106 protein-coding genes (2 of these 106 cut by a window edge) are annotated in these 115,343 nt (G+C 37.1%); 65 read left to right on the top strand and 41 right to left on the bottom strand.

Annotated features, from left to right (window positions below; all coding sequences use genetic code 11):
• Positions 1-278: the final stretch of a 3-isopropylmalate dehydrogenase gene (gene leuB / locus B8967_RS02935; protein ID WP_084084301.1), read on the top strand. Its footprint begins 847 nt before the window's first position; 278 of the gene's 1,125 nt are visible here — the last part of the coding sequence; its start codon lies off the left edge, out of view; it ends in the stop codon at positions 276-278.
• A gap of 100 nt (positions 279-378) precedes the next feature.
• On the opposite strand, the gene B8967_RS02930 is transcribed toward leuB, so the two are convergent.
• The 10 genes from B8967_RS02930 to B8967_RS02880 form a co-directional block, all read right to left on the bottom strand.
• The gene (locus B8967_RS02930; protein ID WP_081989147.1) at positions 379-564 is read right to left on the bottom strand and encodes a hypothetical protein; all 186 of its coding nucleotides are present in this window, start codon (positions 562-564) and stop codon (positions 379-381) included.
• Between the two features lie 11 nt (positions 565-575).
• On the bottom strand, positions 576-1,181 hold the full coding sequence (locus tag B8967_RS02925; RefSeq protein WP_084084300.1) for a DUF4230 domain-containing protein: 606 nt from the start codon (positions 1,179-1,181) through the stop codon (positions 576-578).
• 2 nt (positions 1,182-1,183) lie between these two features.
• On the bottom strand, positions 1,184-1,747 hold the full coding sequence (locus B8967_RS02920; protein ID WP_047492619.1) for a TlpA family protein disulfide reductase: 564 nt from the start codon (positions 1,745-1,747) through the stop codon (positions 1,184-1,186).
• A gap of 3 nt (positions 1,748-1,750) precedes the next feature.
• Positions 1,751-2,218, bottom strand: coding sequence for a pyrophosphohydrolase domain-containing protein (locus B8967_RS02915; RefSeq protein WP_084084299.1), 468 nt, complete (start codon positions 2,216-2,218; stop codon positions 1,751-1,753).
• A 235-nt stretch (positions 2,219-2,453) separates the two neighbouring features.
• Positions 2,454-2,873: a hypothetical protein gene (locus tag B8967_RS02905; RefSeq protein ID WP_084084297.1), complete on the bottom strand. Its 420-nt coding sequence runs from the start codon at positions 2,871-2,873 to the stop codon at positions 2,454-2,456.
• A gap of 13 nt (positions 2,874-2,886) precedes the next feature.
• Positions 2,887-3,594, bottom strand: coding sequence for a glycohydrolase toxin TNT-related protein (locus tag B8967_RS02900; protein ID WP_047492628.1), 708 nt, complete (start codon positions 3,592-3,594; stop codon positions 2,887-2,889).
• Between the two features lie 484 nt (positions 3,595-4,078).
• On the bottom strand, positions 4,079-6,322 hold the full coding sequence (locus B8967_RS02895; protein ID WP_084084296.1) for a zinc-dependent metalloprotease: 2,244 nt from the start codon (positions 6,320-6,322) through the stop codon (positions 4,079-4,081).
• Between the two features lie 197 nt (positions 6,323-6,519).
• Positions 6,520-9,450 (bottom strand): reprolysin-like metallopeptidase, encoded by a 2,931-nt coding sequence (locus tag B8967_RS02890; RefSeq protein ID WP_084084295.1) that lies wholly within the window; start codon positions 9,448-9,450, stop codon positions 6,520-6,522.
• A gap of 215 nt (positions 9,451-9,665) precedes the next feature.
• Positions 9,666-10,163: a DinB family protein gene (locus tag B8967_RS02885; protein ID WP_047492637.1), complete on the bottom strand. Its 498-nt coding sequence runs from the start codon at positions 10,161-10,163 to the stop codon at positions 9,666-9,668.
• 20 nt (positions 10,164-10,183) lie between these two features.
• Entirely contained in the window at positions 10,184-11,323 is a 1,140-nt protein-coding gene (locus B8967_RS02880) for an acyl-CoA dehydrogenase family protein (RefSeq protein WP_047492802.1), read from the bottom strand.
• Between the two features lie 190 nt (positions 11,324-11,513).
• On the opposite strand from B8967_RS02880, the gene B8967_RS02875 reads away from it, so the two are divergent.
• From B8967_RS02875 to B8967_RS02850, 6 genes are all read left to right on the top strand, one after another.
• The gene (locus B8967_RS02875) at positions 11,514-13,394 is read left to right on the top strand and encodes an endonuclease (protein ID WP_084084294.1); all 1,881 of its coding nucleotides are present in this window, start codon (positions 11,514-11,516) and stop codon (positions 13,392-13,394) included.
• 185 nt (positions 13,395-13,579) lie between these two features.
• The gene (locus B8967_RS02870; protein ID WP_047492643.1) at positions 13,580-14,185 is read left to right on the top strand and encodes a SatD family protein; all 606 of its coding nucleotides are present in this window, start codon (positions 13,580-13,582) and stop codon (positions 14,183-14,185) included.
• A 1-nt stretch (position 14,186) separates the two neighbouring features.
• On the top strand, positions 14,187-14,882 hold the full coding sequence (locus B8967_RS02865; RefSeq protein WP_084084293.1) for a DUF3307 domain-containing protein: 696 nt from the start codon (positions 14,187-14,189) through the stop codon (positions 14,880-14,882).
• Positions 14,883-14,918: 36 nt separating this feature from the next.
• Positions 14,919-15,641 carry a phosphoribosylaminoimidazolesuccinocarboxamide synthase gene (gene purC, locus B8967_RS02860; protein ID WP_047492651.1) on the top strand — a complete coding sequence of 241 codons (723 nt, stop codon included), beginning with the start codon at positions 14,919-14,921 and terminating at the stop codon, positions 15,639-15,641.
• A gap of 139 nt (positions 15,642-15,780) precedes the next feature.
• Positions 15,781-17,280, top strand: coding sequence for an amidophosphoribosyltransferase (gene purF, locus B8967_RS02855; RefSeq protein ID WP_047492654.1), 1,500 nt, complete (start codon positions 15,781-15,783; stop codon positions 17,278-17,280).
• A gap of 141 nt (positions 17,281-17,421) precedes the next feature.
• Positions 17,422-18,369 carry a glycerophosphodiester phosphodiesterase family protein gene (locus B8967_RS02850; RefSeq protein WP_047492656.1) on the top strand — a complete coding sequence of 316 codons (948 nt, stop codon included), beginning with the start codon at positions 17,422-17,424 and terminating at the stop codon, positions 18,367-18,369.
• 108 nt (positions 18,370-18,477) lie between these two features.
• Here B8967_RS02850 and B8967_RS02845 read toward each other — a convergent pair whose 3' ends face one another.
• The 4 genes from B8967_RS02845 to aroB all read right to left on the bottom strand — a co-directional run bounded on the left by B8967_RS02845 (position 18,478) and on the right by aroB (position 22,984).
• Positions 18,478-19,191: a porin family protein gene (locus B8967_RS02845; protein WP_047492804.1), complete on the bottom strand. Its 714-nt coding sequence runs from the start codon at positions 19,189-19,191 to the stop codon at positions 18,478-18,480.
• Positions 19,192-20,139: 948 nt separating this feature from the next.
• Complete coding sequence (locus B8967_RS02840; protein ID WP_047492659.1) at positions 20,140-20,730, bottom strand: porin family protein; 591 nt, start codon at positions 20,728-20,730, stop codon at positions 20,140-20,142.
• A gap of 281 nt (positions 20,731-21,011) precedes the next feature.
• Complete coding sequence (locus B8967_RS02835) at positions 21,012-21,659, bottom strand: porin family protein (RefSeq protein WP_047492661.1); 648 nt, start codon at positions 21,657-21,659, stop codon at positions 21,012-21,014.
• Positions 21,660-21,937: 278 nt separating this feature from the next.
• Complete coding sequence (gene aroB / locus B8967_RS02830) at positions 21,938-22,984, bottom strand: 3-dehydroquinate synthase (RefSeq protein ID WP_084084292.1); 1,047 nt, start codon at positions 22,982-22,984, stop codon at positions 21,938-21,940.
• A gap of 101 nt (positions 22,985-23,085) precedes the next feature.
• Here aroB and B8967_RS02825 point away from each other — a divergent pair, with 101 nt between their 5' ends.
• Positions 23,086-24,273 (top strand): pseudouridine synthase, encoded by a 1,188-nt coding sequence (locus B8967_RS02825; protein WP_115917932.1) that lies wholly within the window; start codon positions 23,086-23,088, stop codon positions 24,271-24,273.
• 139 nt (positions 24,274-24,412) lie between these two features.
• On the opposite strand, the gene pncA is transcribed toward B8967_RS02825, so the two are convergent.
• Positions 24,413-25,018 carry a bifunctional nicotinamidase/pyrazinamidase gene (pncA, locus tag B8967_RS02820; RefSeq protein ID WP_047492667.1) on the bottom strand — a complete coding sequence of 202 codons (606 nt, stop codon included), beginning with the start codon at positions 25,016-25,018 and terminating at the stop codon, positions 24,413-24,415.
• A 211-nt stretch (positions 25,019-25,229) separates the two neighbouring features.
• Between pncA and B8967_RS02815 the strand changes: the two genes are divergently transcribed.
• The 5 genes from B8967_RS02815 to B8967_RS02795 all read left to right on the top strand — a co-directional run bounded on the left by B8967_RS02815 (position 25,230) and on the right by B8967_RS02795 (position 28,538).
• Entirely contained in the window at positions 25,230-26,372 is a 1,143-nt protein-coding gene (locus B8967_RS02815) for a DEAD/DEAH box helicase (RefSeq protein WP_084084291.1), read from the top strand.
• A 204-nt stretch (positions 26,373-26,576) separates the two neighbouring features.
• Positions 26,577-27,113 carry a YfiT family bacillithiol transferase gene (locus tag B8967_RS02810; RefSeq protein ID WP_084084290.1) on the top strand — a complete coding sequence of 179 codons (537 nt, stop codon included), beginning with the start codon at positions 26,577-26,579 and terminating at the stop codon, positions 27,111-27,113.
• Entirely contained in the window at positions 27,107-27,568 is a 462-nt protein-coding gene (locus tag B8967_RS02805) for a DUF1569 domain-containing protein (protein WP_228406001.1), read from the top strand. The genes B8967_RS02810 and B8967_RS02805 overlap by 7 nt, the downstream gene beginning before the upstream one ends.
• Positions 27,565-27,942 (top strand): bacillithiol system redox-active protein YtxJ, encoded by a 378-nt coding sequence (gene ytxJ / locus B8967_RS02800; protein WP_047492678.1) that lies wholly within the window; start codon positions 27,565-27,567, stop codon positions 27,940-27,942. Before B8967_RS02805 ends, ytxJ begins: the two co-directional genes overlap by 4 nt.
• A complete protein-coding gene (locus tag B8967_RS02795; RefSeq protein ID WP_047492680.1) occupies positions 27,942-28,538 on the top strand; it encodes a Crp/Fnr family transcriptional regulator in 597 nt (198 codons plus the stop codon). The genes ytxJ and B8967_RS02795 overlap by 1 nt, the downstream gene beginning before the upstream one ends.
• Before the next feature lie 6 nt (positions 28,539-28,544).
• Here B8967_RS02795 and B8967_RS02790 read toward each other — a convergent pair whose 3' ends face one another.
• Positions 28,545-29,957 carry an aminotransferase-like domain-containing protein gene (locus B8967_RS02790; RefSeq protein WP_084084289.1) on the bottom strand — a complete coding sequence of 471 codons (1,413 nt, stop codon included), beginning with the start codon at positions 29,955-29,957 and terminating at the stop codon, positions 28,545-28,547.
• A 97-nt stretch (positions 29,958-30,054) separates the two neighbouring features.
• On the opposite strand from B8967_RS02790, the gene B8967_RS02785 reads away from it, so the two are divergent.
• The 3 genes from B8967_RS02785 (at position 30,055) to B8967_RS02775 (ending at position 32,250) form a co-directional block, all read left to right on the top strand.
• Complete coding sequence (locus tag B8967_RS02785) at positions 30,055-30,939, top strand: DMT family transporter (RefSeq protein WP_115917928.1); 885 nt, start codon at positions 30,055-30,057, stop codon at positions 30,937-30,939.
• A gap of 241 nt (positions 30,940-31,180) precedes the next feature.
• On the top strand, positions 31,181-31,561 hold the full coding sequence (locus B8967_RS02780) for a hypothetical protein (RefSeq protein WP_047492689.1): 381 nt from the start codon (positions 31,181-31,183) through the stop codon (positions 31,559-31,561).
• A gap of 188 nt (positions 31,562-31,749) precedes the next feature.
• The gene (locus B8967_RS02775) at positions 31,750-32,250 is read left to right on the top strand and encodes a CinA family protein (protein ID WP_047492693.1); all 501 of its coding nucleotides are present in this window, start codon (positions 31,750-31,752) and stop codon (positions 32,248-32,250) included.
• Positions 32,251-32,294: 44 nt separating this feature from the next.
• Here the strand turns inward: B8967_RS02775 and B8967_RS02770 are convergent, their stop codons facing one another.
• Positions 32,295-33,104: an AraC family transcriptional regulator gene (locus B8967_RS02770; protein ID WP_179140021.1), complete on the bottom strand. Its 810-nt coding sequence runs from the start codon at positions 33,102-33,104 to the stop codon at positions 32,295-32,297.
• 84 nt (positions 33,105-33,188) lie between these two features.
• On the opposite strand from B8967_RS02770, the gene B8967_RS02765 reads away from it, so the two are divergent.
• Both B8967_RS02765 and B8967_RS02760 read left to right on the top strand, forming a co-directional pair.
• Positions 33,189-34,325 (top strand): Atu1372/SO_1960 family protein, encoded by a 1,137-nt coding sequence (locus tag B8967_RS02765; protein WP_084084287.1) that lies wholly within the window; start codon positions 33,189-33,191, stop codon positions 34,323-34,325.
• A 216-nt stretch (positions 34,326-34,541) separates the two neighbouring features.
• A complete protein-coding gene (locus tag B8967_RS02760; RefSeq protein ID WP_084084286.1) occupies positions 34,542-35,315 on the top strand; it encodes a T9SS type A sorting domain-containing protein in 774 nt (257 codons plus the stop codon).
• 315 nt (positions 35,316-35,630) lie between these two features.
• Here the strand turns inward: B8967_RS02760 and B8967_RS02755 are convergent, their stop codons facing one another.
• The gene (locus B8967_RS02755) at positions 35,631-37,070 is read right to left on the bottom strand and encodes a MocR-like pyridoxine biosynthesis transcription factor PdxR (RefSeq protein WP_084084285.1); all 1,440 of its coding nucleotides are present in this window, start codon (positions 37,068-37,070) and stop codon (positions 35,631-35,633) included.
• A gap of 101 nt (positions 37,071-37,171) precedes the next feature.
• On the opposite strand from B8967_RS02755, the gene B8967_RS02750 reads away from it, so the two are divergent.
• Positions 37,172-37,627 (top strand): cupin domain-containing protein, encoded by a 456-nt coding sequence (locus B8967_RS02750; protein WP_084084284.1) that lies wholly within the window; start codon positions 37,172-37,174, stop codon positions 37,625-37,627.
• A 38-nt stretch (positions 37,628-37,665) separates the two neighbouring features.
• Complete coding sequence (locus B8967_RS02745) at positions 37,666-38,547, top strand: dihydrodipicolinate synthase family protein (protein WP_047492712.1); 882 nt, start codon at positions 37,666-37,668, stop codon at positions 38,545-38,547.
• Positions 38,548-38,705: 158 nt separating this feature from the next.
• Here the strand turns inward: B8967_RS02745 and B8967_RS02740 are convergent, their stop codons facing one another.
• The gene (locus B8967_RS02740; RefSeq protein ID WP_047492714.1) at positions 38,706-39,212 is read right to left on the bottom strand and encodes a pyridoxamine 5'-phosphate oxidase family protein; all 507 of its coding nucleotides are present in this window, start codon (positions 39,210-39,212) and stop codon (positions 38,706-38,708) included.
• A 574-nt stretch (positions 39,213-39,786) separates the two neighbouring features.
• Here B8967_RS02740 and B8967_RS02730 point away from each other — a divergent pair.
• Positions 39,787-40,584, top strand: a complete 798-nt coding sequence (locus B8967_RS02730; protein ID WP_084084282.1) for an AraC family transcriptional regulator — start codon at positions 39,787-39,789, stop codon at positions 40,582-40,584.
• A gap of 67 nt (positions 40,585-40,651) precedes the next feature.
• Positions 40,652-41,605: a nitrilase family protein gene (locus B8967_RS02725; protein ID WP_084084928.1), complete on the top strand. Its 954-nt coding sequence runs from the start codon at positions 40,652-40,654 to the stop codon at positions 41,603-41,605.
• A gap of 42 nt (positions 41,606-41,647) precedes the next feature.
• Here the strand turns inward: B8967_RS02725 and B8967_RS02720 are convergent, their stop codons facing one another.
• The 4 genes from B8967_RS02720 to B8967_RS02705 all read right to left on the bottom strand — a co-directional run bounded on the left by B8967_RS02720 (position 41,648) and on the right by B8967_RS02705 (position 43,436).
• Positions 41,648-42,013 carry a rhodanese-like domain-containing protein gene (locus B8967_RS02720; RefSeq protein WP_084084281.1) on the bottom strand — a complete coding sequence of 122 codons (366 nt, stop codon included), beginning with the start codon at positions 42,011-42,013 and terminating at the stop codon, positions 41,648-41,650.
• On the bottom strand, positions 42,010-42,312 hold the full coding sequence (locus tag B8967_RS02715; protein ID WP_084084280.1) for a DUF3817 domain-containing protein: 303 nt from the start codon (positions 42,310-42,312) through the stop codon (positions 42,010-42,012). Before B8967_RS02715 ends, B8967_RS02720 begins: the two co-directional genes overlap by 4 nt.
• Before the next feature lie 2 nt (positions 42,313-42,314).
• Positions 42,315-42,773 carry a hypothetical protein gene (locus B8967_RS02710; RefSeq protein ID WP_084084279.1) on the bottom strand — a complete coding sequence of 153 codons (459 nt, stop codon included), beginning with the start codon at positions 42,771-42,773 and terminating at the stop codon, positions 42,315-42,317.
• A gap of 72 nt (positions 42,774-42,845) precedes the next feature.
• Entirely contained in the window at positions 42,846-43,436 is a 591-nt protein-coding gene (locus B8967_RS02705; protein ID WP_047492731.1) for a TetR/AcrR family transcriptional regulator, read from the bottom strand.
• A gap of 151 nt (positions 43,437-43,587) precedes the next feature.
• Here B8967_RS02705 and B8967_RS02700 point away from each other — a divergent pair, with 151 nt between their 5' ends.
• Positions 43,588-44,808, top strand: coding sequence for an MFS transporter (locus B8967_RS02700; RefSeq protein ID WP_084084278.1), 1,221 nt, complete (start codon positions 43,588-43,590; stop codon positions 44,806-44,808).
• Between the two features lie 123 nt (positions 44,809-44,931).
• Here B8967_RS02700 and pdeM read toward each other — a convergent pair whose 3' ends face one another.
• From pdeM to B8967_RS02675, 5 genes are all read right to left on the bottom strand, one after another.
• Positions 44,932-45,576, bottom strand: coding sequence for a ligase-associated DNA damage response endonuclease PdeM (gene pdeM, locus B8967_RS02695; protein WP_084084277.1), 645 nt, complete (start codon positions 45,574-45,576; stop codon positions 44,932-44,934).
• Positions 45,577-45,640: 64 nt separating this feature from the next.
• On the bottom strand, positions 45,641-46,243 hold the full coding sequence (locus tag B8967_RS02690) for a 2,3-bisphosphoglycerate-dependent phosphoglycerate mutase (RefSeq protein WP_084084276.1): 603 nt from the start codon (positions 46,241-46,243) through the stop codon (positions 45,641-45,643).
• 146 nt (positions 46,244-46,389) lie between these two features.
• Positions 46,390-48,822, bottom strand: coding sequence for a ligase-associated DNA damage response DEXH box helicase (locus B8967_RS02685; RefSeq protein ID WP_084084275.1), 2,433 nt, complete (start codon positions 48,820-48,822; stop codon positions 46,390-46,392).
• Position 48,823: 1 nt separating this feature from the next.
• The gene (locus B8967_RS02680) at positions 48,824-50,404 is read right to left on the bottom strand and encodes an ATP-dependent DNA ligase (RefSeq protein WP_047492742.1); all 1,581 of its coding nucleotides are present in this window, start codon (positions 50,402-50,404) and stop codon (positions 48,824-48,826) included.
• Complete coding sequence (locus tag B8967_RS02675; RefSeq protein WP_084084274.1) at positions 50,401-51,423, bottom strand: ligase-associated DNA damage response exonuclease; 1,023 nt, start codon at positions 51,421-51,423, stop codon at positions 50,401-50,403. Before B8967_RS02675 ends, B8967_RS02680 begins: the two co-directional genes overlap by 4 nt.
• A gap of 203 nt (positions 51,424-51,626) precedes the next feature.
• Here B8967_RS02675 and B8967_RS02670 point away from each other — a divergent pair, with 203 nt between their 5' ends.
• The 3 genes from B8967_RS02670 to B8967_RS02660 are packed head-to-tail and all read left to right on the top strand — an operon-like array spanning position 51,627 to position 53,646.
• The gene (locus B8967_RS02670; RefSeq protein WP_084084273.1) at positions 51,627-52,418 is read left to right on the top strand and encodes an SDR family oxidoreductase; all 792 of its coding nucleotides are present in this window, start codon (positions 51,627-51,629) and stop codon (positions 52,416-52,418) included.
• A gap of 4 nt (positions 52,419-52,422) precedes the next feature.
• Positions 52,423-52,824 (top strand): GlcG/HbpS family heme-binding protein, encoded by a 402-nt coding sequence (locus B8967_RS02665; protein ID WP_084084272.1) that lies wholly within the window; start codon positions 52,423-52,425, stop codon positions 52,822-52,824.
• A gap of 18 nt (positions 52,825-52,842) precedes the next feature.
• On the top strand, positions 52,843-53,646 hold the full coding sequence (locus tag B8967_RS02660) for a helix-turn-helix domain-containing protein (RefSeq protein WP_084084271.1): 804 nt from the start codon (positions 52,843-52,845) through the stop codon (positions 53,644-53,646).
• An 84-nt stretch (positions 53,647-53,730) separates the two neighbouring features.
• On the opposite strand, the gene B8967_RS02655 is transcribed toward B8967_RS02660, so the two are convergent.
• The 3 genes from B8967_RS02655 to B8967_RS02645 all read right to left on the bottom strand — a co-directional run bounded on the left by B8967_RS02655 (position 53,731) and on the right by B8967_RS02645 (position 55,982).
• Positions 53,731-54,807 carry an SDR family oxidoreductase gene (locus B8967_RS02655; RefSeq protein WP_084084270.1) on the bottom strand — a complete coding sequence of 359 codons (1,077 nt, stop codon included), beginning with the start codon at positions 54,805-54,807 and terminating at the stop codon, positions 53,731-53,733.
• 85 nt (positions 54,808-54,892) lie between these two features.
• Positions 54,893-55,537 (bottom strand): Crp/Fnr family transcriptional regulator, encoded by a 645-nt coding sequence (locus B8967_RS02650; protein ID WP_228405999.1) that lies wholly within the window; start codon positions 55,535-55,537, stop codon positions 54,893-54,895.
• A complete protein-coding gene (locus tag B8967_RS02645) occupies positions 55,527-55,982 on the bottom strand; it encodes a PPC domain-containing DNA-binding protein (RefSeq protein WP_084084269.1) in 456 nt (151 codons plus the stop codon). Before B8967_RS02645 ends, B8967_RS02650 begins: the two co-directional genes overlap by 11 nt.
• A 133-nt stretch (positions 55,983-56,115) precedes the next feature.
• Here B8967_RS02645 and B8967_RS02640 point away from each other — a divergent pair, with 133 nt between their 5' ends.
• A complete protein-coding gene (locus tag B8967_RS02640; protein WP_084084268.1) occupies positions 56,116-56,742 on the top strand; it encodes a chloramphenicol acetyltransferase in 627 nt (208 codons plus the stop codon).
• 74 nt (positions 56,743-56,816) lie between these two features.
• Here B8967_RS02640 and B8967_RS02635 read toward each other — a convergent pair whose 3' ends face one another.
• Positions 56,817-57,410, bottom strand: coding sequence for a Crp/Fnr family transcriptional regulator (locus tag B8967_RS02635; protein ID WP_084084267.1), 594 nt, complete (start codon positions 57,408-57,410; stop codon positions 56,817-56,819).
• A 586-nt stretch (positions 57,411-57,996) separates the two neighbouring features.
• On the opposite strand from B8967_RS02635, the gene B8967_RS02630 reads away from it, so the two are divergent.
• Entirely contained in the window at positions 57,997-58,338 is a 342-nt protein-coding gene (locus B8967_RS02630; RefSeq protein WP_052188711.1) for a helix-turn-helix transcriptional regulator, read from the top strand.
• Positions 58,339-58,354: 16 nt separating this feature from the next.
• On the opposite strand, the gene B8967_RS02625 is transcribed toward B8967_RS02630, so the two are convergent.
• The gene (locus B8967_RS02625; RefSeq protein ID WP_084084266.1) at positions 58,355-59,086 is read right to left on the bottom strand and encodes an MBL fold metallo-hydrolase; all 732 of its coding nucleotides are present in this window, start codon (positions 59,084-59,086) and stop codon (positions 58,355-58,357) included.
• Positions 59,087-59,169: 83 nt separating this feature from the next.
• A complete protein-coding gene (locus B8967_RS02620) occupies positions 59,170-59,928 on the bottom strand; it encodes an NUDIX hydrolase (RefSeq protein WP_084084265.1) in 759 nt (252 codons plus the stop codon).
• A gap of 234 nt (positions 59,929-60,162) precedes the next feature.
• On the opposite strand from B8967_RS02620, the gene B8967_RS02615 reads away from it, so the two are divergent.
• Complete coding sequence (locus tag B8967_RS02615; RefSeq protein ID WP_084084264.1) at positions 60,163-61,347, top strand: MFS transporter; 1,185 nt, start codon at positions 60,163-60,165, stop codon at positions 61,345-61,347.
• A gap of 101 nt (positions 61,348-61,448) precedes the next feature.
• Here the strand turns inward: B8967_RS02615 and B8967_RS02610 are convergent, their stop codons facing one another.
• Positions 61,449-61,820 (bottom strand): winged helix-turn-helix transcriptional regulator, encoded by a 372-nt coding sequence (locus B8967_RS02610; RefSeq protein ID WP_084084263.1) that lies wholly within the window; start codon positions 61,818-61,820, stop codon positions 61,449-61,451.
• Positions 61,821-61,978: 158 nt separating this feature from the next.
• Between B8967_RS02610 and B8967_RS02605 the strand changes: the two genes are divergently transcribed.
• From B8967_RS02605 to B8967_RS02560, 10 genes are all read left to right on the top strand, one after another.
• Entirely contained in the window at positions 61,979-62,920 is a 942-nt protein-coding gene (locus tag B8967_RS02605; RefSeq protein WP_084084262.1) for an alpha/beta hydrolase, read from the top strand.
• On the top strand, positions 62,917-64,083 hold the full coding sequence (locus B8967_RS02600) for an MFS transporter (RefSeq protein WP_084084261.1): 1,167 nt from the start codon (positions 62,917-62,919) through the stop codon (positions 64,081-64,083). The genes B8967_RS02605 and B8967_RS02600 overlap by 4 nt, the downstream gene beginning before the upstream one ends.
• Positions 64,084-64,150: 67 nt before the next feature.
• On the top strand, positions 64,151-64,852 hold the full coding sequence (locus B8967_RS02595; protein ID WP_084084260.1) for a DsbA family oxidoreductase: 702 nt from the start codon (positions 64,151-64,153) through the stop codon (positions 64,850-64,852).
• Positions 64,853-64,933: 81 nt separating this feature from the next.
• A complete protein-coding gene (locus B8967_RS02590) occupies positions 64,934-65,308 on the top strand; it encodes a hypothetical protein (RefSeq protein WP_228405997.1) in 375 nt (124 codons plus the stop codon).
• A gap of 71 nt (positions 65,309-65,379) precedes the next feature.
• Entirely contained in the window at positions 65,380-65,961 is a 582-nt protein-coding gene (locus tag B8967_RS02585; RefSeq protein WP_084084259.1) for a 5'-methylthioadenosine/S-adenosylhomocysteine nucleosidase family protein, read from the top strand.
• Positions 65,962-66,013: 52 nt separating this feature from the next.
• Positions 66,014-66,808: a helix-turn-helix domain-containing protein gene (locus tag B8967_RS02580; protein ID WP_084084258.1), complete on the top strand. Its 795-nt coding sequence runs from the start codon at positions 66,014-66,016 to the stop codon at positions 66,806-66,808.
• A gap of 68 nt (positions 66,809-66,876) precedes the next feature.
• Positions 66,877-67,893: a S41 family peptidase gene (locus tag B8967_RS02575; RefSeq protein WP_084084257.1), complete on the top strand. Its 1,017-nt coding sequence runs from the start codon at positions 66,877-66,879 to the stop codon at positions 67,891-67,893.
• A 9-nt stretch (positions 67,894-67,902) separates the two neighbouring features.
• Positions 67,903-68,424 carry a GNAT family N-acetyltransferase gene (locus B8967_RS02570; protein ID WP_084084256.1) on the top strand — a complete coding sequence of 174 codons (522 nt, stop codon included), beginning with the start codon at positions 67,903-67,905 and terminating at the stop codon, positions 68,422-68,424.
• 62 nt (positions 68,425-68,486) lie between these two features.
• Positions 68,487-69,062, top strand: a complete 576-nt coding sequence (locus B8967_RS02565) for a Crp/Fnr family transcriptional regulator (RefSeq protein ID WP_084084255.1) — start codon at positions 68,487-68,489, stop codon at positions 69,060-69,062.
• Between the two features lie 175 nt (positions 69,063-69,237).
• On the top strand, positions 69,238-70,047 hold the full coding sequence (locus B8967_RS02560; protein WP_084084254.1) for an alpha/beta hydrolase: 810 nt from the start codon (positions 69,238-69,240) through the stop codon (positions 70,045-70,047).
• 140 nt (positions 70,048-70,187) lie between these two features.
• Here the strand turns inward: B8967_RS02560 and B8967_RS02555 are convergent, their stop codons facing one another.
• Positions 70,188-71,285 carry a TauD/TfdA family dioxygenase gene (locus B8967_RS02555; RefSeq protein WP_084084253.1) on the bottom strand — a complete coding sequence of 366 codons (1,098 nt, stop codon included), beginning with the start codon at positions 71,283-71,285 and terminating at the stop codon, positions 70,188-70,190.
• 217 nt (positions 71,286-71,502) lie between these two features.
• On the opposite strand from B8967_RS02555, the gene B8967_RS02550 reads away from it, so the two are divergent.
• From B8967_RS02550 to B8967_RS02510, 9 genes are read left to right on the top strand one after another with little or no spacing between them, the layout of a single operon-like run.
• Positions 71,503-73,029 carry a pyridoxal phosphate-dependent decarboxylase family protein gene (locus B8967_RS02550; RefSeq protein WP_047496564.1) on the top strand — a complete coding sequence of 509 codons (1,527 nt, stop codon included), beginning with the start codon at positions 71,503-71,505 and terminating at the stop codon, positions 73,027-73,029.
• Complete coding sequence (locus tag B8967_RS02545; RefSeq protein ID WP_084084252.1) at positions 73,001-75,409, top strand: GNAT family N-acetyltransferase; 2,409 nt, start codon at positions 73,001-73,003, stop codon at positions 75,407-75,409. The genes B8967_RS02550 and B8967_RS02545 overlap by 29 nt, the downstream gene beginning before the upstream one ends.
• Positions 75,402-76,718, top strand: a complete 1,317-nt coding sequence (locus tag B8967_RS02540; RefSeq protein WP_084084251.1) for a lysine N(6)-hydroxylase/L-ornithine N(5)-oxygenase family protein — start codon at positions 75,402-75,404, stop codon at positions 76,716-76,718. Before B8967_RS02545 ends, B8967_RS02540 begins: the two co-directional genes overlap by 8 nt.
• Positions 76,719-76,727: 9 nt before the next feature.
• Entirely contained in the window at positions 76,728-78,536 is a 1,809-nt protein-coding gene (locus B8967_RS02535) for an IucA/IucC family protein (protein ID WP_084084250.1), read from the top strand.
• Complete coding sequence (locus tag B8967_RS02530; protein WP_084084249.1) at positions 78,533-79,936, top strand: MATE family efflux transporter; 1,404 nt, start codon at positions 78,533-78,535, stop codon at positions 79,934-79,936. The genes B8967_RS02535 and B8967_RS02530 overlap by 4 nt, the downstream gene beginning before the upstream one ends.
• A 1-nt stretch (position 79,937) precedes the next feature.
• Positions 79,938-80,183 carry an acyl carrier protein gene (locus B8967_RS02525; protein ID WP_084084248.1) on the top strand — a complete coding sequence of 82 codons (246 nt, stop codon included), beginning with the start codon at positions 79,938-79,940 and terminating at the stop codon, positions 80,181-80,183.
• 4 nt (positions 80,184-80,187) lie between these two features.
• Positions 80,188-81,576 carry an AMP-binding protein gene (locus tag B8967_RS02520; RefSeq protein ID WP_084084247.1) on the top strand — a complete coding sequence of 463 codons (1,389 nt, stop codon included), beginning with the start codon at positions 80,188-80,190 and terminating at the stop codon, positions 81,574-81,576.
• Positions 81,563-84,007 carry a TonB-dependent receptor gene (locus B8967_RS02515; protein ID WP_081989229.1) on the top strand — a complete coding sequence of 815 codons (2,445 nt, stop codon included), beginning with the start codon at positions 81,563-81,565 and terminating at the stop codon, positions 84,005-84,007. The genes B8967_RS02520 and B8967_RS02515 overlap by 14 nt, the downstream gene beginning before the upstream one ends.
• A 2-nt stretch (positions 84,008-84,009) precedes the next feature.
• On the top strand, positions 84,010-85,197 hold the full coding sequence (locus tag B8967_RS02510) for a PepSY-associated TM helix domain-containing protein (protein WP_084084246.1): 1,188 nt from the start codon (positions 84,010-84,012) through the stop codon (positions 85,195-85,197).
• A gap of 695 nt (positions 85,198-85,892) precedes the next feature.
• On the opposite strand, the gene B8967_RS02505 is transcribed toward B8967_RS02510, so the two are convergent.
• Positions 85,893-87,380 (bottom strand): aminotransferase-like domain-containing protein, encoded by a 1,488-nt coding sequence (locus B8967_RS02505; protein ID WP_084084245.1) that lies wholly within the window; start codon positions 87,378-87,380, stop codon positions 85,893-85,895.
• A 66-nt stretch (positions 87,381-87,446) separates the two neighbouring features.
• Between B8967_RS02505 and B8967_RS02500 the strand changes: the two genes are divergently transcribed.
• The 5 genes from B8967_RS02500 to bioA all read left to right on the top strand — a co-directional run bounded on the left by B8967_RS02500 (position 87,447) and on the right by bioA (position 92,424).
• Positions 87,447-88,070, top strand: coding sequence for a hypothetical protein (locus B8967_RS02500; protein WP_084084244.1), 624 nt, complete (start codon positions 87,447-87,449; stop codon positions 88,068-88,070).
• Positions 88,063-89,172 (top strand): aminotransferase class I/II-fold pyridoxal phosphate-dependent enzyme, encoded by a 1,110-nt coding sequence (locus tag B8967_RS02495; protein WP_084084243.1) that lies wholly within the window; start codon positions 88,063-88,065, stop codon positions 89,170-89,172. The genes B8967_RS02500 and B8967_RS02495 overlap by 8 nt, the downstream gene beginning before the upstream one ends.
• 83 nt (positions 89,173-89,255) lie before the next feature.
• A complete protein-coding gene (gene bioD, locus B8967_RS02490) occupies positions 89,256-89,867 on the top strand; it encodes a dethiobiotin synthase (protein ID WP_084084242.1) in 612 nt (203 codons plus the stop codon).
• Between the two features lie 2 nt (positions 89,868-89,869).
• Entirely contained in the window at positions 89,870-90,859 is a 990-nt protein-coding gene (gene bioB / locus B8967_RS02485; RefSeq protein WP_084084241.1) for a biotin synthase BioB, read from the top strand.
• Positions 90,860-91,134: 275 nt separating this feature from the next.
• On the top strand, positions 91,135-92,424 hold the full coding sequence (gene bioA / locus B8967_RS02480) for an adenosylmethionine--8-amino-7-oxononanoate transaminase (RefSeq protein ID WP_084084240.1): 1,290 nt from the start codon (positions 91,135-91,137) through the stop codon (positions 92,422-92,424).
• Between the two features lie 119 nt (positions 92,425-92,543).
• Here bioA and B8967_RS02475 read toward each other — a convergent pair whose 3' ends face one another.
• Both B8967_RS02475 and B8967_RS02470 read right to left on the bottom strand, forming a co-directional pair.
• Positions 92,544-93,995 carry a T9SS type A sorting domain-containing protein gene (locus B8967_RS02475; RefSeq protein ID WP_084084239.1) on the bottom strand — a complete coding sequence of 484 codons (1,452 nt, stop codon included), beginning with the start codon at positions 93,993-93,995 and terminating at the stop codon, positions 92,544-92,546.
• Between the two features lie 217 nt (positions 93,996-94,212).
• Complete coding sequence (locus B8967_RS02470; RefSeq protein WP_047496518.1) at positions 94,213-94,530, bottom strand: winged helix-turn-helix transcriptional regulator; 318 nt, start codon at positions 94,528-94,530, stop codon at positions 94,213-94,215.
• Positions 94,531-94,623: 93 nt separating this feature from the next.
• Here B8967_RS02470 and B8967_RS02465 point away from each other — a divergent pair, with 93 nt between their 5' ends.
• Both B8967_RS02465 and B8967_RS02460 read left to right on the top strand, forming a co-directional pair.
• Positions 94,624-95,397 (top strand): MBL fold metallo-hydrolase, encoded by a 774-nt coding sequence (locus B8967_RS02465; protein ID WP_084084238.1) that lies wholly within the window; start codon positions 94,624-94,626, stop codon positions 95,395-95,397.
• Positions 95,398-95,450: 53 nt separating this feature from the next.
• The gene (locus tag B8967_RS02460; protein ID WP_084084237.1) at positions 95,451-96,158 is read left to right on the top strand and encodes a DUF421 domain-containing protein; all 708 of its coding nucleotides are present in this window, start codon (positions 95,451-95,453) and stop codon (positions 96,156-96,158) included.
• Between the two features lie 21 nt (positions 96,159-96,179).
• Here the strand turns inward: B8967_RS02460 and B8967_RS02455 are convergent, their stop codons facing one another.
• Entirely contained in the window at positions 96,180-97,385 is a 1,206-nt protein-coding gene (locus B8967_RS02455; RefSeq protein WP_228405994.1) for a CynX/NimT family MFS transporter, read from the bottom strand.
• A gap of 71 nt (positions 97,386-97,456) precedes the next feature.
• Between B8967_RS02455 and B8967_RS02450 the strand changes: the two genes are divergently transcribed.
• The 7 genes from B8967_RS02450 (at position 97,457) to B8967_RS02420 (ending at position 108,926) form a co-directional block, all read left to right on the top strand.
• Positions 97,457-98,239: a helix-turn-helix domain-containing protein gene (locus B8967_RS02450; protein WP_084084235.1), complete on the top strand. Its 783-nt coding sequence runs from the start codon at positions 97,457-97,459 to the stop codon at positions 98,237-98,239.
• A 600-nt stretch (positions 98,240-98,839) separates the two neighbouring features.
• Positions 98,840-99,448 (top strand): hypothetical protein, encoded by a 609-nt coding sequence (locus B8967_RS02445; RefSeq protein ID WP_084084234.1) that lies wholly within the window; start codon positions 98,840-98,842, stop codon positions 99,446-99,448.
• A 126-nt stretch (positions 99,449-99,574) separates the two neighbouring features.
• Positions 99,575-99,937, top strand: a complete 363-nt coding sequence (locus B8967_RS02440; protein WP_143330449.1) for a hypothetical protein — start codon at positions 99,575-99,577, stop codon at positions 99,935-99,937.
• A 217-nt stretch (positions 99,938-100,154) separates the two neighbouring features.
• The gene (locus B8967_RS02435; RefSeq protein ID WP_084084232.1) at positions 100,155-104,492 is read left to right on the top strand and encodes a CusA/CzcA family heavy metal efflux RND transporter; all 4,338 of its coding nucleotides are present in this window, start codon (positions 100,155-100,157) and stop codon (positions 104,490-104,492) included.
• Between the two features lie 7 nt (positions 104,493-104,499).
• The gene (locus B8967_RS02430) at positions 104,500-105,651 is read left to right on the top strand and encodes an efflux RND transporter periplasmic adaptor subunit (protein ID WP_084084231.1); all 1,152 of its coding nucleotides are present in this window, start codon (positions 104,500-104,502) and stop codon (positions 105,649-105,651) included.
• Between the two features lie 312 nt (positions 105,652-105,963).
• Positions 105,964-107,772 (top strand): hypothetical protein, encoded by a 1,809-nt coding sequence (locus tag B8967_RS02425; RefSeq protein ID WP_084084230.1) that lies wholly within the window; start codon positions 105,964-105,966, stop codon positions 107,770-107,772.
• A gap of 209 nt (positions 107,773-107,981) precedes the next feature.
• Positions 107,982-108,926: an aldo/keto reductase gene (locus B8967_RS02420; RefSeq protein WP_084084229.1), complete on the top strand. Its 945-nt coding sequence runs from the start codon at positions 107,982-107,984 to the stop codon at positions 108,924-108,926.
• A gap of 201 nt (positions 108,927-109,127) precedes the next feature.
• Here the strand turns inward: B8967_RS02420 and B8967_RS02415 are convergent, their stop codons facing one another.
• Positions 109,128-110,975, bottom strand: a complete 1,848-nt coding sequence (locus B8967_RS02415; protein ID WP_084084228.1) for a chloride channel protein — start codon at positions 110,973-110,975, stop codon at positions 109,128-109,130.
• Positions 110,976-111,186: 211 nt separating this feature from the next.
• On the opposite strand from B8967_RS02415, the gene B8967_RS02410 reads away from it, so the two are divergent.
• The 3 genes in view from B8967_RS02410 to B8967_RS02400 are tightly spaced (at most 55 nt apart) and all read left to right on the top strand, a layout consistent with a single transcriptional unit that may run on beyond the window.
• A complete protein-coding gene (locus B8967_RS02410; protein WP_084084227.1) occupies positions 111,187-112,221 on the top strand; it encodes a sulfite exporter TauE/SafE family protein in 1,035 nt (344 codons plus the stop codon).
• A 27-nt stretch (positions 112,222-112,248) separates the two neighbouring features.
• Entirely contained in the window at positions 112,249-113,004 is a 756-nt protein-coding gene (locus B8967_RS02405) for a COG4705 family protein (protein WP_317043852.1), read from the top strand.
• A 55-nt stretch (positions 113,005-113,059) separates the two neighbouring features.
• Positions 113,060-115,343 carry the 5' portion of a TonB-dependent receptor gene (locus B8967_RS02400; RefSeq protein ID WP_317043851.1) on the top strand. 137 nt of this gene lie beyond the right edge of the window, so 2,284 of the gene's 2,421 nt are visible here — the first part of the coding sequence; its start codon is at positions 113,060-113,062; its stop codon lies off the right edge, out of view.

Genomic DNA, 115,343 nt, shown 5'->3' with positions numbered 1-115,343 from the left:
ATCCGCAGGCAAAAGGCAAGGGGATTGCCAATCCTATTGCTTCTATTCTTAGCGTTGCCATGATGTTGGATCATCTTAATTTACAGGCAGCCGCAGATAAGCTAAGACAATCTGTAGAGCATGCCATTGAAAATAAATATGTTACCATTGATCTTAATACCAAGCAGTATTATTCTACAAGTGAAGTGGGAAGCTTTATTGCAGATCATATTAAATATTCCGAAAAATCTTATTACAATTTTGAAAATGTAAAGATCGGAAAGTCCACCATCGTATAGTTAGTTACAAAAAGTTCATTTAGATAGTTAGAAGAAAGGTCCTGCCTCATTAGAGACAGGACCTTTCAATTGTATTCCGTACAAATAAAATGATTGTACTTTATTCTTTTGTATTATCCGTTTTTCCTGATTTACCTTTAGATGATTTTTGAATATCCTCTTTATCAATCTCAGGTGGATTGCTCTTTTTCGATGAAGCAGGAATGTTTTGGAAATCCTCATTCTGCTTTTTGGTTTCTGCAGTATTGGCAGGTTCTTTCTTATTGATTTTTCCTTTTGAATCCATAGCTTGAATTTTTAGAGTCCTAGAAGACCGATCTTTCCGGTTTTATCTTCTATGGTATAATTCAAAGCCTTTGCCAAAACAAAAACATTATTAAGATTTTCCATTAATTGTTTGCGTCCCTCACTTCTCAATTGATTTTGATCAATAGACTTCATCGCAGTTTGTTTAGCTTTCTCCGTTACATTTTTAATGTCTTTTTCGGTAATTCTATTAAAAAAGGAATCGTCCAAAGACTGGATTTCAACGCTGGGTGTAATTCTTATGTCTGCATCCGGAAGCTCGGTGATCACCAGTTTTTTGTTAATGGAATCTACCTCAATCTTCATCTTATTAAGATCATAAGAAACCTGTGCCGTGGTTTTGGTATAGGTAATGATGCTGTTATTTGAAACTTCTTTTCCGAATACTTCATAACCCATTTTGGTCTTCTGCATACTGGAAGTGTTCTGTTCCATGACCACCATCTTATTCATCTTGGAAATCTGGTTGGTCAGGATATAATAATCCGACTTCTCCGTTTTATTAGTAAGATTAAGACAGGACTTAAGCCCGAAAAACAGAAGCACCATAGCCCCTGCGCCTGCTATAAATGATAAAATTGTTTTATAATTTCTCAAATCTATTTAAAAATTTCTTTGATTACAGATGTGTCATTCTTTTTCAAAATCTCTGCTAAATCCCTTTCAATATATCCCGAAGTAGGCATTTCTACAATTCTTCCTATTTCTTTCCCATATTTCTTAAGGATGATGGTCGGAACTTTCTGGATATTGTAAAGACTTTCGTCCCCTGTAGGAGATTCTTTTTTACGGTTTACCGCTATAATGGTCAGCTTGCTGTCCGGGAAACTTACTTCCTCCAATATTTTCATCAGTCTTGGGATGTCTCTGTGGCTGTCTTCACACCATGTTCCCATAAAAACAATAACGTCACAAGAACCCAGTCTTTCCTTTTTAAGTTCACTGATGGCTTTGGGATCAAGAGCATATTCATCATGTTCCTTTACATACCAGTCGGCATAAGGAGCTTTCAGGAATTGTTCTTTCAGCTGATGTCCCAAAAGCATTTTCCCGTCATTCTGAGTTTCAACCTCACGGTTGACCACTACTTTTTGAGCGCTGAATTGCTGGGCAGCTAGAAAGATGCTTGAAAAGGCAACAATGTTAGTAATAAATTTTTTCATATGTTATTTCTCAATGATTGATTTTAAATCAGCAGGAGAGTAGTATTTGTTTTTTAATACTTTATGATCAGCCTGTCTGTAAACATTGAATTTCTCTCCAGATTTTTCATAAAAAGATTCTACTTCCTTTTCTTTATAAAACTCAACAGTTTCCTTTGCCTGTTCTTCATTATCGCAAGCTTTAGACATATTGGAACGCTGAACTTCGTTGAATAGCTCTACAAATTTGTTGCCAAGTCCAAATTCAAGCACGGCACCACTTAAAACATACTGAAGATCACAAAGTGCATCTGCAATTTCTACAAGGTCATTGTCTGCAATTGCTTGTTTCAGCTCATTTAATTCTTCCTGAAGAAGTTCTACTCTAAGGTTGCATCTTTCCGGAGAAGGGATTTGTGGGGTATCTAAAATAGGGGCTTTGAAAGTAGTATGGAATTCTGCTACTTGGTTCAGACTATCAATTTTATCCATGAATTTTTTTATTTACGACAAAGATAGAAAACGATTTGGAAATTGTAAAATGTACAGCGTAAAATGTGTTAATGAAGGGGAAAGAAGAACCGTATTCCATTCTCTACAGACTGAAGATATATGCGGAAAATTTTATCTTACTAAACTGACTGCCATCAGACTAGTAACCATAAAAAAATCCACAATTTTTAGTTGTGGATTATAGCTGAAAATTCATTGGTTGTATTCAGATACATTATTTTAACTCTTCATATTTCCAGATTCCTGAGATATCTAAAATTGTTAATCCAGGCTGTTTTTCACCATAACCAAATACACAGAGGTATTTCGAATAGCAGGTTCGGCAGCTGGTTCCAAAATATAGGGTTGGCAGATTGTTGACGGTTAAAGGGCCGAAATGTTGCATTCCGGGTACGGTTTCCTTTACCATTCCATTTTTTAATAATTCATTTCTGGATAATACAGGTTCTTCATGATACATCTGAAGAATGGGAAATCCTGATTGGTAAGGGATAATTTCCACTGTATTTTCATGGTTGCAATCACAGCATATGAATTTTACAACCGCAGATGGAACTGTTTCATTGTTTGTGAAAAAATCCTTTTGAACAAGAGCTTTTTTACCAATACTTATTTTCTTTGATATTGAATACATCTGAATTTATTTATTACTGGATAACGGTACCCGCCAGGTTATTGTATTTCCCGCTTGGACTTTTTTTAATAGTTACTTTTATATATCCCTCTTCAGCTAATTTATTCCATGTTTTTGGATATCCTGTGGCGATATCAATGGGAATTTTCCACATGGTTTGTTTTCCATTGCCAGCCTGATTAAACCAGGGAATAATATCTGCTGTTTGGGATTTGAAAGATAGTAAATTATTCAAAACATCTATTTCATAATAGAAATCATATTTGTTTTCAGGCTGGTTTAATGCTCTTTGGGTAAAAGTATATACATATCCATTGATGATAGGACTTGTAAAACTGCCTCCTAAAGTAGGAATCCCTGTTCCATCATAATTTCCAACAGCACCGCTGTATCGGTCGAATTTTTGTCCTGCGACAATGGGAACATCATCGACAATATTATAGCCACCATTAGCAGGCGGCCATCCTCCGTTCAGATTGTTGGCTTTAAAAAGAGCTTCAAGTTCAGTCCATTTTCCTTGTTTGTACAGATCAAATGCCTGGTTTCTCATGTTTTGATTTACAGTTCCCGAAGCGTCGTAGGTTAATGCAAAATCATCAGCATTTTTGTAGAATACAATTTTAACGGGATTGGTGTCTATTTCTTCATCATTGTCTGAACTACAGGCAACTGAAAAAAAAGTGAATGATAAAAGAAAGATGTACTTAAATAAATGTTTCATATAAATAATTTTAATTATGTAAAATTTTATAAGTATTATCGGGATTGTGCACTGTGCTGCTTAGGTAAAAATGCCTGCTTGAATGTGTTGGTAGAATCCGTTTTAAGAATGTTTTCATGAACAATAATGGCTGTTGAGACTGGCTTTTAAAGACATGATAATAAGTTCCCATCAAAGAAAAGGCATCAAAAGAAGCAATATGGGCTATCGGCGAAGCGATTTTCCAGCTCCCTCAAATACGGGTTGGGCAAACGGTACAATAATAAAGAATATTGAGTGATAAATTTAATTTAAAAAACCTGAATATTGCTTATTTTATTTAATAAAAATTAATTATACGTAAATTAAATACATTGATAAATGTATTATTGAATAATATTTTACTTAAATGACAGATTTTGAGATCTGTATTTGAAATTGAATAAAAAAAAGACTGCTCTGTAAAGAGCAGTCTTCCCATCGTTTAATTTTAAAATTAAAGTGATTAATCCTTAATGAATCGTTTTGTTGTTTCTCCTATCTGAATCACGTAGGCTCCTTTTATAAGGTTGCTTACATTGGCAGTACCTCTTTGAAGTGTTCCTGAATGTATCAGTTTTCCGGACATATCAAAGATTTTATATTCTTCGGTATTCGTATTTGAAATCGTTAGAACATCTTTCACAGGATTCGGGTATAGTTTTATATCCGCTGATGCTTCTTTTGGTGCTTCAGTCACAGATTTTCCAGCTGTAGCAGTTACCGAAATATTAGCATTATTCACATCAAAGAAAATATGATTGGTTCCTTTTACCATAATTCTTCCTGAAGTAGTAGAAGCATTAGGGATAGTCACAGCCTGCGAACCGTCATTAGGCGTTCCTGCCAATAGGGGAGTCCAGGTGTTTCCACTATCGGTAGACCATAAAATATCTACATTAGCGGTATTTACACCATTAGCAGTGGTGCCTGCCACATTCCAGGTAATGGTTTGTGCACTTCCTCCGGCATAAGAAACCGCGGTGTTTTGTGAAGTGATATTGAAAGGACCTGCAGTGGCATTTACTGTGATCTTTGCATCATCAGAGCTATTTCCGGCTCCTCCAGCTCTGTTATCACGAACGGTAAATCTGAAATTTAATGCTCGTGCAACAGAAGATAGGGCTTCTACATTAATTTCAGAACCTGCAGTAGTAGTAGCTCCAGCTAAAATTGAAGACATTCTAGGGAAATATCTTATTGGTGAGGTTGTTGGTGTCCAGGATCTGAATGTAGGTCCTGCTGTTTTGGTCGCTGTAGCTGCAGAATTAGCCCCTGTTTGAGAAGACGTTCCCTTATCCATCTGTTCCCAGATATAAGTAAGGGAATCTCCATTTGCATCAGTTCCTGATCCGGTCAGCATAAACGGTGTGCTTTTAGGAATGGTATAATCCAATCCTGCGCTGGCGGTAGGAATTGAATTTCCTGTAGGTGTATTGACAGAACAGGTTTTTACCTTAATGTTATTGGTGATCTGCTCAATACTTGCGGCATGGAAAAAAGCATCAGAATTCTTTTGGACATCCTGATTGGTGATTCCTGCATATCCCATAATGGTAGATCCTGATCCTGGTTCCACCGATCTCAGATCTACGCCCTCTGTAGTGAAGGACCATGTGTGATTTCCCCCGAATTGATGTCCCATTTCATGAGCTACATAATCAATATCAAAAGTATCTCCCGCAGGAATGCCGCTGCCCGGGGAGGTATATCCACTACCTTTATATGCATTAGGATAGGTTACACCCTGGTAAACATAAGTAGACATATCATTACTGCATATACATCCTATACACCCTGCATTGCCACCACCACCATCTCTGCCAAAAAGGTGACCAATATCAAAATTAGCATTACCAATAGTAGAGTTTAGGGTATTCATCAGCTGAAGGTTCCAATTGTTCATTGACGAAGAAGGGGAGTAGGGGTCGGTAGATGCGTTCGTATAAATGATTGCATCATTATTGGCAATAAGAACCATTCTTATTGCAAGTTCTTTTTCAAAAACACCATTTACACGGGTCATGGTATTGTTCATCGCAGCTAAGGCTTGTGCTTTTGTTCCTCCGAAATAAGAGGTATATTCTCCTGTAGTGGATAACGCCAGTCTATATGTTCTCAATGTTGAATCATCAGCATTTCTGGCTGCAATACTTGTGGAAGTACCTTTCTGAGCTGCATCCAATACAGTACATTCGAATTTACTTAAGTTGTCTTTTCTGTCAGACTTCTTATAGATTACATAGGAAGATAAATCTTTAGTATAAGGCTCTATGAAAGTGGCGGATTTATCTCCGTAAATTTCCATAGAAGAAAGACCTAAAGAAGAGATGCTAAAATAAACCGTTGAAGCGGGGTTTTCTATTCCCTCTCCGATATAAGACTTAATATCCGGGTATTTTGCTGCTAGCTCAGGTTCGAAGTTTGAATTTTCTGTCACCTTAAATCTTTCCATCTTTCCTTCAGAATTCGGGAAAGAAATAATGATCTGAGATTTTTCACCGGCTGCTAATCTTTTAGGAGTGTTTAGCAATACATTTCTTAAGCCGTTGATATTTAATTGGTAAATTTTCGGACCCTCTATATTCATCATGTTTTCAAAAACAGGTGAAGAGGTTTTTTCTGACCCCTGAGTCCATAGACGATCTGTCTGTGCGAAGGAAAGACCTGATAGTACAAGCATTCCCATCATCAATAATTGTTTTTTCATATAAAAGTGTAATTGTATTTATGCTATCCCAAATCTAATGAAAAAAGCCTTGTTTAAAATTCAATATTACTATAGAATATTTCAATTATTGATAATAGAAATTATGATTAAATGAAAAATATTAAATAAAATGATATAAAAAAGAAAAACTGTTCTATGCAGAACAGTTTTTCACATTAATTTAATTTTAATAGTTACTAATTTTTAATAAATCGTTTTGATGATTCTCCAACCTGGATGGTGTAAGCCCCTTTGATAAGGTTACCTACATTTACAGAACCTCTTTGAAGTTTTCCGGAATCAACTAATTTTCCTCCCATATCAAAGATTTTATACTCTTCAGATGCTGTATTGGAAACATATAGGATGTCTCTTACAGGGTTAGGATACAGCTTGATGTCTGTGATCAGGTCTTTTGTATTGGATAGTTCTCCTTTTCCGGAAGAAACAATATTCAATGTATAATCTTCAACCTGCCCGTAAGTGTAAGCTTCACAAGATGAAGTAGGAATAGAGCTGTATTTCATCATTACTCTCATTCTTGTTGATCCTAGAGTAGCTGTTGCAGGGATGGTAATAGATCCGGTAACAGGAGTTGTCGTAGAACCAGCTTTAGACCATGCTAATTCTCCGCTGTCTGTAAAGTCTCCGTCTCCGTTGTAATCGATATAAACTGCATAAGCTTCGCTGTATACTGTAGAAGTCCAAACCGGAGTCACAGAAATAGTATAAGCACTTCCTCTTGTAACATTGGTAGAAACAGAAGTGAAGTTTTCATAACCGGCAGTTCCTGTAGAAGTATTGTTAATCGTTCCGAATTTTACATTTCCGATTCTTTCATCAGCCGTATTAGATGCAGAAGAAGAGCAGTAAGTAACCGTTCCGCCTCCTAATGTTGTAACGCTTACCGTATTGCTGGAAACAGAAGCGTTTCCTGCTGCATCTTTAGCTTTCACAGAGAAAGAATACGTTGTGGATGGTGTTAATCCTGTTACGGTATAGGTTGTAGAAGCAGAAGAACCGATCAATGAGGCACCCTGGTATACATCATAGCCTGTAACACCTACATTATCAGTAGCACCGGACCATGAAAGGTTGGTAGTGGTGGAAGTTGTTCCTGAAGCAGCAAGGGTAGGTGCAGTAGGAGCTACAGTATCAGGAGTTCCTGAACCTGCATTTACTGTAATGTTTGCATTATTTACATCAAAGAAAATATGATTAGCACCTTTTACCATAATTCTTCCTGTGCTGGTAGATGCATTAGGAATCGTTACAGCTTGAGAGCCGTCATTGGGAGTTCCTGCCAATAGGGTAGTCCAGGTACTTCCGCTATCGGTTGACCAAAGGATATCTACGTTTGCGGTATTGACACCGTTTGCAGTAGTTCCTGCAACATCCCATGTTATGGTCTGAGAGCTGCCACCGGTATAAGTAGTTGCTGTGTTTTGTGAAGTTACTGCAAATGGTCCAGCCGTACTGTTAACGGTGATTACAGCGTCGTCTGAATTGTTTCCGGAACCTCCGGCTCTGTTGTCACGGGCTGTAAATCTGAAGTTTAATGTTCTGGCTACTGAAGAAAGGGCTTCAACCGTAATTTCTGAACCTGCTGTAGTGGTTGCTCCTGTTAAGATAGAAGCCATTCTTGGGAAATATCTCACAGGTGCTGTCGTAGGTGCCCATGATCTGAAGTTAGGACCTGATGCTTTTGTAGCACTGGCCGCAGAGCTTGCTCCGGTTTGGGAAGAGGAAGCATTATCCATCTGTTCCCAGATATATGTTAAAGCATCTCCATCAGCATCAGTACTGGTTCCTGTAAGCACAAAAGGAGTTCCTTTTGGAATGGTATAATCCGATCCTGCATTAGCAGTAGGAATTGAGTTTCCAGTGCTTGTGTTTACGGAGCAGGTTTTAGCTTTAATATTATTGGTGATCTGCTGAATGCTTATGGCATGGAAGAAAGCATCGGAATGCGGCTGGATATCCTGGCTTGTAATTCCTGCATATCCCATGATCGTTGATCCTGATCCGGGTTCCATATTGGCTCCCGTCCCTTCGTTACTCATGGAGAATGTGTGATTTCCACCGAATTGATGACCCATTTCATGAGCTACATAGTCAATGTCAAAATTATCTCCTGAAGGAATAGCATCTGCCGGAGAAGTATAACCGCTTCCTTTGGAACCGTTAACGCAGATACAGCCGATACAACCTGCATTTCCTCCACCTCCGGAAGCTCCGAATAAGTGTCCGATGTCATAATTGGCTTCACCAATTACAGAGGTCAGAGTGCTTTGTAATTGAGAATTCCAGCTGCTCATTCCTGAGGCTGCAGAATAAGGATCGGTAGAAGCATTGGTATATACTACAGCATCGTTATTGGCAATTAAAACCATTCTTGCTGCGAAATCTTTTTCAAAGACACCATTTACACGGGTCATTGTGTTGTTCATGGCTGCTATAGCTTGAGCTTTTGTTCCTCCGAAATACGTGGTGTATTCACCTGTACAGGATAATGCCAGCCTGAATGTTCTTAATTTAGCATCATCGGCATTAGGTCTTGCCGCAAGACCCGCATTGGCAGCGCCTTTTTGTGCTACATCTATGACTGAACATTCGAACTTGCTAAGATCATCTTTTTTGTCAGATTTTCTATACACAACATAAGTGGAAAGGTCTTTAGAGTAAGGCTCAATGAATACAGCAGATTTATCACCATACACTTCCATTGAAGATAACCCGAGCGGAGAGATGCTGAAATAGACTGTTGAAGTAGAGTCACCAAGTCCTTCTCCTACGTAAGACTTAATATCCGGATATTTTGCAGCAAGCTCAGGTGCAAAATTGGAATTTTCCCTCACTTTAAAATTTTCCATTTTCCCTTCAGAATTCGGAAAAGAAATAATGAGTTCTGATTTTTCGCCGGCAGCCAGTCTTTTGGGGGCTTTTGCAAGAGCGTTCTTTAATCCATTGATATCCAGGCTATAAACCTTTGGGTTGTTGATGCTGGATTTGTTTTCAAAGATTTCAGATGCACTTTTTCTTGAACCCTCAGACCAAAGACGATCTGTCTGTGCGAAAGAAACACCCGTGATGAGGAGCATTCCAATCAGTGTTAATTGTTTTTTCATATTAAATATTAATTTTAATTGTGGAATATCAAAGCTAATAAAAATTATATTACGAAAAACAAAAATTTTTAAGAAAAATTTAGAATATCTGTTCAAAATATTATGCAATACATTGAATATGCTTGAAATGATTCATCAATAGGATGTAAATAAAGAAAAATGACATGCACAATCATGCATGTCATTTTAATTATAAAGATAAAATTAAGTTTTACTTACATTTTATCATCAGCGGTAGGTCCGTAAAGTCCGGGAACTTTATTCCCTGTTGATCTTAAATAAACAACAAGCTCACCTCTGTGGTGGTATAAATGATTATACAAAAAGCCTCTAACTACCTGGATTCTCGGTGAAGGAGGAAAGAGAACATTTCCATTCATTTCCATTTTCCATTCGTTGAAATAGGTGCTTTCGTCAGAATCTTCCAATACTTTTTGTGCTTTAGCAACATTTTCTTCAAATTTTGCGAGAATATTTTCAGCTTTGGAAATATCTCCTTTGTCATACTCATACTTGCCCATATCAAACGTATCCTGATTGAAAGTAGAGGGGTACCAGTTATAGACTTCTGCAATATGTGAGGCTAGCTGGCCGGTTGTCCAGTTTTTTTCAGACGGTTTCCAGTCTAAAGCGCTGTCAGGAATTGCTTTTAAAATTTTTCTGGTGTTTTCAGCTTCATGCAGAAACTCACCTAAAAGTGCCTGTTTAATCATTTGTATTGAGTGTTTTAAAATTATCTTGTAATATCTCTTCCGATAACCAGTCTCTGGATTTCAGAAGTACCTTCACCTATAGTGCAAAGCTTTGAATCTCTATAGAACTTTTCAACAGGGAAGTCTTTGGTATATCCGTACCCTCCAAAGATCTGAACGGCATTGTTAGAAATTCTTACACATGCCTCAGAAGCATATAGCTTTGCCATAGCGCCTTCTTTGGTCATTTTCTGTTTAGCATTTTTAAGAGTAGATGCTCTTTGGATAAGAAGTTCAGCAGCATCAATTTCTGTAGCCATGTCCGCAAGCATAAAGTTCACTGCCTGAAAATCTGAAATCGGTTTTCCGAATTGGTGTCTTTCTTTAGCATACTTCAAAGCAGCTTTATAAGCTCCTCTTGCTGTACCTAAACTTAGAGCGGCAATAGAAATTCTGCCTCCATCCAAAATTTTCATAGCTTGTTTGAAACCTTCACCCACTTCGCCTAAACGGTGAGAATCCGGTACACGTACGTTATCAAAAATGAGTTCTGCAGTTTCAGATGCACGCATCCCTAATTTATTTTCTTTTTTTCCGGAACTAAAACCAGGCATACCTTTTTCTAACACAAAAGCTGTAGAATTGTTTTTAGCTCCTTTTTCACCTGTTCTTGTCATTACCACAGCAATATCTCCTGAAATAGCATGGGTAATAAAGTTTTTTGCTCCACTGATAATCCACTCATCACCGTCTTTTACAGCTGTAGTAGACATACCTCCTGAATCTGAACCTGTATTATGCTCTGTTAATCCCCAAGCTCCGATTACCTTTCCGGAAGCCAACTGAGGAAGCCATTTATGTCTTTGCTCTTCATTTCCAAATTCGTAAATATGGTTGGTGCAAAGAGAGTTGTGCGCTGCTACAGAAAGACCAATCGATGGATCTACCTGGGAAATTTCATCCAGAATAGTAACATACTCATGATAACCCAAACCGGAACCGCCGTACTGCTCAGGAACTACAACCCCCATAAATCCCATTTCTCCAAGTTGGTGGAATAAGTCTTTAGGGAATGTTTGGCTTTCATCCCACTCCATAATATTCGGTCGGATATTCTTCTCTGCAAATTCTCTAGCTGTCTCCGCTATCATTTTGATGTTGTCAATAGTCTCTGTATTCATATAGATAATAGTTAGTTCCCAAAGATAAATAAATTGACGGAAAGCCAAAGAAATTATTTTAGTCATGCTGCTTTAGCCTCAATCTTTTAATTTTCAATTTTTTATGTTTTAAAAATTAATATTTTCGTAATAAAATATTGAATCTTTTACGTGTTTTATTTTGCTATTTTAGCTTCCCAATTTTTATGGTATGAAAAAACTTCTACTTCCTATTATTTTAATTTCTTCTTATATTTCTGCACAAGCCCCTGCCGGATATTACAACGGAACGTCCGGATTAACGGGTTATGCTCTGAAATCAAAGCTCCATGATATAATTTCTGAAAAGAATATCAGCTGGCATTATGGTGACCTTTCCGGATATTATAATCAGACTGATCTTGATAAATATTATGACCACGATGCTACGAATACTACTTATTTATTGGATATTTATTCGGAGATTCCATCCGGGCCCGATGCTTATGAATATACATCCGGTCAGCTGATCGCATCGTCCGGAGCAGAAGGAATGGGGTATAATAGAGAACATATGATGCCTCAGAGTACATTTAACAGTAATTATCCAATGTATTCTGATTTATTTTATGTAATCCCAACCGATGCGAAAATTAATCAGTTAAGAAGTAATTATCCTTATGGGATTTCTACGACAGTACCGGCTAATATACCTTATACATTCACAAATACTTCTAAAATCGGACGAAGTGCCATTCCCAATCTGCCTTATACAGGCAATGTATATGAACCTATTGACGAATTTAAAGGAGATGTGGCTAGATCTTTATTGTATTTTGCTGTAAGGTATGAAGGAAAGCTGGGAACTTTTAAATACAATACCAATGCTAATCCTGCTTCGGACGCTAATGCACTTGACGGTACGGAAGAGAGGGCGTTTGAACCGGCTTATATTGCTATGCTTCTTCAATGGAATCAGCAGGATCCTGTATCGCAAAGAGAAATTGACCGAAATAATGCGGTATATGCTATTCAGAAAAACAGAAATCCGTTTATAGATAATCCTGGTTGGGTGAATATAATCTGGAATCAAACGCCGGACGCTGTAGCACCTCAGGCGCCATCCAACTTAACAACTACACAAACGAGTGCCTATTTTGTAAATTTAAGCTGGTCACCCAGTCCTGATGCGGATGTACTTGGCTATAAAGTATATCAAAACGGTACATTGGTAGCAGCCACAAAAGGGACATCGATTATCATCGATCATCTTACACCTTCTACTGCTTATAACTATATGGTAAAAGCATATGATAGCGGTTATCTTATTTCTCCGGATACTAATGTTGTTTCTGTAACCACCCTGGCTTCCGATTCTTATGCTAAAGATCTTTTTGTTTCAAAATATATTGAAGGATCAACGAATGGCAATAAAGCTCTTGAAATTACTAATAAAACAGGACATCCCGTGAATTTAAGTGATTACAGATTATCCATTCAGCTTCAGGGAAGCGGTAATAACCTGTATTTTCCGGCTCCTTTTGAAATGGAAGGGACTGTTCAGGATAATGAAACATTTGTTGTTTTAAACCCTTCAGCCACTTTTTCCTGCTATACAAAAGAACAGGCAAAACTTGTAACGGCTGCTCCTCAGATGACTTTTTATGGATATAATTATATTGAGCTGAGATATAAATTTTCCACAGTAGATGCATTGGGCGTTGTAGGACAGAATAACTCTTCAGTATTAAAAGATGTTTCTTTATACAGAAAAGCTTCCGCCAATCAGCCAACAAATACATTTAATATAAGTGAATGGGATTCTTACCCGATTGATTACTGCCAGAATTTAGGAGGTACATTATCAACCACAGAACTTATCACGGTAAATAAAAAATTTATAATATATCCGAACCCGGTACATGACAACCTTTTTGTAAGCGGTGAAACGGAAGCGGTAAAAACGGCTCAGATTATAGATCTTTCCGGAAAAGTGATCTACACGGAGAAAGACCCCTTCAGAAGTAAGAAGAACATCTCCGTACAGACTCTTCCTACAGGTTCTTATTTCCTGAGACTTGACGAGCAGGTGCACCAATTTATTAAAAAATAAACCGCAAGGAAAATTTTAATATAAAATATTTTTTAACGTTTTCGTAATTTTTTACTACGACTTAAAACGTTAAAAACCTTATGTTTACTATATAATTGATATAAGCAGATTCACTAATAATCAATATCTATAAGTGTTTCTGCTTATATTTTTTATTTATAAGTAATTATGCTTATATTTGCAGTATGATAGCGGTCATTACCGGAGATATTATAAATTCACAGCATGCGGATACCGAAGTTTGGATTACCAAGCTTAAGAATCTTCTCGACAATTGGGGAAGCGCTCCTCAAGTATGGGAAATCTACAGAGGCGATGAATTTCAATTTAAGTGTAATATCGATGACGTTTTCTGGCATTTTCTAGCCATAAAATCTATTATTAAAAGTCAGGAAAATTTAGATGTAAGAATGGCCATAGGGATTGGTGAAGAGAGTTTCTCGTCTGAGAAAATCACTGAATCTAATGGTACAGCTTACGTGAATTCCGGAAGACTGCTCAATGATCTGAAGAGTGACGGCCATACCGTTGCCATTAAAACTTCCAATGATTCTGTAGACAGAGACCTGAATATTCTGTTAAAATGGTCGTCAAAAGATTTTGATAACTGGACTATGGCTACCTCAGAGATCATCCACGAAATGATCATGAACCAGGATATTACCCAGGAAGATCTTGCCAGGAAGTTTGCTATTTCACAGTCTTCGGTGAGCCAGAGACTGAAACGAGCCAATTATGAGCTTATTGTAGAAACGAACCAGTATTTCAGAAAGAAAATCTCAGAACTATAGCATGATCTTTATAAAACTCATATTGGCACATCTACTCGGAGATTTTGTTCTTCAGCCAGATTCATGGGTTGCAGATAAGGAAAACTATAAACTAAAAAGTAAGTTTTTATACTTCCATGTTCTGATTCATACTGTTTTAAGCTTTGTTTTTCTTTGGGATTTACAACTTTGGTGGGAAGCCCTTCTGATTGGGGGATCTCATTTCATAATTGATGCCGCAAAACTGAGCTTTCAAACAATTAAAACAAAGAAAACGTGGTTTTTCATAGACCAGTTGCTGCATATTATAGTGATTGCAGGGGCTTCTTTTTATTTCCGGGAATTTGATTTCAGCTTTTTAGGAAACCAGGAGTTTTTAAAAATCATTATGGCGGCTCTGTTCTTAACAACCCCAGCTTCTATTTTTATCAAAATACTATTATCATCATGGACTCCTGTTCCTGATGCACAGAATGCTATACAAACCGAATCTTTATCAAGTGCCGGAAAATATATCGGAATTTTAGAACGCCTGCTGGTTTTCACTTTTATTATGGTGAATCACTGGGAAGGTGTGGGCTTCATGGTCGCTGCCAAGTCTGTTTTCAGATTCAGTGATCTTGCACAGGCAAAACAGAGAAAACTGACAGAGTATGTACTTATAGGTACACTCCTAAGTTTTGGACTGGCTGTCTTAACAGGAATAATAATTAAATAAATCAATAAATCTAACTACAATTTAGAAAGTAAAATTATGAGTCAAAAGAAAGAAATGTTGTACGAGGGTAAAGCGAAACAAGTATTTGCTACTGATAATCCTGAAGAAGTAGTAGTGCGTTTTAAAGACGATGCTACAGCATTTAACGCTCAAAAGAAAGGCCAGGTTGACCTGAAAGGGGAGATGAACAATGCCATCACAACCCTTATCTTTGAATATTTAAATGAAAAAGGGATTAAAACTCATTTCATCAAACAATTAGACGAAAGAGAGCAATTAGTAAGAAAAGTGTCTATTATTCCATTGGAAATGGTAGTAAGAAACTACTCTGCAGGAAGTATGGCACAGAGATTAGGAGTGGAAGAAGGAATCAAGTCTCCGGTAACAATTTTTGATATTTGCTACAAAAAAGACGAGTTAGGAGATCCGCTTATCAATGATCACCACGCTGTTTTCTTAGGTGCAGCTACTTACGAGGAGCTTGACGAGATGTATGAACTTACTTCAGATATCAACGAAATCCTGATTGACCTGTTTGACAAAATAAATATCATCCTTGTTGATTTCAAAATCGAATTGGGTAAAACTTCAGACGGTGAGATTATCTTAGCGGACGAAATTTCTCCTGATACATGCAGACTTTGGGATAAAGACACGATGAAGAAATTGGATAAAGACAGATTCAGAAGAGACTTGGGAGAAGTTACTGAAGCTTATGTGGAGATCTATAACAGATTGAAAAATTTACTGGCGAAGTAAGATTTCAGATGTTAGACCTCAGATGCTAGATTTTTAGCATTGGAATATTTGTTAGTTAAAACAAAATCAACACTGAAGTTAGCTTTTAGTCTACAATCTGAAATCTGACTTCTAAGATCTACAATTAGAAAAAATAGAAATGAAAAGTTTAGACATTCATAAAAGTGAATATTTAAAACAGTTTAAAGACCAAACCTACGGTAGAAATCTTTTCAGAACACAGGAAGAAGAAAGACTGGATGCTCCCAATGAGGAGTGCGGTATCTTTGGAATGTATTCAGATACTGATCTGGATACGTTTTCTCTTTCACAGTTCGGGCTTTTTGCTTTACAGCACAGAGGCCAGGAAGCTTGTGGTATTTCCGTTCTTAAAGATGGAAAGATTACCAATATGAAGGATGAAGGCTTGGTTTTGGACGTTTATAAAGACATTCAGGAACCTGAAGCTTTTATGGGAAATTCTGCAATCGGACATACCCGTTATACGACAGCAGGAGATAAAAAGAAATATAATTTCCAGCCATTTTTCGCAAAAAACGAATATGACCAGATTATACTTTCTATAGCACACAACGGGAACCTTACCAATGCCAGAGAATTGAAAAATGAACTGGAGGCTGAAGGGGTGGTTTTCAGAGCTACTTCAGATTCTGAAGTAATTTTGAGACTGATCCAGAAAAACCTTGATTTGGGACTTCGTGGTGCAATAAAAGCTACGATGGAGAAGATCAAAGGAGCCTATTCTGTGGTAGGGATGACCAGAAATAAATTCTTTGCATTCAGAGATTTCAACGGTATCCGTCCATTGGTTTTAGGAGCTATTGACGAGAGATCTTATGTTGTGGCTTCAGAATCTGTAGCATTAGATGCAGTGGGAGCTCAATATGTTCGTGATATTCTTCCGGGAGAAATTATCTATACCAATGAAAATGAGCCTGGAAAACTTCATTCTTATATGATGGATGAGGCTAAAGGAAAACAAAGGATATGTTCTTTTGAATATATTTATTTTGCGAGACCCGATTCTACGTTAGAAAATATCAATGTTTACGAAATCAGAGAGAAATCCGGGGAGAAAATCTGGGAACAGGCTCCTGTAGATGCTGATATTGTGATCGGTGTTCCGGATTCCGGAGTACCGGCCGCTATTGGGTTCTCAAAGGCTTCAGGAATACCTTTCCGTCCTGTATTGATCAAAAACAGATATATTGGAAGAAGTTTTATCGTTCCTACTCAGGAAATGAGAGAAAGAGTGGTTAACCTGAAACTAAACCCGATTATTTCTGAAATTAAAGATAAAAGGGTTGTTATTATTGATGACTCTATCGTTCGTGGGACAACCTCTAAAAGGTTGGTTAAAATTCTGAAAGATGCAGGTGTAAAAGAGATTCATTTCAGAAGTGTTTCTCCTCCTATTATTGCACCATGTTATTTAGGAATTGATACCCCTTCAAAGGATGATTTAATTTCTGCTAATATGACTACGGAAGAACTTAAAAATTATTTAGGAGTAGATTCTTTAGAGTTTTTAAGTACCGAAAATCTGAAAGAAATTTTAGGATCTTCTAACCACTGCTTTGGATGTTTTACAGAAGAATATCCGGTAGGAAAAGGAGAGGAGGTAGAATTATTCAATTAATTGTATTGACAATAAAAATAGAAGGGTCAGGTATCGTTTACCTGACCCTTTTTATTGATATAAATGTAGCAAAAGCTTAATGTTCCTGTATCATATTCTTTATAGGCAAGTTTTAATTTTGTTAGATTAAAATTTGAAGATATGAAAAGCACGTTTTTTACAGGTTTTTTTTTAGCAATGGCTCAGCTGTATTGCGCCCAGTCTTTTGATAATCAGGCGCACCGTGGAGGGAAATCACTATTTCCGGAAAATACCATCCCGGCCATGAAAAATGCTTTACAAATGAATGTTACCACGCTGGAAATGGATTTGGCCATCACAAAGGATAAAAAAGTAATTCTTTCCCATGATGCTTTTCTTTCTCCTGAATTGGTTACAAAACCTGATGGAACCTATATACCGAAAGACTCCGGCTTTTATTATAAAATTTATGAGATGCCTTATGCAAAGATTCAAACATTTGATATAGGCTTGAAAAAACTGAACAATTATCCTGATCAGAAGAAAATGAAGGCTCAGAAACCTCTTTTCTCAGAGGTTATAGATGCATGTGAAAGCTATGCCCGTGAGCTGAAAAGACCTTTGCCCTTTTACAATATAGAAACTAAAACACGCCCTTTCTCAGATCATATCTTTCATCCGGAACCAAAAGAATTTGTAGATCTGATGATGAAGATTATTGTAGAAAAAAACATCCAGGATAGGGTTATTATCCAGTCTTTTGATCCCCGAACACTGGAAATCCTTCATAAGGAATATCCTAAAATAATGACTGCTTTACTGGTAGAAAAAGTGGATGATAAAAAGCTGGAACAGCAAAGGTATTATTTCAAAAATATACCTGTAGAAAAATTCAGACTATATCCTAATCATTTGAGTGGTGTAGCTGGAGATATGAAGTTTTTAAGTTTTACCCCTACCATTTACAGCCCGGATCAGAGTCTTGTCACTGCTGAATTAGTCAAAGAATGTCATGCACTGGGCATGAAAGTAATCCCATGGACTGTTAATACCAAAGAAAGACTAAAGGAGCTTAAGGGTATGGGAATAGACGGCGTGATCAGTGATGATCCACGAATATTTGAATAGGCGCTTCCTTTTGTTTATATAAGAAATAGAAATGGCCGGAAAAAATTCCGGCCATTTTTACAATGCATAAAACTGCATCTGGGAGTTAAAAAATTGGTTGTTTTTTAATTAAAATTTATAGTTCACCCCTAACTGGAAAACTCTGTTGTTGTTTTCAGCAGCCGGTCTGCTTTTATCAATTTTAGTCAAGCTGTTTACATATCTTGCGTTGATACCGATATTAGAAGTAATATCATATCCTAGACCAAGACCTAAACCAAAATTGAATTTGTTGATATTATCTTTATTTAAATCCTCAGAATGACTCTCTGTTTTAGTAGTAGTGATACCTCCTGTAGTACTTGACACTGTAGATTCTCCTTTGGTTTTTCCATCGATGAAATAACTGAATTCTGGCCCAGCTTCAATATAAAACTTATCCATTGGTCTCATTTGAACCATTAATGGAACTGAAATATAATTCATTGTTAGTTTATCCTGTCCCTTCGTTTTAATAGTTGTTGATCCTACAGTACTCTCTGTTGAATAAGCTACATCTCTTGCCCCCATTTGGTTGTACAATACCTCCGGTTGGAAGCTGAATTGCTTAGAGATTGGAATATTAACGAAAGCACCTGCGTGGAATCCTAATTTTTGGCTGTTGATACCAAAACTTTGTTGGCTTAAATACGCTGAGTTTCCACCTGCTTTGATACCAAATCTAATAGGCTGAACGTCTGTTTTAAGTGGAGAGGTTGTGCTTACAGTATTTACGGGTTGTGTTTCTTGAGCAAAAGCCAATGTCCCGGCTGTTAATGCCAGTCCTAAAAATAACTTCTTCATAATTTTATTTTTTAATTTTACTATTTGCTTCATTATTTTGCAAAATGCTTGCCAAACTCCTCAAACCCTGATTAGCAAATAGATGCGGGATGTTTTCATACTTAAAAAACAACATTTATATCCTTCTTTATGTGAAATATTTCAATGTAAATTAGATATTTGTGATAAATTTTAAGTTAAAATTCTTTCACATAAAAAATGTCCTTTTAATATAAATACTGTTTTATTATGTCAAATGGGGTAGTGGATTTTATGCTTATGTCATACGTACTTATGCCTGATGCTGAAAATACCTTCTGCAGACCGGAATAAAAGAGCAGCTCTACAATACTAAAATACAGAGAGCATCCTTGCATTGGTATAAGAGAATGGGTGTATTTAGCTATTTTTTAATCACAAATAACATTAATATTTTCACAGCTGACACCATTAATGCAGTTTGTATTGGTGGTATTCGCGGGAGAAATATGTGTGCTATTAGTGTTTATGTGCATACAGGAAAAGTGAAATTAGAAGCCTGATAGGATAGGCTGCGAAGGATTGATTAATTGAAATGAATCCTGATGTATAATAAGAGGCTGTATGCACTCATAAGGTATGATATGAGACTCATATAAAAGTGAAAAGGTCAGACTTAAAATAAAATCCGACCTTTTCTATTGAAATCAAAATGTATTACTAATGAGTGTACAGAAACGTATTTCTGAAAAATTTGTTCAATACTGTTTTTAGAGTTGATCCTTAAATAATATGGAATTTGATTATTAGGCTGAAAACGTATTTTTCAAATGAAATAAAATTATAATTCAGAAACATTATAATGGTACAAGTACTAAGTCTATTTGCAAATTCCTTGCCAAAAAATACTGAAAATAAAAAGTCAGGCTAAATAAATAACCTGACTTTTTTATTGAATATAAAAATTTGTTAGCTATGCTAGGGCTTATATTAGAATTTATAAGCTAATCCTACCTGGAACGCTCCGTTTTTCACAGAGTCAGAACCGCTAGGTCTGTCTTTTGCTACATCAGATAATCCAGCAACATATCTTACGTTCACTCCGATGTTTGGCGTAAAATAATAACCTGCTCCAAGACCTAATCCAAAGTCAAAAGATTTAGTTCCATCTTTAACATCTAAAGAATTTGAATTGTCTTTTAGTTTTGAACTTACCAAGAAACTGAATTGAGGACCTGCTTCTAAGTATAGGTTAGGTAGAGCATTGTACTGGAACATTACCGGTACTGCGATATAATCTAAGTTAAATTTCACATCACTGTTTGATTTAGCTTTTGCTCCCATTCCACTGTATAAAACCTCCGGCTGTACAGAGAAGTCTTGTGCTACTGGAATGTTGGCAAATACACCACCATAAAATCCTGCTTTTGAATTCCAACCACCGTTAGATAAGCTAGAAACATTAAGACCAGCTTTTAAACCGAATCTAACCGGTGAAGAAGCAGAAGTATTAGTAGAAGTTTTCTGAGCGAAAGTAAATGTACCTGCAACAAGGGCTAGGCCTAAAAGAATCTTTTTCATAAGTATTTATTTAATAGTTTTTAAGTTTTGTTTAACATTTTGTTTATTATCAAATGGCGTGCCAAAGAATTAAAAACATTACTCAATTAATGATCATCATAGATATATAGGATATTTTTTCAATATTTTTTTACGCAAATAATATTTTTTTAATCTATAACGTAACTAGGTTAAATTTTTTTTAACAAAACTTTAGAATTTAAATATAAAAAAGGTCAGATTATAATTAATCTGACCTTTTTATTGATACAAAATTTGTTGAATGTGAAACTACTTATGAATTATTTAAATTTATAAGCTAATCCTACCTGGAATACATTGTTTTTAACAGCATCTCCAGAGTTGTTTTTATAAATATCTGTAAGACCTGCTGTATATCTCGCTGTAAGTCCTAAGTTAGGGGTAAAATAATAACCTGCTCCGATACCAATTCCAAAATTAAATGTTTGGAAGTCATCTTTATTAAGGGTAGCTACCTGAGTGTTGCTGTTATTGTTGGTTGAATTTTTAAATTTATCCTTAGCACTTACTAAGAATCCGAATTCAGGACCTGCTTCAAGGAAAAATTCAGGAGTTGCATTATATTGGAACATTACAGGTACTGCAACATATCCTAAATTTCTCGAATACTCATTTCTGAAGGTATTTCCTCCTGCTGAAAACTCTCTTGTTACTTTTGAACCTAAATCATTATATATAACCTCCGGTTGTACACTGAATGAACTTGCTAACGGAATATTAGCAAAAACACCTGCATTAAAACCGATTTTGGATTTTGAATCACTTAAATCTGCTCCATTAGAAAGCGATGATACGTTCATTCCACCTTTTACCCCGAATGTTACCGGATTTGTACTGGTAGTCGGTTGCTGTTGTGCGAACGCTAATGTACTTGCAGTTACTGCTAATCCTAAAACTAACTTTTTCATAACTTTAATTTTTTAATATTTACTCTTTCTTAATTTTAAATTTTACTACTGTCAACATTTTCAGTTGAACGCAGAGTATCTTTCAAATTGCTTGCCAAAAATATTTTTTACCCCTAAAATCAATAAAAAAACCGCTTGTTTAATAAGCGGTTTTTAAATTTATATGTCTGATTTTCAATTGTTTAAAAAATTAAATAAACATTTGTTTGAATGAGTGGTTTTTATTAAAAAATGAACTCAAAAAAAGGGGGTATTTTATGAAAATGAGCGAAAAATGCTTATGCATCATTCAATTTTCTGTAAAAATGTAAGGAGTCAAGGATGTTTTTCTGACTGCATTGATAGTCATAATTGCATGCTCCGATTTCGGAAATGAGCGAGAAATTGATTTTACTATTCGTATTCTTTTTATCATTCATTAATAATGCAGTAATATCTTCATCTTTAAAATCACTGATATCTAAATAAGGATAGTATCTCTGGATATTTTCAATAATAGCCTGGGAATCTTCTTCAGAAATCAGATTTTCAAGATAAGCTAAACGGGATTCACAAATCATTCCCATAGCTACCGCTTCTCCATGAAGGATAGGGTTTTTCTGTTGCAGGCACAGACTTTCAACAGCATGACCTATTGTATGACCAAAATTCAGGGTTTTCCTGATATTTTTTTCGTGAAAATCTTTCTCTACCACATCCTGCTTGATATTCATTGAAGTCTGGATATGCGGAATTACCGTTTCTACATCAAGTTTATGAATCTGAATCAGTTGTTCCCAATGGGCTTTATCAGCAATCAGTCCATGTTTCAGCATTTCTGCAAATCCGCTTCTTAATTCTTTGAACGGTAATGTTTCTAAAAATTTCGGGAAAATAAAAATCTGTTCCGGGAAAGCAAAAGTACCTACCATATTTTTATAATGCATCAGATCAATACCTGTTTTCCCTCCAATAGAAGCATCACACATAGATAAAAGGGTAGTAGGGATATTAATAAACTGTATTCCTCTTTTATAAGTAGATGCTACAAATCCCCCCATATCGGTAATCACACCACCACCAAGATTAATGACCAATGCTTTTCTATCCGCCTGCATCTCCGTAAGAATTTCCCAAAGTTGATTAGCGGTCTGAATATTTTTCATTTCTTCACCCGCCTCAATTTCCAGAATTTCAAATCCCAGATCTGTTTCCATATTTCCTAAGAGAATGGGAAGACAGTATTCATGAGTGTTCTCATCCACTAAAATAAAAATTTTACTGAAAGATTTTTCATGCAGAAATTCATTTAACTGAGAGAAATCGTCATTTAATATTGTTATCATCTTCAAATTTTTGTAAAGTTAAAAAGTAAACTATATTGCAAAGTTATGATTCTTAATTTTTAACTCGTAACTAAATTACTATCTTTGCAGAAATTTTTAGAATGAGCAGAGATAACAATAATTCAGACAGACCAAAAAGACCAAGAGTTTCAACACGAAAAAGCTCTGATGATTCTCGTGCTTCTAGATCTGGAAATTCCTCAGGATCAAAACCTTTCAAGAAATCTTTCTCTAAAGATGGAGACAAGAGAGGTCCGGAACATAAAGGGTCCAATTCAAAATTTGATAAAAAACCTTTCAATAAAAATACAGAAAGCTTTGAAGGCTCAGGGGCTGAGGGTAGCTCAAAATCTGAGAAAAAACCTTACATTACTAATAAAAGTGAGAGCTTCGAAAGAAAATCTTTTGGAAAATCTGCCCCTAAAAGAGGAAGCAGAAGTTTTGATGCAAGAGATAAGTATGAAAGAGGCAGTTTAAAGTATGGTAGAAGACCATCCAGTGGTGATGACAGAAATGAAGACAAAGCAAGATCTTTTGTACAGAAGAGAAGACTGAATAAAATTGAAAAAGACGTTCATAAAGACAGCATCCGTCTTAATAAGTATATTGCCAACTCCGGAATATGCAGCAGAAGAGAAGCTGATGAACTGATCACACAAGGATTGGTGGAAGTGAACGGTAAGGTGGTAACAGAAATGGGATATCAGGTAGAAAAAACCGACAGAGTAGTTTTTGACGGACAGAACATTACTCCTGAAAAGCCTGTATATGTACTTTTGAATAAGCCTAAAGGATATATTTCTACAACGAAAGATGATAAAGCCAGAAAAACGGTAATGGATCTTGTTGCTAATGCATCTCCTTACAGAGTTTTCCCGGTTGGAAGACTGGACCGTTCTACAACAGGGGTTATTTTGTTGACCAATGACGGACACATGACTAAAAAATTGACGCATCCATCTTTTGATGCTAAAAAGATTTATCATGTAACACTTGATAAGAAATTAACAGGTGAAGATTTACGTCTTATTGCAGAAGGGATCCGTCTTGATGAAGGGATCGCCGTTGTGGACCAAATTTCATATATTGAAGGTAAGCCGAAAAATGAAATCGGAATTGAAATCCATATTGGATGGAACCGTGTCATCAGAAGAATATTCCAAAGATTAGGATATGAAGTAGAGGCTCTGGACAGAGTAATGTTTGCAGGATTAACGAAAAAGAATATCAAGAGAGGACACTGGAGAATTCTTACAGAACAGGAAGTAAATAACCTTAAAATGCTTTAAACAATGATGAATAATGAGCTGTGGACTTTGGTTCATGCTTTATTCGTTTTTAAATTGTAATTTTAAGTACTGCATAAAAAAACGCATAGAAGTTTATTCTGTGCGTTTTTTTATGTTTTTGTCTAAGCTTGATCCAGAACTATCCCAGGACGGTTACCCCTTTCTCAATCATTTCATAGATAGCATCTCTGCCATTATCAGGTTTTACATTTACAGCACGGGTTCCGTTAAAATGTAAGCAGGTAACATATCCATTGGCAACAGCATCCAGACAAGTGAATTTCACACAATAGTCCATTGCCAGGCCAACGATTTCTACCAATTGAATATCGTGATATTTCAAGAAATCATCCAATCCGGTTTTCATAAAATGGTTGTTGTCCTGAAAACCGCTATAGCTATCTATTTCAATATTTTTTCCTTTCTGTATGATATGAGTTACCTTGTCTCTGTTCAGATCTTTATGGAATTCTGCTCCGAAAGTTCCCTGGATACAGTGATCCGGCCACATAAACTGGGGAACACTATTTAAAATAATGCTTTCACCAACTTTTCTATTATTGCTGCTTGCAAAACTTTTATGGCCTACAGGATGCCAATCCTGCGTCAAAACAATCTGGTCATATTCATTTTCCTCCATCAAAAGGTTGATATAAGGAATGATCTCTCCAGATCCAGGTACTGCAAGTGATCCGCCTTCACAAAAATCATTCTGTACATCGACTATTATTAGCGCTTTTTTCATATTTAGATTTCTCGAATTTTTGATAAATTTACAAAACTAACAGGCAAAAATTTGTCCAAAATAGAATTATCGGACAAATCGGCAAAATATTTTTTAAAACTGATAGAATGAAGGGCAGCATTTAAAATAATTAAACTTTGTCTACAGGTATTCTGTTTCGAAGGGTAAACCAAATTTCAATAGCTTATCTTTGCAGTAAATAAGTATTTTTATGTCATTTGAGTCTTTAGGATTATCACACAATATTATTCGTTCTGTTAACAAACTGGGGTATTTAAAACCATTTCCTATTCAGGAGCAGGCTGTTCCTGTTATCCTGCAAGGTAAAGATCTGATGGGAATTGCACAGACAGGTTCCGGGAAAACAGCTTGTTTTGTAATGCCTATTTTAGAAAAATTGCAGAATGCAGAAGTTAAAAAAGACCGTAATGTTCAGGTTCTCATATTGGTTCCTACGCGTGAATTAGCTATTCAGATTGATGAAGTGTTCAGAGCTTTTACAGAAAACCTGAAGCGGGAAATCCGTACAATGGCTGTTTATGGTGGTGTTTCTATCAATCCACAGATGAAGGGAATGTTTGGAGTGGAAGTACTGATCGCTACTCCGGGACGTTTATTAGACTTAATTGATCATAATGCATTGAGTATTTCAGGTATTCAGCATTTGGTAATTGATGAAGCGGACAAAATGTTTCAGCTGGGCTTTGGGGAAGAAATGAATAAGCTTTTCGGTTTAATGCCTGTGGTAAAACAGACGATTTTGTTTTCAGCAACTTTAAATGATAAAGTTTCTGAAATGAAAGAACGTTTATCCATTAATCCTACTATTATTGAAATAAAAAAAGAGGAAGTTGAAATTGATCATATTGAACAGCTGGCATATCATGTTTCTCCGGAAAATAAAGGGCCTTTCTTACGATATCTGATCAAAGAAAAGAAAGTGGAAAAAGCTTTGATCTTTGTTTCCTCTACAAGATCTGCCGATAATTTGGTGGAGAAACTTAAAAAGAATAAAATTAAAGCAGTGGCTATTCACAGCCAGAAGTCACAAGGTGCCCGTAGAAACAACTTAGAGGAATTTAAAGTAAACGGAGCTCAGATTTTAGTGGCTACGGACTTAATTGGTCGTGGGATTCATATCGAGTCTCTTCCTTATGTGATCAATTATGAATTGCCGCGTTCGCCTTTAGACTATATCCACCGTATCGGTAGGACTGGCCGTGCCAACGAAAAAGGTACTGCTATTTCTATTCTGACGGATGATGAACTGCAGCATTTCCGGGTAATTCAGAAGAAAATGGGCAAAAAAGTGACCTTACAAAGAACAGAGGGTATTGATCTGCATGGCTATTAATACCTTCATTACAATAAACAGAGCTTCAATTTTATAGAATTGGAGCTTTTTTTTATTCAGTGAAGATATCTTTTGGAATAAGTACAATTAACGCTTTTTTCATATATAGATTTCTCGAATTTTGATACATTTACAAACCTAAAAATTTGTCCAAAACCGAATTGTCGGACAAATAGGCCATATTAAAAATTAAAACTATGAGCAATGAGTGATTTAGAGAACAAAAAATTTCCAATAGGACAGTTTGAAGTTCCGGAAAATATTTGTGACACGACTTTGGATACGTATATCAAGGTGATTAAAGATTTTCCCGGGAGACTGAAAAGCCTCATTGAACACTTTACGGACGATCAGCTGGATACTCCGTACAGAGAAGGAGGGTGGACGGTAAGACAGCTTGTGAATCATCTTTCAGACAGTCATATGAATAGTTTTATTCGGTTTAAACTGGCGCTTACAGAAGATAACCCAACTATTAAACCTTATGATGAGGCTCAATGGGCTGAGCTTCAGGACAGCTTTCATATGCCTGTAAAACCGGCGATGAGAATATTGAAAGGAACTCACCAAAGATGGGTTGTTCTTCTTAAAAGTCTTACCAATAAACAGTTTGAGAGAACTTTTCATCATCCGGAGCACCATCGGAATTACGACCTGAGAAGTAGTCTTGCTTTATATGCATGGCATTGTGACCATCATTTTGCCCATATCGAAAATCTGAAGAAAGAAAAAGGTTGGTAAAAAAAAGCTTTAATAATCCCATTTATTTCGAGGAAATTATAGACCGGATTTCCAAATTATCTGAAAATTCCCAGGGAAAATGGGGAAAGATGAACGTGTGTCAAATGTTCAGACATTGTGATCTCGTTCTTCAGGTTGCGTTAAAAAGGGTTGAGCTTCCGCGTATTAATCCTTTTTTCAGGGTAATTGGGATCGTCACGAAAATAGAAATGTATGTTTTCAATAATGGAATTCCCAGAAACATGCCTACTTTTCAAAAACTAATCGTTAATTTTGAGTGTGATTTTGATGAATCAAAAACCAATCTACTGAAAACGCTGGAGGAGTTCCGGAAGGCCTGTATACATAAAGAGCTGCCGGACCATCACAGACTATTTGGAAACATGACTGAAAAAGACTGGAAATTTTTAGAATATAAACATCTTGATCATCATTTAAAACAATTTAATGTATGAGTTTTTTTGATAAAATATTTGGAGGAAAAAGCGAGACCCCTGATCAAAAATCTTTCTGGAAAAAGATAGAATCTGAAGAAGATCTAGCGAAAGCCATTGAGAGTTCTTTCCACCATAAAATAGCTGTATTTAAACATTCAACAGGCTGCTTTATCAGCAGGACTGTTTTAAGGAATTTTGAAAAAGAAGTTGAAAATTCAGATCCGAAAGTAGAATTATACTACCTGGATCTGCTAGCTTACAGGGCTCTTTCAAATAAAATTGCTGAGATTCTTGAAGTAAGACATGAAAGCCCACAATTAATCATTATAGAGAACGGAAAATCTGTTAAAAGTGCTTCGCACGAGGATATTTCTTTAAGCCAGATTATATAATGAAGAATATTAATAATTATTTAGCCAAAGTATTAAATGTTCCTATTCAAAATGTGAACACCTGCAGCCTGCATTATGAAGCAAAGAAAATTCCTAAGAATCAGTTTCTGCTTCAGTATGGTGAAATATGCAGGCATATATTCTTTGTAGAAAAAGGGCTTATTAAGATGTATTCCATTGATAAAAACGGAAAGGAACATATTATTCAGTTTGCCCCTGAAAGCTGGCTGATCTCTGACCGAAGCAGTTTATACTTTAATGAGAAATCCAATTATTACATAGAAGCAGTGGAAGATTCCGAAGTGCTGTTTCTCCATCCTGATTTCTTCAATAAACTGGTAGAGCAATTTCCGAACAGTATTGAACGAAGTGATTTTTTGCTGCAGAAGCATATCCGGAGTTTACAGAACAGGATCAATTCTTTACTGGGTGAAACAGCAGAAGAAAGATACATGAAATTTATCAAAATGTATCCTGATCTGCTGCTGAGAGTTCCTCAATGGATGATTGCCTCTTATCTGGGGATTACTCCCGAGAGTTTAAGCCGTGTAAGAAAAGAACTGGCGAGAAAAAATTTCGTTCCGGATAATAAATAACAAGTATTAAATCTTTTTTGCAAGAGTTCCGATCTGTCTGAGTTTTGCCTGGGTTTCTTCCGACCATGGAAGTCCTATACAAAGTCTCATACAGTTTTCAAACTGCTCCTGAAAGGTAAACATCCTGCCGGGAGCAATACTTATGTTCTGCTTAATCGCGAGATCATAAAGTTCTGTAGTTCGGATATTCTTATCAAATTCTACCCACAGAGACAATCCTCCCTGTGGACGGCTTGTTTTGGTGCCTTCAGGGAAAGATTCTGCAATGGTTTGCACATAGTTCTGGTAATTAGTCTGCAGTGTTTTGCGGAGCTGTTGCAAATGTTTCTCATATCTTCCCGACTTCAGGAAATTGGCTACCGCTTCATTGACAATAGAAATAGAAGAAGTAGAGTGCAGGAGTTTAAGTTTGAGTATTTTATCTTTATATTTTCCGGGAGCAATCCATCCCACACGATAGCCTGGAGCTAATGTTTTGGATATTGAGCTACAGTAAAGAACACTTCCATCTTTATCAAAAGATTTACAGCATTTGGGGCGGGAAGCTCCAAAATAAAGATCTCCATAGACATCATCTTCAATGAGAGGAATATCATTTTCAGAAAGAATTCGTACGACTTCTTTTTTATTTTCATCAGGCATACAGCTTCCAAGAGGAGAGTTAAAGTTGGGAATTAACAGACACAGATCAATCTTTGGAATAAGTTTTTTTAGGGCTTCAATTTCTATTCCTGTCGTAGGATGGGTGGGAAGTTCCAGTACTTTTAATCCCAATCCGTTGGCCAGCTGTAAAATCCCCGGATAACAAGGGCTTTCAATGGCAATAGTGTCTCCGGGTTTTCCCAAGGCCATAAGACAGAAGGATAAGGCATTCATTCCCCCGTTAGTGGTGATAAGATCTTTTTCATTAAGGTTTCCGCCCCATTGTAAAGAGCGTATCGCAATCATCCTTCTGAGTTTAAGATTTCCCTGAAGTTCTTCATATTCTGTTCCTCCGTCTTTTAATTCCCGTGTTGCATTGATAATTTCCTTTTTAAGCTTTGCCTGAGGAAGGAGGCCTCCGGAGGGAATACCGATAGAAAAGAAAGTAAGATCTTTCCGTCCCATATTTTCATATACTTTACTGATCAGCTCATCCGGTTCATCATTATTTGCCATTAGAGAAGGACGGCTTACTTCAGGCAACGGGAGTTTTACAGATAGGAGCTGGCTTACAAAATAACCGGATTGAGGTTTTGATTCAACCAGTGACTGAGATTCAAGTTCCAGGAAAACCCTTTTCGCAGTATTCATGCTTACCTGATGTTCACTGCATAGCATTCTTACGGACGGAAGCTTGTCTCCAGCCTTTAAAACACCATTTCTGATTTGATTGGCGATACCGTCTGCTATTTCTGTATATAAAAATTCTCTGCTCATTTTCTTAAACTGTGTTCATGCAAATATACAAAACTGAGACTGTGTTTATTGAATTTACCTTTCTAATTTTGAACCATTAATTAAAAGTTTGAATAAAATGATGACAAAACAATTATCAAAAGATGAAAATATAAGCGGCTGGATTAATGGTTTTATTGGCGTAGTGCTATTTAGTGGTGGATTACCAGCAACAAAATTAGCGGTGATGGAAATGAGTCCTACTTTTGTAACGATTGTTCGTGCAGCGGTAGCAGGAGTACTAGCTCTTATTGTATTATGGCTTGGTAAAGAAAAACGTCCTGTTAAGAAAGATCTGGTGCCATTACTTTTGGTTTCCCTTGGCTGCGTGGTAGGCTTTCCGCTTCTTTCTGCATTGGCTCTTCAATATCTTACTTCGGCACACTCTATTGTATTTCTTGGAATGCTTCCCTTGGCTACAGCAATCTTTGGAGTTTTGCGTGGTGGTGAAAGGCCTCATCCTGTATTTTGGCTGTTTTCCATTGTAGGAAGCTTGCTCGTAATTGGATATGCAGTTTCACAAGGAATATCGGCTTCTCCCATTGGTGATATTCTGATGCTTCTTGCGGTTATTTTATGTGGTATGGGCTACGCTGAAGGTGCTAAACTTTCCAAAACTTTAGGGGGCTGGCAGGTGATTTCCTGGGCTTTGGTGCTGGCATTGCCAATTATGATTCCTTTATTTTTTATTTATTTTCCTGAGGATATTCAGAATGTGAGTTTTCAGGGATGGTTTGGTCTGGCTTATATTTCTCTTTTCAGCATGTTTATCGGCTTTATATTTTGGTATAAAGGCCTGGCACAGGGAGGTATTGCAACAGTAGGTCAGCTACAGCTGCTTCAGCCATTCTTTGGCCTGGCATTGGCTGCCTGGCTTCTTCATGAGCAGGTAAGTATAGGAATGCTGGGAGTTACAATAGGGGTAATTTTATGTGTTGCCGGGACTAAGAAATTTGCGAAATAGCAAGTGATATCTGCACCAACTCTCTTGAATAGGATAGATACTGAAAAGGTATCTATTTTTTTTTATTTAAAATCTACTTACTTACTACTTTTAAGTTTTTTTTGTAATTAAAGTTGATAATCAATTAAAAAGGAAGGGAATACTATATGATATTCTAAGTATATGACTCAAATCATAAAAATGTGAGTTATATAGAAGTACATTTGAATAATAACAAGATGTCTAATAACCCTGTTTGAATATGATATTTGAAAATGAGACTTTACAGCATTCCGGATTGAATGATAAGAATAATGCCATAGAGAATGAATCCCTATTTCCGCGGATAATCAATTCCTATGGAGTTACTGCTTTTCTCATCAAGTCGCTGGAGAAGGTAAAGAACAATGCAAAATGTGACATTTTCAAGAAAGTTATAGACCATTATATAGAAGAATATATCCTTCATATCCGTGAGTTTCATACTCAAAGCATCATGGATAAAAGAGAAGGAGATGCTGAGATAAGAATAGAGTCACCTTCTTTTACCTTGTATGCTAAAACGGCTTACTATAAAGTCTTAAAAGAAGAGGAGTGTATCAACAAACTGCTTGCTATACTGGAGACTGATCATAAAGTATAAAGGAAAGCAAGAAAGCCCTGAGATCTGGAAGTGAAAAGATGTATACCATCATAAGTAAAAATATCCTTCACATCACATTTAAGTATTGTTTACATTTTTAAAGCTGCAGTTTTATTCGGCAGCTTTTTATTGTGTTTCTTCTTCTGATATTCAATTTTTTTTAACCCAATCATTTAAAATACAGTACTATGGAATTTCAACAGAATCTTCTTGAATATATAAGTCAATCTCTGATGACTATTGGTGAAACCATTTCGGTGGCTGAAAGCGTTACATCAGGATGTCTTCAGTTGGCTTTCTCACAGATGCCCAGTGCTTCCCTGTTTTATAAAGGGGGGATGACTACTTATACCTTACCTGAAAAAGTGAGATTATTAAAAGTAAACCAACAGGAAGCAGAAGACTGTGACTGCGTTTCGGAAAATATTGCCGAAACGATGGCTTTAAAGGTTGCCAAATTATATGAATCCGATTGGTCTATTGCTACTACAGGCTATTCTACACCCATCCGAAGTTCTGCCTATAGAATCTTTGCTTATTTCTCATTTTCTTATAAAGGAGAGATAATCCTTACTAAAAAACTTGAACTGCATCCCAAAACCCAGGCTCTGAACGCTCAGTTATACTATACAGAATTCATTTTAGGATGTTTTAAAAGTGAGCTGAACAGAATCTTAATTTTAAAATAAAGCACCGAATTGGAAAAATTTAATTATCGGTGTTGATGATAGACTCATCTTTGCTCCTCACTTTTTGAATTTTTATTCAGTTTCGGTTTTACTTTCATTACCGTAAAGTAAGACGTAGTAAATGCGGAAAGACTTTGATAACCTACTTTATAGGCTACCTCACTCAACGTAAACTGTCGGGTATCTATAAGTTCAATGCTTTTAAGAATCCTTGTCAGCTGAAGGTATTTCTGCAATGTTATTCCTGTTTCATTTTTAAAGATTCTCTGTAAACTTCTTACCGACATCTGTGCTTTTTCTGCCAAAGCATCAATATCCAGATTGTATTTAAAATTGGAGTTGATATCGTTACAAACGGGGATCAGTCTTGTATCCATAGGAACGGGAATTTCCAGTCCATTGCTCTCCCTGCAAAAATTGGGAAGGCTTTTTAAAATAGCTTTAAAGAAAATATCCTGTTCTTCATTCTCCACCAGCGACTGGTTCCATTTTGAGGCATAGAGAAGCATTTCTTTAAGAACGGGCGGAACAGCAAATACCTGAACATGCTGGTAAAATTCATCATCAAAAACAGATTTAAATAAAAACAGCATCAGGTTGACCGTCTTTGCTTCGGAAGTTATTTTGTGTGCTTTTCCCGAAGGAACCCAGATCACATGATATTGTGGAACAAGATGGATTTTCTGGTCAATATGAAAATACTGGTAGCCTTCCTCTACGAATGTAAGCTGGGCACGGTTATGTACATGTTCATATTCGTCGTGTTTCCAGTTTTTTTCACACCATACATAAGCTTCTTTTTCTATGGTATCTACAAACTGGCTTTCTGTTTTCTCAATCAGTCCACATTTCATATTGACGTTTTGTATATATTTTTTGGCAAATTTAATAAAAACGACAATACTAAATTTGTACTATAAACTTATATCTTATTCAGAATGAAAAAAATATGTTCTTTTTTTATTTTAATTTTACTATTTAACACCATCAACATCATGGCACAGAATAAAGCTAAAGTATTGGTTCTCATCCATTCGGATAATGGAGGAACTTACGAACTGGCTAAGGAAATAGCTAAAGGAATTGAAAGCGAAAACAATGCAGTTCCCTATATTAAGCTAGTCAAGGCATCCCAAAACCCGATTTTAAAAAATATACCGGTAGCAACAGTAGATGAGCTTGGTACTTATGACGGAATTGCTTTTGGTTCTCCTGTTTATTTTGGAAACATAAGCACCGGAATGAGTGAGTTTTTATCTAAAACAGTTCAGCTCTGGACCAGTCATGCATTGGAAGGAGTTCCTGCAACGGTTTTTATGTCTGCAGGAAGTGGTGCCGGAAAAGAGCTTGCCCTTCAGGCATTCTGGAACAGTCTTGCCGTACATGGAATGGTTTTGGTCTCTAACGGAATCCGTGGTACCGAAGAACTTAACAAAGCGATCCCACAGGGAAATACAGTCTTAGGAGTGACCAGTATGGCTTCTTTAAAAGATGTGGAAAGACCTACAAAAGGGGAGCGCCATCTGGCAGAGCTGCAAGGGAAAAATTTTGCAAAAGTGGCTTTAGCGTTAAAGGATACGCATTCAAAAAAAGAGATACCCGTTGTTGAAAACCACCAGGATTTCAATGAAATTTTAAAACAAAAAAATATTGTTCTTCCACAGGTTCCCAAACCTGCCGGAAATTACCAGCCGTTTGTCCGTTCCGGAAACCTTGTTTTTATCAATCAGGTAGCTTTAAAAGACGGAAAAATACTTAATCCCGGAAAATTGGGAGTTGAGGTGAACGAACAGCAGGTAAAAGAGGCGACCAAAGTTACGATGTTGAATGTTCTGTCTGTGCTGAGAGAAGCTGTAGGAGGAGATTTAAGCCGGGTAAAACAATGTGTTCAGCTTACTGGAATTTTTAATACCAAAGATGATTATACCAAACATGCTGAGCTGATGAATGTTGCTTCGGATCTTAGTGTTGAGGTTTTTGGAGAAAAAGGAAAGCATGCCAGAGGAACATTGGGAGCGTCTTCTATTCCTGTAAACTCTTCCGTTGAAATTCAGGCAATTTTTGAAGTGGAATAATAGCTTTTTAGATCATCATATTCGTTCACTTGTATGTATCATTTGAAGTACACAGGTTTCGTATACATAAAAATCCATTGACACAGGCGGTCGATGGATTTTTATTTTAATATCTTAATGGTATACATGTCCTTAGAATTCTCCATTCCATATGGATTTCCGTAAGGTAGTCCTTACTGCGGAGTATACCTTTGTCATGTTTAAAAATCAATACCTATGAAAAAGATTATGGTAACACTGGCAATGGCTGCCGGAAGTTTATTTTTTGGTCAGATAACACTCGGCAAAAATTTCAGTTCTGAAAATCTGCAAGTCTATACCAATACCAATGAGACCTTTTATTATTCAACCGGATTTAATATTACTCAGGTTAAGATATACAAAGCTGATTATTCCCTATATAAGCAGTTTACGCCCTCTGTACCGGCAGGATATTCTATGTTTATAGACCAGTATAAAAACAATTTTGTGCTGTCTAAAAATGTTTTCAATACCGATAATAAACTGGAAATCATCGTTACATTTGAAAGATATAACAGTACAACATCCGAAAGAGAATACATCATACGTATTTACAGCGAGGATGGAAATGTATTGCATGAGTTTGGTCCCAATTATCGGTTTAGCGATGAGTATGATATTAATATCTATCACGATGCCACCACCAATACCAATAAGCTGAGACTATTCAATCAGGAAACCGATTCAACTGAAATATATAATTTACCCACTACATCACTTTCGGCCAGGGAGGTCCAGGCTAAAAGTAAAATTTCAGCATTTCCCATACCCGCTCAGAAGACTCTTAACATTATGAATCCTTTAAACGGGTACCATACAGTAGAAATTTATGATATGTCCGGTAAACTTGTTCTTAACAAATCTTTCGGCTCTGTAGAAAATCTTGTTTCTATTGATGTTGAAGGGCTTCCTAAAGGGATTTATTTTTATAAAATAGGTGAGCTCAATGCTAAGTTTATCAAAAACTAAATATAAAAATCCCGTTTTAAGCGGGATTTTATTTTTTACGGGTGTATGTTTGTCATTCTGTAGGAATCCAAGCGTGGTAGATTAGGATTTCTTTGTAACCACAAAAGTCACAAAAGTTTTTAACCACTTAAGTTATTAAAGTTTTCAGCTTTTTGCATATAAAGTACACTAAAGTTTTAAGAAAATCTTTGATTTTCATCTTAAGTGTATTTACTTATGCGCTATTCTTTTAAACTTGCTAAAGTGTTCTCATGTGTTTTAAATATTTGCAATGTTGAGATTCATATAGACTGATGGATGATAGCATTCTACGTATCATGTTTTTTGAGAAAGCGAGGTCAGGATCTCAGAAATAACCTGTATGCTTTGCTCCAACTGTTCTTCTGTAAGTGCACCATAGCTCAATCTAAAGCCATTGACATCATTTTGACTGTATTGTTTAGGATGAATGATTCTGATATTTCTTTCAAACAATACAGCGGTTGCCTGATCCCAGTTCAACTTTTTTTTAGGAACAACCCAAAATGCCAGGCCGCCTTCAGGCAATGTAAAGTCGGCAACATCCGTCATGTACTTTTTCAAAATACTAAACGTAAAATCTCTTTTACTTTTATAATGAACAGTTGCTTTTTTTATGTGTTTTTTTACAGCTCCTTCTTTGATGAGCTGAAGAACCGCCTGTTCCATGATAACATCTCCGTGAACATCAATAATCTTTCTCAGGCTGCCAATTTTTTTTAATAACTCCTGGTTTTTGGTTGCCAGATAGCCAATCCTTAATGCAGGAGCCACTACCTTACTCAGTGTTCCGATGTACACATAATGCCGGAGCTCCGGAAAGCTTGAAATAGGAAGGATAGGGCGGTATCCGAAATGAAATTCATTATCATAATCATCTTCAATGATTGTAATATTATATTGATTAGAGAGTTCTATTAACCTTAACCTTCTTGATAAACTTAAGGTAACGGTGGTGGGGTACTGCCTGTGAGGGGTAATATAGATTGCTTTTATGCGGTTGTGCTGAGCTAAAAGTTCTTCAATAGCTTCAATATTGATTCCTTCTTTATCTACAGAAACAGGCAGTAATGTCGCTCCGGCATATTCAAAAGCCTGCCATGCCGGCTGATATCCGGGATCTTCTACAATCACCTGGTCACCTGAGGTTAAAAGACTCTGAGCAGTTAAAAACATGGCCATCTGACTCCCTCTGGTAATGGATATTTCATGATCATGGATCTGCATACCACGCTGATGATTCAGCATTTTGGCAATCATATTCCTGAACTCTATATCTCCGTGTTCATCTCCATAACCCATCATCTGCCATTTGGCCTTGATACTGAATATCTGTCTGTATGCTCTGGCCAGTTCCGTTACAGGAGCAATTTTACTGTCCGGGTGACCATCATCAAAATTAATCAGTATTCCTCCTGACTTCATAGGCTGATCCTGATTACCGATACTTTTATGTGCCTTTTTATGCTGTAAAGCTGGCAGCTGATCCGATACAAAAATTCCTTTTCTTTCTTTAGAAATAACCCATTCCTCATTGATCAGCACCTGATAAGCTTCTACCACAGTATTTCTGTTAATCTGTAGTGAAGCTGCTAAATTCCGGCTGCCGGGAAGGGCATCTCCGGGTTTTAGCCTCCCGGAACGGATATCAGTAATAATACTATCTGCAATCTGCAGATAGACTGCTTTACCAAGCTTTCTGTTAATTTCAAATTCTAATTTCCAAGGTCGTAACATCTGGACTATCTATTTATGTAAAAACTGAATCATTTAAACAGTCCAAATATAGAATAATTTTGTCATGCAATAAAGCACAAAACCATTATAAATTTAAAATCATGAACAAAAAAGAATTCAGTTCTAAAGATTTCCACGAAACCTTTGCAAGACCAACATATGCAAAGCCAAGTCATTTAATCCATAAAAATGTAGAAAATGCAGGCGAACACAATCAGTTTTCAACTGAAAGAAAACATCCTGTTTTTTTTGTTGATCTTCCCAGTAAGAATGTAAGTATGACTATTGGAGGCTTATTACCCGATCAACAGACCAACAGGCACCGTCATACCTACGAAACGGTGTTGTATGTCATTGAAGGTAAAGGGTGGACAGAAGTGGAAGATGAAAGAGTACATTGGGAAGCCGGAGATGCCGTTTATATTCCTTCATGGGCATGGCATAAACATCAGAATCTAAGCGATACAGAACCGGCTAAATACATTGCCTGTGAAAATGCACCCCAACTGCAGAATTTAGGGGTTGCATTAAGAGAGGAAGAGGGTAGAGACCTTTAGTTTGATCGTCGTCATTTCTAATTTTAAATAAAATAAGTATGAAAAATGTTCCGTTTAAAGGGATAATTGCCTATCCGATTACTCCTTTTGATGACCATGAGAAGGTGAATATTCCTCTTTTCAAACACTTGGTGGAAAGACTGATTACATCCGGAAGCCATGGGCTTGCTCCTTTAGGAAGTACTGGAGTAATGCCTTATTTATCTGATGAGGAAAAGGAAGCCGTTACAGAAGCTACTATAGAACAGGTAAAAGGAAGAATTCCCACCTTGGTAGGAGTATCCAATCTTACTACAGAAAAGACCATTCACCACGCCCGGTTTGCAGAGAAGGCTGGGGCAGATGCGGTAATGATTATTCCCATGAGCTACTGGAAACTTACCGATGATGAAATTGTAGCCCATTATGATGCTGTAGCCGGTAAAATTTCCATTCCGATTATGGCTTATAATAATCCGGCAACCAGTGGAGTAGACATGTCTCCGGCTCTTTTGAAAAGATTGCTTGAAATTCCCAATGTGACTATGATCAAGGAAAGTTCCGGGGATGTTCAGAGAATGCATTATTTAAGAAGAGAGCTGGGAGAGGATGTCGCTTTTTACAATGGTTCAAATCCTTTGGCATTGGCTGCTTTTTCTGCAGGTGCCAGAGGTTGGTGTACTGCCGCTCCTAATCTTATTCCTGAATTGAATATCAGTTTGTACAATGCTGTTGAAGAAGGAAATCTGGGAAAAGCCAAAGATATTTTTTATCAGCAGTTTGATCTTCTGAAATTTATTGTCAGTAAAGGCTTACCCAGAGCGGTTAAGGCCGGACTCAGTATTCTGGGAGAAGACGGTGGAAGTCTGAGAAGCCCTTTACAACCTTTAATAGAAAGTGAGTCTGAAGAGCTGAAAAAGATTCTTAGCGGGTTAAGATAACACCGGATAAAGCGGTTTCAAATAATTTGTATCACTTATACACCAATTCCCACAGATTCCATTGGTTTCACAGCTTTTTCTGCTCGGTGAAATTCATGAGATCTGTGGGAATTTATATCAGGTGCTTCTGATGTGTATTTTCAGGTACTGACAGACCATTATATGATGGCATTTCCTTCTACACCATCAGAGTTATCCGTTTTATGCCCTGTAATTGCTGAGCTTACAAACTTAAACAGGCTGACCAGTTTGCCGGCTTTGGTATCCCAATAATATGTTTCCTTGGGTTCTACACGAATGATGGTGACCTTCGGGTCATCTTTTCCGTCAAACCATGCCTTTGCCAGAGGAGACCATTTGTCTTCTATGGTGGCTTTGTCTTTATACACAGAAGCCTGTCCATAAACAGAAAGATATTGAGCATCACTGTTATTCATGAAAAACAGCTGTACTCTGCGGTCTTCTTTTATTTCAAAATTTTTATTGCTGGTTCCACTGCTGATAAACCATAGATTGCCGCTGTCATCTGTTTCCTGCAAAGTCATTGGCCGTGAATTGACAGGAGCGGTTTCCAGTTCTGTACAGAACATACATATTTTTGCATTTTCCGACAGTTCCTTGATCTTTTTGATCGCTTCGAGATGGGTGAGATTTTGTGTTGACATTGTATTATATTTTAGTGATTGGTTGATTATTAAAAAGAAAATTATTCTATAGAGTGATCATGAATAATATGCACTAAAACATTCAAATACCCGACCAAACCGAAATAAAATGTGGTACCATAGCCTAAAAAAATATTTTTTTTGGTAAGAACCTGTTTACATTTTATTCAGGAATTCTTATATATTTTGTTATCAGATGTGTTTTGTTGACAAGACTCAATAGGTCAGTTTGAAATTATTTTTTGATTAAAAAGATGAATGCAAAGCTTATGAATAATTCCGCTTTATTTTAAGCGGGCAAAGTGATGCGACTTCGTCACTGATGAAAGATGTATGTTTATCTATGCGCTTCGACGAATCAACGAAGTTGATTCTATCCTTTGCTCCTAAAAATATGGATAATGAAATTAAGCTTTGCGTTAGAAAAACACAGCATCAGTACATGATCTTTTTAATCAAAAAAATCCTTAAAGAATGTGATTTGGATAAAGATGTTTACAATCTCTGAAGTTTCAGAAATGTTTTGATTTCAAGATTTTGAGGAGTTGAAAAAGATTTTATGTACATTTGATGGATGCAGATTTCGCCTCCCAAACATTTGGCCCCTTTCATCAGGCATTATATCTTCTTGGAGAATTCTGAAGAGGTGCCTAAGAATGTAAGGCTATTTACTGATGGGAGTACAGGCCTTATCCTGTCGGGAAATATGAATTTGTATTCCCATATTTCGGTTGATCGGATGCCTCTTTCATTTTTTTATGGAGCTTTACATAGTTACAGGGATTTTTATTCCAAAGGCCGGTTTTCCTTATTGGCTGTAGTATTTCAACCCTATTTTTTCAATATCCTTTTAAAGGTTTCTGCTAAGGAGATTCGAAATCAGATTATTTCTGCAGAAGATGTATTACACGATCAATTGCATCCATTTCAGGAAAAGCTTTTCAATAGGGCAGATCCTTTATCAGTAATCAACAATCTTAATATTTTTTTTACTGAATTTCTGTCTGCTGAAATAGGTTCTGACTATCATTTGATAAGAGGAGTACAGCAATATATTCTTCAGAATAAAGGTTCTGTATCATCCAGGGAGCTGGAAAAATTTACAGGATACTCTGAGCGTCATCTGGAAAGGAAATTTGAGAATTATATGGGAATATCCCCTAAAAAATACAGCGGTATTACCAGGCTTCATTACTTCTTAAGTCTTATCAATAAAGGAATTGGGGATGAAAATATGACAGGTCTTTCTTATCATGCAGGATATGCAGATCAGTCTCATCTGATCCGGGACTTCAAAACCAATACAGGGCTCACTCCCAGGGAATATTTAAAAACAGAAAATAAAATGGCTGTCAATTTTATTGAACTTTAAATCAAAATGTCGGTTTTATACAATTTTTCAGTAATGCTATGTTCTAGTTTTGCTGAAAAAAAGAAAAATGAATATCAAAATTTCTACTGCACAATTTGAACATAAAAGTGGAGATAAGGAGTACAACCTTTCCATCATAGAAAAATTAGCCGGTCAGGCAGCTGCTCAGGGAGCACATGTCATAGTTTTCCATGAATGTTCTGTCACCGGATATACCTTTGCCCGAAAGCTTTCCCGGGAACAGCTTCTTGACATTGCTGAATTGATTCCCAATGGAGAAAGTATTCAAAAACTACAGCAGATTGCAGGTCAGTATGATATCACTATCCTGGCGGGTCTTTTTGAAAAGGATGAAGATAACAACCTTTTTAAAGCTTATGTCTGTGTTGATAAAACGGGGCTAAAAGCCAAATACAGAAAACTGCATCCTTTTATCAACCCTTACCTTACACCAGGCAACGAATACTGTGTATTTGATATTTTGGGATGGAAGTGCGGTATTCTGATCTGCTACGATAATAATATTATAGAGAATGTAAGAGCAACCAAACTTCTGGGGGCCGATATTATTTTTATGCCTCATGTTACCATGTGTACACCTTCTACAAGACCGGGTGCTGGTTTTGTAGATCCCGAACTTTGGTATAACAGGGAAAATGATCCCACTTCATTACGATTAGAATTTAATGGAATGAAAGGCAGAGACTGGCTGATGAAGTGGCTTCCGGCAAGAGCCTATGATAACGGCGCTTATATTGTCTTTTCAAATCCTGTTGGAATGGATGATGATCAGTTGAAAAACGGATGTTCAATGATTATAGATCCTTTTGGAGATGTCATTGCAGAATGCCGTTCATTCGAAGATAGTTTTGAATCTGCTGTTATCACTCCTGAAAAGCTTACCCAGGCCGGAGGTTTCAGATACATTAATGCCCGCAGACCTGAACTGTACAAAGATATCATAGGAATGGACCATGAATCTCAACAGAAGGTGGTCTGGCTGACAGAAAAGAATAATTAAATATTCATATCTCCCGCAAGTCAATGTGCTCTGTGGGAGATATTATTCTTTTTTTTGATGTATCCTATTTTGGAGGTCACTCCAGGCACCGCCATTGTAAACATGTCTGAACCCCTTTTCTTTTAAGATACTTTCTACTTTTACACTTCGGAGACCATGAGAACATACTGTAATATATGTTTTTTCAGGATCCAGCTCAATATAGCGCTCCCTGATTGTTCCCAAAGAGATATTGACAGAACCGTCTATATGACCCATGGCATATTCTTTCTCCGTTCTGACATCAAGGATCACCGCATCTTTTTTGATCAGCTGATTAAGATCTTTGTCTAAAGTCTGATATTGGTAGACTCTATAGATTATGTATGCTGTAAGAACTATTCCGCATACTATCAGTAAATTTCTCATAGTTTACTTAAAATTTTTCTGTCAATATAAAAAGTTCCAAAAGGAATAAAGCAGGCTAAGATCACTTTCCATGTCGTCTCTTTAAACTTCCAGCCCTGTTCTACACCCACACTCAATGTATTGAATAGAAAAAGCAGAAATAAAGTACCATGAACCGGCCCCAGCATTCTCACAAGAGAAGGGTTGTTCAATCCGTATTTAACAGGAACTGCAATGAAAATCAAGCTTAATAAAGAAATACCTTCAAGGATGGCCAATATTCTCAGGCGTCCTGTTTTAGTTTTGAATAAATCTGTCATAATTATCTGAAATAAGGTCTGTTAACAAAAGGAGAAAAGGGCCAGGGAATGGCAATGAAAATTATAACGAATGCAGCTATAAACCATATCAACATTATTTTAAACTTGTCCCGATCTTCCGATTTTCTCTTAGCCAAAGCTGATCCGATAGTAATTAAGATAACAGCAGTGATCATCATTAGGATATGGATAAGTCCGAAGAACAATAGATCAAATGATGCTTTGGCTTCATTAAGGTTTTTCCAGAAGTATTGTACAATGGGGCTTTTAATATAGAATATCATCCCAAGAACCAATTGGATATGAGCTATGGTAGCGGTCCAGTGTCTTACAGAATTATCCGTCTTTGTAAACTTACCTGCTGAAAAATATCCCTTACAAGCACGGTATATTGAATAAATAAGACTTAATAGGACGAGCCATCGGAAGGTTGAATGAAGGAAAGTAAGGGTCTGATACATGCCTTGTTATTTTTGAATACAGCAAAGGTATAACAAAAAACATACTAGTTAGTATGTTTTTGTTTAAAAAAATTATTGAAGTGAATCAAAATAGGCTTTAAGTCCCTTTAAATAAATGAGATATACTGATTTTGAATTTTCCAGTTTTCCAAGGTTTCTTACTCCCCAGTATCCCGACATCACAAAAATTGCAATTTCTTTTGCGTTAACCGTTGGTTTAACGGTACCTGCTCCTTTGGCATTATTTATACTTACTATCATGGCATTTTCCCACTGTTCAGACAAATCATTCAGGGCTTTGGTGAAAGTTATATTCCATGGGGCCATTTCCTGAGTGAAGTTTGAGGCAGGGCAGCCATATTCAACTTTTAAAAATTCATTATCCATCAATACTTCATGCATCAGTTTATAAATACTGTCCAATGGATGCTGGCTTTGCAGAAGAGGCTCTACAAAAGTTTTTGTAAAGGTAGGCTTTAGAAGTTCATTGATAATAGCGACGCCCATTTCATCTTTCGTTTTGAAGTGATAATAGAATGCTCCTTTTGTTACCTGGGTGGTAGCAATAATCTCATCAATACTGGTGGTCTGATATCCCTTTATATAGATAAGTTCAAAGGCTTTCTGAAGAATATTTAGGCGGGTTGCTTCTGATTTTTTCATTCAAGTACTGAGTGTATGCTGCAAAGGAACAAATTTTTACTAAGAAACAAAACTATCATTATTCTGATGCTTTGATAGAATTTAAATAATTTTCATAATACATTTATTCGTCGGAAATTTGCATTGTCAACATCAACAAAATTATAATGCAATGAATTATCAAAAAGAAATACAGATCAATACGGCATCAGAAACTATAAAAAGAAAGGGCCTTCCTGCAGCATTATGGGCACTGACTATAAGTGCATTTGGAATAGGAACTACTGAATTTGTGATCGTAGGACTACTTCCGACAGTAGCTTCAGATCTTGATATTACGATTCCTTCTGCCGGTTTACTGGTAAGCCTTTATGCGATAGGAGTAGCTATTGGTGCTCCAATATTAACGGCATTAACCGGGAAAATCCCCCGCAAAATGCTTTTGGTTTCCATCATGCTGTTATTCGTCATCGGAAATGGATTGGCCTCTATTGCTCCAGGTTTTATAACATTGGTTCTGGCAAGAATATTAACAGGATTTGCCCATGGGGTTTACTTTTCCATTGGCTCTACTATTGCTGCCTCACTGGTGCCAGAAGAAAAAAGAGCCACCGCTATTTCTATTATGTTTGCCGGGCTTACCCTGGCGATCGTAACAGGCGTGCCATTGGGAACTTTTATCGGCCAGCATTTTGGATGGAGAGCCACGTTTATAGGGGTTTCAATTCTTGGGATTATAGGCCTTGTAGCCAGTGTATTATTGGTACCAAAGAATTTGAAAAACGGAAAAACAGCTTCTTTAAAAAGTCAGTTTAAAGTATTAGGTAATAAACGTCTGATTTTTGCTTTTCTCATGACTGCGATGGGATACGGAGGAACATTTGTAGTGTTTACTTATCTGTCACCTATTTTACAGAAAATAACAGGATTTCAGGAGTCTACAGTAACGTTTATTCTGTTGATTTATGGAATAGCCATCGCCTTAGGAAATCTTATAGGCGGAAAAATAGCCAATAAAAATCCTTTACGGGCACTTTTATGGATGTTTGCAGCCCAGGGATTGGTTTTACTGACATTTTATTTTACAGTGGCAAGTCCGGTTTTAAGTATTATCACCTTATTCTTCCTGGGGGGCCTTTCTTTTGCGAGTGTTCCGGGACTGCAGCTTTTAGTGGTGCAGATTGCGGAAAAGGAGCTTCCCGGAACTGAAGACGTAGCGTCAGGGATTAATATTGCGGCATTCAATATTGGTATTGCTATCGGGTCTTATGCCGGAGGTATGATTGTGACTTCTTCGCTGGGATTGGAAAGTACTCCGTGGATTGGAGCGTTATTCCTGGTGATCACGGTATTGATTACTTTATACAGTATTCGTTTAAGTAAAAAGAATTAAAACATACCTATTTATTGAAAGGAATGAGATTTTACAAAGGCAGATTTATTCTGCCTTTGTTTATTTTGATCATCAAGTTGTAATTAAAGTTTTATATACCAGCTGATTATTGAAAACTATCTTTTAAACTTCATAAATTTCAGCATCTGTAAAAACATAAAATTTACTGTTCTTAGGAAGATTTTTGGTATCCAGTCCTGTAAATTCGCTAAAGGCAGGTAACAATAATTGGTTATTGCTAAGGGCAAAACAGGGGAGTCTGATACTCTTTACTGCAGAATTTAAAATAATTCCCGGGTGAATATGTCCTGTAATCTGAAATCCTGATACCGCTGTATCAAAATCATGAACAAAGGTAATTCCATCCATATGGAGTATTGAGGTTTTAAAATTGAGACAAAGTTTTTTTTCGAGAGATTTTGAAATACGGTCATGATTGCCTTCAACAAGGTAAAACTCTATATCAGGATACTGGTTTCTCCATGTACAGAATTCATCTACATCAGAATTATCGCCTGCATGAAGCAGATCACCCACTACCATAAACTTTTCAGGCTGGAAATATTCAATGAGGGCAGATAATCTTTCCAAATCACTCTTCATGATATGATTGGCCAGGGCGATCCCGTTTTTGCGGAAATGAGCGGTCTTTCCAATATGAAGGTCAGAAAGAATTAAGGCTTTTTCCTTTTCCCAAAATGCTGCCCGTTGATTGGTTAAGGTAAAAGACTGGTTTTGTATAAAGATACTTCTGGTTGCTATAAACACTTGTAATGGGTTGAAAGTTTAAAATATAATGCTCTTATTTTTGTAGAAAGGGAATGTTAGTACATCAGGTGTCTCTTCTGCTTACATGAAAATATTCATCAAAAATATAAGTGACAGGAATTCCTGTAGCAATTTCCCGCTCCAGAATTTCTTCCGGAGATAAATGTTCCAGATACATAATAAGTGAGCGGAGACTGTTTCCATGAGCTACAATCAATACGTTTTGCCCTTCTTTAAGCAAGGGTGCAATGGTAGCTTCAAAATAAGGAATTACCCGGTTGTAGGTGTCTTTAAGGCTTTCTCCCCCCGGGGGAACCACATCATAGGATCTGCGCCAGGCGTGTACCTGCTCATCTCCGTATTTTAGGGCAGTTTCAGCTTTGTTAAGCCCTTCAAGCTCTCCGTAAGAACGTTCATTAAGTGCTTTATCTATGATCACCGGAATATTGGGTTTTCCTATTTCATCCAGGATGATGGTGAGGGTATGTTGTGCTCTGATCAGTGCAGAAGTAAAAGCGATATCTATTTTTTCTTTTTTTAAGATAACAGCTGCTCTTTTAGCCTCTTCAATACCTGCATCAGTAATATCTATATCTTGCCAGCCCGTAAATCTGTTTTCAAGATTCCAGAGTGACTGTCCGTGACGGACCAGGAACAATTTTGCCATTATGTATACGTTATTTAATCTTCAAAGAAGATATTCTAAGGTACGATGATTATTAAAATTATCAAAGATTTTTAACTATAAAAAGCATAACAATTTCAGAAGCTTTGTGCTCAATTGAAGGTAGGTTGATGATAAAGATTTCTCTTTTATAATTTCAGCATTCTTCTGATTCTTGCGTCCAATCCTTCACTGGAAAGCGTTTGTCTCAGGCTGTCTACCTTTATAGGAAAGCTGAGTGGGGTGAATGAGCGGGAATGCTTTAAAATAATTTCAGACTTTTCAATTCTTTTGAATGCTTCTACAAGCCGCTGTTCCTGAAGCTGCATATTAAAAACCTCAGTATACGCCTGCTTGATCAGAAAATGATTGGGATCATAATCTTCCAGGACTTTAAAAATAAGGCCGGCAGAACTTTGTAATGATTTGTTGGACCGCTGTTTACCTGCGTAATTTTGGATAACCATTCCAGAGATCACTGCAATATCCCGGAATTTTCGTCTTGCCATCTCTGCAGAATTAATACTTGCAATCACATCATTCATAAGATTATCTCTTGTTAAGATGGAGGCAAGATTTTCATCATTCAAAGGAATTTCCTTATCGCTGAATAGCTCAAATCCATAATCATTCATGGCCATTGAAAAGGAAATTGGGGCCAGCTTGGAAATACGATAGGCAATTAATGCAGCCATTACTTCATGGACCAAACGTCCTTCAAACGGATACATAAATAGATGATAGCCTTCACGATTCCTGATCATCTCCACCAAAAACTCATCATCTTTGGGAATATGAGAGTGGGTTTCCTGGTTTATTAACAGCGGATGCAGGAATTTCAGTTCTTTTTCCGAAGCTTTAGGGTTTAAAGCATGAGAAAGCTTCTCTCTCAAAAAATGTCCCAGATTGGAACTGAGAGGTAATCTTCCTCCCAGATAGCTTGGCACCAGGGCTTTTCCTTTTGCTGACCTTACATATACGGTCATATCTTTTATCATGGCTACTTCCAGCGTACGGCCTGCTAAAATAAATTTCTCTTCTTTTTTCAGTTTTGAAATAAAATATTCCTCAATCATTCCTACATAGCCACCGGAAATAAATTTCACTTTTAGCATAGCATCACTTACAATCACCCCCATATTCATACGGTGTAGCATGGCTATTTTCCGTGAAGTTACTTTGTATAAGCCGTCTTCCATAATGACGATTTTATGAAATTCTTCGTAGTTTTTTAAAACGTGGCCGCCGATAGTCAGAAATTCAAGGATACTTTTCCATTCTTCATCCGTTATTTCCTGAAAAGCATAGACTTTTTTAATCCTTTCATATAATTCATCAGGATAAAAACCATCACCTACGGCCAGGGTCATCAGAAACTGAACCAGGACATCAAAACATAAAACCTGAGGTTCTCTAGGTTCTACAACCTTTTGTTTTACCGCCTCCTTTAAAGCTGAAACTTCAATCAGTTCTAAAGAATGGGTAGGTACACAATATATTTTGGAAGTTTCAAAAGGGGAGTGTCCACTTCGTCCAGCCCGTTGGAGAAACCTTGCAACACCCTTTGCCGATCCAATCTGAATGACCGTGTCAACGGGTTTAAAATCTATCCCCAAATCTAAAGATGAGGTAGAGACTACAGCTTTTAATTTTCCTGAGCTTAAGTTTTCTTCAATCCAGATTCTGAGGTGGGCATCAATAGAACTGTGATGAATGGCAATTTGCCCGGCAAAGTCAGGATAAGCGTCCAGCAGCAACTGGTACCACATCTCGCTTTGGCTTCGGGTATTGGTAAAAACAATGGTTGATTTTGAATCCAGAATAATAGGGACTACTTTATCGGCCAATTTATTCCCCAGATGCCCGGCCCACGGCAATATCTCTATTTCATTCGGGAACACAGGAATAATATCTATTTTTTTGTGTTCTTTGGCAGTGATTTTCACCTTTTTTATGTCATAGGGAATAAGAACTTCCATGGCTTCATCAAGGTTTCCTATGGTAGCGGTAATTCCCCATATTTTAATTTTGGGAACATACTTTCTAAGCTGCGAAATCCCCAGTTCTACCATGACACCCCGTTTCGAGCCCAGAAGTTCATGCCATTCATCAACAACAACGCTTTTCAAATCCCGGAAAAAACTTTCGTTATTTTTCTGTGCCAGCAGAAGATGAAGACTTTCTGGCGTTACCACAAGAATTTCAGGCATTTTTTTTATCTGCTGCTGTCTCAGTTTTGGATCTGTATCACCGTTTCTTACCCCAACAGCCCAATCCAGCCCGATTTCATCAATGGCTTCCTGCATAGCCTTAGCAATATCCTTAGACAGGGATCGGAGAGGAGTAATCCATATCATTTGCAAGCCTTTTTTATAATTTTCCGGATGATTCAGAAAATCAGAAACCAATGCTAAAAAAACAGAAAATGTTTTTCCAAAGCCGGTAGGTGCTATTACCATTCCACTATATCCGCTTCCAAATTTCCGCCATGTATCCGTTTGGAATTTGAAAGGTGACATATCCTTACCTGTCATCCATTGCTGAATGATGGTAAACCCACTGGTATGTTCAAAAGCTGCCAAATTACTGTATTAATTTTTTTATTTCTTCCAGATTATCAATTTCATCCACCGTTTTATCTTTCCTCCATCTTACAATTCTTGGAAACCTTAGGGCTACACCGCTTTTATGACGGTTACTGAATCCTATCCCTTCAAAAGCGATTTCAAAAACAAGTTCCGCTTTTACCGTCCGCACCGGACCAAATTTTTCAATAGCATTTTTGTTCACAAACCGGCTGACTTCCATGATTTCTTTATCAGTAAGCCCGGAATAGGCTTTTGCTATGGTTACCAGGGTATCTCCGTTTTTTACGGCAAAACTGTAGTCGGTATAGTAAGCACTTCTTCTGCCACTGCCTTTTTGGGCATAGATTAAAACGGCATCAATGGTAAATGGGTTGATTTTCCATTTCCACCAATCTCCTTTTTTTCGTCCTGAGTGATAGGGAGAGCTCATTTGTTTCAGCATCAACCCTTCACTATTGACAGCCCTTGAATTTTCCCGGATAGCGTTTAATTCTTCCCATTTTTGAAAATCTATAGCTCTGGAAATGCTAATGTTTCCGGGATTTTCATTGAGTAATAATTCTTCCAGCATGGCCCTTCTTGAGGAGATAGGTTTCTCCCGCAGGTCATTATTTTCAAGCTCCAGGAGGTCATACACGAATACTTCTATAGGAATTTCTGATACCATTTTCTTAGTTAAAGTTTTCCTGTTCAATCTCTTTTGTAATTCGTTAAAATTTAAAACTTTACCATCCTTTACCGCAAGTATTTCTCCATCTAAAACAAAGTTGCCTTTCATGGCCTTTACAGTGTCGGTAATTTCCGGAAACTGTTCCGTGACAAGCTCTTCTCCTCTGGACCATATAAAGACTTCATCATTCCTGCGGATGATCTGTCCCCGTATTCCATCCCATTTATATTCCACCAGCCATTCATGAGGATCTCCCAGCTGGTCAGGTTCTTTTTCTAATGGATAGGCCAGGCAAAACGGATAAGGTTTTGAATTATCCGGGTTGATATTTTCAGCAGAAATTAATTCTTTAAAAGAGACCTCATCGGGTTTCCATTTTCCCATAAGGCTGTGCATAAGTACACTGGATTCTTGTCCGGAAAATCTCGTCAGCGCATTGATTAACGTTTTATCTGAAACACCAATACGGAAACTGCCCCCAATGAGTTTATTGAAGATCAAACGTTCCGTATAGTCCAGACCATTCCATGATTTCAGAACAAATTCTTTCTTTTCCGCTTCTGTTTTATCTTTTAAATGAACAATTTCGTTCATCCATTGTGATAAAGTACGGTCAATTTTTTCCTGAGGTGGAGGAAGTATCAGTGAAATTGTTTCTCCAAGATCTCCTACAGAAGAATAAGATTCCTGAAATAACCAGAATGGAAGGTCGGTGATTTCCAATACCCATTCTTTCATGTAATTGGTGTTGATATTTCTTTTGGGCCTTTTGCCTGTAAATAAAGCAATAAACCATAGCTTATCTTCATCCGGAGAACGTTCCAGATAATCAAGGATAGCCTCAATCTTAGCATTGGTTTTATTGGTTGTTTCCAAAGCATTGATCAGATCTGCAAAATGTCTCATACTTCCGGGTTTTCTTGATTTACCTTTTCTGTTTCTTCATCATCTTCGCCAAAAAGAGTTTCTACTACATCGGCATGAATACCAATTTCATTCAGATATTTTGAGAATATTTCAGTCTGCCCATGGGTGACATGTACAATTTCGGCTTCTGTAGCTTTTACGGTTTGCAAAAGGCCCTTCCAGTCTGCATGGTCACTCATGGCAAATCCCGCATCGGCACTCCGCCATCTTCGGGCACCACGCACCTGCATCCATCCGGAACATATAGCGGTTGCCGGATCAGGAAGTTTTTTTATGATATTGCTGTCCAGTAAAGCTGGAGGAACAATGACAATTTCGTGTTCCATCTCTTTCGGACGTTCTTTAAAATCTGCTATGGTATAATCGGGAAGTTTGATTCCAACGGTTTCAAAAGCCTCATTCAATTTTCCAATGGAGTAGTGGACATATATTTCTCCCAATCCTTCTACAGCTTTCATAATCCGCTGCGCTTTTCCTAAAGAATATCCGATAAACACGGATGTTTTATTATTTTCTTTATTCTTCAGCACCCAATTTTGGAGCTTCTTATTTAAATCCTGAACTTCTAACCAATTGTAAATGGGCAGTCCAAAAGTGCTTTCTGTAACAAACTCATTGCATTTCACGAGTTCAAAAGGAGTACTCAGCCCATCATACTGAACCTTATAATCCCCTGAAATGACCGTTACATACCCTTTATATTCCAGTCTGATCTGTGCAGAACCAATAATATGCCCCGCAGGATGAAGCGAAACCTGTACCCCATTCATATTAATTTTTTCTCCGTATTCCACACCCTGACATTCAATATCCGGTCCTATTCTTTGATACAGAATGGGTTTTGTAAAATGATGACAAAGGTATTTTTTCATTCCCCAGCGGGCATGGTCAGCATGTCCATGGGTAATGACTGCCATATCTACAGGTCTCCACGGATCTATATAAAATTTTCCCTGGGGACAGTAAATTCCTTTTTTAGTAAATGTGATTAATTTCAATGGTGTGATTGGTTTTATAGAATAAGCTTCAAAAACTTAACCAATTTACAATAAACCGTTTATTTTTATGCCGTCCTATGAAAAATATCTTACCGTTATCCAATACATCAGATGAACTTTTCAGCAATAAAAAAATGAACTTTTCAACAACAGCAACCTTCTGAAAATCATTGAAATTTGTATTATCATAAAAAAAGAATACAATGAGTAAAACAATTTTGATTACAGGTGCAGCAAGCGGATTTGGGAAGATTGCTGCTTTCGATTTGGCAAAGAAAGGACACAAAGTAATTGCCACAGCTCAGGTTTATCCTCAGATGAGTGATTTAATCAGAGAAGCTAAAGAAAAGGGGATCGATCTTACGGTTGATAAACTGGATGTCACTAACTCCCGTGATATTGCTTATATCCATCAAAAATATGATATTGATATTTTAATTAGCAACGCCGGAATTATGGAAGGAGGTCCTATTGCTGAACAGCCACTGGAATTAATCCGTTCTATGTTTGATGTGAATGTCTTTGGTGGGCTGGAGCTGGCTCAGGGATTTGTCAAGAAATTCATTGAACAAAAGAAGCCGGGGAAAATCGTATTTACCACTTCTATGGGTGGATTATGGACGGTGCCGTATGTGGCTGCATATTGTGCATCAAAACATGCAATGGAAGCCATTGCAGAGGGCTTAAAAACAGAACTGGCCCAGTTTGATATTAAAATTGCAACGTGCAATCCGGGAGTATTTGGAACAGGCTTTAATGACCGTGGGGTAGACTCTATTTTCCGTTGGTATAATCCTGAGACCAACTTTACACCTCCATCTGTCTTTGAAGGTACTGCAGAATCATTGGCCCATCAGCTAGATCCTCAATCTATGGCAGACTGTATCGTGAATGTTGCTTTGGATGATCATTCCAATTTCAGAAATGTACACCCGAAAGAAACGGAGGATTTTGTAAAACAGCTTCAGGCCGAGGCATGGACAGCAAAAAGCTAATCATATGGGAATCAGTTATGATCTGGCAGAAAAGGCTTTAAAAGCCGCTGTCGGGAAAGCAAAAGCCCTGAATATTCCTGTAAGTATTGCCGTAGTGGATACCGGAGGACATCTGGTCTCTTTTGCCCGGCTAGACAGTGTATATGGGGTGATTGATTTTGCAGTAAAAAAAGCAAAGACAGCCGTTATGTTTGGTGTTGACAGTGAGATTATGGGCAGTATTATTGCGGGAGCAGAGATGCATGGCTATGGAATGCTGAATTCTAATAACGGACTGTTAACTATTGCCGGGGGAGTCGTTATTAAAAATGCTCAGGGAGAAATCATAGGAGCAATTGGTTCTTCAGGCGGAAGTCCCGAAGAGGATAAAGAAATTGCAGGAGCAGGAGCTTCCGGTATTGCTTAAATTTCAGATATTTGTATCATGGAGAACACTTCTGAAATTATATTTGACAAACTGGTTTATTCATGTGCTTTTGAAACCTACAGAGGACATGAAGAGTTTATACCGGATCATTTTCTGGGATTTCAAATATCCGGAGAAACTCATGCTTTTCATGATCAGGGAAAGACCATTGTTAAAGAAAATACCGTGGTTCTGGTCAGAAAAAACCAATTGATCAGAACTATTAAATATCCTTCAGAAAAAGAAAAGTATCAGTTTATATCCATCAATCTTGACATCGAAACGTTGCGGCAATATGCTACAGAAAATAGAATTGTGATGGATGCTCCGTTTGCAGGTACTCAAAAGCTATTCTTTGAACCGGATGATTTTTTCAGAGGTTATTTTCAGTCTCTTATTCCTTATGTTGATAAAACAAAAGAGGTGACGCTGAGACTGGCTATTTTGAAGATCAGGGAAGCCGTAGAACTTATCTTGCAGAGCAATCCGGATTTTAAAAACTTGTTGTTTGATTTTTCAGAGCCTCATAAGATCGACCTTAAAGAATTTATGAATAAAAATTTCATGTTTAATGTGTCTGTAGAGGCTTTTGCCAAACTTACAGGACGCAGCCTTTCGGGATTTAAAAGGGATTTTAATAAGACTTTCAATAAGACGCCCAAACAGTGGCTAAAGGAGAAAAGGCTGGAGGAAGCGTATTATCTGATCAGGCATAAACAAAAGAAGCCCTCGGATATTTATCTGGATCTTGGTTTTGAAAACCTGTCTCATTTTTATTATTCCTTTAAAAGAAAATACGGCATGACAACATCTGAAGTTTAGTTTGAAATAAATAATGGTGAAAATTCCATGACTAAAAAAACACATCAATATAAAAAAGGAGCGAAATAATCGCTCCTTTTTTATTTAAGGGATCATTCTTTCTGCTTTTAATTTCTCAAAAACTTCGGCGAAGGAATCTTCGGTACTTTTAAAGGCAGTAAAGCCTAGTTTTCTACTTTTAGACATATCACACATCACCTCAAGAGGTCTTCCAAGATCGAGATCGGTATGCCATGCTGAAGATAATTTGTTTAAATGATTTTCTTTCAAATCATATTTTTCTGTTATTGCTTTCCATAAAGGATGATCATTTTGCAGTTCTTTTTCTAGAGGTCTTATCGAACCATTAAATCCTTCTGCTTCAATCCCAAACCGGTCCGCCAATCTTTTCCAAAGCCATTTCCATCGGAATACATCTCCATTGGTAATATTAAAAGCCTGATTTTTTGCAGTTTCAGTGGTGGAGGCCCAAATTAACTGTTTGGCCAATACCTTAGCATCGGTTACATCTGATACGCCATTCCATTGGGCTTCAGACCCAGGCCAGATAAATTTTCTGCCGGTTTCTTTACAAATACTGGCATAAACGGCTAAGGTAGTCCCTATATTCATAAGATTTCCAACAGCATAGCCTACGACAGTATGAGGCCTGTGAATACTCCAGGTGAAACCTTCTCTCTCAGAAGCTTGATATACTTCATCTTCCTGAGCATAATAAAAATTGGGAAGCGAAAGTCTGGGATGTTCTTCCCGAACTGGTGTTTCCGGCAGTATTCCATCTTTTGCATAGGCTTCAAAAGGTCCGAGATAATGCTTCAGCCCTGTAACCAAAGCAACATGCTGAACAGATTTTTTAGGAGATAAAACATGTAACAGATTCCTTACCAATGCGCTGTTTACGCGGATATTTTCTTCTTCGGTATCGTTACGCATCCAGGTAGTAAAATAAACGTGGGTAGGAGAAATCCCTGCCAGTGCTTCAGTGAGGTTTTCTTCGTCCAGAAGGTTCGCCTTAACAGGGCGAAGTCCCGGAATAGCATTGTCTATATTTCTGGATAATCCATAAGTGATCCAGCCCTGTGCAATCAGTTCTTCAGCAAGATTACTTCCCGTAATCCCGGTAGCACCTACTACCAATGCAATATTTCCTGTATTTTCCATAATATTTATAAAAATTATTTTACAAAATTACAGTGCCTACAGACCTGCAAGCTTGACCTGGATCATGCGTTTGAATTGATCTGGATCAATTCTTATTCAAAGAAATCTTTTTACGGATCCTGCTTATTGTTTCAGGGGCCAACCCAAGATAGGACGCAATAAGGTTATGAGGGACTCTTTTAATCATTTCGGGATTTTTCTGGGCCAGCTGCAGGTATTTTTCTTCCGCAGTATAGCTATTGGAAACAATAAGTCTTTGATCTTTGGTTACCAGACTGTTTTGGTATAAAATTCTGAAGTAGCGATCCATGACAGGAACCTCCAACATCATCTTTTCGTAGTTTTCCAGGGTAATCATCAGAACTTCGGTTTCTTCGATAGCGTCAATATTTAATACTGCCTTTTCCTGATGAACAAAACTATTGAAATCGGAGATCCACCAGCCTTCAAAAGCAAACATATTGATGTGCTCATTTCCTTTTTCATCCAGAAAATAAGATTTCAACAGCCCTTTACTCACAAAAGACAAACATTTACAGATATCTCCTTCCTGAAGCAGATACTGTTTTTTACGGAGTTTTTTAACGGTAAAGAAAGACTGAATCTGGTTTTTCTGATCTTCTGTGATATCAACCTTATTTTCGATATGGGAAAGCAGGACCTCAAACATCAAATAAATATTTTCATCAAAAATAATGCTTTCCGAAGCAAGATAAGTTCTATTTTTCAAAATCATAGAGGTTAATCCCTATTTCCTGATTTTTAACTTTTACCACTCTGGTATGTAAAGGATAAAAAATAAATTCTGCAGCTCCCTGAATGGTGGCCTCCAAAAGATGGCCAGCCAGGGCAGTGTAATCTTCCCTTCCCAGGGTAATATGGAGATGAAGGCTTATCTTTTCTTCTATTTCAGCTATATTTCCGGAAATATTGGTCACTTCCATTTGTTCTTTAAACGTTTTATCCACATAGTTTTTTGTTGAAGGATTAAAGAAACGAAGAGTAGCCTCACTTACGGCTCCTATTCCGGTAACTTCCCCTGCCTGAATATTCTGATTCCGAATAAAATCCGTTAATGCTTCAACGATATTCGACCGGTTTGTAAGGCTGACAATATAAATACGATCAACTTTTATGGCTGACCAATGGGTTCCTTTGAAGCTATGTCTACTCATAACCTTGTTTTCTTATTTTGAAGCAAAAAATCTACCAACCAGGCGCGTTATCGATTAAGTTTTTATTATATTTTGAGTGAGAAATTTTTAAAACCGGAGAAACTTTCTGAAATTTGCAGCAAATAAAAAATCAATGAAGATTGTAGATATTGAAAGTTGGAACAGAAAGGAGCATTTTGAATTTTTTTCAGGGATGGCAAGTCCTTACCTTGGTTTTACAACGGAAGTGGATTGTACCAAAGCTTATGAAACGGCTAAAGAAAAAGGATACTCTTTCTTTGCATATTATTACCATAAGTCTATGGTTGCTGTCAATACCGTTGAAGAATTAAAACTTAGAATAGTAGATGGGGATGTCGTTCAATTTGATACCGTTCATGCAGGAAGCACTATTGGAAGGCCTGATGGAACTTTTGGTTTTTCATTTACACATTTCTCGGAAGATTTTGAAATATTCAATGCTGCTTTACAGGAAGAAATAAAGGGAGTACATCAATCATCAGGACTTCGGTTAAGCAACGACAGACTGGGAAAAGATCATATAAGACATACAACTATTCCATGGAACTCTTTCAGTGCCATTCTGCATCCTACAGATTTCAACACCACAGAATCGGTACCAAAGATTGCTTTTGGAAGATTTAGTATCCGTGATGGGAAAAAATATATGCCGGTTTCTATTGAGGCACATCATGGATTGGCTGATGGAATTCACCTTGCAAAATATGTAGAGGAATTTCAGAGACAGCTTGATCTGTAACAAAAAATTTTTTAGAGTCCGATTAGGCTGGTGATTTAAAGGATAGGAGAGGTTTCCTGCTGGTATTTTGCTTTCTAATAATAGATTTTCCGTTGTTCAATCTTTAGAATATTATCTTTTTCCATTTGCTTTATGGTACGTATAACGGTTTCTACACATAATCCGGTAAGGGAAGCAAGCTGCTGGCGGGTAAGCGGTATCTGAAATGAATAGGCAGCCTTATCATCATGATAGCTTTTCAGATAATCCAGCAGTAATTTTAATTTTGAAACAGGGTTTTGAAAGGAAAGATTATACAGCATAATATATTTATAATACATTCTTTCAGCAAGACATTGATAGACATTCAGTGAAATTTCAGGATTGCTTTTTATGAGATTTAAAAAACTTTCTCTTGATATCCTGAAGATAGAGGAGTTTTCCATGGCTAGAGCGTTCATGGGATAAGGGCGGTCAACAAATAAGAGTGACTCACCAAAGCTGTGACCGTCAGAAAATATATTCTGGATAAACTCTTTGCCATCTTCAGTATAATTATTAAGCTTGATTTTTCCTTTTTCAATCTGATAATAGTATATCGGATATTCCTCTTCACGGAAAATAAGATCTCCCGCTTTATAATTTATGGTTTCAGCTCCAAAAGAAATTAATAAATCTTCAGTGATCATATGTTGTGATTTATGCTTGATTAAAACGTAAACACCTTATACAGGTAACCTGAATCCGGCATTAAAAAATAAAGGAACACCTATTTTATTTGATTATCTCACAATGTGGTACCATACGGCTACCACGAAACTTCATTTTTTCTTAATATAATTGAAGAGTATTGATCAGGATCATAAAAAGTGAATACAAGAATCTGCTACATTTACCTTGTGTTAAAATAAAGAGATATAAATAATTGGAAACAGCCTGAACAAAGCTGTTATGATATTTTACTTAAAAACATAACGTGGTATGTATGTGGTACGCTGTTTTAATAGAATTTTAATCATTTTTTCTTTCTTTGCTTTGTGTAAAATGAACGAAAATTCATATTTATAAATATTTTAACAAAATCATTCAATAAGCATAAGATAATAGGGTGATTTGTTGAATAGTATTTAAAAAAGCAAATAAAATTTTTAATACATAAAAATTATTTTAATTTCTGTGTTGAATGCTCAAAGCAGGAATTGATCAATAGAAAAAGATATTGTACTGATGCATAAAGGATGTTGTATCAGACTTTAGTAGAGATGAGAACGTATTATGAAAAACAAAAAACATGAATCCCACTTAGAGGATTTGAATCAGAAGATTCTTGTAGAAGACGAAATTATGGCTCTTGCCAAAGCAAACTCACCCCGTTTGCTTAGTAAATTCAGATTAGTCTATCCTGATTTTTTCGAAAAGTTATCTGCTATACAGCCAGGCCTTAAAAATTCTGAATCTATTTTTTGTATTTATCTTAAGCTTAATATGACGACAAAAGAAATAGCCACCTGTATATTTGTCACCCCAAAAGCGATACAAAACAGGAAAAACAGAATCAGAAAAAAACTCAATATTCCTTCTGAGATTGATATTTATAAATGGTTTAATGAAATTTAAACCATTTTTCTTAGATTTAAACTTCCACAATGGCTTTGTCCAGATCATGATAAAGAAGTATTTTCCAACGGTTCTCTCTTGCTTCTTTTTCCCATTTAAGTCTTAGTTCCATGGCTTTTCTGCCATCGTAATCACTTTTGTAAGCCAGGTGATATTTTAAATAGGAGGCCTGTGGTAGATCGTCAGCACCATAAAAAGCTGTTTCTTCATTCTCACGAATCCAGAAAACCTGCATAAATGGAGTATGGCCGCCAACTACTTCATAAGATATCTCATCAGTAATCTGTCCTTTATCCTCATGCATCCATACAATATGAGGCAATTGGATCAGTTTTTCCAGGGTATCGAAATCGAAAGAAGGATTTACTTTATTTTCCATGGCAAAATCCAGTTCCCGTTTTTGAATATAAATTTCAGCATTCGGAAAGGTAGCTTCAAAACCATAGTCTGTAGCCGTTACAGCGCCTTCTATATGGTCTTTATGAAGGTGGGAGAGCAGTACTTTTGTAATCTGCTCCGGTTTGATATTTTCTCTATCCAGGATTTCAGAAACCACAGATACTTCATTCTCATTTTTCCAGCCCATACCTGTATCCAACAGGATATAGTCGTTTTCTGTGATGATGAGAAAAGGCTGTACAGACATTTTGATTCCTTTAGCCGTATCAATATTTTCGGCTGTTAAAAGACTAAAATCTTTTGTTTTGCTTGCTGAGAAATTACCTTCTTTAAGGGGAATGATTTTCATGCTGCAAATTTCTTCAATATTTCTACAACTTCAAAGGTTTTTCATCAATTAGAATCATCAACAAAAGCAATTATACTGATAGTCTACCAGTTGTTCAAGCCGTTTTCCAAAGCTTTTGTATAATTTTTCTGATCAAAAGAGTAAAGGTCGGGAGATTTATGGGCTCCTCCGCGTCTTTGCTCTTCCAGCTTCCTTAAAATACCTAAGTTTTTAATCTTCCTGTAAAAGTTTCCGCGATTAAGGGTTTTACCCAATATGGCTTCATAGAGTTTCTGCAGCTCGGGAAGTGTAAATTTTTCAGGAAGCAGATTATATCCGATGGGTTTATAGGAAATTTTTTCCCTAAGGGTTAGCAGTGCTTTGTCAATGATTTCCCGATGATCCATAGCAAGCTCAATTTCCGGAAGCTGTTTTAAATAAACCCATTCACAGGTTTCACTCATTTCGTCGGCAACCGGGTTAATCTCAGAAGAATTATAGAGGGCATAATAACCCACTGAAATGAACCGCTGTTTCTGGAAAAGACTGTCATCAAAATCTTCAAAATACAACTCGCTTCTGTTTCTCTTCCCAAAAACTCCAAATTCTTCAAGAAAAACGTTGGTTACACCCGTCCGGGATTCCAGAATTCTGAGTACAGCTTCATCCAGGTCTTCATCCTTGTGTACATATCCTCCGGGAAGAAGCCATTGTTTTCGGTAATTCATTTTTGCCAGCAGGACCTTCAGCTCATTCTGATCAAAACCAAAAATAACAGGATCTGCTGAAAGATGAGGGAGATAAATTTCTTTTGCTTCTACAGACCGCTTTAAAATCTGCTCTTTAGAATCGATATCATTCATAAATAAGTGTGTATGACAAATGTAATATAAAAACGGGTCAATGTTTCAGAAAATACTTTATTAAAGCTTGTTTTTAAGAAAAGTCATCTATTGTATCAACAGATTAAATAGATGATGTTCTTTTATTAAAATGATTACCTTTGGGCTCTTATAAAAAGAATATATTTCTGAAGGATCTGATACGATCCGGTCATTCGAAATCATTTTCTACTCACACTAATTTTTATTTGTAACATGCAGGAGAACGCTTCTAACAGTATTTCAAGGACTGTAATTTGGCTGATGGCCATTATTTCCGGACTTGTAGTAGCCAACAATTACTATAATCAGCCTTTACTGGCCCTTATTTCTGAAGATCTAAATGTTTCGGAAAGTGCAGCGAGCAGGATCTCGGTACTTACCCAAATTGGGTATGCGCTGGGATTATTATTGCTTGTACCGCTGGGAGATAAATTTTATCGTAAGAAATTGATTTTAATTGATTTATTTCTTGTTTTTGGCTCCCTGTTATGGATGACTTTTGCCACTCAGCTATGGATGTTATATGCCGCCAGCTTATTGATTGGAGCCACATCTGTTATCCCGCAGCTATTTGTTCCTATTGCAGCAGAACTTTCTTCAGATAAGGAGAAAGCCGGCAATATCGGGCTTGTCATGTCCGGTCTGCTACTAGGGATTCTTCTTTCCCGTTTTGTAGGAGGAATTGTAGGTGAAGTCTGGGGATGGAGAGCTATGTTTGGGATTGCGGCAGGCTTAATGATTTTAGTTTGGCTGGCTGTTTATAAAATGCTTCCGGAACTGCATCCTAATTTCAAAGGCACCTATAAAGAGCTGATGCGCTCTGTGGCTCACCTTGCCAAAACACAGCCTATTCTCCAGCTTGCGTCATTCCGTGGTGCAATGGCTTTCGGGTCTATGTGTGCTTTGTTTACTACATTGGTTTTCCATATGGAAAAACCTCCTTTTAATGCTGGATCTTCTGTTGTAGGAAGTTTTGGATTGGCAGGAGCGGTAGGAGCATTGGCTGCCGCAAAAGTAGGGAAGCTGCAAAAGTATCTGGATATCAACCGGATTATCCTGTATTCATTATTGATTGTCATAGGAAGCTGGGGGTTCACTTATTTTGCAGGAGAAACCTATTGGGGACTGATTGTAGGTGTAATTCTTGTTGACCTGGGGGTACAGTCCAGTCACATTATGAACCAAACCAATTACTTTTTAATAAAATCCAATGCAGTAAACAGACTCAATACAGTGTATATGGTTTCTTATTTCATTGGAGGATCATTAGGTACCTGGCTGGCTTCTGTTGCATGGCAGAAAGCACAGTGGGCAGGGGTTTGTTTTGTAGGAACAACCTTTGGTGTTTTGGCCCTGATTGCTCATATTCTTTTCTGTCAAAGAGTCAACAAAAAATGAGATCATACCCATACAATAATAAAAAATCTCTGATCAGTATTGATCAGAGATTTTGTTTTTATAAGAAGAAGTTTTAGGCTTCTGCCATGTAGGGCTTATTCCTAAGGTTCTACCTGTTCCTGTATTAAGTCCCGATGCTTTCCTCCCCATTTACTTAGCTCATTCCAGATAGGAATAAGCTCTCTGGCAATATCTGTCAGCTCATAATCTACCCGGGGTGGTACCTCGGCATGAACTGTTCTTTTCAGTAAGCCTTCTTTCTCCAGTTCTCTTAATTGCAGGGTAAGCATTCTTTCCGTTATTCCCGAAATGGATTTCCGAAGTTCACTGAAACGCAGTTTTCCTTCTTTAAGTTTATCCAGAATCAAAAGCTTCCATCTCCCCCCAATCTTACAGACGGCATAGGTAAGATCGCATTCATGGATATATTGTCTGTTGATATTATTAGTTGAGTTTTCTTTTATTTTCCCCATTACTTACAAATTTGTTAGTACCGTACAATTCGCTGTATACAGTGCAAATGTAAGGTTTGAAATTTAATTTTGTACCATAAAGATAAAAAATACAGCAGTAAAGGAACGATAGCGCTAAAGTTCCCTGTTGAAACAATGTAATTCAAAATTAAAAAACAATGCAGTTTACACCACAAATCAATCAGATTTTAAATCAATTAGAAAAGATACAATCATTTAATGCCCAGAATCCGTTAGATGATACCCGGAAATATCTAGAAACCATGTGTCTTCAGCTTAGCGGAAAAAAGGAACCCGTTACCATGATTGAAGAATTGAATATTCCAAAGGAAAATCATCAGATTCCTATCCGTATTTCCCGCCCTAAGGGAAAAACAGCTCATAAATCATCCGCTATTATATATGTACACGGAGGCTGGTTTATTGCCGGAGGATATGAAACTCATGACGCTGTTGTTCGTAAGTTAGCCAATAAAACGGGCTCTGTCATTATTTTTGTAGATTACCGCCTTGCTCCTGAGCATCCTTTTCCTGCGGGACTGAATGATAATATTGATGCTGTAAAATGGGTAATAGATCATGCTGATTCTTTAGGAATTGATCAAAACCAAATAGGGATTATAGGGGACAGTGCCGGAGGAGCCCTTTCAACAGCTGTTTCAACAGAGATAGGAGAGCTGCTGAAATTTCAGATATTAATTTACCCTGCTGCAGACAATACATTCACTTCAAATTCCTGGAAAGTATATGAAAATGGACCTGTTTTAAATAAAGAAGGAGGAATACAGGCGTGGAACTGGTATCTTCCTGCGGATCAGGCCAACAATCCTTTAGCAATACCTATTTTATTGAAAAATTTTAAAAAAACGCCACCGACACTGGTTATTTTAGCAGAGCACGATCCCTTGGTTGATGATGGAAAAGAACTTGCTGATCATATGGAAAATGCAGGTGTTACTGTCAAAAAAAGCTTTTATAACGATATGGTTCATGGGTTTATGCATATGGGAGAAGTCCTGAATGAAACACAATCTGCAATCAACGAAATGTCTGAATTTGCCCATCAAAATTTTAAAATGAGTATAGAAAAGCAGTTATGAAAAAATATGCTTATATAGGTTGTCTGGGATTTATTGCAGTAATCACAACAGAGTTTGGAGTCATTGGTATTCTGCCTCAGATTGCAGAACATTATAACATCAGTATTGATAAAGCAGGTTATCTGTTGAGTGCTTTTGCCCTGATCATTGCGCTTACCGGGCCTTTTATGACTTTACTTACCTCAGGATTTGATCGGAAAAAAATAATGCTGGCTGCTATTTTTATGTTTTTGGTTACGGGATTTGTTTCTTCATTTTCACCACCATTCTGGCTGCTGATGATAGTAAGAATACTTCCGGCATTTCTGCAGCCGGTATATATAGCATCCGCTTTGGCGGTAGCCGTATCTCAGGCTGAAGAACATAAAAAAAACGGACTGATGAGCATTGTTTTTAATGGGGTTGCCATCGCCATGGTAACAACTGTTCCTTTTGCTACATGGATTTCTGGCCTTTGGTCATGGGAATATTCTTTTATGATTCAGACTGCAGTAAGTTTAATAGCACTGATTGCGATTCAGTTTCTGTTACCGTCAATGCCTGTACAGGAGAAAAAATCTTTTGGAAGTCAGGTGAGTATTCTTAGCCAGCCTTCTTTTATCTTAAGCACATTAACTAATTTTTTTATGATTACGGCCTGGTTTTCTACGTACAGTTATTTTGCAGACTACCTTAACAAAGCAAAAGGGATGGATACCACAATGATAAGTTATATGCTGCTGGTTTTTGGAATTATTGGAATCTTTGCCAACTGGATTGCCGGGAAAATGCTTAATAAAAATGTTCCCGGAACAACGGCATTTTTCCTTTCCGGAACTATTTTAGTGCCCATCCTGTTATACGTTTCAGACGGAAATATGATAGCCACTATTCTGGTGATCGGAATTTGGGGTTTCCTTTATTCACCAAGCTTTTTGAATGCTTCTACTTATATGATATCGGCAGCTCCCGGTTCTTTAGAATTTGCCAACAGTCTGGCCACCTCCTTCGGAAATTTAGGAGTTACCTTAGGAACAACTATCGGAGGGTGGATTATCATCACAAAAGGAGTTGTTTTTACGCCCTGGGTAGGAGTTGTTTTTGGACTTCTTGCATTTTCCATGATGATCTTAAAAGGACTGTATGAAAAACGAAACCAATCTATACTACCTTGTAAAGAATAAACTGTAATAAATTTTGTTACATTAATAAAATGTATTAACTTTGATGTATTAATTTTAATTACATACAATGAAAATAGAAATATGGTCGGACGTGATGTGTCCGTTTTGTTATATCGGAAAAAATAATTTTGAAGAAGCTCTGAATAAACTTCCTTTTAAGGATGAAGTAAAAGTGGAGTGGAAGAGCTTTCAGCTGGACCCGAGTCTTGATCCCAAGCAAACCCAGAATACAATTGAATACTTTAGAGAAAAGAAAGGATTTCCTGAAGCACAGGCTACCCAAATGATCAGCCAGGTTGCCCAGATGGGAAAAGGAGCCGGAATTGATTTTAATTTTGAAAAAGCTCTGATCACCAATACTTTCAGCGCTCACAAATTGCTTCATTTGGCTAAAAAATATAACAAGTCCAATGAGATGGAAGAAGCTTTGTTCATTGCCCATTTTATTGATGGTAAGAATGTAGGTGATACGGAAGTTTTGGTTTCTCTTGCAGAAAGTTTAGATCTTGATAAAGAAGAAGCAATACAGGCAGTTACCACCGATCAGTGGAATAATGAGGTCAATCAGGATATTCTGGAAGCCAGAAATAACGGTATTTCCGGAGTTCCATTCTTTGTTCTGAACGGAAAATATGCTGTTTCCGGAGCACAGCCGGTAGAAGCTTTTGAAGAAGCACTTCAGCAGACTTATAAAGAAACGGTAAGTCCTTTTAAAGATATTTCCGGAAGTAGTGGTCCTTCCTGCGATGCTGATGGATGCAGTATCTAACAATATCAAACCCGGAAAGCTATAAGCTATTCCGGGTTTTTATTTTTACTAACTTGCCTAACAAAACAGTTAATAATGATTATGAAAATTAGTAGCAGTGTGAGAATAGTCTCCATTATTTCTTATTTACTGATCATTTTAGCAGGTGAAATGATTGGCCTGCCATTTATATGCTGGCTTTTGTTTATGGTCTTTGATGTTGGAAATACTGATCAGATATTTGCAATTCTGGGAATTTTAGGAATTGTACTGAATGTAACCGGTTGGCGAAACAGAATTCCAGTCACAATCCTGAGCTTTATTCTAATGCTCTCTCCCCTCATAAGCAGAATGATAGAGGTCCCTCTTGTAAAATTTAATTATTTATCATTTGAAATTCCTTTGTTTACTTTTATAATCAGTTATCTGATATTTATTATTCTTAATGTTCAAAGGCAAAAGTTTCAGACTATATAATATTTACAAAATACAGAAAACTATTATATCTTTGTAAGACTCTATAAACAAGGTATACATCTCATTTTTCTATGATAAAAATTAATAACGAAGCTCATTATCCCATTGCAGATACCCTTTTTGTTTTTGCATTAGACTCAGAAGCGGGAACTGTATTTGACGGAAAAAATAAATTGGTAACAGGAATTGGAAAAGTCAATGCAGCGATAGAACTGACCAGAGAAATTCATCTTAGAAAGCCAAAATTGATTGTTAATTTAGGTTCAGCAGGGAGCAAAGGGTTTCATAAAGGAGAAGTGGTATGCTGTACAAAATTTATCCAGCGGGATATGGATGTGAGAGGGCTTGGTTTTCAGCTGTATGAAACTCCATTATCGGGAGTTCCTCCAATATTGGAGTATGGGCTTAAAATGGATACTTTAAAAGAAGGAATCTGTGGAAGTGGTGACAGTTTTGAAATGAACCATTCTGAGACAGATTATAATATTGTAGATATGGAGGCCTATCCGTTGGCGCTTATAGCTCAAAAAGAAAATATTCCGTTTCTATGTCTGAAATATATTTCTGATGATGCAGGAAGTGATGCAGCTGATGACTGGAGTGTACAGGTACATTTGGCTTCTGAAGCATTTAAGAAAATATTATTTTCGTAAGGAGCAGTCCGTAAGATTATTGTAAGATTCTTTTTTTAAGACCTCCGACTATATGAAAGTTACTTTTTACCAACCGGTAGATCCTGTTCTAAAAAAATATATCGAAGGGTATTATTTTATAGAAAAAGATGACGATCATCAGCCGGTCAGGTATCTTACATTTCCGGATAATTATTGTATTGTATCAGCTTGTCAGGATGTATCCGTTACTCAAGATAACGGACGGATGGAGCTGAGCCGATCTTTGTCAGAAAACATAGTGATTGATTTTGTTTTCAGATGTTCTGCTCCTACCGAGATTTTTTATAAACAATCTGTCAATGAAGTTACTCTTTACTTTAAACCCTTGGGAATCTATCATTTTTTTAATGCAGATGATCGTGCATCTTTAGAGGAAAATATCCAACTTTCAGATTTTAAAGACATCAGCAATGCTGTTTTAAAAGAGCCTAATAGAAAAAAACAAATTGAAATGCTGGAAAATTACTGGCTTTCAATACTCTGCCAGAAAGATTTAAAATTGGCCTACACTATTTTGGCTGATTTTGAAACTGAACTGAGCATCGAAGAAATTGCCGTAAAAAATAAAATAACAAGACAATACGTCAATAAGATTTCCAAGCGGTACTTGTTTAAGCCTGCCTCCGAATTCAGGAAAATTCAGCGATTTCGTAACGTGCTCATCTCAAATAAAAAATCCAGAAATCTTACAGAGCTTTCCTATGAACATCTTTTTTATGATCAGTCGCATCTTATTAAAGACTTTAAGGAACTGACAAGGATAAGTCCCGGGAAGTTCTTTGACAACGTAGATACTGAAAAAAATAATATCTGGTTTTTTATCTAAGTTTCCATTTTTACAATTTCTACTCTTTTCATTGAGATACTTTTACAGAAATATTTAAACTTATTTCTATGAAAAAATTATTGGTTGGAATTTTCCTTTTTTATTCTTTATTCTCTTATGCTCAGAAAGGAGATATGACTACCGTACTTTCTGATATTACAGAAAAAGTGAAGAGCTACTATATTGATCCAACAACTTATAAAAAAGTAGATTCTTTGTTTCAAAGTGAACTTAAAAAAGGAACTTTTAATAATCTGAATAAGAAAGATTTCGCAGCACTTCTCACCCAAAAATTAAGAAAAGATATAAAAGATGGGCATTTTTTTGTTAAATACCTTGAAAATTATAGTCCTGAAAAACTGGTTGATGAGAAAGAAAAAGTGAAATTAAATAATTTTCACAACAGTCTTGAAAATTTTGGTTTTGAAAGTGTTCGGCGGTTGGAAGGTAATATAGGCTACATCAATTTTAAAGGTTTTGCATCCCCTGAAGCCAGCGCAGCTACGTTAGCTGCAGCCATGAATTTTGTTGCCAACACGAACTCCCTGATTATTGATCTTAGAGAAAATGGAGGAGGAGAAAACGATATGCTTCTGTTATTTTGCAGTTATTTTTTTGATAAAAAAACAGATCTCTATACTACCTATCTCAGGCATGCAAACAAAACCGTAATGAATAGCACTCAATCTAATGTCTCCGGTACAAAATACCTTCATAAAAAAGTCTATATCCTGACCAGTGAAATTAGTTTTTCTGCAGCAGAAGCGCTTGCTTATTTCTTGCAGCAGCATAAACTAGCTGAAGTTATAGGTGAAAAGACAGAAGGAACAGCTAATCCGGTGGATCATTTTATCATCCAGAATGAATATTTACTCCTTGTTCCGGCAGGAAAAATAACTTCTTTAAGCAGTCATACCAATTGGGAACATATCGGAGTAATGCCTGATCAGGAAGTAAAAGCTGAATACGCTTTAAAGACTGCCCATATTAAAGCTTTGAAAAACATTTTAAAAACAGAAAAAGACACAAAAACTGAACTTAGCATACCTGAAATAAAAAATCTTATTAATAAATTAGAGCAATAAATACATCGTATGCCATCAATAACGATCCAAAAAGCCGGAATAAAAGACCTGGAAATCATACAGAATCTTGGAATACAGACTTTTTCTGAAACTTTTGCAGAAGATAATACTGAAGAAGCCATGAAAAAGTACCTTGAGGAAAGTTTTAATACCGCAAAATTAACTGCTGAACTCAATGCTCCGGATTCTTTCTTCTATATAGCGTGGGAAGAAGATAACCCCATAGGATATCTGAAAGTGAATTCCGGAAAAGGACAAACCGAGCTTCAGGATGAGACAAGTCTCGAAATTGAAAGGATTTATGTGAAAAAAAGCCATCATGGCAAAAAAGTGGGGCAGATTTTATATGATCAGGCAGTGGAAACTGCTCAACACTTAAGGAAATCTTACCTTTGGCTGGGAGTTTGGGAAAAGAATCTGAGAGCTTTACATTTTTACAGGAAAAACGGATTTGTAGAATTTGACAAACATATTTTCAGACTTGGAGATGAGGAGCAAACCGACTTAATGATGAAGAAGATACTGGATTAATAGTAATTTGATAGATATACCACCTCCAAAGAAATTTACGCTTTTGCGTTTTCAAAAAAACAATGAATAAATCAACATTCTTAGAGCAGATCAATCAGTATTATCCTTTATCCGGGGAAACAGCCGCTGCTTTGTTAGACATTTGTACTGAAAAGCAATATCATAAAAATGAGCTTCTTCTGGAGTCCGGGAGTATGGCCAGGTATTATTACTTTTTACAGTCAGGATTAATCGGCTATTATACCATTGATGAACAAGGAGATTATATCTACAAAATTTTCTTTGAAGAAAACAGCTTTGTAGCATCTACTGCAGCCATTATTAAAAATGAACCCAGCGATTTTAATATTATTGCTCTGGAGGACTGTTCGGTGATTCAGTATCCTGTAAAAGCCTATCGGGAATTATTGGAAAAACACCATGATCTGGCTCTATTTCATATTCATTATTTAGAAAAAAACTGGGTGGTGAAAAAAGAGCCTTTGGAAGTGTCTTTAAAATATGAAACCGCCAAGAAGCGCTATTTGCAGTTGCTTGAAAATAAACCGCTTCATAATAGACTGAAACAGCATCATATAGCCTCTTATTTAGGGGTTACACCTACCCAGCTCAGCAGGATTAAAAAAGAAATAAATTAATAAAAGCTTCAACATATGTTGAGGCTTTTTTATTTTTTCCGGGGCAACTTTGTCATGTCATCATCAGAGATACATCGGTTTAAAATAATGATTGCAGATGTTTTGTTTAAAAATATAAACTTCTTACATTTATACTGATCCATCCTGATAGTACTCATTAAACATTTTTTACAACATGAAAAAATTAATCAACATTGTCATTGTGCTTACCGCTTTTGTACAGGGATCAGCACAAAAAATTATTCATCAGGAAGTTTTCAGTCCGAAAATGAATAAAAAGATCAAAACAATTATCATTACCCCCACTATTCAACCGAATACAACTTACCCATCTGTATATATTCTTCACGGTTTCAGTGGTAATCCGGACAGGATCATCAAGCAGGACATTCCGGATCTGGTTAAGAAAGCTCAGGAATATAAAACAATTTATGTACTGCCGGATGGGAATTACAGTTCATGGTATGTAGATAGTCCTATTGTCAAAGATTCACAATACCAAACCTTTATAGGAAAAGAATTAGTGGATTTCATCGATAAAAACTATCCCGTAAAATCTGAAAAAAAATACAGAGGAATTATGGGTTGGAGTATGGGAGGCTATGGAGCTACCAATATCGGGGTAACCTACAGCAAAACATTTGGTATCGTTGGAAGTTCTTGTGGTGCTTTAGATTTCAACTCGTTCGGTGAGGGCTATCAGAAATATATGGTGAATAAGGTATTGGGTCCTTTTGAATCACTTAATACTGCTTTCCTTACTGACACTAAAGTAAAACTCATGGCAGGTGCCGGACAGCGCTATATTTTTGATTGTGGTACTGAAGATGTTCAGATGATCGGGCAAAACAGAAAGTTTCATAATAAACTTACAGAACTTAAAATAGAACATTTGTATATTGAATCTTTAGGTGTCCATGATCCTGCCTATTGGAGCCAATCATTATCCAATCAGTTAACTCTTTTTGATAAATACTTTAAATAATAAAAACTGCTTTATATGCCTGTTCATATAAAGCAGTTTATCAATTAATTAAACAAAGTATCTCTATAAAAAATCCTTTTTAAGAACGGGTCTTAAAAAGGATTACTGTCAAGTCATATTAAAAATGTTGTTGAAGCATTTTATAGGTTGGTGAAATTTTTACCAAGATGTTCTTCAATGACAAAGAACGGATCTTCTGTAAGGGTATGCGCTCTCATATCGATCAGGCTTACCTTACTCATCATGCGGAGCATAATTCTTCTTTCACATGGATATTCTACACCATCAATATTCCTCACTCCGGCACGGAAAGCAGACCTTCCATGGGCACACAAATGATTGTTGACCAGAATAACATCTCCTGCCTGAGGGGTGAAATCTGAATAGATCAGGTGTCTTGCTTCTTCCCAGAATTCTTTCAGATAATGATGAGCGTCCTCCGATTGCTTAATCGTAGAGCTGAAAAGCTGTTCAGCGGCATCAAACCTCATAAAAGGGAGCTCAAAATTACCATACAAAACAGAATCCAGCGTATCTTCCTCGTTCGTTGCTGTTTCCAGATTGGCATCTTTTGGTATTTTATAAATACGTTCAAAAAGAGGTCTGTAGTTTTCACCTATAGATTCATGAGAACGGATAGAATACAGGGTAGAAGGTACCTGTTCTTCATTTCGTAAATACATAAAACTCAAAAAGTCGGCCTGATGTTTTAAAAATGCATCTTCGGTGTGCACATACAGGTCGGTGGAAGACCCCGATCCTGTTTGGGTTTCACGCATTTTCTCATCGGGTATTATGGCATGAATTAATCCACCTCCTTTACGTTGGGAATAATATTGTACCGGTTTGGAAGGGAGCGCTCCATGGATTAATGCACAGGCAAAACCATAAAGGTCAAATTTGGAATAATCAGCAGACTGCCAGTTGGCCGGCGTTCTGCCTATACTTTCCTGATCGATATCCATTAACCCCTTGAATACCAATGCTCCATACTGATTTTTTGAAAAGTCACTCGCAAAATCAGCCGCTATATGTAAGATTCTCTCGGGTAAAAAATAAGAAGCCAACTGATGTACGTGTCTTATAAAGTCACGGTTTTCATAGCTACCATATTTTCTTTGAAGATGCACCGCTGCATCATTAATCATTCTTCGTTCCTGAGATGTGATCTCAATGACTGTAGGAAGCAGTTTTACCTGCGTCATACGGTCGTTATCTAAAATTTCTAGAGAATTCATTAAAAAAAAATTTGGCGTTAAATAATAATTTTTATATTTGTTTTTAATTATTCTAAATAACAATAACGAGTTCAAATTTATGAATATTTAATGAATCACCAAATAAAAAAGTAAAAAAATGTAAAATTTAAAAACCTGACTGTCAGATATATAAATCTATATATCAAAAAACCACATACAACCTATTGATTTAAAAAATCACCTTACAAATACATATATGAGTAACAATTTTATGTCCCTGGAAGAGCAGGTAACCACTCCTTCACATCACATTTCGGGGAATTTTGGAAATATTTTCCATCCTGACAATTACGATCATTATCGTAATGCTGTCAACAGCACATTAGACCTTGTACAAGAATTTCTTTATAGAAACGACAAACCTTTCAGCGGCATAGAAGCTAAAGAAATGAAAGGAATGGTACAGCAGATTGATCTTAATCAAAAACTTTCCAATTATAAAGAACTTCTTAGTGAAGTAGATGATATTTATGTAAAACATGCTACGGCTTTTCACCTTCCACAGTATGTAGCTCATTTGAACTGCCCGGTTGTTATTCCGGCTTTGGCAGGAGAAATCCTTGTGAGTGCCATCAATTCTTCTCAGGACACTTATGATCAGAGTGCCGGAGGTACATTTATGGAAAGGAAGCTGATTGACTGGACCGCTGAGCAACTAGGCTACCAAACCAATGAAAGCGATGGTGTTTTCACTGCCGGAGGTTCACAAAGTAACCTGATGGGATTGGTGATGATGCGCGATTGCTTTTCTCAAAAGAACTACAATCATAATATCAAATTAGATGGTCTGCCAAGAGAAGCCGACCGTTTCAGAATTTTTGTTTCCGATAAATCGCATTTTAGCAATTTGAAGAATGCATCTATCATGGGGCTTGGTGAAAAAGCCATTATTAAAGTGCCTACAGATGAAAGATTCCGTATGGATATTGCTTTGCTGAAAAAATATATCAAAAGAGAAGAACAGCTTGGAAATATTCCTATTGGTATTGTAGCAACTGCCGGAACTACAGATTTCGGAAACGTAGATCCATTGGAAGATATAGCTAATATTGCAGCCCAGTATAACATCTGGATGCACGTAGATGCTGCTTACGGATGCGCTTTACTGTTAAGCGATAAGTACCGTCATCTATTAAACGGAATAGAAAGAGCAGACTCAGTAACAATAGATTATCATAAATCCTTTTTCCAGCCTATCAGCAGCAGCGCTTTCATTGTTAAAAATAAAAAAGAGCTCCTGATTCTTAAGCATCATGCTGATTACCTGAACCCTAAAGAAATGGATGAAGAGGAAATCCCTGCACAGATCAACAAATCCATTACACAAAGTACCCGTAGATTTGATGCATTGAAGCTTTGGTTTACCTTAAGAATGATGGGTAAAGAACAGCTTGCAGAATATACGGACACGGTAATAGATCTTACAAAAGATGTAGCCTCAATGATTACCGAAGATGCAGACTTCGAACTTCTTTCCGATTCTGACCTTAGCGTTTTGGTATTCCGTTACGTAAGACCTGATCATAAAGATCTCAATGCCTTGAACCAGCATATTAAGACGAAACTTTTCTACAGCGGTGAGATTCTCGTTGCCAGTACAAAAGTGGATGGAAATTTCTATCTGAAATTTACTTTCCTGAATCCGATTACCACGACCGAAGATGTACATCAAATTCTCAATAAAATAAAAATGCATGGAAAAGACTTTGATACAGAAAAGTAAAATAGGGGATAAAGCACAGGAAATTACTTTCCGTATCCTTCTTAACGGAATGCTCAGAGAACTTGGAAATGGTAAATTCTACCAGGGAGTTCCTCAATATGATCTTCTTACTGCAAAGGCACTTCAAAATACCAAGTATCCGTTGCATCTAAGATTTGAAATGAAGAAAAGCGGATTGTTTCTGTTTGCCCCAATTGTTTATCGTTCCGAAAGTGCTTTTCATGACTATGGATTTCCTGTATGGGCTGTAGATCATAAAAATCAGGATGTATTTGAATTAGAGACGGAAAAACTGATAGAGTTAATTTATACGGAATTTTCTGATACTTCCAATGAAGAAGGGCTTGCCCGTTTTTCTGAGAGAATTCAAAGCAGTTTGAAAAATCTGGAATTAACCGCTGAAGCCTGTTCACAACAAGAGAAAGAATTGTCTTATTCATTCTTAGAGTCCGAACAATTGCTGCCTGTAGGCCACAATCTACATCCTTTTACCAAATCAAGAATGGGATTTTCTGAGGAAGAACAGCTTTTGTATAGCCCGGAATTTGGAAAGGGATTTCAGCTTGACTATTTTCTGATTCATAAAAGCTGCATCACGGAGAAATCACTTCCCGGAATTTCAGCGAAAGAAATATTCGAGAAATTGGTTTCGATACCAGAAAGTTACGATTTTGAAAACATCAATGATTATTATATTGTTCCATGCCACCCTTGGGAAGCACAATATCTTCTATCAACGGAAGAATATCCGGAAATGCTTGGCTCCGGACAAATCATTCATATCGGACCATTAGGAGATGATTTTTATGCCACATCATCGATAAGAAGTCTTTATAATCCTGATTTCAGCTGGATGCTGAAATTTTCTTTACATGTTCTGATGACCGGATCTGTAAGGACAAACAGCTTAAAAGATCTCAATAGAGGATATGCTTCTGCTGTATGGTGGCAGCATGAAAGGGCTTCTTTTGAAAATAACTTTCCTCATTTCAAACTCCTTTTGGAACCTGCCACTTTAAGTGTCCAGTATGAAGGGAATACTATTGAGAGCTTCAATATCCTGATTCGTGAAAATCCCTTTTTAGGGGGAGAAAAAGTTCTTTTACTGGCAAGACTGTGTCAGGATGAACCGGCAGGGAGCTTCAATTTTACCAGGCATTTTTTCAAAGAAGTAGCCGATCAATTGGGAACTGATCCTGAACAAGCAGCGATCACCTGGTTTAAGAAATATATTCATCTTTTGCTTTCTCCTTTAAACAGGCTCTTCAGCCATTATGGGATGGCTCCGGAAGTTCATCAGCAGAATTTGCTTATAGGACTCAATGATCAGCTCCTTCCGGAAACCATTTTTGTAAGGGACGGACAAGGCTATCTGTTAAGAGAAAGTTTCAAAGAAAAATATGAGGAGCTTATCAGAAGCTGTCCTGATATTGAAGAACTTTTTATCAGAGATGAACGTCTTATGCAAATTATTTCTCACCATCTTTTAGTGAGTAACCTGGGAGCACTTATCAGCTCAATGGGTAAAACAGGATGGGTGAAAGAAAGGCAGCTCATCAGCATTTTGTATCAGGAATTCGAAGATCTTCACAGAACAGAACCATCAGATCTTACAGATTATGCCCTGGAGCAGCAATACTGGGCTGTAAAATCAAATCTGCAGTCTGCAGTATTTGACGTAGATGGCGGAGTAAATGCCTCAGCCGTATCTTATACAAAAGTACCCAACCTTCTTTATGAGTATTTCTTTTCAGAACAACTGATTCAGCCAAAGGGAAAAGACATATTCTTTAAGCGTTATTTTGAAAAGGAAGATGTTACGATTACCATACGGCCTATAGATCTTGAAAATGACCTTGAAATGCTCCATGAGTGGTTTAATCGCGAGCATGCCGTAAAGATATGGCAGATGAACTGGCCGATTGATGAGCTTGAAACATACTATCGTGTGATGCTTCCGGGTAACGAAGCCCACAGCTATATTGTAATGAGCAACGGTGAGCCTTCCTGTAATATCGAAATTTATTGGGCCTGCAGAGACATTGTTGGGGATTATTACGAAGTATTGCCTACAGATTACGGTACCCATCAGTTTATAGCACCTATAGATCCCAAAAAGAAATATGTTTCCCCTTCTACACAATCTATGGTGGATTATGTCTTTGCACAACCACAGGTAGGTAAAATGGTAGGAGAGGGTTCCGTAGATTCTCTTGCATCAATGATGAATAAAGCCCACGTCGGTTTCAAAGTAGATAAAGTAATTGAAATGCCTCATAAAAAAGCAAATCTCAATTTCTGCTACAGGGAATGGTATTGGGAAAAATTCCCTCAAAACAAAGACGTACAATTCACCACAAACACCACAGAACATGAATAATGACACTATTTATAATGTAATTGGCATAGGAATCGGCCCCTTTAATCTTGGGCTTGCTGCTTTATCCAATCCAATTACGGAACTGAAAACACTTTTCCTGGATCAGAGGGATGGCTTCGACTGGCATCCCGGGTTAATGATTGATCATGTAACCCTGCAGACCCCATTTTTATGTGACTGTGTATCTATGGCCGACCCTACGAATCCTTTAAGTCTTCTTAATTACCTTAAAGAAACAGGAAGGCTGTATAAATTCTTTATCAGAGAAAGTTTCTTCATTCCAAGAAAGGAATACAACCGATACTGCCAGTGGGTGATTGAACAGCTTCCCCAATGTCGTTTTTCGACACAGGTGATGGATATAGACTATGAAGATGGTATTTATCTGGTAACAACAGTGCACACAAAAACGAAAGAAAAAGTAGTTTTCAAAACGGAAAGACTTATTCTTGGTACCGGAACACAGCCTCATATTCCTTCTTTTATCCCTAAGGAAGATTCCCGAATCATTCATACCGGTTCTTATCTCTACAGAAAAGAAGAGCTTTTGGCTGAAGGTAAGAAAATAGCCATTATAGGATCGGGGCAGAGTGCTGCTGAAGTTTTTTATGACCTGCTTCAAAACAGAGATGAAAAGACCGAATTAGGATGGTATTCCCGCCCGGACAGATTCTTCCCGATGGAATATTCTAAACTGACTCTGGAGCTAACATCTCCAGACTATGTAGACTACTTTTATAACAGAACAGAGTCTGCCAGAAGAGATATTTTAAGCAAACAGCAAAGCCAGTTTAAGGGAATAAACTATGACCTGATCAATGATATTTATGATTTCATTTATGATCTGAACATTGACAACGCTGATCCTAACCTTAAAATAATTCCTAACAGCCAGCTGAACAGGGTAGATAATACCAATCAGGAGGTTATTAATCTTGAATTTACTCAGCTGGAACAGGGGGTTCCTTATGAGCAGGAAGCAGATTACCTGATCCTGGGAACCGGATACCGCTACCATGAGCCTTCATTCCTCAAAAATATACAGTCCAGAATTAAAAGAGATTCAAGCGGATTGTTTGATGTCAACAGAAATTATTCTATAGATCACAACGGAGGCGAAATTTATGTGCTCCATGCTGAAGTACATACCCATAGCTATATTTCTACAGACCTTGGAATGGCTGCCTACCGTAATTCCTACATCATCAATGATATTCTTGGAAGAGAGCATTACAAAATTGAGAAGAAAATTGCTTTCCAGGATTTTGATGTAGAAAAATATGCTGATTTACCAACTGCCCAAATTTAATACTAAAAAATGAACACCAATTTAAATAATACTATAAGCCAGGAACACTGGCTGCAGGCCAATAAAAATCTGATGGCTAAAACCATTGCAGAATTAATGCACGAAGAACTGTTAAAACCTGTCGTTGCTTTTCAGGATGAAACCGGCTATACCGTTTTCAAACTGGAAACCGGCTTCGATAATATTGAATACAGCTTCCGCGGTCAGGAAAGAATGATGGACTATTGGCATATCGACACAGACAGTATCACCAAAACAGACCATTCTCAGGAAGTACCTGTAGATGTTGCAGCATTTTTCCTGGAAATGCAATCTGTATTTGATTTAGATGCCTATACACTGGCAAGATATACGGAAGAGCTTTTGCATACCTTATATTGTGATGCCATGATTTTATCTAAAGGAGTGATGCCCTCAAAAGATCTGGCTTCATCAGATTATCAGACGGTAGAACATCAAATGACCGGTCATCCATGGGTAATTGTTAACAAAAGCAGATTAGGATTTTCTCCCCGTGACCTGAAAGCATTTGCTCCGGAATCTGATCAAAATCTGAAACCTATCTGGTTGGCATCCCATACCAGCAGGTCTGCGTTTCAATCATTGGATCATATAGACAGAGAAGACTTCTACCGTTCTGAAATTGGAGATCAGCTTTATCAGGATTTTCAGCAAAAACTCGTCAATGAAGGAAAATCAGTGGAAGATTATCATTTTATTCCTGTTCATCCGTGGCAATGGGAAGAAAAGCTGAAGATTCATTTTGCTGGAGATATTGCATTCGGACTTCTGATTCTACTGGGAGAAGGACATGATACCTACAGCCCGCAACAGAGTATCCGTACTTTATTTAATGTAGACCATCCTAAGAAAAGATATCTTAAAACAGCTGTTTCTATCCTAAGTACTGGAAATATCCGGGGATTATCTCCAAAACAGATGAAAATAGCTCCTTCTATTACAGAGTGGGTAAAAAGCCTTATAAAGGATGATGCTTATCTTGATACCAAAGGAACGATATTCCTGGGAGAAGAAGCCTCTATTGCTTACCTTCATCCACAATACGGAGCGATCACCAATGTTCCTTACCAGTATAATGAATTCCTGGGAGCCTTATGGCGTGAAAGTGCGGAAAACTACCTTAAGGAAGATGAACAAATGGTAACCATGGCTTCCTTACTATATGTAGATAATAACGGTGTCCCTTTGGTGCAGGCTTTTGCGGAAAAGGCAGGAATGAGTATCAAAGAATGGGTGGCAAGTTATCTTGATGCCTATCTTACACCGTTGCTTCATATCTATTACACCCATTCTTTATGTGTGACTCCCCATGGCGAGAACATTATGGTCGTGTTGAAAAATGGAGTGCCTCAAAGAATTGTAATTAAAGATTTTGTAGATGATATTGTCCTTACAACAGAAGCAAGAGAAAAGCTTCCGGCTCATCTTGCAGACGGATTGATACAGTCTTCCAACAAAGAAAATATTCCTTTATTTATTCTTCTGGGAGTTTTTGATGCTTTTTTCAGATATATGTCTAATGTACTTCATACCTATTCAAACTTTAAAGAAGATGTATTCTGGATGCTTGTGCATGACTGCATAGAAAGTTATAAAGCAGACAACACTCATCTACAGGAGAGATATGAGAAATATGATCTGTATGTCCCTACGTTCAAAAGGTTTTATATCAATAGCCTGCGTCTGAAAAATAATGGCTACAGTGAAAATAAAGCTTTTGCTATTCCAAGAAAGGATGGAGCATTGCCTAACCCTCTGTATCAGATCGCCAATAAAAATTCTGTAGCTGTATTATGAGGAAATTCCTGCATATACTAAAAGAAGGAACGGTTTTTACCTATGGAGCCTTAGCCGGGAAAAAAGTCGAACTGACTTCCGGAAGTATCAATCGTTCCATCTTTAGCTTAGCAATTCCTATGGTGATGGAGCTGGTAATGGAATCTGTTTTTGTGAGTGTCAATCTTTTAATTATTGCCAAACTGGGAGATAAAGTTCTCGGCCTTGTTGGGATTACCGATAATTATGTCAATTTCGCTTATGCTATCGCAGTAGGTCTTGGGATTGCTGCGGCAACGCTTACCGCAAGGAGAGCAGGCGAAAAAGATAAAGAAGGCATGGGTAAAACAGCTCATTATATTATTATGCTTGCCTTATTCTTTGCCTTACTGATTGGCGGGCTGTCATGCTATTTTGCCGGAGAGATTGTAGGTTTCCTGGGGATCAATGCAGGGATAGTAAATGATGGGCTCTCTTTTTCCCGACTGGTTTTTATCAGTATCGGGCTTGTCATCCTCCGTCTTTCTATTAATGGACTGTTCAGAGGAGCAGGGGATGCAGATCTTGCCATGAAATCACTTTGGCTCTGTCATATTTCAAATATTGTTTTTGCCGTAGTACTAGTTTTCGGGGTAGGGTTTATTCCTGCTTTCGGATTGCTGGGACTGGCCTATGCAACAGTTTTATCAAGACTACTGGCCGTTTTATACCAGTTTTTTATCCTGTTAACAGGTAAAACGAGCATTAATATCCTGATGAAATTTGACTTTGATGGGCTATTGCTCCAAAAGATTCTTAAAATAGCTTTTGGGGGCTTGGTTCAGTATATTATTCCTACATCCAGCTGGCTGATTATGGTGAAAATCATATCTACTTTTGGAACGACAGCGCTTGCGGGTTACATTATTGCACAACGTATTGCTTCTGTTGCCACGATGCCCGCCTGGGGAATAGGAAATGCTGCCGGTGTTCTTACGGGACAGAATTTAGGAGCAGGAGATCCTGTCCGGGCAGAAAAAACAGTGTGGCGAGCAGGTACCATTAATATGAGCTACCTTATTGCAGTGGCTTTGTTCTGGCAGCTTGCCGCAGAGCATGTCGTGAAGTTTTTTACTGTAGAACCGGAGGTAGCAAGGTACGCCGTTCAGTATATCCATGTGGTATCCATGGCCTATCTTTTATTAGGTTTCACTATGGTGATCAGCCGCGCATTAAATGCAGCCGGTAACATCATGCAGGTAACACTTCTCTATATCATCATGTTCTATATTATTCAGCTTCCTCTGGCTTATCTGCTGGGAGTAAGGCTTCAATGGGAACTAAAGGGAATATTTACAGCTATTGTTTCTTCAGAAATCGTACTGGCTGTACTTTTCCTAATGATTTTCAAAAACGGTAAATGGAAAACTATAAAAATTTAAAATGAACACAACAGAAGAGTTTTATGAAATAATTGCCTCTGCAATTGCTATAAAAAAAGAATTGGTAGATGAAAATCTTACCTATCAGGAAATTCCGGAATGGGATTCTATGTCTCATCTGCTTATTGTAGAAGCGCTGGAACAGTTTTATCAGATCAAGTTTGATTTTAATGATATCCTTGAGATGGGTAACGTCGGAAAGATCCGTGAAAAAATGAAAAAATACGATGTATTCGTAGAAAACTAAGTATATGAAAATTTTAGAAAATGTAATTGCCAACAAGAACTTGTTGTTTACAGATGCTTCCACCGGTAATACCATACCGGTTGGAACGCTGTATCGGTCTTTAGGCTTGAATCCTGTAGAAAAAGGATTGATCTTTTTGTACAATGACAATCAGCTCTCCAGTATTGAGGTTCTTCTCAATTTTTACGGAACAGCCCATACGATTGCTTTATTGGGACAGAAACTGCATTCGGAATTCAAAGACCGGATGGAGGCAGAATACCGTCCGAAATATATCTTTGATCCATCCAGAGATGAGGTAGAAGGATATAGTATCAGAGCATTCTCTGATACGGTAAAAATCTTTATGAAAGATGATTACCAAAGTGAGATTACGATCCATCCGGAAATTAAGCTTCTTTTAAGTACTTCAGGAACTACAGGAATTCCCAAACTCGTTAAGTTATCGGATGAAAATCTGTATCAGAATGCCGTGAGTATCCTTCAGTATATGCCTATTCTGGAATCTGACGTGGTACCATTGAATGTACCCATCAATTTTGTATATGGCTTTTCTATTTTTACGACCAACTGTATGCGTGCCGGAAGAATGGTATGTACGGATAAAGATATTATGCAAAAGGCATTCTGGGATGAAATGGAGGAATATGGATACAGTACCTTGGGAGGAGTTCCATTTTTATACGAGAACCTTAACAGGATAGGCTTCTTCAGAAAAGACAGTCAAAGTTTACGATACCTGACTCATACAGGAGGGGTGATCAATGGTGAGCTGAGAAAAACCATCTTTGCGTATTGCCTTGAATTTGAAAAACAATTCTTTGCACAGTATGGTCAGACGGAAGCAGGTGGAAGAATGGCTTATCTTACCACAGATGGTCTTCTGGAAGAAGAAACTTCTATTGGTACTCCTGTATATGGTGGGAATTTCAGCATAGATCCTGATACCGATGAACTGTTGTTCTCACATGCCAGTATTTTTGGAGGCTATGCCCATACGCTGCAAGACCTTAGTTCTTACGAACAGCCTGCAGTACTGCGTACAGGAGATACTGCAAAAAAAGAAGACAACGGAATTTACTCTATCACAGGAAGAATAAAACGTATCATGAAGCTTTTTGGAATACGGCTTAATCTGGATGAGGTAGAATTTATTCTTAAAAATGAGCTGGAAGGAAATACGTTTGTATGCCTGAATTCCAATGACAAAAAAATCATTGTGCTGTATGACAATCCGGAGATTGATCCCCAGACCATCACTGAAATTATTAAAAATAAGCTGCGCATTAATCCTCAATACGTCCGCACCGAACACATAGAGTCATTTCCATTATCACAAAACGGTAAAATAAACTATCCCCTGTTACAAAACTTACAGCATGAAAACATTTAAAACCCCTATATTACTTTTAGCTTTTGTCTTACTTCCTCATTTTATTGATGCTCAGCAAAATGAAAGGGTAAACGGCAAGGTCATGCTGTCTGAGAAAGTGCCGGTAAAAAATGCACTTTTAAGAATAGTAAATACTTCATATCAATCAAAGACAAACAATTTAGGAGAATATTATTTTGATAATGTGCCACCTGGAGAATATACTCTTCAGGTGGTTTTAAATGATATCGAATTGATGCGCGAGCAAATCCGCATTGAGAAAGATGTCTATGAAATTCCACCCATCTATACTTCAACAGAAAACAATGTTATTGAAGGAATCACCGTATATGCTTTCAGCAGAAATAAATTTCTGGATAAAGACAGTACTTCGGTTTCTAAAATGCCATTAAGGAATTTAGAAAATCCGCAGGCTTATACGAGTATCAACCAGCAATTACTGAAGGAACAGATTACTTATGACATTTCAGAAGTTTTAAAAAATGTGCCGGGGATGGTAAAAATGCAGGGGAGTCCGGGAAGGGGTTCCGGGGACGGAAGCTTCTACTATAGCCTTAGAGGATTTCCTACAAAAGTATCAATGGTAGATGGTCTTCCTGCAACCACTAATGGAGAGATTGATCCTGCTGACATTGAACGTTTAGAAGTTATTAAAGGACCGGCAGGAACTTTATATGGAGGTGCTGTAACCTCTTTCGGAGGACTTATTAATGCCGTAACGAAAAAACCTAAAGATTACTTTGGTGGGGAAGTATCCTACCTTATGGGAAGCTATAATCTGAACCGTGTAACGGCTGATGTGTATGGTCCCATTACTGAGTCCAGAAAAACATTATTCCGTTTGAATGCGGCCTATCAGTATCAGAATGGTTTTAGAGATTCTGAATTCAGAAAATCATTTTTTGTTGCCCCTACCTTAAGCTATCAGGTTAATGACAGGCTGAAGTTCAGCTTAGGAGCTCAGATTTATAATTATGAGGGAACTAATACCCCTATTATCTTTCTTCCCAGAACGAGAGCATTTTTTGCCCATACACCTGATGAATTAGGATTCGACTGGAAAAGATCGTACTCCAACAATGATATGACCCTGAAAGCTCCGTCAATCAATGTAAAAGCGGAGGCTAATTATAAAATATCAAATAACTGGAGCTCACAAACGTCGCTTTCGCGTAATTTCAGAAAAACGGAAGGACTCTATCAGTACCAGTTTATCAGAGGAAATACCAGCGATGCTATGCTGGAACGTAATGTACAATGGCAGAACTCCGAAGCTTCTTCCACCAGTGTTCAGCAAAACTTTAACGGAGAATTCAATATCGGAAAAATCAAAAATAAAGTATTGATCGGATTAGATTATTTCAATCAGTCTATCAATAACAACCATTCTCCGATTGTGGTATTTGATTATGTAGACGGACAAAACTTAACAAGTGGTTACGGAAATATTTCCAAAGATCTCGCTCTGCAGAAAATACAGGCTGCTACCCAAGCCGCTATTGATGCTAAAAAAGCACCTTTGGTACGGAATACCTCTTCAGCCAATCTTTATGGAGCCTATATTTCCAATGTTACTTATATTACCGACCGTTTGATTACTTTACTAAGCTTACGTCTGGATCATTATGAAAGCAAAGGACAGCTTAACCTGAACACTAATGTACGTGCCGGCGAATTCAAACAAACAGCGTGGTCTCCAAAAGTAGGATTAGTCTATCAGGTGGTCAAAGACCGTTTATCAGCTTATGCCAACTATATGAATGGTTTTAGCTATACAGCACCTGTGGTACAGCAATTACAGGACTATAGCGGAGATATGAAACCACAAACTGCAAATCAGTGGGAAGTGGGAGTAAAAGGAAATCTTTGGAGAAACAAATTCAACTTTACCGTGGGATATTATGATATATTGGTTGATAATATACAGCGGGGCACCGGGGTAATCCGTGATGGAAAAGAATATGCTATTGTTGTTCAGGATGGACAGCAAAGAAGTAAGGGGATTGAAATAGAAACTGTTATGAATCCTGTTCAGGGATTGAATATTATTGCAGGATATTCATACAACCACAGTAGAATGGAAAAAGCGGATGCTGCTGTAGAAGGACGTCGTCCGGAATCTGCAGGCCCTGCTAATGTATTTAATTCATGGATCAGTTATGTGCTTCCTATTAAAGGACTTCAGGGACTGGGAGTAGGTTTTGGGGTCAATCGTGTAGGTAAACAGATTACCGGAAACAAAACCACTACCGGACAGTTTGCATTCCCTGCATATACGCTGATTAATGCCTCTATTTCCCTGGAAAAAGAAAAATACAGAGTAGGATTTAAAATGAATAATTTAGGCAATGCGCAATATTTTGCAGGGCAGGGAGTGGTAGTCGCTCAAATGCCCCGTAACTTTGTAGCTGAGGTAAGCCTTAAATTTTAATAATGAAGCTTAAATTTAGAAAAATAGCATATCAGTTACATTTATGGCTCGGACTAACGTCCGGGCTTATAGTTGTAATAATGGCGGCTACAGGATGTATTCTCGTCTTCGAAAAAGAATTAAAACAATGGGTACACCCGGAAAGATATTTTGTTGAGGTTATAGGAAAGAAAAAGCTACCTCTGTCTGAGCTTTCCTCAAAAGCTGAAAAGGCCCTTCCGGAAGGATTGAAAATCAAAAGAGTGGTCATGTCTTCTGACCCTTCACAGACTTATGTTTTCCGTACCTTAAAAATGGATAATGATGCTCTAACGTATTGGGGAACTTATCTTTACTATTATAGGGTTTATATGGATCCTTACACAGGAAAAGTACAGGCCGTAGAAGATGCCAAAAAAGATTTTTTTGAAATTGTGCTGGACCTTCACAGAAGGCTTTTGTTGGGCGAGAAGATAGGAAAAACAATCACAGGATATTCCACTCTTATCATGACGATCATTTTATTCTCGGGATTAGTGATATGGTACCCGAGAAAGATGAGCAAGAGCATGTTGAAAGGAATGTTCTTTATTAAAATTTCTGCCAACTGGAAAAGAATTAATTATGACGTTCATAATGTACTGGGATTTTATGCTGTGATTCCTCTATTAATCATTTCTTATTCTGCAATGATCTGGAGTTTTGAGGACGTAGATAAATGGATGAAAAAGACATTAAATGGAAGTGCACCTACGGAACAGAAAGCCAAAAGTAAAATACCGGCAGAAGAATTTTCGGATCAAAAAAACATTTTGGATATGATTGGAAACAAAATGGAAAAAGGTCTTACTGATAAAGAATCAGCCCTTATCAATTTTCCAAGAACGGAAGAAGGGACCTATTATGCTGAACTTACCTATGATAACAGACTGTACCGGAATGATCAGTATAATTTTGACCAATACTCGGGTGAGATGGTAAAACATCAATCGTATAAAGACAAAAATATAGGATATGGAACTGCATTAAGAGAAAGAAATTACGACCTGCATACCGGAAGTATCTTTGGAATGACCAGCAGAATTATTTATTTTTTAGCAGGGATCATTGCTGCATCACTTCCTATTACAGGTTTTATCATCTATTTAAACAGGAAGAAGAAAAAACCAAAGCATAAAAAAAATAAGGTGGTATTTCCATCCCATCACTAAATTTTCAATAAAGCCTCTATATTTTAGGGGCTTTTGCTTTTTCTCTCATAGATTTTTAATCCTCTTCATTTACTCAATCCGCGAGATGTTTTAATTAAAAATAACAGGATAAATCACACTGAATCTTAACCAGATCAATCTGTTGGTCACTACTTTGCTTACTTGAAACAAACCCAATCAGAAATCATTCTTTGTGTCAGAAAATAAGAATACTATGTTTTTTTCTCACGCAGATTAAGCAGATCACGCAGATTTTTTAATGCTCTTTTAATTTGCTCAATCCGCGAGATGTTTTTAATTAAAAATAACAGGATAAATCACACGGAATCTTAACTATATCAACCTGTTAGTGACTACTTTGCTTACTTGAAACAAACACAATCAGAAATCATTATTTGTGTCGGAAAAATAAGAATACTATGTTTTTTTCTCTCGCAGATTAAGCAGATCACGCAGATTTTTTAATGCTCTTTTAATTTGCTCAATCCGCGAGATGTTTTAATTAAAAATAACAGGATAAATCATACGGAATCTTAACTATATCAATCTGTTAGTCACTGCTTTGCTTACTTGAAACAAACCCAATCAGAAATCATTATTTGTGTCGGAAAATTAAGAATACTATGTTTCTTTCTCTCGCAGATTAATCAGATCATGCAGATTTTTAATTCCTTTTAATTTGTGAGTTTCTTACATCAGATCAATAGTTTTACCGTTTTAGAAAAAATTTCAACACTTTTTTCCATTTCTTCGGCATTGAGGTCTCCAAAACCTAATCTCATCGCTGTAAGATGTTTATTCTGATATAGTAATGTTTTAGGAATAAACAGATCATTCTGAGCACAATTTCTGCTAAGCTGCATAAGGTTTATAGGAATATTCCATTCCAGCCAGATAGCCAGCCCTCCCGAAGGTTTTTGGAAATGGATATATTCTTTTAAATGCTCTTCCAATAAAACACTGAAATAATCCCGCCTTTCCTGATAGACTTTCAAAGATTTTTTCAGATACCGGTTAATTTCCCCTTCTTCAATCATCTCTCCCAAAGCTCTTTCCATTAGAATATCACCCTGGCGGTCAATAATACCGAGATATTTACGCATTTCTATCATCAGATTTTCCGGAGCCACAATAAACCCGGTTCTGAATCCCGGAGCTAAAGATTTTCCGAATGAACCTATATAAATAACCATTCCGTTCGTATCAGCACTGGCCAGAGGAAGGATAGGGCTTTTATCATAATGGAATTCATAGTCATAGTCGTCTTCAAGAATAATAAAACCATACTCATTGGCCAGCTCCAGAAGTTCCAGTCTTCGCTGTGCACTTAATGCCACTGTTGTAGGGTAGTGGTGATGCGGAGTAAGATAGAGCATTCTTATCTTTTGCTTTTTACAAGCCTCTCTGACGCTTTCAACAATGATGCCCTCTTCATCTATCGGGATAGAAAGCATTTGAACTCCGGCTTTCATAAAGATCATATTGACTGAAAAATAGCTTAAAGCGCCCACTAACACCACATCTCCGGCAGAAAGAAGAATCTCGGAAACAATATAAATACTCATTTCCGTACTGCGGGTAATCAGGAGGTTGTTTTTAGAAATAGGTAGTCCACGGGATAGATTGAGATAACGCGATAAGTGTTCTTTAAAAAACTCACTTCCATCCTGGTTATAATGTCCCGGGATTTTCTGATTGGTTTTACGCTTGAGGATAGAGCTGTAAAACCGGGAATGCTGACCAATCTGGGTCAGCCTAATATCAGGTACTCCATCATTAAAAACATAGTCACAATCTGAATGTTCAAAAGGATTATCTAAAATATTGGAGGCTTTGAAGGAAAAGCCTGTGGTTTGTGGATAGTTTTGAAGATTATTGGATTTAAAATCATTCATTTTTACCGGTTTTTCCTGATCATTCCCAATAATAAAAGTTCCTTTATTCGGTAAACTTTCCGTCCAGCCCTGAGCAGACAATTCATCATAAACGGCCACAGCTGTATTTCTGTGGATGTCGAGCATATCACTGAAGGTTCTTGTTCCCGGAAGTTTAGTTCCAAAAGGTAAAAATCCCCTTTGTATAGCATTGATCAGCTGATTCGCAATCTGTAAATAGATCGATGTTTCTGATTTTCTGTCAATTTTTATGAAACTTTCATAAGGAATTCTAACCGGACTATCCATAATATAAAAACTGGCACCATATGACCATCCGGCAATATACTACTTTTGACATCAAAATAAAAATCAATGGAATTTCAGCACTTATTACAAAGGGTGGTACAGGATAATACCACTCACGCCAAATGGCTGAACACACTTTCCTTTATGGAGAATGCAGGGGCCAGAAAAATATCAAAATGCGAACATCCGGTTTCAGTAACACTGATTCAGCTTAAGCATGCCGCTGAAGAGCACCGTCACGCTTACTATCTCAAAAAGCAAATCGGAAAGATTGATTCCGAATTATGCAAAACTTACGAAAATAAAGAACTTCTTGCTCCCACTGCAACCCGACATTACCTTCACGCACTGGATATTAAGGCTTGCAGGTATCTTCAGCAGGTTTTTCAGCTTAGCCAGGAAGAGCTCAAGTTTGCAGCCTACCTCTTTGTAACCTATGCTATTGAAGTTCGGGCCGATGAATTGTACCCGGTATATCAGGATATCCTTACCCAGGAATCTTCCCGGATCATGGTGAAATCTATTATTCTTGAAGAAGAAGGACATCTGGAAGAAATGATCAATCAGCTCAATGAATTTTCCGGTGACTGGAAAATACATGCTGAAAATATACTGAACATTGAGAAAGAACTGCATCATCAATGGATTAATGCGATTACAAAAGAAGTGGAAGAGTTGAATTATGCTTAACAGTATTCATCGTTTTCAGGAATCACTCAATACAAGAAATGAAGAAGGGAGACTAAGAAGATTAACGCTTCAGCCTGAAGGAATTGATTTTTATTCTAATGATTATCTGGGATTGGCAAGAAGTACAGAATTTCAAACTCTCCTGTTGCAAAGCATTAATGATAATCCTCAGCTGCTTTCAGGAAGTACCGGCTCCAGATTAATCAGTGGTAATACCGGTATGGCAACTTCTGTAGAACGTTGTATTGCAGAAAATCATCATTTTCCTGCAGCACTTCTTTTCCCATCAGGGTATAATGCTAATCTTGCTCTGTTCTCAACACTTCCCAGCCGTCATGATACGGTGATTGTAGATGAGCAGATCCATCGCTCCGTCCACGATGCCTGCAGAATGTCAAATGCCAAAAAAGTAAAATTCCGGCATAACGATCTGAACGATTTGGAAAACCTATTGAAGAAACAGAAAACGCATTGTTATATCGCTATAGAAAGCCTTTATTCTATGGAAGGAGATTGTGCTCCCATCCGGGAGATTGCCGCTCTTGCTAAGCAATATCATGCAGATTTGCTGGTAGATGAAGCGCATGCTTTTGGTGTTTTTGGAAATGGATTAATTGAAAAGTATCAGTTACAAAATCAGGTGCTGGCAGCTGTGGTAACGTATGGTAAAGCATTGGGAGCCCACGGAGCCGCAATTCTCTGTAATGAAACTGTAAAATCTTATCTTATCAATTTTGCATCTCCATTTATTTATACCACTTCTGCGCAGGATTTTCAATGGATGAGTATCAAAACTGGTTATGAATTTTTAGAAAAGAAGCAGGAGCTGTCAAAAAAGCTTCACGAAAACATCAGAACTTTCAGAAATCAGGGTCTGAAGACACCTTCTTCTGAAGTCAGCCCCATTCAGGCTATTGTAATTCCGGATAATCAAAAACTGAAAACGGTACAGAATACTTTATCTGATGAAGGGTTCTTAACCTATGCCGTATACAGTCCAACGGTAAAAGAAGGAAGTGAGAGAATCAGAATATGCCTTCATAGCTTCAATACGGAAGATGAAATACTAAAACTTACAAGAATTATTAAAGAATTGAATTAACAGGAAAAGGGTAAAAAATCGAAGTAACCTATAAAATAAAAGGAATTGAATTTCAACCCAAACCCCGAACCCCGAAAAATCATATGAAACTATTTATAACAGGAATAGGGACTGAAATAGGAAAAACCATCTGTTCAGCTATTTTGGTTCAGTATTTTAAAGCAGATTACTGGAAACCCGTACAGTCCGGAGATCTCCATTACACAGACAGTCATAAAATTGAGGACTGGACAGACCATACCACCTGCTATCCGGAAACACATCGCCTGCAACTGGCTGCATCTCCTCATCAGTCTGCACGGGAAAAAAACATACAGATTCAACTTGATGATTTTCAATTGCCGGAAACTGAAAATTCATTGATTGTAGAAGGAGCCGGAGGATTGATGGTACCGCTTTCAGATCATATTTTTATGATTGATCTGATAGAGATACTGGAGCTGCCTGCCGCACTTGTTGTCAGAAACTATTTAGGATGTATCAATCACAGCTTGCTTTCAATAATGGCATTACAGCAAAGAAATATAAAGCTGGAATACCTGATCCTTAATGGAACTTTTCCACAGGATACAGAAAGACTCATCTGCAGCTTTATTGAAAGTGATACAAAAATTATCAGGATCCCGGAGATTACCTATGCTGATAAAGAACACATTAAAATGGCTGCAAAGCAATTAACAATAACAAAATTATGATAATGGATAAGAAAACAGAAATTAGACACAACTGGACCAAAGAAGAAATTGAAGAAATTTATCATTTGCCCCTGATGGAGCTTATTTATAAAGCGGCCACAGTACATAGAGAACGACATGATCCCTCTGAAGTACAGATCTCCACATTATTGTCAATCAAAACCGGAGGATGCCCGGAAGACTGTTCCTATTGCGGGCAGGCTGCGCGTTATCATACCAATATCAAAGTACAGGCTTTATTGCCTACGGAAACGGTAATAGCTCATGCACAGAAAGCTAGGGACAGTGGATCTTCCCGTTTCTGCATGGCTGCAGCATGGCGAGAAGTTCGTAACAACCGTGATTTCGACAGAGTGATCGATATGGTGAAGGGAGTGAATGAACTTGGACTGGAAGTATGTTGTACGTTAGGAATGCTTACCGAAGAGCAGGCAATACGACTTCAGGAAGCCGGTTTGTATGCCTACAACCATAATCTGGATACTTCTGAACAGTATTATGAAGAAATCATTTCTACCAGAACATTCGATAACAGGATTAATACGATCAACAATGTAAGGAAGGCTGGAATCACAGTATGTTCAGGAGGAATTATCGGTCTTGGAGAAACACATAGGGACAGGATTTCAATGATTTTGACCTTAGCAACGATGCCTAAGCATCCGGAATCTGTACCCATCAATGCATTGGCAAGGGTAGAAGGAACACCACTGGAGAATAACGAAAAAGTAGATACCTGGGAAATGGTAAGAATGATTGCGACCGCGAGGATTGTAATGCCGGCTTCTATGGTACGACTGAGTGCTGGACGTATTGAAATGACAGAAACTGAACAGGCATGGTGCTTTATGGCAGGTGCAAACTCTATTTTCACGGGAGAAAGAGAAACTTTATTGGTGACTCCTAATCCGGGAGTATCTGAAGATATGCAGATGCTGGAAACACTGGGATTGAAACCCATGAAATCTAATCAGGAAGTTAAATGTTGCTAGATCAATGTCAAACTCTAAATAATCACTTATGGGATTTTGGATTTTAATTATAAACATTCTGAAATGTATTCAGACTTTGTTATCAGATTTTTTACCGGGTTAGGTTGAATCCGGACAGCATTCCAATGAAGTGGAAATCTTAATGCGAAAGTTCGCAAGAGGTTTATGTGCAAGCAAACATCTTTTGCGAACTTATACTAATGAATCAGGAATACGAAGTTTTTGCGGACTTTGTGACCAATTAAAAATATGTTATAAACATTTTACCTCAAAATATGAATACGATAACACAACTTAGTCTTCAGGAAAGAGATAAAGCAGTCAACTGGCATCCGTATACCCAGATGAAAACAGCTGCTGATGCCATACCGATTATTAAAGGGGAAGGGGTTTACCTTTATGATCATGAAGGTAAAAAATATCTGGATGTAGTCTCTTCGTGGTGGGTAACTCTGCATGGACATTCTCATCCTTATATTGCCCAGCGGGTATTCGAACAGCTTAACACCCTGGAACAGGTTATTTTTGCCGGATTTACCCATGAACCGGCTGTACAGCTTTCAGAAAACTTATTGAATATTCTTCCTCACAATCAGAATAAAGTGTTTTATTCTGACAATGGTTCCACAGCGGTAGAAGTAGCGCTGAAGATGTGTATTCAGTATGCTAACAATCAGGGAAAGGAGAAAACTAAAATTTTAGCTTTCAAAAATGCCTATCATGGAGATACATTCGGAGCAATGGCTGTAAGTGGAAAAAGCTTTTGGACCAAACCTTTTGAAAGCAGGTTATTTGAAGTTGTTTTTATCGATACGCCTACAGCGGAGAATCTGGAAGATTTAAAAATACAGATTGGGCAGTTAGCAGATGAAGTAGCTTGTTTTATTTTTGAACCGTTGGTGCAGGGAGCAGCAGGAATGCTGATGTACAGTGCAGAAAATCTTGATGAATTGATGCAGTATTGCAGGACGCAGGGAATTTTAATGATTCAAGATGAAGTGTTCACAGGCTTCGGAAGGACCGGAAAACTTTTTGCAACAGATTACCTTACAGAAAAACCGGACATCATGTGTTTTTCAAAAGGACTTACAGGGGGTACCATGCCTATGGGGATTACAACCTGCACTCATGAAATTTACAATGCTTTTTTATCTGATGACCGTCATAAGACATTATTCCACGGACATTCTTTTACGGCAAATCCTTTAGCCTGTGCTGCAGCGTTAGCCAGTATGGAATTATTACTTAAAGAAGAAACCCAAATGAATATCAAACGTATTACCCAGCAGCATTCGGAATTTATAAAAATGATTTCCTTGCATCCACAAGTTGAAAATGCACGTCAAATCGGAACTATTTTAGCTTTTGATTTTAAAACCGGGAATGGTACTTCTTATTTCAATGAAATAGGGAAGAAGCTTTATAATGAATTCTTACAGAGAGGAATGATTATGAGGCCACTGGGAAATGTAATATATCTGGTTCCGCCCTATTGTATTACCTCCGAAGAATTGGATTTTGTATATCAGAATATTATAGAAGTCCTGGATCAGTTTAAAGACTAAATGATCTCTTCCGGTATAGAGTATTGTAATCAAAAGAATTCCCCGTGGCAAGCCTCAGGGAATCCTTTTGATTCTTTTCATGTGCAGAATCTAATTACAGTTTTTAAGATGTACATTTTCTACTTCTTACTAAATTTTTTTGTAGAAACTTTTCCATTTTCAAAAATGATTTTCGCAAAATAAACTCCTTTAGAAAGTTCAGAAACATCTGAATTATTCTCTTTTACAGTTTTTAATAGCTTTCCATCAATAGAATAGATTTCTATTCTGCTAATTTTTTCTTTTGAATGATACACTAAATCTTGTTTTACAGGGCTTTCAAAAGTAATTTCAGTATTGTTTTTTACCGTTTCTTTTGTTGATAATGTAGCATCATCGTTTACAAGATATTTAACAATGTTTAATGTTTCTCCATCTGTACTCACAATGATGTTATTATCAAAAACCTTTATTGCATTAATATTATGATATCGTAAATTAGGATCATTTTCTATATATTCTCCAAATAAAGGATAAACAGTTCCATTTTGATTAAGCTTAGAGATATAATAATAAGTATATCCATTATTATTGAGTTCAGCATAGCCTGCAAGATAATAATAACCATTTTTTTCATAGATATCCCGAAATTCCAGACCGGCAATACCATTATAATTGAATGTCGTATCTGGTGAGCCATCAGCATTAAGCCTTCCTAAGGTAGGTGGTGTCTGCCACATTAAGTCATTTTTTGCATACACAATTCTATCAGCAGAATCTACTTTTACAATACTTGTTTCTCCACTAAACAAAACTTCTCCATTATTACCAAAACCAGTCATAGGCTGTCCGTCAACAGTGTATTTCTTTATGGTACCATTTCCGAAAAAAAGAAGATTAAACTGGTTATCTAAAATGATATGAGGAAGATAAGAACTTTGCAAAGGATTCTGTTGATAAGTCAATATCTCTCCGTTATTCCCAAAGCTGTTGTCTAATGTGCCATCAGAATTTAATCTCAACGTATGAGTTTTCGAGTCAGTTTGTCCAAAAGAATCCATACTAATTCCTGAAACAAGAATTTTATTTCCCTGCTGTATAAGATTAGTTAATTCAAAAGAAACTGATAAATTGGCTAATGCCTTTATTCCTCCATTTCCAAAAGAAGGGTCTGATTGCCCATTCGAAAGTAATCGGACTACATCCAGATAATACGTATTGTTTGTAGAATCATATCGTTTGAGTAGTAAAGTTAATTTATCATCGGTATGTCTTATACATCCAACAAGAGAACCGTCGTTGTAGTTCAGTACAATTTTACCATTTGTTCCAAAAGTCAAATCTAAAGGGCCGCTGTAACCCGTCGCTTTAGAAATAATTAATTGGTTGAGACTGGGGTCATAGGATTTATAAAATACTGAACTTGTTGCTGCAGTTAATTCTCCTGCATAGCTGCTTCCCGTTCCTAAATATGAGTTTCCTGCCGGAAGAGTATAAATCCCGTTTGAAGCAAACGTAGGATCTTTGGAAATAATTTGCGCGAAGGAAGTTTGTGTTATAAGAATAAACACAAATAATAATTTTTTTTTCATTGTTTGTTTTTTTTTAATAGGAAATTTTGAGGTTATATTTTGTAACCTACATCAACATATAATTTTTGGGTTGTGTTTCCAAATATATGATAAAGTTTTAGAAAAGTAAAGAACTCTCCGGATTTTGCCTTTTAACAGATATTTTACTAGAAAAAAATCAACTAAAGCCAATGAAAGAGTAAATGTTGCGCTGAGAAATTCCTGCGGGAGATTGGTATTATGGGTTCAGTTCGTTACCCCATTTATGCAGTGCATCAAGAATAGGACCTAATTTTCTGGCTCTGTCTGAAAGTTTGTAATATACTTCCGGAGGGAAATTGTATACTTCAATACGTTGAATAATATCATTTTCTTCCAGCTGTTTTAGCTGTTCTGCTAACACTTTCTTGGAAACTCTCGGCATTTTTCGCCAAAGCTCCACAAAACGTACCTGTTCCTCCTCAAAAAGAGAGGATAAGATCAGAGGTTTCCATTTTCCGGACAGGATATCCAGGCTCCGTCGAAGTCCACACGTTTTAAATTCTTCAAAATTCATCAATTCCTTACTATAAATATGGTTAACCTTTTGGTAACCATCGATTATTTTGCGGTCATTAACCGATAGATTTGTTCAGCAAATTTAAACAAAATGAAACTACAATTATGGCGCAATGCAACATTACTGTTAAATAACAATGACGTGAATATCCTTATTGATCCTATGCTTGGAGATAAAGGATCTTTGGGAAAATTTCCTATGACAGATAGTGAACTCCTGAATCCATTGGTTGATCTTCCGTTCAGTCATGAAGAATTGGTGCAAAAACTGGAAAAAGTAGATGCTGTAGTTATTACTCATCTCCATCCCGACCATTGGGATTCAAAAGCAATAGAGCTCATCGATAAAAATATGCTTATTCTGTGTCCCTCCGTCATTTCAGAACAAATAGCGGAGCAAGGATTTAGAAATGTGATCCCTATCAGTGATCATCTCCATTGGAATAGTATGGATATATTTATCACGAAAGGACAGCACGGAACCGGAGAAATTGGAGAAAAAATGGGAGTGGTAAACGGATTTGTTTTTAAAACGGCTAACCAGTCCGTTTATATTGTTGGGGACAGTATCTGGTATGATGATATTGCAGAGGAGATAGACAGGTATCAGCCAGAGCACATTATTGTGGCAGGCGGAGCTGCCACTTTTTCAATGGGAGATCCTATTATTATGACGAGTGAAGATATTATAAAAGTCTGCAGGTATGCTCCCGAAGCATTCGTATGGGTTACCCATCTGGAAGCGGTGAGCCATTGCAAAGAAGACAGAAAGTATATTGAGGAAAAGATAGTTAAAGAAGGGTTAGCTGATCAATGTTTTATCCTAAAAGATGGTGAAGAAATCACCTTAGAGTTCAAGTCGTAGGAATACCCCTTTGGGATGGCTTGTTTTTTGGACTCTCATTCATAAATAATTTTATGCTTTCAGTTTTTTTCTTAAATCTTGATTGGAAAGAATTATTATTGGGACATGAAGAATGGTCTTTTCTTTTAGAGATCATTCTTCGTACCATGATTATGTTCCTGGCTATTATTATCGGGTTGAGGATTTTAGGGAAAAGAGGTGTTAAACAACTCTCTATCTTTGAACTGGTAGTTATTATTGGATTAGGTTCTGCAGCAGGAGATCCCATGTTTAATAAAGATGTCGGAATTATTTCTTCCCTTATTGTTTTCATTGTCATTATTCTCCTGTATACAATCGTTACATTCTTTATTGGAAAAAGTAAGACTTTCGAAAAGCTGGTGGAGGGAAAATCCATCTGTCTGATAGAAAATGGTGAATTTTCCGTTAAGAACTTCCAAAAAGAAAATTTAGGAAGTGATGAATTCTTTGCGGAGCTAAGATTAAAAGGTGTTTCGCAGCTTGGACAGATCGAAATTGCAATTGAAGAAATCTCCGGAGAAATCAGTGTGTTTTTCTATGAAGACCAATATGTGAAATATGGGCTTCCTATTATGCCAGATTCACTGGAAAATCCATTAAAATCTATTCATGATGAAGGATATTATTCCTGTACATTCTGTGGTCATACGGAATATAAAACAGCAGGCAATTCAGAAAATTGCCCTAGCTGTTTAAAGGATGAATGGGTGGTGTCCAGTAACAGGAAACGCATCACCTGAAGTTGATCCAGCCAACTTTATTTAATCTTCTACATATCTGTTTCTTGCTGCTTTCAATCCAAAATACAGCATAATCAGTACTGCAATACTCAGGAAATAAAAGGATGTATTCCATGAAATATCCCAATCATGAAGTTTTCCAAAAACAGGAGGTCCAAATCCGGCGATAAGATATCCTACGGATTGTGCCATTCCTGAAATTTTCACTGCATTGATACTGCTTTTTGTTCTTGTAGAGAAAAACAGGATAGACAGGCTGAAAGACAATCCATTGGATAGGCCTATGATAACTGCATTTACATAAATCCATTGGGATTTTAGCAGTACAAACATCATGGTACTTGTAAACATTAAGGCGCAGATAAAAAGAATCATAATCCTTTGATCCTTCATTTTACTGGCTATAATCGGGCAGCAAAACGTCACCGGAATCATCGTAATCTGAATGACAAAAAGAACCCAGCCGGAGCTTTCTCCCTGCATATTATAATCTGCGAGGAAGGAGGGTAGCCAGGCAACCATGCAGTAATAAAACAGAGACTGAAGTCCCATGAAAATGCTAATATTCCATGCCTGGGAAGATTTGAACATATTAATCCCAGAGGTACTCAACGCCACTTTGGGTTGGTCAGAATTCTTTTTGTTGAAAAGAAGCTCAAGGAGTAATACAAGAAATCCCAATCCTGCAATAATAAGCCAGATCCCTAATGAACCCCGCCATCCAAAGCCCGTCCATTCTCCAATTCTTACACTAAAACCTGAAGCCAGTGCAGCAGTAAGGTTCATAGAAACCGCAAAAATTCCGGTCATAAGACCAATCTGTTTTGGGAAGTTATTTTTAACATATCCGGGGGTTACCACATTACCAATACAAATTCCCAACCCTATGAATATCGATCCCAGAAACAACATGGGCAGTGATCCGGAAATACGAAGAAAAAGCCCAAAACTTAAAATAAGTAAGGAATACATCAATAGCTTACTGATTCCAAGGGTATTGGAAAATCTACTCACCAATACCGAACAGCCTGCAAACATAAAAAGAGGAATGGAGGTCAGCAAACTCACCTGAAAATTATCCAGTTGTAAAGCTTCTCTCACCTCGTTTAATACAGGAGATACTGCAACAATAGGCGAACGAAGATTACTTGAGATCAGTATAACCACCAAAACATTAATGATCAGTAAAGCATAAGATGCTTTTTTTCTTATTTCACTCTTCATCATAATAAAAACTTTTGTGCAAAATTAGCATAGTAATTTTGTTTAATTTTGCCAAAGTTTTAACTTAAAACGACATGAATGCGAATAACAGTATAGAAGTAGATGAACTGCATAAGCCTTATTTTGTCTGGTTTGAAGAAAACTGGATTCATGATGATGTGCTTCACCAGCATCAAAAAGGGCAGCTGGTGTATGTAGAAAGCGGGTTTCAGTATATTACCATTGAAGAAAAGATTTACCTTCTTCCCCAAAACCATGCTGTTTGGATTCCTCCCAATACCATCCATAAGACCAATTCGCATTCTGAGAAAATCAATCTGATGATTATGTTTGCTGAAGTTGACAGAAAAAACTCTTTTTACCATGAAGTCAACGTATTTTCAGTTCCTCCGGTTTTAAAAGAAATGATAAAATATGTGGAAAAATGGTCTAAACTACTCTTAAAAGATGCCGATGAAACCATATTTTTAAGAGCATTATTCAATGAGCTTCCTCATTTCGTAGAACATTCTCTGAAACTCCATATCTGTCTTCCTAAAGACAAACGCCTAACAAAAGTGATAGAACACCTGCATCATGATTATCACAAAGAAATTAGAATAGAAGACCTGGGAGAGACGGCATTATTATCTACCCGTACTTTAGAACGTATTTTCAAAAAAGAAACCGGGCTTACACTCAGCAAATATCAGCAGATGCTGCGAATCATCAAAAGTCTTGAGCTTTTGAGTGCCGGAAATCTTACCATTTCCGAAACAGCCTATGAAGTAGGGTACAAGAGTGTACAGGCTTACACAAGAAGCTTTCAGGCTGTGATGCAGTTCCGGCCTACCGATTTTGTGAAAAATATTAAATAGCGGGCAAAATCTCATTTTTTAGTTCTGATCCTAAGTACCATAAATGTTGAATAATATGTTTATGCCGTTGATCTTACTATAAAACATTAAAAAGGGATTTATTGTTCATTGTAAATGTATACGACACCCTATATTAAAGTATTTATTGATTTTAAAAAGTACAATATTTCACCATTTATTGCATTTTCATATTAGCAGTGAATAATCAATTATAGGATCAGTGGAAGCAAAAAGGTCCCCACTAATGGAGACCTTAAAAAAACACAAATGATGAAAAAAAATTATTTCGATCCACAAATATAAGTAAAATTAATATTATGCAAAACATTATATATGCATTTTTTTTAAAAATTATTGATTTTGATAGAAAATAACTATTCTTTAACTGATGCAAGTTTTCTTTAGCATTGTGGAATTTTATGGGTGTATAATTGTACCTCTTTAAAATATCTATTTCTAATGACATCATAGGGTATATGATGCAAATCCGTAATTGTACATCATCCTAAAAATGAATGATCGCTGTTGGTGTTTTTGATTGTGACTACACTCATAAAATAAAGCGCATCATTTTCATTAACTTGCTTTAAAACAGACGGTATGAAACCAAAGCAAATAAAAGGGGTTCCTCAGCAAAAATCCGGAGGATTTCATGACACGGAAAGCCGAAAACAGTTTGCAGCGCCACTGATTCCATTGAAATTTGAAATAGTAAAAAAAAGATTTTTCTCCATCAACAAATGGAAAAGCTATTGTGGAGACGCTTTTGCCGCATTTAAACTGTATGATTCCAATGCCATCCCTGTAGAAAGAGAACCTCTAAAAGGCGATTTTATCAGAATCAATATCCCGGGGCCGGGAGAAACGGAAGCAAAAGGTTATGATTGGGTGGAAATAACAGAGATCTGTTATTATGAAGATACAATCTCCGAAAGCATCATGATTACCTGCAGACCGTCACAGGATCCTAAGAATAAAAGCAACGCCCATATTGCCCACTTTTATAGCTCAAAAGCCACTTCTACATTTATGATCCAGAGAGATTCAACTCACATACAAACGGCAGTATATGGGAGAAATGAATCTCCTAATTTCAATGCAAGACTCTTTGATATCATTAGAAATATGTTGGTTGCTGCCGGAGGAATGATTGGAATCGCCAAAATCCAGTGGGAACAGCTTACAGATGGTTTTCTGGACTTTGAATAGAAATGCCCTATCTCTTTTTGACATCTGTACGATTTGCTTAAACGGCTTCTGTTACGGATAAATTCTTAAAAAATTAATACGAATTGATTTCAAAAAAAAAAAATTAAGCCTTATATTTGCGGGACAATGTTAAAATGGATTTCCATATTATGCTCGATGATATATGTGATGGCTACCACCAATGCGGGGGAAGTGCTCAAAGTACCTATGTTTGTTGAACATTATATAGAGTATCATGGTAATCTTTCAGAATTTGTTTTGGAGCACTATGACAATCATAAAAAAGATTCCGACTGGGATCTCGACCAAAAATTACCTTTTATCAATCCACCTATCGTACTAACAGTCTATGCTCAGTTGCCCGAGCTTAGTTTTGAAATAAAAAAGCCTGTAGAAATTACGATTCCACAGAAGAATAGCATCTACCAGGAAAAGGATTTCTCAAACCTATATCTTTCCAGAATTTTCCAGCCTCCACGGCTTTCTTAATTAATTTCAGATTCAAGATCAATGCTTTAAGTTTTTACTTAAGGTTGTCAAGTTATTACCTATCATTAACTCTCTGTGCACTGTAGCTGTGTTCATATCTTAATTACAAGGACTTTTATTTAAAAGGTTTTTAACCTTTATATAGGAATTTATGTGGTTTGGAGTTGAAGTTTAACAGCTTTCTATAACACGACGAGTTATCAATTAATAATTTTTTATGTTAAATAAAATTATTGAGTTTTCTGTAAAGAATAAACTCATCATCGCTCTGTTTACAGTGGGACTCATTCTTTTTGGAGTCTATGAAACCACTAAACTTCCTATTGATGCGCAACCTGACATCACCAATAATCAGGTTCAGATCATTACCAGCGCTCCCTCTTATGGTGCAGCAGATATAGAAAGGCTTGTTACCTTTCCTATAGAACAGTCTACCAGCAATATCAGTGGAATTACTGAATTGCGTAGCCTTTCAAGATTTGGACTTTCTCTGGTAACTGTAGTTTTTGATGACAATACCGATGTATATTGGGCCCGCCAACAGGTTCAGGAGCGTTTGCAGCTTGTTCAGGACAATATTCCTGAGGGTATTGGAAAACCTGAGCTAGGGCCTATTTCTACCGGACTGGGAGAGATCTTTCAGTATGTGGTAAGAGCCAAAAAGGGCTATGAAAATGTGTATGATGAAACTGAACTCAGAACCATTCAGGACTGGGTAGTGAGGCGCCAGCTGCTGGGAACTAAGGGAGTGGCCGATGTCAGCAGTTTCGGAGGAAAACTGAAACAATATGAAATTGCGATTAATCCTAATAAGCTTCAGGCATTCAACATCAATATCAATGATGTTTTCACGGCTTTGGAAAAAAACAACCAGAATACCGGAGGAGCTTATATAGAGAAAAAAGAAACGGTTCTTTTTATCAGGAGTGAAGGTCTTTTGGGAAGTACGGAAGATATCGGAAGTATTCAGGTTGCGGAAACCAAAGAAGGAATTCCTGTACATATCAAAGATGTGGCATCCGTTAAGATCGGTTATGCTACCCGGTATGGAGCAATGACCTATAATGATACCGGCGAAGTATCCGGAGCCATTGTATTAATGCTTAAAGGAGAGAACGCTAATGTCGTGATTGGCAATATTAAACAAAGACTGGAAAAGATTCAGGAGTCTTTACCTGAAGGAGTGGTTATTGAACCGTTTCTCGACCGTGCTAAAATGGTAAATAATACGATCAGTACAGTAAAAACTAATCTGATGGAAGGAGCACTGATTGTTGTTTTTATTCTGGTATTATTTTTAGGAAACTTCAGAGCAGGATTATTAGTGGCTTCTGTGATTCCTTTGGCCATGCTTTTTGCCATCATTATGATGAATATCTTTGGTGTTGGAGGAAACCTGATGAGCCTTGGTGCCTTAGACTTTGGCCTTATTGTAGACGGTGCCGTTATAATAGTGGAAGCCGTTCTGCATCAACTGGCCCACAAAAAATACTTTGGCAAAGACAATATGCTCAGTAAAAAAGAAATGGATGAGCAGGTTTCGGATTCTGCTACGAAAATGGTCAGCAGTGCCGTTTTTGGACAAATTATTATCCTCATTGTTTATCTTCCGATTTTTACACTTCAGGGAATTGAAGGAAAGATGTTCAAGCCTATGGCGCAAACGGTTGCATTTGCATTAGTAGGGGCGTTTATCCTGTCTTTGACATATATCCCTATGATGAGTTCTTTAGTATTGAGCAGAAAGAAAAAGGAAAAAGACAATATTTCAGACAGGATTATGGCTAAAGTGGAGGCAGGCCACCAGAAACTTCTGATGAAAGCCCTTAAATACAGGAAGACAATTCTTATGAGTGTATTTATTCTTTTTGCAGGGGCTGTTTTCATTTTATCCAAGATGGGGGGAGAATTTATTCCGTCTCTGGAAGAAGGGGACTTTGCCGTTGAGATGAGAATTCTTCAGGGGAGTAATATTAATGAAACCAAGAAGGTAACTACACAGGCCGGTAATATTCTTTTAAAACAGTTTCCTGAGGTTCAAAAGGTCGTTGCCAAGATCGGGAGTGCAGAAATCCCTACAGAACCCATGCCGATGGACGCAGGAGATATGATTATTGTTCTGAAGCCCAAAAAAGAATGGACCTCTGCAACGACATTTCCGGAACTTTCTGATAAAATGAGTAAAGCTCTAAGCGTGATTCCGGGGCTTACCACGAGTTTTCAGTTTCCTGTGCAGATGCGTTTCAATGAGCTGATGACCGGAGCCAGACAGGATGTAGTCTGCAAAATTTATGGAGAAGACCTGGACAGTCTTACCCTGTATGCCAAAAAGCTGGGAAGCATTATCAATACTGTAAAAGGAGCACAGGATCTTTATATTGAACCGGTTGTAGGTGCCCCGCAGGTTGTTATTGATTACAACAGATCGGAACTGTCGCGTTACAATATTTCCGTTGCGGATGTCAACAGAGTTATCAATATGGCATTTGCAGGACAGACCGCAGGAGCATTATATGAAGGAGAGAAAAAGTTTGATATTGTTGTCCGAATGGATAATCAGCATAAAAAAGATTTGGCAAGCATTCAAAATTTATTGGTGCCAACGCCATCCGGAGAGCAGGTTCCATTATCTCAGTTTGCAAAGGTAGAACTTAAAAACAGCCCCAACCAGATCCAGAGGGAAGATACGAAAAGAAGAATCATTGTTGGTTTCAATGTAAGAGGAAGGGATGTGCAGACTATTGTGGAAGAACTTCAGCAAAAAACTGGGAAAGGCCTCAAATTTTCACCGGGATACAGTGTTTCTTATGGAGGGACTTTTGAAAATTTAAATGAAGCCAAGGCAAGATTAGGCATTGCTGTTCCTATTTCCCTAGTGATGATTTTCCTGTTACTGTTCTTTGCTTTTGGTTCTGTAAAGCATAGTTTACTCATCTATACCGCCATCCCTTTATCAGCAATTGGCGGTGTATATTTTCTTGCTCTGAGAGGGATGCCATTCAGCATCAGTGCAGGAGTAGGATTTATTGCTTTGTTTGGAGTAGCCGTACTTAATGGAATTGTTTTGATTTCTGAATTTAACAGATTGAAAAACAAAGGAATGGATAGTATGAGCAGAGTGGTTTTAACAGGGACAAGGATCAGACTTCGTCCGGTTTTAATGACTGCTTTTGTAGCTTCTTTAGGGTTCTTACCGATGGCATTAAGCAACGGAGCAGGTGCTGAAGTACAGAGACCTTTGGCCACTGTGGTTATCGGAGGACTGATGCTTGCCACTCTTTTGACCTTATTTGTCCTTCCAATACTCTATGTCATATTCGAAAATATTAATACCCATACTATGAAATTTTCTAAAAAAATAAATTCTAAAAAACTGTCCGTTTTGTTAATCCTGATATCTTTCGGAAGTTTTCAGGCTCAGGAAAATATTACTTACGATCAGGCTTTGGAAAAAGCTTTCCAACAGAACGGAACCCTCAAAAATTCAAAATTAATATCAGAATATCAGGAGAAATTAAAATCGAGCTATCTGGATATCCCACAGCTGGAAGTTACAGGAGGTTTTGGTCAGATTCAGGGTGAAGAAACCGATAATTCGTTTGGAATATCTCAAAGATTCAGTTTTCCAACAGTTTATTCTAAAAGGAAACAGATGCTGGATGCAGAATGGGCAGCAAGTGTAATCAATCAAAACCTGACCAAAGCACAGCTTACCAAAGAAGTTACGGACGTTTTTTATAGAGTTTTAGTTCTTCAGGAAAAGAAAAAGGTATTGCTGTACATCAGTCAGCTGTATCACAATTTTGCGGAGAAGGCAGGGCTAAGGCTGAAAAAAGGGGAGGCTAATATTTTAGAGGAATCCACCGCTGAAATTCAGAACGAGCAAATGAATGTACAGCTGAATACCCTTGATAATGATCTGAATATGACGAAACTTCAGCTTCAGTTACTTCTTCAGTCTGAGAATTCCTATCAGCCTGTTGCAGACCGTCCTGTAATGGATATTAACCTTCAGTCTTCAGAGGAAGCCGTAAAACAACATCCCGAACTTCAGGCTCTGCAGCAGCAGATCAAAGTAGGAGAGGCCGAGGTACAGCTTGAAAAAAGTAAACTGCTCCCAGAACTTCTTATTGGATATACCAACCAAAGTATGAAAAACATCAACAACAACCGGTTCAATTCTGTTCAGGTGGGTGTGGGAATTCCATTGTTTACTAAAGGGCAGAGAGCATTGGCAAAGGCTGCACAGGCTAAAATAGAAATTTCTGAAAATCAGTTTCACAGAAAAGAAATTGAGCTTAAAAACAGGCTGAGACAACAACTGAGCAACTATATAAATCAACAAAAAATCATTGAAAATTATGAACAGAAACAGCTTCCCAAGTCTGAAATCATCCTAAAAACAGCACAGAAACAAATGGAAGTTGGGGAAATTGATTATCTGAACTGGGTAATATTAGTTAATCAGGCCGTGAAAACAAAAGCAGATTACATCGATCAACTGGAAAGACTCAACCAAATTGGAGCGGAACTTAATTTCTTAATCTCAAAATAACAGCGTCATGCATTTCAAAAAAATATCAATATACTACTTTGCTTCAGTACTTATTTTATCTTCTTGTTCAGGAAAAAAAGAAGAGGAAAAAACGGTTTACGAAAACACGAAATTTACTAAAGGCAATGAAAATACAGTTCATCTTACAGAAAAACAGATTCAGTCTGTAGGAGTAAGTACTACATCCATTCAGGATAGAAATATGGAAAAATTGGTAAGACTGAACGGAAAAGTAGAGATTGCTCCTTCCCATATCAGTTCTGTTTCCAGTATTATGGGTGGGCATATCAAATCTATCAATGTAATAAATGGCAGCCATTTCAGTAAAGGACAGGTACTGGCTGTGGTGGAAGATCCACAATTCATACAGCTTCAGCAGGACTATCTGGTAACAAAAGCACAGCTGGAAGCAGCAAGACTGAACTTTAACCGCCAAAAAGACCTTAATACAAGCAAGGCAAGCAGTGATAAAACCATGCAAACTGCACAGGCTGATTATTCCACTTTACAGGCTACTTTAAAAGGTCTGGAGGAAAAACTCAGAATCATTGGAATCAGTGCCCAAGGATTACATACCGGCAATATCAGAAGCCGAATTAATATTTATGCCCCGTTTAGCGGTTTTGTAAGCAGAATTTCGGTGAATAACGGGCAGTATATCAACCCTGCAGATACTTTATTTGAACTGATTAATCCTGCCGGATTACTTTTAGAATTAAAAGTGTTTGAAAATGACGTAAATGACGTAAAAACCGGACAGGAAATTCTGGTGTACAACAATCAGAAACCTGATGTAAAATCCAACGCTAAAATTGTAAGTGTAGTTCCCAGTATTGAAAATGGGGGTTCTGCCACGGCTGTAGCCAAATTATCTTCTGTAAACCCTGAATTTGTAAAAGGAATGTATATCAATGCAGAGGTTAATATCAGCAGCCGGAATACGCAGGGACTTCCCAATGAAGCGGTAGTTTCCTATGAGAATAAAAATTATGTTTTTGAAGATCTTGGAAAATCAAACTATAAGATGATCCCTGTAATAACCGGAATTGCAGATGATCAGTTTACAGAGATTCTGAAAGCTGACTTTTTAAAAAATAAGAAAATTGTACAGAAAGGTGCTTACAGTTTGCTGATGATGCTGAAAAATAAGGCAGAATAATACTTCCTGAACCTATAAATCAATATTTTTTAATCAAAGGTTTTGTTTACTGTAACGGGTAAATGAAACCTTTTTTATTTAGTAACCAACCCTTAGCTCTTATTACATATCATTAGCTAAAGGAATGATAACGGCCAGTCATTCATGCAGTAATGCAGAGCAGCATTCGCAGTACAAGATGATATTTAGCATATTTCCCATATTATAAGTATTATTTAATGCATAGCTAATTTTAAAATGATATATTTAAGCAGTGAATTAGTTTTTTAGAATTTTTAGTTGCATTCATAAGATAACTTTTATTGAAATATAATGACAACTAAACCGTTACACAATTTTCATATTCCGGTAATGGGGCTGGCTTATACTATAGACAGTCCGATTCGTGTTGCCCAATATGGAATTTCTTCCGTCATTTCCATTATCGATGACGAAATTTTGGAAAAAATGAAAAACTTTTATAATCAGAAATTTAATCTGGATTATTTAAAAATTTCATCCAAAACAGAAGATTACAGAGCAAAGAGAATTACCGCTTATCTGGATATGGTAGATGATATCGTGAATGAAAAATTTGAATCTTTCAAACAGGAAATCAGCAAAAACAGAGAGGCTTTAAAAGATTTCATGACGATGTTACCTAATACATCAGAGCTGAAAGATGGTCTTCAAAACCTTATTAATCAAAAGGATAATTGGGGATCAGCTATTAGAAACTTCATTGAGTCTAACTTAAAGCCGGGAAGCATTGATGTCAACATCATGACAAAAGTTGATAAAGACAACTATAAAAAAGGTGAACAGCTTTCTGTGATCCATAATGATGCCCATGCGTCTTTACGTGGATTTGCAAAAAGCAAACTGTCTTCTTCGATGGTTCTTTCTGCGGGAATGAATCCTCGTTTGTACAGTTATATTGAGGAATTTGAAGATTTTTTTCCGGATCAGAAAGGCGTTTTAAAAAAGAAGATTATTCTTAAAGTAAGTGATTTCCGCTCGGCAATGATTCAGGGGAATTTCCTGGCCAAAAAAGGGCTTTGGGTTTCAGAATACAGAATAGAATCCGGGTTGAATTGTGGAGGGCATGCATTTGCTACAGACGGACTGCTCCTGGGGCCTATTATGGAAGAATTTAAACAGAAAAAAAATGATCTGATCCAGTCGGCCCATGCCTTAATGGTCTCTGCTTTAGAACAGAAAGGAAAACCGGGTATTGCCCAGCCCTTAGAAATGAAAATTACCGTTCAGGGCGGAGTAGGAACATCTGAAGAACATGATTTTCTGCTTGACAATTATGATGTAGACAGTGTAGGATGGGGGTCTCCGTTTTTATTGGTTCCGGAAGCGACTTCTGTAGATACAGAAACCAGAAATTTGCTTCTACAGTCTAAAGAAAAAGATTTTTATCTGAGTAATCTTTCACCATTGGGAGTCCCTTTTAATACAGTAAGAGGAACATCCAACGATCAACTAAGACAGCAGAAAGAATCTCATGGGAAATATGGAAGTTCATGTCCGAAAAAACTACTGGCTTTAAGCAAAGAGTTTTCTTCTCAAGGAACATGTACAGCTTCCAGGAAGTATCAGGATATTAAACTGAAAGAACTGTATTCCAGCCGGGAAACATGTACGGATGAAGAATTTAACCGAAGAAAGTCGGAAATTACAGATAAAGCCTGTCTTTGTGTAGGTCTTGTAAATGCTGCTTATATGGAACATAATATGGAAATTAAAGGTGAAAAACAAGGCGTTGTCATATGCCCGGGACCGAATATTGCTTTTTTTGACAAGGAGGTTTCTCTTTCTGAAATGGTAAAGCATATCTATGGAAACACCAATGTTCTTCCTGATAATCAACGGCCGAATATGTTCATCAACGAATTAAAAATGTATGTGGATTATCTGAAAAAAGAAATTACAGAATCATCAGCCCAAATCACGCATTCCCAGTCTAAAAAATGGAATACGTTCAAAAAAAATATATTTGAAGGGATTGAATATTATCATCATCTGTTTAAAGAATCACCCCTCTTTAAAAACGGATTGGAAAACATAACCCTGCAACTGCAGGAATATAAACTGATGCTTGCAGCCATTGAGGTTCCTCAGGTTGAAAAGTAGCAGTATTTTTTTAATTGATAGATTAAAACAGCCTTCATCCGGAGGCTGTTTTTTATTGAACCCATATAATTCCGAAGTAAAAGATATGAATAGGCATGAGTATTTTCATTTATAATAACTATCACAGGAATGGCTATTTTGAATCCTTATCCTCTTCAGGATTCCTTACCTTAGAGGTTACTTAATACGTTGTAATAACAAATCATTTTATGGAAAAAAGAAAGATCAAAAATACCGATCTAACAGTAGCACCTATCAATTTTGGTGGGAATGTTTTTGGATGGACACTGGACGAACAACAATCTTTTGATATATTAGACCGTTTTACGGAAGCAGGATTCAATTTTGTAGATACGGCAGACACTTATTCGTGGTGGGTAAACGGCAGAGGAGGACAGTCGGAAGAAATTATCGGAAAATGGATGAAAAGCCGTTCTAACCGTAAAGATATTGTACTGGCTACAAAAGTAGGCTCTGAAACAAAAGAACACGGTTATGATATCAGTAAAAAGCATATTTTACAATCAGTGGATGAATCCCTGCAAAGACTTCAGACTGATCATATAGACATTTATTATACGCATTTCGACGATAACGTCACTCCGGTAGAGGAAACCCTTTCAGCGTATGATGAGATCATCAAGGCTGGAAAAGTACGTTATATTGCAGCTTCCAATCTTTCCCCGGAACGTTTAAAAGCTTCTTTTGAAGCAGCTGAAAAAAACAATCTTCCCAAATATGTAGCGCTACAACCTCATTACAACCTGGTAGAAAGAGATGGTTTTGAAAAAAATTATGCACCTTTGGTAGAAGAGTTTGACCTGAGTGTATTTCCATACTGGTCTCTGGCTGCAGGTTTTTTAACCGGAAAATACCGTGAGGAAGCAGATTTTGCAAAAAGTGCAAGAGGAGAAGGGGTAAGAAAATATATGAACGCCAAAGGTCTTGATGTTTTAAAAGCATTGGATCAGGTAGGAGAGAAACATCACGCCCCTCAAAGTACGGTAGCTCTGGCCTGGTTATTAGCCAATCCGCTGATTACGGCCCCTATCGTCAGTGCGACCAGTCCATCACAGCTTGAAACGCTGTTTAATGCTCCAAAACTTGTTTTAGATCAGGAAGATATAAACCTGCTTAACAAGGCTAGTAATTAGTTGTAACGACCCTTCATTATAGATTAAAAAAATCCGTTCAATACTGAACGGATTTTTTTAATAAATGCGAGTTCTTTTTATAACCACCCCGTCAAATCTTTGATTTGCCACTCCTCCAGAGGAGGGGAATTTTCAGCCTATCAATTGTAATATCAGCAGATAGTATATGCTGCTGAAATTTGTAGTGGTAAATAGTATCTGTTAGTCAGAGTATTCTTTTAATAATTGTCTGTAGCTCATGAGAATAGAAGATTTTGAGATAAAGCCAATGAAATCATTATTCTCACTCACTACCGGAAGGCTCCAGACTCCTGTGTCATCAAAGGTCTGAAGAATTTCCAATGGCTTATTTTCACGGTGGAGTATAGCCGGTGGAGCTTTCATCACCTGAACGATCAGTTGAGAAGGATCAATTTCTTTGTTAAAAAGATATGGTCTTATATCATCTAATGTAAGGATTCCCTTCAGTTTTCGCTGATCATCCACTACGGCAAAGATATTTTTATCTCCGTTTTTCACCAGTTCAAAAAGATCTGTAATAGAAGCATTTTCATTGATGGTCTGTGAGTATTTATCAATGAAATCATCTGTTCTTAAGGCAAAAAGAAGGTTTTTATCATGCTTATTTGTGAATATTTTCCCTTCATCGGCAAGAGATTTTAATTCCGGTGAAATAGGAGAGAACCATTTGGCGATAAGATAAGATATCACAGAAGCAATCATCAATGGAATAAACAGATCATATCCAAAACTGGACTCTGCAATCAGAAATATAGCAGTAAGCGGGGCATATAATACACCACTCATTGCTCCTGCCATTCCCACAAGAACAAGATTGGTTACCGGTACGTCCGAAAATCCAAGATGTTGGCAGACCAAAGCAAACAAATAGCCCAAGGTACCACCCGCAAAAAGGGATGGAGCAAAATTTCCACCGTTTCCACCACTGAATATGGTAAAAGAAGTTGCAAAAGCCTTTAAAAGCAATACCAGAACCAAAAATATAATAATCGTCCAGTCGCCAATTTCAAAATATCTGAAAAAACTGTTTTCAATAATAGAATATGTATTTCCATTGGTGAATGCTTTTACGGTTTCGTATCCCTCTCCAAATAAAGGCGGAAATAAGACACAAAGCAGGGAAAGAACAGCTCCTCCAAACATGGCTTTACGCATTCTTGAAAGCTGAAGTCCTTTTATAAAGTGTTCTACTTTTTGAGAAATAATCACAAAATACCGGGCATATAATCCGGTTACAATTCCCAAAATAAGGTAATAGGGGACATTCTTATAGTTGAAAGGATCTCTGGTATAAAATCTGAAAAGAACATCTTCCTGAAGCAAAATCCTTGACAAAAGGCTTCCGCAGACTGCGGCTACAACCAGAGGGATAAAGTCTGTAAAAACAACCCCGGTCAGGAGAATTTCAAAGGCAAACATAATCCCGGCAATGGGAGCATTGAATGCAGAGGCAATCCCTGCCGTAGCTCCGGCAGCCAACAATAAAGTACGCTCTTTATAGCTGAGTCTGTAGGTTTGGGCATAGTTGGAACCGATAGCAGCACCGGTAACAGCGATAGGACTTTCCAGTCCTGCAGAACCTCCCAGGCCAACGGTAATAGCACTTTGTATCACCTGTGAATACATTTTTACAGAAGCCACAATACTGGAATTTTGGGCAATTTCATAGAGGATAGCACCAATTCCTTTCCGGTCCTGACCTTTAAATAAGGTGATAACGATCATTGTTGTCAATACAATTCCTAAAAAAGGAAAGACGATATAAAATAATATCTGGTATTCAAAATGAACTTTATTGGTAATGAAATTATGAATATAGTGGACTAAAGTTTTCAGGATTACTCCTGCAAGTCCTGCCGTACATCCCACAAGAATTCCGGAGAGTACAAGAAACTGGTTTCTGCTTAATCTATTGTTCAGCCAATGCAGGATAAGCTCATAACTGCGCGCTTTTTCTAATCCGTATTTTTGGAAATCTCTTTTAAATTTAAGGAAGCTTAAGTACTTTTTTTTGTTGTGAATTTTCACCTGGGAAGAATTTTAATACTGCTATCAATTTGATACAGAATTGTAAATTTATGAAATATCTTACAAAAACTACTAAACTGATCCCCTTTTAAATGATACAGTTCACGGCGAGCCCATAATAGCCAATGAAAAATAAAAAATTCAAAATTTCTTCTAAATCGGATTACATCTTTGTATTGGAAATATACTTAAGTATAAATTTTATTTAGAAATGATTTTAAAAATTGCCCTTTTATTTGCAGGAACCGTACTTGCATTCTGGCTCAGTGCTATTTGTGGTGGTGGAGCAAGTCTTATATTGATTCCCATTCTGAATCTGCTGCTTCCTACATCTCTTGTGCCTTTCTCACTTACAATAGGAACATTTACAAGTTCAGCTTCCCGAATTGCTGTATTTAAGAAACACATCAACTGGAAAATATTTTTATGGTTTGTTCCGTTTTCTATTCCGGCAGTATTATTAGGAGCCTACCTGATTAAATATGTAAATCCTTTATATCTTCAGCTCATCGTTGCTTTCTTTCTGATTGCCAATCTGCCCCAGCTTTTTACTTCTAGAAATAAAAAAGAAGAAATAGAGAAGGCATATCCTAAGTCTGTATTAGCATTGATAGGCTTTTCTGCCGGGTTCATTTCGGGGATCACAGGTGCTGTCGGACTCCTTTTTAACCGCTTTTATTTAAAATTTGGGCTTAAAAAAGAGGAAATTGTAGCGACCCGTGCAGCCAATGAAGTATTTCTTCACCTGATTAAGCTTGTCATCTATATTTCGTTGGGCTTATATTCCAATACAGCATTATGGCTTGGAATTGCTATTGCAGTAGCAGCCATTGTCTCTTCTTATACTGTCAAATATATTCTGCCCCATTTGAGTGAAAATCTATTCAAAAAAATTGGATATGGTGCAATGGTAATATCTGGTATTACTTTATTAACAAGTACTTCAGGAAAAATTATTCAGCAGGATCAGATTGTAGTTAACCATTCGTCCACCAAACATAAAAAGATCTATGCCATGTCCTGGAAGGATACCCGTGTTGTGGTAGAATATAAAATCAATAAAGGACTAGAGATTGAAAAAACCGTACACCCGGAAGAATTATCGGGACATCTCAAAGAAAAGTACCATCTGCTCATGGAACATTATGACGATGTCAAAATAGAAAAAGTATATGCCCTGGGAAAAAAAACAACCCATGAATTTTACTGTTATAAAGACAATGTACTTACTAAGTTTAAAGCATAAAGATTTCAAAAAAATAATTCTGTAGCAATGATGAAAACAGCAAACAAAGTAGCAGCAGTCACTATACTGTTTTGGCTCATGAAAATAGTAGCGACTACGCTTGGAGAAACACTGGGAGACTTTATTTCTATGACTCTTAATTTAGGATATACCATGGGAATACTTATTACTCTGGTATTCTTTATCATCATATTATCAATACAGCTTAGTGTCAAAAAATATATTCCCGCAGTGTATTGGATCGTTATTATCGGAACAACAACTTTAGGGACTGAAATATCTGATTTCATAGACAGAACTCTTAAAACAGGATATCTCATAGGAAGCTTAATCCTCTTCTCCGGGCTTCTAACTTCACTTTTTCTATGGTATAAAAAATACAATTCCCTTGAAGTATATCCCATTTTTGAAAGGAATAAAGAATTTTATTACTGGACCGCCATATTATTCTCCAACAGCCTGGGAACAGCATTCGGAGATTTTCTAAGTGACAATATGGGACTGAGTTACCAAACTGGTGCTTGCATTACCGGATTGATCATCCTTACCGTTGTTTTGCTTCACTATTTTACCAAGATCAATCGTGTTGTATTGTTTTGGATTGCTTTTGTTTTTACCAGACCGTTCGGAGCTACATTCGGAGATCTTCTGACCAAACCTATCGTAAAAGGAGGCCTTGATCTGGGAACATTGAATGCTTCTCTGGTTTCGCTTACTTTAATGGTCGTCATGATTATTGTTTCACAAAGAAATTATACTAATAAATCATTATTTCAGAGGTAAACTATTATTTTTCAAACTGATAAAAGAAAAAAAACATTCTTAAAAATTAATATTTATGATGAACAGAAAGAAACTGCTCCTTTTTCCAACATGCATTATTTCTAGTATAGCCTTTGCACAAACCACTTCTGTAACGGTATCCGGAAGAATAACCGATAAAGACAAAACAGGATTGGCCTATACCCATATTATTTTAAAAAAGGAAAATGACAGTGCTTTTGTAGCCGGAACTATTACCAATGAGGAAGGAAGATTTTCTATGACGGGTATAAAACCTGATCATTATATTCTGGAAACCTCTATGACAGGCTACGATACCCAGAGACAGCCTGTCTTTGTAGGAAGTCTTTCTGAGTTTCTGGAAATCCCCATGATTGAACTGATCCAAAAGGAAGGAAATGAAACAAAAATTGAAGAGGTTACCCTTACGGCTTCCAAAAAGAATGAAATAGACAACCGTCTGGATAAGAAAACATATGCTGTTGCAGATAATATCAGCCAAAGCGGTGGATCTGTATTACAAAGTATGCAAAATCTACCGGGAATAACGGTTCAGGATGGTAAAGTACAGTTAAGGGGTAATGATAAAGTAACAGTGCTTATTGATGGTAAACAAACTGCTCTTACAGGTTTTGGAAGTCAGTCAGGGCTGGATAATATACCTGCTTCTGCCATTGAAAAAATTGAAATCATCAACAACCCTTCTTCAAAGTATGATGCCAATGGAAATGCTGGTATTATCAATATTATCATGAAAAAAAATAAGAAGAACGGATGGAATGGTAAGGTAGGATTTACTGCCGGTTTGGGGTCTCTGTGGGTAAGAAAAGAAAATTTACCGACTATAAGACCACAATATACATTAACCCCAAAGATTAATCCTTCACTGTCTCTTAATTACAGGAAAAATAAAGTAAATGTTTTTCTGCAGGCTGATAATTTATATACCCAAACCCTTAATAAAAATGAATTTGTAACGCGTACTTACGACGATGGAACAGTGATCAATTCACAGCTTAAAAGAAACAGAAATACCAATTTCTTTACCACTAAGGCCGGGATAGACTGGAATATGGACGCACAAAATACATTAACTATTTCAGGGATGTATGGAAGTGAGAAAATTATAGATCGTGGAGATCAGCCATTTTTTAACGGTGATGTGTCTCAACGCCTTCGTCTATGGCAGTTTTTGGAAGATGAATTAAAAACTACTGTAATGGGAACGGCTTCTTATCAGCATAAATTCAAAGAAGCCGGTCATGTATTAAATGTAGGATTTAATTATACTTTCCATAGAGAAGACGAAAAGTATTTCTATGATAACTATTTGCCTACATCTACCGGAACAGATGCTTTCAAATTATTATCGGATGAACAGGTATATGATTTCAATGTAGATTATGTAAAACCTTTAAAATATGGCAGGATTGAAACAGGAATTAAACTGAGAAACAGAAGCATTCCTACTAATATGAATTTTATTCCCGGAACAAATTCTGTGTTGGATGCTTCTGCAGGAGGGAAGGCTGATTACAAAGAATTTATCCCGGCAGTCTATGGGAATTATATTTTTGAAAATGAGAAATGGGAGGCTGAGCTGGGTATCAGACTTGAATATGTGAAAATTCAATATGATGTTAATCCCAATCATCCCACATATACAAGTGATGGGTATAATTATACACAGCCGTTTCCAAACTTTAGATTAGCCTATAAACTCAACGAACATAATAAGGTTTCTGTTTTTTATAACAGAAGGGTAGACCGCCCTAATGAAGTGGATATCCGGATTTTCCCTAAATATGATGACGCAGAGATTATTAAAGTAGGAAACCCCGCATTAAGGCCTCAATTTACCAACTCTCTGGAACTGGGATATAAATACAATTGGGATAACGGATATTTATATTCTGCATTATACCATCGTTTTGCCAATGGAACCATCACCAGAATTTCAAGTATTGTACCTAACAGCACGCTGATTTACGCCTTGTTCCAAAATGCAGGAAGAAGCTATAATACAGGTTTGGAAGCAATATGGAACCAAAAAGTATCAGATGTCTATTCTTTTAATATCAATGGAAATATATACCGTAATCAGATTAATGCATTTTCGGTAGTAAACCTCTATCCTGAGCCCAATACTTTTTCAGCGGACCAACAATCTGCCATTTCAGGAAATATTAAAATAAATAATATTTTTCATTTTGGCAAAGGATTGGATGCTCAGCTTACAACGGTTTACCTTGCTCCTGATATTATTCCCCAGGGACGAATCAGGTCCAGGTTTTCCATGGATTTAGGTATAAAAAAAGCCATTCAGAAAGGGAAGGGTG

The sequence above is a fragment of the Chryseobacterium sp. YR221 genome, assembly GCF_900176315.1.
Lineage (GTDB): Bacteria > Bacteroidota > Bacteroidia > Flavobacteriales > Weeksellaceae > Chryseobacterium > Chryseobacterium rhizosphaerae.
The sequence above is the reverse complement of the archived record's forward strand: the minus strand, read 5'-3'. Positions and strand labels throughout refer to the sequence as shown.

Excerpts from the sequence above, each read along its gene's own strand:
- B8967_RS02410 (WP_084084227.1), top strand. The coding sequence starts at position 111,187 with ATGATTTTAAAAATTGCCCTTTTATTTGCAGGAACCGTACTTGCATTC.
- B8967_RS02730 (WP_084084282.1), top strand. The coding sequence starts at position 39,787 with ATGCAGATTTCGCCTCCCAAACATTTGGCCCCTTTCATCAGGCATTAT.
- B8967_RS02765 (WP_084084287.1), top strand. The coding sequence starts at position 33,189 with ATGAAAAAAATATGTTCTTTTTTTATTTTAATTTTACTATTTAACACC.
- B8967_RS02715 (WP_084084280.1), bottom strand. The coding sequence starts at position 42,312 with ATGACAGATTTATTCAAAACTAAAACAGGACGCCTGAGAATATTGGCC.
- B8967_RS02435 (WP_084084232.1), top strand. The coding sequence starts at position 100,155 with ATGTTAAATAAAATTATTGAGTTTTCTGTAAAGAATAAACTCATCATC.
- B8967_RS02595 (WP_084084260.1), top strand. The coding sequence starts at position 64,151 with ATGAAAATAGAAATATGGTCGGACGTGATGTGTCCGTTTTGTTATATC.
- pncA (WP_047492667.1), bottom strand. The coding sequence starts at position 25,018 with ATGAAAAAAGCGCTAATAATAGTCGATGTACAGAATGATTTTTGTGAA.
- B8967_RS02900 (WP_047492628.1), bottom strand. The coding sequence starts at position 3,594 with ATGAAACATTTATTTAAGTACATCTTTCTTTTATCATTCACTTTTTTT.
- B8967_RS02455 (WP_228405994.1), bottom strand. The coding sequence starts at position 97,385 with ATGATGAAGAGTGAAATAAGAAAAAAAGCATCTTATGCTTTACTGATC.
- B8967_RS02645 (WP_084084269.1), bottom strand. The coding sequence starts at position 55,982 with ATGAGTAGACATAGCTTCAAAGGAACCCATTGGTCAGCCATAAAAGTT.
- B8967_RS02815 (WP_084084291.1), top strand. The coding sequence starts at position 25,230 with ATGTCATTTGAGTCTTTAGGATTATCACACAATATTATTCGTTCTGTT.
- B8967_RS02545 (WP_084084252.1), top strand. The coding sequence starts at position 73,001 with ATGGAAAAGACTTTGATACAGAAAAGTAAAATAGGGGATAAAGCACAG.
- B8967_RS02865 (WP_084084293.1), top strand. The coding sequence starts at position 14,187 with ATGATCTTTATAAAACTCATATTGGCACATCTACTCGGAGATTTTGTT.
- B8967_RS02710 (WP_084084279.1), bottom strand. The coding sequence starts at position 42,773 with ATGTATCAGACCCTTACTTTCCTTCATTCAACCTTCCGATGGCTCGTC.
- B8967_RS02905 (WP_084084297.1), bottom strand. The coding sequence starts at position 2,873 with ATGTATTCAATATCAAAGAAAATAAGTATTGGTAAAAAAGCTCTTGTT.
- B8967_RS02560 (WP_084084254.1), top strand. The coding sequence starts at position 69,238 with ATGAAAAAATTAATCAACATTGTCATTGTGCTTACCGCTTTTGTACAG.
- B8967_RS02625 (WP_084084266.1), bottom strand. The coding sequence starts at position 59,086 with ATGAAAATCATTCCCCTTAAAGAAGGTAATTTCTCAGCAAGCAAAACA.
- B8967_RS02525 (WP_084084248.1), top strand. The coding sequence starts at position 79,938 with ATGAACACAACAGAAGAGTTTTATGAAATAATTGCCTCTGCAATTGCT.
- B8967_RS02785 (WP_115917928.1), top strand. The coding sequence starts at position 30,055 with ATGATGACAAAACAATTATCAAAAGATGAAAATATAAGCGGCTGGATT.
- B8967_RS02440 (WP_143330449.1), top strand. The coding sequence starts at position 99,575 with ATGTTAAAATGGATTTCCATATTATGCTCGATGATATATGTGATGGCT.
- B8967_RS02575 (WP_084084257.1), top strand. The coding sequence starts at position 66,877 with ATGAAAAAATTATTGGTTGGAATTTTCCTTTTTTATTCTTTATTCTCT.
- bioB (WP_084084241.1), top strand. The coding sequence starts at position 89,870 with ATGGATAAGAAAACAGAAATTAGACACAACTGGACCAAAGAAGAAATT.
- B8967_RS02580 (WP_084084258.1), top strand. The coding sequence starts at position 66,014 with ATGAAAGTTACTTTTTACCAACCGGTAGATCCTGTTCTAAAAAAATAT.
- B8967_RS02725 (WP_084084928.1), top strand. The coding sequence starts at position 40,652 with ATGAATATCAAAATTTCTACTGCACAATTTGAACATAAAAGTGGAGAT.
- B8967_RS02850 (WP_047492656.1), top strand. The coding sequence starts at position 17,422 with ATGAAAAGCACGTTTTTTACAGGTTTTTTTTTAGCAATGGCTCAGCTG.
- B8967_RS02620 (WP_084084265.1), bottom strand. The coding sequence starts at position 59,928 with ATGAATGATATCGATTCTAAAGAGCAGATTTTAAAGCGGTCTGTAGAA.
- B8967_RS02535 (WP_084084250.1), top strand. The coding sequence starts at position 76,728 with ATGAACACCAATTTAAATAATACTATAAGCCAGGAACACTGGCTGCAG.
- B8967_RS02890 (WP_084084295.1), bottom strand. The coding sequence starts at position 9,450 with ATGAAAAAACAATTAACACTGATTGGAATGCTCCTCATCACGGGTGTT.
- B8967_RS02640 (WP_084084268.1), top strand. The coding sequence starts at position 56,116 with ATGAAGATTGTAGATATTGAAAGTTGGAACAGAAAGGAGCATTTTGAA.
- B8967_RS02615 (WP_084084264.1), top strand. The coding sequence starts at position 60,163 with ATGCAGGAGAACGCTTCTAACAGTATTTCAAGGACTGTAATTTGGCTG.
- B8967_RS02870 (WP_047492643.1), top strand. The coding sequence starts at position 13,580 with ATGATAGCGGTCATTACCGGAGATATTATAAATTCACAGCATGCGGAT.
- B8967_RS02775 (WP_047492693.1), top strand. The coding sequence starts at position 31,750 with ATGGAATTTCAACAGAATCTTCTTGAATATATAAGTCAATCTCTGATG.
- B8967_RS02920 (WP_047492619.1), bottom strand. The coding sequence starts at position 1,747 with ATGAAAAAATTTATTACTAACATTGTTGCCTTTTCAAGCATCTTTCTA.
- B8967_RS02445 (WP_084084234.1), top strand. The coding sequence starts at position 98,840 with ATGAAACCAAAGCAAATAAAAGGGGTTCCTCAGCAAAAATCCGGAGGA.
- B8967_RS02770 (WP_179140021.1), bottom strand. The coding sequence starts at position 33,104 with ATGAAATGTGGACTGATTGAGAAAACAGAAAGCCAGTTTGTAGATACC.
- B8967_RS02720 (WP_084084281.1), bottom strand. The coding sequence starts at position 42,013 with ATGAGAAATTTACTGATAGTATGCGGAATAGTTCTTACAGCATACATA.
- bioD (WP_084084242.1), top strand. The coding sequence starts at position 89,256 with ATGAAACTATTTATAACAGGAATAGGGACTGAAATAGGAAAAACCATC.
- B8967_RS02790 (WP_084084289.1), bottom strand. The coding sequence starts at position 29,957 with ATGAGCAGAGAATTTTTATATACAGAAATAGCAGACGGTATCGCCAAT.
- B8967_RS02460 (WP_084084237.1), top strand. The coding sequence starts at position 95,451 with ATGCTTTCAGTTTTTTTCTTAAATCTTGATTGGAAAGAATTATTATTG.
- B8967_RS02520 (WP_084084247.1), top strand. The coding sequence starts at position 80,188 with ATGAAAATTTTAGAAAATGTAATTGCCAACAAGAACTTGTTGTTTACA.
- B8967_RS02750 (WP_084084284.1), top strand. The coding sequence starts at position 37,172 with ATGAACAAAAAAGAATTCAGTTCTAAAGATTTCCACGAAACCTTTGCA.
- B8967_RS02835 (WP_047492661.1), bottom strand. The coding sequence starts at position 21,659 with ATGAAAAAGTTAGTTTTAGGATTAGCAGTAACTGCAAGTACATTAGCG.
- B8967_RS02450 (WP_084084235.1), top strand. The coding sequence starts at position 97,457 with ATGAATGCGAATAACAGTATAGAAGTAGATGAACTGCATAAGCCTTAT.
- B8967_RS02760 (WP_084084286.1), top strand. The coding sequence starts at position 34,542 with ATGAAAAAGATTATGGTAACACTGGCAATGGCTGCCGGAAGTTTATTT.
- B8967_RS02470 (WP_047496518.1), bottom strand. The coding sequence starts at position 94,530 with ATGAATTTTGAAGAATTTAAAACGTGTGGACTTCGACGGAGCCTGGAT.
- B8967_RS02550 (WP_047496564.1), top strand. The coding sequence starts at position 71,503 with ATGAGTAACAATTTTATGTCCCTGGAAGAGCAGGTAACCACTCCTTCA.
- B8967_RS02635 (WP_084084267.1), bottom strand. The coding sequence starts at position 57,410 with ATGATCACTGAAGATTTATTAATTTCTTTTGGAGCTGAAACCATAAAT.
- aroB (WP_084084292.1), bottom strand. The coding sequence starts at position 22,984 with ATGATAACAATATTAAATGACGATTTCTCTCAGTTAAATGAATTTCTG.
- bioA (WP_084084240.1), top strand. The coding sequence starts at position 91,135 with ATGAATACGATAACACAACTTAGTCTTCAGGAAAGAGATAAAGCAGTC.
- B8967_RS02885 (WP_047492637.1), bottom strand. The coding sequence starts at position 10,163 with ATGATTAAACAGGCACTTTTAGGTGAGTTTCTGCATGAAGCTGAAAAC.
- purF (WP_047492654.1), top strand. The coding sequence starts at position 15,781 with ATGAAAAGTTTAGACATTCATAAAAGTGAATATTTAAAACAGTTTAAA.
- B8967_RS02680 (WP_047492742.1), bottom strand. The coding sequence starts at position 50,404 with ATGAGACATTTTGCAGATCTGATCAATGCTTTGGAAACAACCAATAAA.
- B8967_RS02665 (WP_084084272.1), top strand. The coding sequence starts at position 52,423 with ATGGGAATCAGTTATGATCTGGCAGAAAAGGCTTTAAAAGCCGCTGTC.
- B8967_RS02570 (WP_084084256.1), top strand. The coding sequence starts at position 67,903 with ATGCCATCAATAACGATCCAAAAAGCCGGAATAAAAGACCTGGAAATC.
- B8967_RS02840 (WP_047492659.1), bottom strand. The coding sequence starts at position 20,730 with ATGAAAAAGATTCTTTTAGGCCTAGCCCTTGTTGCAGGTACATTTACT.
- B8967_RS02810 (WP_084084290.1), top strand. The coding sequence starts at position 26,577 with ATGAGTGATTTAGAGAACAAAAAATTTCCAATAGGACAGTTTGAAGTT.
- B8967_RS02875 (WP_084084294.1), top strand. The coding sequence starts at position 11,514 with ATGAAAAAACTTCTACTTCCTATTATTTTAATTTCTTCTTATATTTCT.
- B8967_RS02465 (WP_084084238.1), top strand. The coding sequence starts at position 94,624 with ATGAAACTACAATTATGGCGCAATGCAACATTACTGTTAAATAACAAT.
- B8967_RS02555 (WP_084084253.1), bottom strand. The coding sequence starts at position 71,285 with ATGAATTCTCTAGAAATTTTAGATAACGACCGTATGACGCAGGTAAAA.
- B8967_RS02745 (WP_047492712.1), top strand. The coding sequence starts at position 37,666 with ATGAAAAATGTTCCGTTTAAAGGGATAATTGCCTATCCGATTACTCCT.
- B8967_RS02510 (WP_084084246.1), top strand. The coding sequence starts at position 84,010 with ATGAAGCTTAAATTTAGAAAAATAGCATATCAGTTACATTTATGGCTC.
- B8967_RS02670 (WP_084084273.1), top strand. The coding sequence starts at position 51,627 with ATGAGTAAAACAATTTTGATTACAGGTGCAGCAAGCGGATTTGGGAAG.
- B8967_RS02500 (WP_084084244.1), top strand. The coding sequence starts at position 87,447 with ATGGAATTTCAGCACTTATTACAAAGGGTGGTACAGGATAATACCACT.
- B8967_RS02515 (WP_081989229.1), top strand. The coding sequence starts at position 81,563 with ATGAAAACATTTAAAACCCCTATATTACTTTTAGCTTTTGTCTTACTT.
- ytxJ (WP_047492678.1), top strand. The coding sequence starts at position 27,565 with ATGAGTTTTTTTGATAAAATATTTGGAGGAAAAAGCGAGACCCCTGAT.
- B8967_RS02845 (WP_047492804.1), bottom strand. The coding sequence starts at position 19,191 with ATGAAGAAGTTATTTTTAGGACTGGCATTAACAGCCGGGACATTGGCT.
- B8967_RS02700 (WP_084084278.1), top strand. The coding sequence starts at position 43,588 with ATGAATTATCAAAAAGAAATACAGATCAATACGGCATCAGAAACTATA.
- B8967_RS02780 (WP_047492689.1), top strand. The coding sequence starts at position 31,181 with ATGATATTTGAAAATGAGACTTTACAGCATTCCGGATTGAATGATAAG.
- B8967_RS02630 (WP_052188711.1), top strand. The coding sequence starts at position 57,997 with ATGAAAAACAAAAAACATGAATCCCACTTAGAGGATTTGAATCAGAAG.
- B8967_RS02420 (WP_084084229.1), top strand. The coding sequence starts at position 107,982 with ATGGAAAAAAGAAAGATCAAAAATACCGATCTAACAGTAGCACCTATC.
- B8967_RS02880 (WP_047492802.1), bottom strand. The coding sequence starts at position 11,323 with ATGAATACAGAGACTATTGACAACATCAAAATGATAGCGGAGACAGCT.
- B8967_RS02405 (WP_317043852.1), top strand. The coding sequence starts at position 112,249 with ATGATGAAAACAGCAAACAAAGTAGCAGCAGTCACTATACTGTTTTGG.
- B8967_RS02755 (WP_084084285.1), bottom strand. The coding sequence starts at position 37,070 with ATGTTACGACCTTGGAAATTAGAATTTGAAATTAACAGAAAGCTTGGT.
- B8967_RS02610 (WP_084084263.1), bottom strand. The coding sequence starts at position 61,820 with ATGGGGAAAATAAAAGAAAACTCAACTAATAATATCAACAGACAATAT.
- B8967_RS02505 (WP_084084245.1), bottom strand. The coding sequence starts at position 87,380 with ATGGATAGTCCGGTTAGAATTCCTTATGAAAGTTTCATAAAAATTGAC.
- B8967_RS02930 (WP_081989147.1), bottom strand. The coding sequence starts at position 564 with ATGGATTCAAAAGGAAAAATCAATAAGAAAGAACCTGCCAATACTGCA.
- B8967_RS02590 (WP_228405997.1), top strand. The coding sequence starts at position 64,934 with ATGAAAATTAGTAGCAGTGTGAGAATAGTCTCCATTATTTCTTATTTA.
- B8967_RS02565 (WP_084084255.1), top strand. The coding sequence starts at position 68,487 with ATGAATAAATCAACATTCTTAGAGCAGATCAATCAGTATTATCCTTTA.
- B8967_RS02600 (WP_084084261.1), top strand. The coding sequence starts at position 62,917 with ATGAAAAAATATGCTTATATAGGTTGTCTGGGATTTATTGCAGTAATC.
- B8967_RS02430 (WP_084084231.1), top strand. The coding sequence starts at position 104,500 with ATGCATTTCAAAAAAATATCAATATACTACTTTGCTTCAGTACTTATT.
- B8967_RS02495 (WP_084084243.1), top strand. The coding sequence starts at position 88,063 with ATGCTTAACAGTATTCATCGTTTTCAGGAATCACTCAATACAAGAAAT.
- B8967_RS02660 (WP_084084271.1), top strand. The coding sequence starts at position 52,843 with ATGGAGAACACTTCTGAAATTATATTTGACAAACTGGTTTATTCATGT.
- B8967_RS02915 (WP_084084299.1), bottom strand. The coding sequence starts at position 2,218 with ATGGATAAAATTGATAGTCTGAACCAAGTAGCAGAATTCCATACTACT.
- B8967_RS02540 (WP_084084251.1), top strand. The coding sequence starts at position 75,402 with ATGAATAATGACACTATTTATAATGTAATTGGCATAGGAATCGGCCCC.
- purC (WP_047492651.1), top strand. The coding sequence starts at position 14,919 with ATGAGTCAAAAGAAAGAAATGTTGTACGAGGGTAAAGCGAAACAAGTA.
- B8967_RS02795 (WP_047492680.1), top strand. The coding sequence starts at position 27,942 with ATGAAGAATATTAATAATTATTTAGCCAAAGTATTAAATGTTCCTATT.
- B8967_RS02585 (WP_084084259.1), top strand. The coding sequence starts at position 65,380 with ATGATAAAAATTAATAACGAAGCTCATTATCCCATTGCAGATACCCTT.
- B8967_RS02605 (WP_084084262.1), top strand. The coding sequence starts at position 61,979 with ATGCAGTTTACACCACAAATCAATCAGATTTTAAATCAATTAGAAAAG.
- B8967_RS02705 (WP_047492731.1), bottom strand. The coding sequence starts at position 43,436 with ATGAAAAAATCAGAAGCAACCCGCCTAAATATTCTTCAGAAAGCCTTT.
- B8967_RS02655 (WP_084084270.1), bottom strand. The coding sequence starts at position 54,807 with ATGGAAAATACAGGAAATATTGCATTGGTAGTAGGTGCTACCGGGATT.
- B8967_RS02475 (WP_084084239.1), bottom strand. The coding sequence starts at position 93,995 with ATGAAAAAAAAATTATTATTTGTGTTTATTCTTATAACACAAACTTCC.
- B8967_RS02825 (WP_115917932.1), top strand. The coding sequence starts at position 23,086 with ATGAGCAGAGATAACAATAATTCAGACAGACCAAAAAGACCAAGAGTT.
- B8967_RS02425 (WP_084084230.1), top strand. The coding sequence starts at position 105,964 with ATGACAACTAAACCGTTACACAATTTTCATATTCCGGTAATGGGGCTG.
- B8967_RS02690 (WP_084084276.1), bottom strand. The coding sequence starts at position 46,243 with ATGGCAAAATTGTTCCTGGTCCGTCACGGACAGTCACTCTGGAATCTT.
- B8967_RS02895 (WP_084084296.1), bottom strand. The coding sequence starts at position 6,322 with ATGAAAAAACAATTATTGATGATGGGAATGCTTGTACTATCAGGTCTT.
- B8967_RS02740 (WP_047492714.1), bottom strand. The coding sequence starts at position 39,212 with ATGTCAACACAAAATCTCACCCATCTCGAAGCGATCAAAAAGATCAAG.
- B8967_RS02530 (WP_084084249.1), top strand. The coding sequence starts at position 78,533 with ATGAGGAAATTCCTGCATATACTAAAAGAAGGAACGGTTTTTACCTAT.